This window comes from Methylophilus sp. DMC18, from assembly GCF_056314005.1.
Map to the genome: position 1 here is coordinate 224,578 of NZ_JBQUZE010000001.1, position 115,343 is coordinate 339,920.

General features: G+C 52.5%; 98 protein-coding genes and 1 riboswitch (1 of these 99 running past the window's edge). Of the genes, 56 read left to right on the forward strand and 42 right to left on the reverse strand.

The window, feature by feature from the left end; genetic code table 11:
- A protein-coding gene (locus tag ACT53G_RS01095; RefSeq protein WP_194747217.1) for a cation:proton antiporter crosses the window boundary here: on the reverse strand, positions 1 to 1,587 show its 5' portion. Its footprint begins 117 nt before the window's first position; only the first 1,587 of its 1,704 coding nucleotides appear in the window; it begins with the start codon at positions 1,585 to 1,587; its stop codon lies beyond the left edge, outside the window.
- A gap of 214 nt (positions 1,588 to 1,801) precedes the next feature.
- Positions 1,802 to 2,413 carry a TetR family transcriptional regulator gene (locus ACT53G_RS01100; RefSeq protein ID WP_476168460.1) on the reverse strand — a complete coding sequence of 204 codons (612 nt, stop codon included), beginning with the start codon at positions 2,411 to 2,413 and terminating at the stop codon, positions 1,802 to 1,804.
- Positions 2,414 to 2,559: 146 nt separating this feature from the next.
- On the opposite strand from ACT53G_RS01100, the gene ACT53G_RS01105 reads away from it, so the two are divergent.
- From ACT53G_RS01105 to ACT53G_RS01135, 7 genes are all read left to right on the forward strand, one after another.
- A complete protein-coding gene (locus ACT53G_RS01105; RefSeq protein WP_194747215.1) occupies positions 2,560 to 3,723 on the forward strand; it encodes an efflux RND transporter periplasmic adaptor subunit in 1,164 nt (387 codons plus the stop codon).
- A gap of 33 nt (positions 3,724 to 3,756) precedes the next feature.
- The gene (locus ACT53G_RS01110; RefSeq protein ID WP_476168461.1) at positions 3,757 to 6,867 is read left to right on the forward strand and encodes a multidrug efflux RND transporter permease subunit; all 3,111 of its coding nucleotides are present in this window, start codon (positions 3,757 to 3,759) and stop codon (positions 6,865 to 6,867) included.
- The gene (locus ACT53G_RS01115) at positions 6,857 to 8,254 is read left to right on the forward strand and encodes an efflux transporter outer membrane subunit (protein ID WP_476168462.1); all 1,398 of its coding nucleotides are present in this window, start codon (positions 6,857 to 6,859) and stop codon (positions 8,252 to 8,254) included. Before ACT53G_RS01110 ends, ACT53G_RS01115 begins: the two co-directional genes overlap by 11 nt.
- 710 nt (positions 8,255 to 8,964) lie before the next feature.
- Entirely contained in the window at positions 8,965 to 9,786 is an 822-nt protein-coding gene (locus ACT53G_RS01120) for a hypothetical protein (RefSeq protein ID WP_194747212.1), read from the forward strand.
- Positions 9,787 to 10,455: 669 nt separating this feature from the next.
- On the forward strand, positions 10,456 to 11,097 hold the full coding sequence (locus ACT53G_RS01125; protein WP_476155290.1) for a PEP-CTERM sorting domain-containing protein: 642 nt from the start codon (positions 10,456 to 10,458) through the stop codon (positions 11,095 to 11,097).
- Between the two features lie 344 nt (positions 11,098 to 11,441).
- A complete protein-coding gene (hflX, locus tag ACT53G_RS01130) occupies positions 11,442 to 12,782 on the forward strand; it encodes a GTPase HflX (protein WP_476168463.1) in 1,341 nt (446 codons plus the stop codon).
- Between the two features lie 99 nt (positions 12,783 to 12,881).
- Positions 12,882 to 13,637, forward strand: a complete 756-nt coding sequence (locus ACT53G_RS01135) for a class I SAM-dependent methyltransferase (protein WP_476168464.1) — start codon at positions 12,882 to 12,884, stop codon at positions 13,635 to 13,637.
- A 33-nt stretch (positions 13,638 to 13,670) separates the two neighbouring features.
- On the opposite strand, the gene ACT53G_RS01140 is transcribed toward ACT53G_RS01135, so the two are convergent.
- Entirely contained in the window at positions 13,671 to 14,549 is an 879-nt protein-coding gene (locus ACT53G_RS01140; protein ID WP_476168465.1) for a LysR substrate-binding domain-containing protein, read from the reverse strand.
- A 104-nt stretch (positions 14,550 to 14,653) separates the two neighbouring features.
- Here ACT53G_RS01140 and metE point away from each other — a divergent pair, with 104 nt between their 5' ends.
- The 8 genes from metE (at position 14,654) to yfaE (ending at position 26,934) form a co-directional block, all read left to right on the forward strand.
- A complete protein-coding gene (gene metE / locus ACT53G_RS01145; RefSeq protein ID WP_476168466.1) occupies positions 14,654 to 16,951 on the forward strand; it encodes a 5-methyltetrahydropteroyltriglutamate--homocysteine S-methyltransferase in 2,298 nt (765 codons plus the stop codon).
- 151 nt (positions 16,952 to 17,102) lie between these two features.
- Positions 17,103 to 17,630, forward strand: coding sequence for an RNA polymerase sigma factor (locus ACT53G_RS01150; protein ID WP_338656985.1), 528 nt, complete (start codon positions 17,103 to 17,105; stop codon positions 17,628 to 17,630).
- On the forward strand, positions 17,627 to 18,475 hold the full coding sequence (locus ACT53G_RS01155) for a FecR family protein (protein WP_476168467.1): 849 nt from the start codon (positions 17,627 to 17,629) through the stop codon (positions 18,473 to 18,475). Before ACT53G_RS01150 ends, ACT53G_RS01155 begins: the two co-directional genes overlap by 4 nt.
- A 140-nt stretch (positions 18,476 to 18,615) precedes the next feature.
- Entirely contained in the window at positions 18,616 to 21,009 is a 2,394-nt protein-coding gene (locus ACT53G_RS01160) for a TonB-dependent siderophore receptor (RefSeq protein ID WP_476168468.1), read from the forward strand.
- Positions 21,003 to 22,256, forward strand: a complete 1,254-nt coding sequence (locus ACT53G_RS01165; RefSeq protein ID WP_476168469.1) for a PepSY-associated TM helix domain-containing protein — start codon at positions 21,003 to 21,005, stop codon at positions 22,254 to 22,256. Before ACT53G_RS01160 ends, ACT53G_RS01165 begins: the two co-directional genes overlap by 7 nt.
- 85 nt (positions 22,257 to 22,341) lie before the next feature.
- Positions 22,342 to 22,562: riboswitch (cobalamin riboswitch) on the forward strand.
- A gap of 176 nt (positions 22,563 to 22,738) precedes the next feature.
- The gene (gene nrdA / locus ACT53G_RS01170; protein ID WP_275356989.1) at positions 22,739 to 25,018 is read left to right on the forward strand and encodes a class 1a ribonucleoside-diphosphate reductase subunit alpha; all 2,280 of its coding nucleotides are present in this window, start codon (positions 22,739 to 22,741) and stop codon (positions 25,016 to 25,018) included.
- A 209-nt stretch (positions 25,019 to 25,227) separates the two neighbouring features.
- Entirely contained in the window at positions 25,228 to 26,361 is a 1,134-nt protein-coding gene (gene nrdB / locus ACT53G_RS01175) for a class Ia ribonucleoside-diphosphate reductase subunit beta (protein ID WP_275356988.1), read from the forward strand.
- A gap of 162 nt (positions 26,362 to 26,523) precedes the next feature.
- Positions 26,524 to 26,934, forward strand: a complete 411-nt coding sequence (yfaE, locus tag ACT53G_RS01180; protein ID WP_194747197.1) for a class I ribonucleotide reductase maintenance protein YfaE — start codon at positions 26,524 to 26,526, stop codon at positions 26,932 to 26,934.
- Between the two features lie 113 nt (positions 26,935 to 27,047).
- On the opposite strand, the gene ACT53G_RS01185 is transcribed toward yfaE, so the two are convergent.
- On the reverse strand, positions 27,048 to 27,275 hold the full coding sequence (locus ACT53G_RS01185) for a hypothetical protein (RefSeq protein WP_228518658.1): 228 nt from the start codon (positions 27,273 to 27,275) through the stop codon (positions 27,048 to 27,050).
- Positions 27,276 to 27,743: 468 nt separating this feature from the next.
- On the opposite strand from ACT53G_RS01185, the gene ACT53G_RS01190 reads away from it, so the two are divergent.
- The 4 genes from ACT53G_RS01190 to ACT53G_RS01205 all read left to right on the forward strand — a co-directional run bounded on the left by ACT53G_RS01190 (position 27,744) and on the right by ACT53G_RS01205 (position 31,020).
- On the forward strand, positions 27,744 to 28,031 hold the full coding sequence (locus ACT53G_RS01190) for a helix-turn-helix domain-containing protein (RefSeq protein WP_275356985.1): 288 nt from the start codon (positions 27,744 to 27,746) through the stop codon (positions 28,029 to 28,031).
- A gap of 197 nt (positions 28,032 to 28,228) precedes the next feature.
- A complete protein-coding gene (locus ACT53G_RS01195) occupies positions 28,229 to 28,471 on the forward strand; it encodes a type II toxin-antitoxin system Phd/YefM family antitoxin (protein WP_194747195.1) in 243 nt (80 codons plus the stop codon).
- Between the two features lies 1 nt (position 28,472).
- Positions 28,473 to 28,859: a type II toxin-antitoxin system VapC family toxin gene (locus ACT53G_RS01200; protein ID WP_476168470.1), complete on the forward strand. Its 387-nt coding sequence runs from the start codon at positions 28,473 to 28,475 to the stop codon at positions 28,857 to 28,859.
- 256 nt (positions 28,860 to 29,115) lie between these two features.
- Entirely contained in the window at positions 29,116 to 31,020 is a 1,905-nt protein-coding gene (locus ACT53G_RS01205) for a M48 family metallopeptidase (RefSeq protein WP_476168471.1), read from the forward strand.
- Between the two features lie 179 nt (positions 31,021 to 31,199).
- Here ACT53G_RS01205 and ACT53G_RS01210 read toward each other — a convergent pair whose 3' ends face one another.
- The 4 genes from ACT53G_RS01210 to ACT53G_RS01225 form a co-directional block, all read right to left on the reverse strand.
- On the reverse strand, positions 31,200 to 31,961 hold the full coding sequence (locus ACT53G_RS01210; protein ID WP_476168472.1) for a hypothetical protein: 762 nt from the start codon (positions 31,959 to 31,961) through the stop codon (positions 31,200 to 31,202).
- Positions 31,962 to 32,157: 196 nt separating this feature from the next.
- The gene (locus tag ACT53G_RS01215; RefSeq protein ID WP_476168473.1) at positions 32,158 to 32,412 is read right to left on the reverse strand and encodes a toxin-antitoxin system HicB family antitoxin; all 255 of its coding nucleotides are present in this window, start codon (positions 32,410 to 32,412) and stop codon (positions 32,158 to 32,160) included.
- Positions 32,409 to 32,828, reverse strand: a complete 420-nt coding sequence (locus ACT53G_RS01220) for a putative toxin-antitoxin system toxin component, PIN family (protein ID WP_476168474.1) — start codon at positions 32,826 to 32,828, stop codon at positions 32,409 to 32,411. Before ACT53G_RS01220 ends, ACT53G_RS01215 begins: the two co-directional genes overlap by 4 nt.
- Before the next feature lie 170 nt (positions 32,829 to 32,998).
- Complete coding sequence (locus ACT53G_RS01225) at positions 32,999 to 35,584, reverse strand: bifunctional diguanylate cyclase/phosphodiesterase (RefSeq protein WP_476168475.1); 2,586 nt, start codon at positions 35,582 to 35,584, stop codon at positions 32,999 to 33,001.
- Between the two features lie 288 nt (positions 35,585 to 35,872).
- Between ACT53G_RS01225 and ACT53G_RS01230 the strand changes: the two genes are divergently transcribed.
- From ACT53G_RS01230 to ACT53G_RS01245, 4 genes are all read left to right on the forward strand, one after another.
- Positions 35,873 to 38,071: an OsmC domain/YcaO domain-containing protein gene (locus ACT53G_RS01230; protein ID WP_476168476.1), complete on the forward strand. Its 2,199-nt coding sequence runs from the start codon at positions 35,873 to 35,875 to the stop codon at positions 38,069 to 38,071.
- Between the two features lie 36 nt (positions 38,072 to 38,107).
- Entirely contained in the window at positions 38,108 to 39,028 is a 921-nt protein-coding gene (rlmF, locus tag ACT53G_RS01235) for a 23S rRNA (adenine(1618)-N(6))-methyltransferase RlmF (RefSeq protein ID WP_476168477.1), read from the forward strand.
- 219 nt (positions 39,029 to 39,247) lie between these two features.
- A complete protein-coding gene (locus tag ACT53G_RS01240; protein ID WP_476168478.1) occupies positions 39,248 to 40,732 on the forward strand; it encodes a DEAD/DEAH box helicase in 1,485 nt (494 codons plus the stop codon).
- On the forward strand, positions 40,732 to 41,184 hold the full coding sequence (locus ACT53G_RS01245) for a YaiI/YqxD family protein (RefSeq protein WP_476168479.1): 453 nt from the start codon (positions 40,732 to 40,734) through the stop codon (positions 41,182 to 41,184). Before ACT53G_RS01240 ends, ACT53G_RS01245 begins: the two co-directional genes overlap by 1 nt.
- Before the next feature lie 9 nt (positions 41,185 to 41,193).
- Here the strand turns inward: ACT53G_RS01245 and ACT53G_RS01250 are convergent, their stop codons facing one another.
- From ACT53G_RS01250 to leuS, 6 genes are all read right to left on the reverse strand, one after another.
- On the reverse strand, positions 41,194 to 42,117 hold the full coding sequence (locus tag ACT53G_RS01250; protein WP_476168480.1) for a matrixin family metalloprotease: 924 nt from the start codon (positions 42,115 to 42,117) through the stop codon (positions 41,194 to 41,196).
- 169 nt (positions 42,118 to 42,286) lie between these two features.
- Positions 42,287 to 42,937, reverse strand: a complete 651-nt coding sequence (gene nadD / locus ACT53G_RS01255) for a nicotinate-nucleotide adenylyltransferase (protein WP_476168481.1) — start codon at positions 42,935 to 42,937, stop codon at positions 42,287 to 42,289.
- A 66-nt stretch (positions 42,938 to 43,003) separates the two neighbouring features.
- Positions 43,004 to 44,260, reverse strand: coding sequence for a glutamate-5-semialdehyde dehydrogenase (locus ACT53G_RS01260; protein ID WP_476155239.1), 1,257 nt, complete (start codon positions 44,258 to 44,260; stop codon positions 43,004 to 43,006).
- A gap of 23 nt (positions 44,261 to 44,283) precedes the next feature.
- Positions 44,284 to 45,327 carry a DNA polymerase III subunit delta gene (gene holA, locus ACT53G_RS01265; RefSeq protein WP_476155237.1) on the reverse strand — a complete coding sequence of 348 codons (1,044 nt, stop codon included), beginning with the start codon at positions 45,325 to 45,327 and terminating at the stop codon, positions 44,284 to 44,286.
- A 2-nt stretch (positions 45,328 to 45,329) separates the two neighbouring features.
- The gene (locus ACT53G_RS01270; protein ID WP_275356968.1) at positions 45,330 to 45,845 is read right to left on the reverse strand and encodes an LPS-assembly lipoprotein LptE; all 516 of its coding nucleotides are present in this window, start codon (positions 45,843 to 45,845) and stop codon (positions 45,330 to 45,332) included.
- Between the two features lie 23 nt (positions 45,846 to 45,868).
- Positions 45,869 to 48,484, reverse strand: coding sequence for a leucine--tRNA ligase (gene leuS, locus ACT53G_RS01275; protein WP_379077472.1), 2,616 nt, complete (start codon positions 48,482 to 48,484; stop codon positions 45,869 to 45,871).
- 302 nt (positions 48,485 to 48,786) lie between these two features.
- Here leuS and ACT53G_RS01280 point away from each other — a divergent pair, with 302 nt between their 5' ends.
- Positions 48,787 to 51,006, forward strand: coding sequence for a TonB-dependent receptor family protein (locus ACT53G_RS01280; protein ID WP_476168482.1), 2,220 nt, complete (start codon positions 48,787 to 48,789; stop codon positions 51,004 to 51,006).
- Between the two features lie 54 nt (positions 51,007 to 51,060).
- Here ACT53G_RS01280 and adk read toward each other — a convergent pair whose 3' ends face one another.
- The 5 genes from adk to ACT53G_RS01305 all read right to left on the reverse strand — a co-directional run bounded on the left by adk (position 51,061) and on the right by ACT53G_RS01305 (position 57,388).
- The gene (gene adk / locus ACT53G_RS01285) at positions 51,061 to 51,714 is read right to left on the reverse strand and encodes an adenylate kinase (protein WP_194747172.1); all 654 of its coding nucleotides are present in this window, start codon (positions 51,712 to 51,714) and stop codon (positions 51,061 to 51,063) included.
- A gap of 156 nt (positions 51,715 to 51,870) precedes the next feature.
- The gene (rsmA, locus tag ACT53G_RS01290) at positions 51,871 to 52,650 is read right to left on the reverse strand and encodes a 16S rRNA (adenine(1518)-N(6)/adenine(1519)-N(6))-dimethyltransferase RsmA (protein ID WP_476168483.1); all 780 of its coding nucleotides are present in this window, start codon (positions 52,648 to 52,650) and stop codon (positions 51,871 to 51,873) included.
- Entirely contained in the window at positions 52,647 to 53,645 is a 999-nt protein-coding gene (gene pdxA, locus ACT53G_RS01295) for a 4-hydroxythreonine-4-phosphate dehydrogenase PdxA (protein WP_476168484.1), read from the reverse strand. The genes rsmA and pdxA overlap by 4 nt, the downstream gene beginning before the upstream one ends.
- A gap of 36 nt (positions 53,646 to 53,681) precedes the next feature.
- Positions 53,682 to 54,998 (reverse strand): peptidylprolyl isomerase, encoded by a 1,317-nt coding sequence (locus ACT53G_RS01300; protein ID WP_409934462.1) that lies wholly within the window; start codon positions 54,996 to 54,998, stop codon positions 53,682 to 53,684.
- On the reverse strand, positions 54,998 to 57,388 hold the full coding sequence (locus ACT53G_RS01305; RefSeq protein WP_476168485.1) for an LPS-assembly protein LptD: 2,391 nt from the start codon (positions 57,386 to 57,388) through the stop codon (positions 54,998 to 55,000). Before ACT53G_RS01305 ends, ACT53G_RS01300 begins: the two co-directional genes overlap by 1 nt.
- A gap of 198 nt (positions 57,389 to 57,586) precedes the next feature.
- On the opposite strand from ACT53G_RS01305, the gene ACT53G_RS01310 reads away from it, so the two are divergent.
- Genes ACT53G_RS01310 through ACT53G_RS01320 form a run of 3 tightly spaced genes read left to right on the forward strand, consistent with a single transcriptional unit; the run spans position 57,587 to position 59,674 of the window.
- Complete coding sequence (locus tag ACT53G_RS01310; RefSeq protein ID WP_275356960.1) at positions 57,587 to 58,555, forward strand: aminoglycoside phosphotransferase family protein; 969 nt, start codon at positions 57,587 to 57,589, stop codon at positions 58,553 to 58,555.
- Between the two features lie 2 nt (positions 58,556 to 58,557).
- Positions 58,558 to 59,223: an N-acetylmuramate alpha-1-phosphate uridylyltransferase MurU gene (murU, locus tag ACT53G_RS01315; RefSeq protein ID WP_476168762.1), complete on the forward strand. Its 666-nt coding sequence runs from the start codon at positions 58,558 to 58,560 to the stop codon at positions 59,221 to 59,223.
- 22 nt (positions 59,224 to 59,245) lie between these two features.
- Entirely contained in the window at positions 59,246 to 59,674 is a 429-nt protein-coding gene (locus ACT53G_RS01320) for a phosphate-starvation-inducible protein PsiE (protein WP_194747166.1), read from the forward strand.
- Between the two features lie 29 nt (positions 59,675 to 59,703).
- Here the strand turns inward: ACT53G_RS01320 and ACT53G_RS01325 are convergent, their stop codons facing one another.
- On the reverse strand, positions 59,704 to 60,732 hold the full coding sequence (locus ACT53G_RS01325; protein ID WP_476168486.1) for a diguanylate cyclase domain-containing protein: 1,029 nt from the start codon (positions 60,730 to 60,732) through the stop codon (positions 59,704 to 59,706).
- 179 nt (positions 60,733 to 60,911) lie between these two features.
- Here ACT53G_RS01325 and ACT53G_RS01330 point away from each other — a divergent pair, with 179 nt between their 5' ends.
- The 6 genes from ACT53G_RS01330 to ACT53G_RS01355 all read left to right on the forward strand — a co-directional run bounded on the left by ACT53G_RS01330 (position 60,912) and on the right by ACT53G_RS01355 (position 66,532).
- Positions 60,912 to 61,142: a DUF3820 family protein gene (locus ACT53G_RS01330; protein WP_194747164.1), complete on the forward strand. Its 231-nt coding sequence runs from the start codon at positions 60,912 to 60,914 to the stop codon at positions 61,140 to 61,142.
- Positions 61,129 to 61,905, forward strand: coding sequence for a DUF2927 domain-containing protein (locus tag ACT53G_RS01335; RefSeq protein WP_476168487.1), 777 nt, complete (start codon positions 61,129 to 61,131; stop codon positions 61,903 to 61,905). Before ACT53G_RS01330 ends, ACT53G_RS01335 begins: the two co-directional genes overlap by 14 nt.
- A gap of 97 nt (positions 61,906 to 62,002) precedes the next feature.
- Positions 62,003 to 63,301: a Xaa-Pro aminopeptidase gene (gene pepP / locus ACT53G_RS01340; protein ID WP_476168488.1), complete on the forward strand. Its 1,299-nt coding sequence runs from the start codon at positions 62,003 to 62,005 to the stop codon at positions 63,299 to 63,301.
- A gap of 89 nt (positions 63,302 to 63,390) precedes the next feature.
- The gene (locus tag ACT53G_RS01345; RefSeq protein WP_194747161.1) at positions 63,391 to 64,560 is read left to right on the forward strand and encodes an FAD-dependent monooxygenase; all 1,170 of its coding nucleotides are present in this window, start codon (positions 63,391 to 63,393) and stop codon (positions 64,558 to 64,560) included.
- Entirely contained in the window at positions 64,550 to 65,758 is a 1,209-nt protein-coding gene (locus tag ACT53G_RS01350; protein ID WP_194747160.1) for an FAD-dependent monooxygenase, read from the forward strand. The genes ACT53G_RS01345 and ACT53G_RS01350 overlap by 11 nt, the downstream gene beginning before the upstream one ends.
- Positions 65,759 to 65,851: 93 nt before the next feature.
- Positions 65,852 to 66,532, forward strand: coding sequence for a DsbC family protein (locus ACT53G_RS01355; RefSeq protein ID WP_379077697.1), 681 nt, complete (start codon positions 65,852 to 65,854; stop codon positions 66,530 to 66,532).
- Between the two features lie 96 nt (positions 66,533 to 66,628).
- Here the strand turns inward: ACT53G_RS01355 and ACT53G_RS01360 are convergent, their stop codons facing one another.
- A complete protein-coding gene (locus ACT53G_RS01360; protein WP_275356951.1) occupies positions 66,629 to 67,852 on the reverse strand; it encodes a type II secretion system F family protein in 1,224 nt (407 codons plus the stop codon).
- 33 nt (positions 67,853 to 67,885) lie between these two features.
- On the reverse strand, positions 67,886 to 69,607 hold the full coding sequence (pilB, locus tag ACT53G_RS01365) for a type IV-A pilus assembly ATPase PilB (protein WP_313983824.1): 1,722 nt from the start codon (positions 69,605 to 69,607) through the stop codon (positions 67,886 to 67,888).
- 347 nt (positions 69,608 to 69,954) lie between these two features.
- Between pilB and ACT53G_RS01370 the strand changes: the two genes are divergently transcribed.
- Complete coding sequence (locus ACT53G_RS01370) at positions 69,955 to 70,158, forward strand: cold-shock protein (protein WP_013441419.1); 204 nt, start codon at positions 69,955 to 69,957, stop codon at positions 70,156 to 70,158.
- A 78-nt stretch (positions 70,159 to 70,236) separates the two neighbouring features.
- Here the strand turns inward: ACT53G_RS01370 and icd are convergent, their stop codons facing one another.
- On the reverse strand, positions 70,237 to 71,475 hold the full coding sequence (gene icd, locus ACT53G_RS01375) for an NADP-dependent isocitrate dehydrogenase (protein WP_445241985.1): 1,239 nt from the start codon (positions 71,473 to 71,475) through the stop codon (positions 70,237 to 70,239).
- Positions 71,476 to 71,485: 10 nt separating this feature from the next.
- Here icd and ACT53G_RS01380 point away from each other — a divergent pair, with 10 nt between their 5' ends.
- Both ACT53G_RS01380 and ACT53G_RS01385 read left to right on the forward strand, forming a co-directional pair.
- Positions 71,486 to 72,037: a pseudouridine synthase gene (locus ACT53G_RS01380; protein ID WP_194747155.1), complete on the forward strand. Its 552-nt coding sequence runs from the start codon at positions 71,486 to 71,488 to the stop codon at positions 72,035 to 72,037.
- Positions 72,034 to 72,738: a type 1 glutamine amidotransferase gene (locus ACT53G_RS01385; protein WP_476168489.1), complete on the forward strand. Its 705-nt coding sequence runs from the start codon at positions 72,034 to 72,036 to the stop codon at positions 72,736 to 72,738. The genes ACT53G_RS01380 and ACT53G_RS01385 overlap by 4 nt, the downstream gene beginning before the upstream one ends.
- A 21-nt stretch (positions 72,739 to 72,759) precedes the next feature.
- Here the strand turns inward: ACT53G_RS01385 and ACT53G_RS01390 are convergent, their stop codons facing one another.
- Complete coding sequence (locus tag ACT53G_RS01390) at positions 72,760 to 73,635, reverse strand: lysophospholipid acyltransferase family protein (protein WP_476168490.1); 876 nt, start codon at positions 73,633 to 73,635, stop codon at positions 72,760 to 72,762.
- A gap of 116 nt (positions 73,636 to 73,751) precedes the next feature.
- Between ACT53G_RS01390 and ACT53G_RS01395 the strand changes: the two genes are divergently transcribed.
- The 9 genes from ACT53G_RS01395 to rfaP all read left to right on the forward strand — a co-directional run bounded on the left by ACT53G_RS01395 (position 73,752) and on the right by rfaP (position 85,064).
- Positions 73,752 to 74,537 carry a lipopolysaccharide kinase InaA family protein gene (locus ACT53G_RS01395; RefSeq protein ID WP_476168491.1) on the forward strand — a complete coding sequence of 262 codons (786 nt, stop codon included), beginning with the start codon at positions 73,752 to 73,754 and terminating at the stop codon, positions 74,535 to 74,537.
- Positions 74,538 to 74,543: 6 nt separating this feature from the next.
- Positions 74,544 to 75,509 carry a glycosyltransferase family 9 protein gene (locus tag ACT53G_RS01400; RefSeq protein WP_476168492.1) on the forward strand — a complete coding sequence of 322 codons (966 nt, stop codon included), beginning with the start codon at positions 74,544 to 74,546 and terminating at the stop codon, positions 75,507 to 75,509.
- Positions 75,506 to 76,954: a lipopolysaccharide kinase InaA family protein gene (locus ACT53G_RS01405; RefSeq protein WP_476168493.1), complete on the forward strand. Its 1,449-nt coding sequence runs from the start codon at positions 75,506 to 75,508 to the stop codon at positions 76,952 to 76,954. Before ACT53G_RS01400 ends, ACT53G_RS01405 begins: the two co-directional genes overlap by 4 nt.
- A 37-nt stretch (positions 76,955 to 76,991) precedes the next feature.
- On the forward strand, positions 76,992 to 78,713 hold the full coding sequence (locus ACT53G_RS01410; protein WP_476168494.1) for a carbamoyltransferase family protein: 1,722 nt from the start codon (positions 76,992 to 76,994) through the stop codon (positions 78,711 to 78,713).
- A gap of 255 nt (positions 78,714 to 78,968) precedes the next feature.
- Positions 78,969 to 80,783 (forward strand): phosphogluconate dehydratase, encoded by a 1,815-nt coding sequence (gene edd / locus ACT53G_RS01415; protein ID WP_476168495.1) that lies wholly within the window; start codon positions 78,969 to 78,971, stop codon positions 80,781 to 80,783.
- Positions 80,784 to 80,937: 154 nt separating this feature from the next.
- Complete coding sequence (gene eda, locus ACT53G_RS01420; RefSeq protein WP_194747147.1) at positions 80,938 to 81,567, forward strand: bifunctional 4-hydroxy-2-oxoglutarate aldolase/2-dehydro-3-deoxy-phosphogluconate aldolase; 630 nt, start codon at positions 80,938 to 80,940, stop codon at positions 81,565 to 81,567.
- A gap of 78 nt (positions 81,568 to 81,645) precedes the next feature.
- Positions 81,646 to 82,332 (forward strand): HAD family hydrolase, encoded by a 687-nt coding sequence (locus ACT53G_RS01425; RefSeq protein WP_476168496.1) that lies wholly within the window; start codon positions 81,646 to 81,648, stop codon positions 82,330 to 82,332.
- Positions 82,333 to 82,365: 33 nt separating this feature from the next.
- Positions 82,366 to 84,243: a sulfatase-like hydrolase/transferase gene (locus tag ACT53G_RS01430; protein WP_476168497.1), complete on the forward strand. Its 1,878-nt coding sequence runs from the start codon at positions 82,366 to 82,368 to the stop codon at positions 84,241 to 84,243.
- Positions 84,240 to 85,064 carry a lipopolysaccharide core heptose(I) kinase RfaP gene (gene rfaP, locus ACT53G_RS01435; protein WP_476168498.1) on the forward strand — a complete coding sequence of 275 codons (825 nt, stop codon included), beginning with the start codon at positions 84,240 to 84,242 and terminating at the stop codon, positions 85,062 to 85,064. The genes ACT53G_RS01430 and rfaP overlap by 4 nt, the downstream gene beginning before the upstream one ends.
- A gap of 29 nt (positions 85,065 to 85,093) precedes the next feature.
- Here rfaP and ACT53G_RS01440 read toward each other — a convergent pair whose 3' ends face one another.
- The 15 genes from ACT53G_RS01440 to hrcA form a co-directional block, all read right to left on the reverse strand.
- Positions 85,094 to 85,756 (reverse strand): glycosyltransferase family protein, encoded by a 663-nt coding sequence (locus ACT53G_RS01440; protein ID WP_194747143.1) that lies wholly within the window; start codon positions 85,754 to 85,756, stop codon positions 85,094 to 85,096.
- An 8-nt stretch (positions 85,757 to 85,764) separates the two neighbouring features.
- Positions 85,765 to 86,715 (reverse strand): hypothetical protein, encoded by a 951-nt coding sequence (locus ACT53G_RS01445; RefSeq protein ID WP_476168499.1) that lies wholly within the window; start codon positions 86,713 to 86,715, stop codon positions 85,765 to 85,767.
- A gap of 10 nt (positions 86,716 to 86,725) precedes the next feature.
- Positions 86,726 to 87,856, reverse strand: a complete 1,131-nt coding sequence (locus tag ACT53G_RS01450) for a hypothetical protein (protein ID WP_275356938.1) — start codon at positions 87,854 to 87,856, stop codon at positions 86,726 to 86,728.
- A 52-nt stretch (positions 87,857 to 87,908) separates the two neighbouring features.
- The gene (locus ACT53G_RS01455) at positions 87,909 to 89,444 is read right to left on the reverse strand and encodes a hypothetical protein (protein ID WP_476168500.1); all 1,536 of its coding nucleotides are present in this window, start codon (positions 89,442 to 89,444) and stop codon (positions 87,909 to 87,911) included.
- A complete protein-coding gene (gene waaF, locus ACT53G_RS01460; RefSeq protein WP_476168501.1) occupies positions 89,441 to 90,472 on the reverse strand; it encodes a lipopolysaccharide heptosyltransferase II in 1,032 nt (343 codons plus the stop codon). Before waaF ends, ACT53G_RS01455 begins: the two co-directional genes overlap by 4 nt.
- Complete coding sequence (hldE, locus tag ACT53G_RS01465) at positions 90,469 to 91,926, reverse strand: bifunctional D-glycero-beta-D-manno-heptose-7-phosphate kinase/D-glycero-beta-D-manno-heptose 1-phosphate adenylyltransferase HldE (protein WP_476155194.1); 1,458 nt, start codon at positions 91,924 to 91,926, stop codon at positions 90,469 to 90,471. Before hldE ends, waaF begins: the two co-directional genes overlap by 4 nt.
- Before the next feature lie 5 nt (positions 91,927 to 91,931).
- Positions 91,932 to 92,492, reverse strand: a complete 561-nt coding sequence (locus tag ACT53G_RS01470; RefSeq protein WP_476155192.1) for an SIS domain-containing protein — start codon at positions 92,490 to 92,492, stop codon at positions 91,932 to 91,934.
- 35 nt (positions 92,493 to 92,527) lie between these two features.
- Positions 92,528 to 93,517, reverse strand: coding sequence for an ADP-glyceromanno-heptose 6-epimerase (gene rfaD / locus ACT53G_RS01475; RefSeq protein ID WP_476155190.1), 990 nt, complete (start codon positions 93,515 to 93,517; stop codon positions 92,528 to 92,530).
- Positions 93,518 to 93,734: 217 nt separating this feature from the next.
- The gene (locus tag ACT53G_RS01480; RefSeq protein ID WP_476168502.1) at positions 93,735 to 94,001 is read right to left on the reverse strand and encodes a Txe/YoeB family addiction module toxin; all 267 of its coding nucleotides are present in this window, start codon (positions 93,999 to 94,001) and stop codon (positions 93,735 to 93,737) included.
- Positions 94,002 to 94,007: 6 nt separating this feature from the next.
- The gene (locus tag ACT53G_RS01485; protein ID WP_476168503.1) at positions 94,008 to 94,250 is read right to left on the reverse strand and encodes a type II toxin-antitoxin system Phd/YefM family antitoxin; all 243 of its coding nucleotides are present in this window, start codon (positions 94,248 to 94,250) and stop codon (positions 94,008 to 94,010) included.
- A 273-nt stretch (positions 94,251 to 94,523) separates the two neighbouring features.
- On the reverse strand, positions 94,524 to 95,225 hold the full coding sequence (locus tag ACT53G_RS01490; RefSeq protein ID WP_476168504.1) for an AbiU2 domain-containing protein: 702 nt from the start codon (positions 95,223 to 95,225) through the stop codon (positions 94,524 to 94,526).
- Positions 95,226 to 95,278: 53 nt separating this feature from the next.
- Positions 95,279 to 96,385, reverse strand: a complete 1,107-nt coding sequence (gene hemH, locus ACT53G_RS01495; RefSeq protein ID WP_476168505.1) for a ferrochelatase — start codon at positions 96,383 to 96,385, stop codon at positions 95,279 to 95,281.
- A 134-nt stretch (positions 96,386 to 96,519) separates the two neighbouring features.
- Positions 96,520 to 96,753 carry a glycine zipper 2TM domain-containing protein gene (locus ACT53G_RS01500; RefSeq protein ID WP_275356932.1) on the reverse strand — a complete coding sequence of 78 codons (234 nt, stop codon included), beginning with the start codon at positions 96,751 to 96,753 and terminating at the stop codon, positions 96,520 to 96,522.
- 198 nt (positions 96,754 to 96,951) lie between these two features.
- A complete protein-coding gene (locus tag ACT53G_RS01505; protein ID WP_476168506.1) occupies positions 96,952 to 97,434 on the reverse strand; it encodes an FxDxF family PEP-CTERM protein in 483 nt (160 codons plus the stop codon).
- 159 nt (positions 97,435 to 97,593) lie between these two features.
- Complete coding sequence (gene hrcA / locus ACT53G_RS01510) at positions 97,594 to 98,607, reverse strand: heat-inducible transcriptional repressor HrcA (protein WP_476168507.1); 1,014 nt, start codon at positions 98,605 to 98,607, stop codon at positions 97,594 to 97,596.
- A 102-nt stretch (positions 98,608 to 98,709) separates the two neighbouring features.
- Between hrcA and ACT53G_RS01515 the strand changes: the two genes are divergently transcribed.
- Both ACT53G_RS01515 and recN read left to right on the forward strand, forming a co-directional pair.
- Positions 98,710 to 99,579 carry an NAD(+) kinase gene (locus tag ACT53G_RS01515; RefSeq protein WP_379077559.1) on the forward strand — a complete coding sequence of 290 codons (870 nt, stop codon included), beginning with the start codon at positions 98,710 to 98,712 and terminating at the stop codon, positions 99,577 to 99,579.
- A gap of 19 nt (positions 99,580 to 99,598) precedes the next feature.
- Positions 99,599 to 101,257, forward strand: coding sequence for a DNA repair protein RecN (gene recN / locus ACT53G_RS01520; RefSeq protein WP_476168508.1), 1,659 nt, complete (start codon positions 99,599 to 99,601; stop codon positions 101,255 to 101,257).
- Here the strand turns inward: recN and ACT53G_RS01525 are convergent.
- Together ACT53G_RS01525 and fur are read right to left on the reverse strand one after the other, a co-directional pair.
- Positions 101,205 to 101,741, reverse strand: coding sequence for a DNA-deoxyinosine glycosylase (locus ACT53G_RS01525; protein ID WP_338657134.1), 537 nt, complete (start codon positions 101,739 to 101,741; stop codon positions 101,205 to 101,207). The two genes, recN and ACT53G_RS01525, sit on opposite strands and share 53 nt — an antisense overlap.
- A 92-nt stretch (positions 101,742 to 101,833) precedes the next feature.
- Positions 101,834 to 102,256: a ferric iron uptake transcriptional regulator gene (gene fur / locus ACT53G_RS01530; RefSeq protein WP_194747128.1), complete on the reverse strand. Its 423-nt coding sequence runs from the start codon at positions 102,254 to 102,256 to the stop codon at positions 101,834 to 101,836.
- 172 nt (positions 102,257 to 102,428) lie between these two features.
- On the opposite strand from fur, the gene ACT53G_RS01535 reads away from it, so the two are divergent.
- The 6 genes from ACT53G_RS01535 (at position 102,429) to ACT53G_RS01560 (ending at position 111,289) form a co-directional block, all read left to right on the forward strand.
- Positions 102,429 to 104,765, forward strand: coding sequence for a L,D-transpeptidase Cds6 family protein (locus ACT53G_RS01535; RefSeq protein WP_379077570.1), 2,337 nt, complete (start codon positions 102,429 to 102,431; stop codon positions 104,763 to 104,765).
- A gap of 45 nt (positions 104,766 to 104,810) precedes the next feature.
- Positions 104,811 to 105,617, forward strand: a complete 807-nt coding sequence (gene dapB, locus ACT53G_RS01540) for a 4-hydroxy-tetrahydrodipicolinate reductase (protein WP_194747126.1) — start codon at positions 104,811 to 104,813, stop codon at positions 105,615 to 105,617.
- 228 nt (positions 105,618 to 105,845) lie between these two features.
- Positions 105,846 to 106,985 (forward strand): glutamine-hydrolyzing carbamoyl-phosphate synthase small subunit, encoded by a 1,140-nt coding sequence (gene carA / locus ACT53G_RS01545; RefSeq protein WP_476168509.1) that lies wholly within the window; start codon positions 105,846 to 105,848, stop codon positions 106,983 to 106,985.
- Entirely contained in the window at positions 106,985 to 110,200 is a 3,216-nt protein-coding gene (gene carB / locus ACT53G_RS01550) for a carbamoyl-phosphate synthase large subunit (protein ID WP_194747124.1), read from the forward strand. Before carA ends, carB begins: the two co-directional genes overlap by 1 nt.
- Positions 110,201 to 110,292: 92 nt before the next feature.
- Complete coding sequence (gene greA / locus ACT53G_RS01555; RefSeq protein WP_194747123.1) at positions 110,293 to 110,775, forward strand: transcription elongation factor GreA; 483 nt, start codon at positions 110,293 to 110,295, stop codon at positions 110,773 to 110,775.
- A gap of 58 nt (positions 110,776 to 110,833) precedes the next feature.
- Entirely contained in the window at positions 110,834 to 111,289 is a 456-nt protein-coding gene (locus tag ACT53G_RS01560; RefSeq protein WP_194747122.1) for a DUF4149 domain-containing protein, read from the forward strand.
- Between the two features lie 63 nt (positions 111,290 to 111,352).
- Here ACT53G_RS01560 and yhbY read toward each other — a convergent pair whose 3' ends face one another.
- Positions 111,353 to 111,661: a ribosome assembly RNA-binding protein YhbY gene (gene yhbY, locus ACT53G_RS01565; RefSeq protein ID WP_194747121.1), complete on the reverse strand. Its 309-nt coding sequence runs from the start codon at positions 111,659 to 111,661 to the stop codon at positions 111,353 to 111,355.
- A 55-nt stretch (positions 111,662 to 111,716) separates the two neighbouring features.
- Here yhbY and rlmE point away from each other — a divergent pair, with 55 nt between their 5' ends.
- The 3 genes from rlmE to folP all read left to right on the forward strand — a co-directional run bounded on the left by rlmE (position 111,717) and on the right by folP (position 115,329).
- Complete coding sequence (gene rlmE / locus ACT53G_RS01570; protein WP_194747120.1) at positions 111,717 to 112,337, forward strand: 23S rRNA (uridine(2552)-2'-O)-methyltransferase RlmE; 621 nt, start codon at positions 111,717 to 111,719, stop codon at positions 112,335 to 112,337.
- A 147-nt stretch (positions 112,338 to 112,484) separates the two neighbouring features.
- Complete coding sequence (ftsH, locus tag ACT53G_RS01575; protein WP_194747119.1) at positions 112,485 to 114,389, forward strand: ATP-dependent zinc metalloprotease FtsH; 1,905 nt, start codon at positions 112,485 to 112,487, stop codon at positions 114,387 to 114,389.
- A 115-nt stretch (positions 114,390 to 114,504) separates the two neighbouring features.
- Positions 114,505 to 115,329: a dihydropteroate synthase gene (folP, locus tag ACT53G_RS01580; RefSeq protein WP_476168510.1), complete on the forward strand. Its 825-nt coding sequence runs from the start codon at positions 114,505 to 114,507 to the stop codon at positions 115,327 to 115,329.
- Positions 115,330 to 115,343: the final 14 nt, after the last annotated feature.

The window sequence follows — 115,343 nt, forward strand, 5'->3', positions numbered from 1 at the left end:
GTCCTCATGATGGGTACGAATCACGACTTCGATATCCGGTTTGAGCTGTTTGGCGATCTCCACCATCTTGCGGATATTCATGGCATCCGGCGTGGCAATAATCAGCAGGGAGGCATTGGCAATGTGGGCCTGGATCAACACCATCGGGTCCGCCGCGTTCCCCGAGACGGCAGGTTGCCCCTGTTTGCGCAGTTTTTCCACCACTTCACGGTTTTGTTCGGCCACCACATAGGGGATGGCGGCGGCGGTCAGTGACTGCGCAATGCGTTTGCCCACCCGGCCATAACCGACCAGCACCACCTGGCCTTCGAGGAATTTGCGCTCGGTAGTCATCGGCAACTCACCATAGGGGTCCATGCGTAGCGAGAACTGCCGGGCCAGATCAGACTTGCTGACCACCCAATTGGCAAGCGGCTTGATCGAGGCAAACACCAGCGGGTTCAAGGCAATGGAAATGAGCGCGCCTGCCAGTACCAGGCTCATGCCATCGGGGGACATCAGGTTGAGTGAGACCCCCAGCCCGGCCAGAATAAACGAGAACTCACCGATTTGCCCGAGGCTGGCGGCTACGGTTAACGCGGTATTTAGGGGATAACGCAAGGCCAGCACAATGGCCACCGCCGCCAGCGACTTACCCAGGATAATAATGGCTACCACAGACAACACCTGTACAGGTTGTTTGATCAGAATGCTAGGGTCAAACAACATGCCGACCGAGACGAAAAACAACACGGCAAAGGCATCGCGGAACGGCAGCGAATCTTCAGCGGCACGATGGCTGTATTCTGATTCACGCATGATCATGCCGGCAAAAAACGCACCCAATGCGAACGAGACATTAAATAAGGTAGAGGCAAAAAACGCCACCCCGATCGCCACCGCGATCACGGTCAGCGTGAACAGCTCGCGCGAGCCGGTGCCCGCCACATACCAGAGCAACCACGGCAACACACGCTTGCCGACCACCAGCATGATGGCAATAAAGCCTGCCACTTCGAGCAAGGTCATGCCTATGGTTTGCCATATGGCGGCAACACTGGTTGCTTCACTCTGGCTACCGCCCAACACGCCCGCCAGGGCTGGCATCAACACCAGCACCAATACGGTCACCATGTCTTCCACCACCAGCCAGCCGACTGCAATCTTGCCGTTCATGCTTTCCAGAATGCGGCGTGACTCTAGCGCCTTAAGCAATACCACCGTACTTGCGCAAGACAGGGACAAACCAAATACCAGGCCTTCGCCCCAGCTCCAGTGCCAACTCCAGGCGACCAGCATGCCCAGCAGCGTTGCCAGCGTCATCTGCGCCAGTGCGCCGGGCAGGGCGATGCGTTTGACCGACAGCAGGTCTTGTACCGAAAAATGCAGGCCGACGCCAAACATCAATAACATGACGCCGATTTCCGACAGTTGCGAGGCAATTTCAAGATCGGCGACAAAGCCAGGGGTGGCGGGGCCGATCATGATGCCGGCCAGTAAATAGCCAATCAGTGCAGGCAATTTGAGTTTTTCGGCAATTAGTCCAAACACCAGTGCCAACGCAAACGCGACGGCAATGGTGGTAATCAGGCTCAGGTTATGGTCCATCGTCAGGGTTTCTTTTAAGTTGTTTTTATTTGCGCAGGCATGCGCAATATGGGTTTCGCAAGCGTTGATGCTATTTCAAGCACAGGCACACCGCCTGTTCAGACTGACCGTGTGCTGGCCAAAAAGTTGAAATTAATTGCGATCAATGTATTTATTTTTTATCTTGCAGCAAGAAGCTATGCCGCGTCAATCACCAATCGCAGGCGGCACGGAGTTAAGGCTGCGAAAAAGGCATGGACAAGCGTTGCAGGCTGTAGGTACACAATTGTTCTGCGCGCTGCCAGCGTTCACTTTCGCTCATGCTGCCAAAGTAAACAATGCTGAATACGCCTTCGATCACTGACTGGCAGTAGAGACTGACCAAGTCAAAATCGACGTCAGCGGGCAGCTCTTTGTGGGCAATGGCCTGTGTCAGCAGGCTGTTGATTTGCGCAATGCGTTTTTTCTCCCAGTTGTAGCGCAGTTGCAGCAGCTCGGGCGAATCATCAATGCCCACATACAGAAAAAACAGCACGCGCTGGATAGAGCTGGGTTCGATATAACTGCGCACTTCCTGCAAGCAGTAGTGTTTCAGGTTTTCTAGTGCGCTATGCGCCGGTTGCCCCTGAAACGGCGAGGCTTGCTGGATGACACGCTCGGCCATGGCCGTGGCGACTTCGAGCTTACCTTTATAATGTCCGTATACGGCGCCGCGGGACAGTTGTGCGGCTTCGGCAATATCGGCCATGGTCGCCTGCGTAAAGCCTTTGCCGTAAAACACAAGCTCAGCTGCATCCAGAATCTGGTCACGGGTTTTTTGCGCGTCTTCTTTGGTTTTTCTAGCCATGTCGGGTGGTTCTAGCCTGGCGGCTCGCTGACAGTCCAGTCGTTGATGATGGCCGCTATCATACCAAAAAATAATTAATCAGTCATGATTGATTAATTATAAAAGTGCCGCTAGAATATTGTCATCCATACAATTAAGGGTAGTGCATGTCCCGTATTTCTCACTCGACGCTGGCGCTTTCGGCGCTGTTGATCTTGCAATTGGCTGCGTGCAGCAAGCCGAAAGAAGCCGCTCAGCCCGCAGGCGCGGCGCCTGTGGTGGAGGTGGTCAAGGTGCAGGTGGCGGATATTCCCGATGAGGTCGAACTCCCTGGCCGGGTCGAGGCCTACCGCATTGCCGAGGTGCGCGCCCGTGTCTCCGGCATTGTCGCCAAGCGTCTGTACCAGGAAGGGCAGGTGGTGAAAGCCGGCACGCCGTTATTCCAGATCAATCCCGAGCAGTTGCAAGCCAGCAAGCTCGAAGCCGAGGCTGAGTTGGCGCGGACCGAGGCCAACCTGGTCAATGCCAACGACAAGTTGCAGCGTTATCAGGCTTTGATTGGCGACCAGTCTGTGAGCCAGCGTGATTACCGCGCGGCACAAGCTGAGGCGCAACTGGCAAAAGCCGAGGTGGCCTCTGCCCAGGCCAAACTCAATCGTGCCCGGCTGGATTTGGGGTATGCCAATGTAACCGCGCCAATTGATGGCGTGGCCCGCCGCGCACTGGTCACCGAGGGGGCGCTGGTCGGCAAAGATGAAGCTACGCAACTGACCACCGTCGAGCAGGTTAATCCGGTCTATGTTAATTTTTCCCAGTCGTCCTCAGAAGTGTTTACCTTGCGCAAAGCGCTGCGCGATGGTCAGCTCAAAGGCAACGATGGTGACTTTAAAATCAAACTGGTCTTGCCGGATGGCTCCATGTACGCCCAAGCAGGAAAACTTTCATTTTCGGACGTCTCCGTCAACCAAACGACCGACTCTGTGGTCATGCGCGCCATTTTTGAAAACCCGCAGCAGGTCTTGATGCCAGGTGCATACGTCAGAATCAAAATCCGTCAGGCCACCAATCCGAATGCGATTCTGATTCCAAGAGATGCGTTGATGCGTGACCAGTTTTCGACGCGTGTGTGGGTGGTGAATGCCAAAAACGAGCTGGAGTCACGCGAGGTGCAAGCCGGCCGTGTCATAGACAAACAGTGGGTCATTGAGCAAGGGCTGCAAGCCGGTGAGCAAGTGGTGGTCACCAATGTGGCGGCACAAACGGCGGGCAGCAAAGTGACGCCCAAACTGATCAGTGCTCAAGACAATATCACCAAAGCCGTGGCCCCTTAACTGGGCAGCGCGCAGAAAGACAGGAACCAGGCCATGAGCCGTTTTTTTATTGATCGCCCCATTTTTGCCTGGGTGATTGCCATTCTGATTGTGTTGGCTGGCCTCATCGCCATCAAACAATTACCGATTGCCCAGTATCCTGATATTGCCCCGCCCGTGGTCAATATCGCCGCAACTTACCCTGGCGCCTCGGCCAAGGTGGTGGAAGAAACCGTGACCTCGATTATCGAGCGCGAGATGAATGGCATGCCGGGCCTGATGTATGTTTCTGCCACCAGCAATGTGGGCATGGCCTCCATCAGTGTCACTTTCCGTCAGGGCACCAATCCTGATCTGGCTGCCGTGGATGTGCAAAACCGCCTCAAAAGTGTCGAAGTGCGTTTACCGGAAATCGTACGTCGCAGTGGCATCACGGTAGAAAAGTCTGCTGACAGCTTTCAGCTGATTGTATCGCTGACTTCGGAAGATAACCGCTACAGCGAAATTGATCTGGGCGAGCTGTCATCGGCCACGGTGATGCCTACGCTCAAGCGTGTGCAAGGCGTGGGTAAAGTACAATCGTTCAGCCCTGAATACGCCATGCGCATCTGGCCGGATCCGCAAAAAATGGCTGGTCTCAATGTGAGCGTGACCGAGATCGTGAATGCCTTGCGCAGCTACAACACCCGCCTCACCTTGGGGCAGGTGGGTGCCAGTGGTGTGCCGGACGGTGCGCCGCTGAGTGTCTCACTCGAAGCCGAGGCTACGTTAAAAACGGTAGACGATTTTGCCAATGTGCCTATCCGCATGCAGGCAGATGGCTCAGCCCTGTTGATTAAAGATGTGGCGAAGGTCGAGCTGGGCAGCAGTGACTACACCTACAGTTCTAGGGTCAATGGCAAGAATGCCGCCGGGATGGCGATTAAACTGGCGCCGGGTTCCAATGCGGTTGAAACCATCAAGCGGGTCAAGGTCGCGATGGAGCAGATGCAGCCGTATTTCCCGCCCAATGTCGCGTTTCAACTTTCGTATGACTCTTCTGCATTCGTTTCGATTTCGATCAAAAAAGTGATCCAGACCTTGGTGGAAGCCATTGTGCTGGTGTTCCTGGTCATGTATCTGTTCATGCAAAACCTGCGTGCCACGCTGATCCCGACCATTGTCGTGCCGATTGCCCTGATGGGGACGTTTGCCGTCATGTACTGGCTGGGCTACTCGATCAACGTGCTGACCATGTTTGGCGTGGTGCTGGCGATTGGTATTTTGGTGGATGACGCCATTGTGGTGGTCGAAAACGTCGAGCGCCTGATTGTGGAAGAGGGCTTGTCCGCCTACGATGCCACGGTCAAAGCCATGTCGCAAATCAGTGGTGCCGTGGTCGGCATTACGGCGGTGTTGGTGTCGGTGTTTATCCCCATGGCCTTTTTCAGCGGCGCGGTGGGCAATATCTACCGCCAGTTTTCGCTGGCTTTGTCAGTGTCTATCAGCTTCTCGGCCTTTTTGGCGCTCTCACTCACACCGGCCTTGTGCGTGACGTTGCTACGCCATGAGACAGGCAGCAAAGCGCGCTTTTTTGTCTGGTTTAACCGCAGCTTTCAGCGCATGACTGAGCGCTATACCCACTTGACTGGCGGCCTGCTCAAAAAGCCCTTGCGCTGGCTGGCCGTGTTTGCCTTGATTGTCGCGCTGGCAGGCTGGCTGCTGGTGCGTTTACCAAATGCGTTTTTGCCCGAAGAAGACCAGGGTAACTTTATGGTCATGGTGTCGTTGCCACAAGGCGCGACGCTGGCAGAAACCGCCAAAGTGCTGGGCGATATGAGTGAGTATATTCAGGCACATGAGCCCGTTGATATTATCTTTGAGGTGAGCGGCTTTAGCTTTTATGGCACCAGTACCAATAGCGGCATGCTGTTTATCACGCTCAAAGACTGGGCAGAACGGCCAAACCCAGATCAACAGGTGCAGGCGATTGTAAACCGCGTCAACCAGAAGTTTTTTGGTCGCCCCAATTTAACTATTTTTGCCATGAATGCGCCGCCCTTGCCCGAGTTGGGCAGTTTTGGCGGCTTTGACCTGCGGCTGGTAGACCGTGCCAGCGTGGGTGTTGAGGCGCTGATGAAAGCGCGCGACCAGTTGCTGGCTGAGTCTGCCCAGCGGCCAGAGTTGGCCAATGTATTGTTTGCCGGTTTGTATGACACGCCAGTGGTCAACATGCAGCTAGACCGCAGCAAAGCCAAGGCGCTGGGCGTGTCACTGGATGAAATCAACGACTCGCTGGCGACGCTGCTCGGCTCGAATTACCTGGGCGATTTTGTCTATGGCAATCAGGTGCGCCGCGTGATTGTGCAGGCCGATGGCAGGCAGCGGCAAACGCTGGAAGATATCAAGAAAATCCGCCTCAAAGCGGCGGATGGCAGTCTGGTGCCACTGGCTTCCATTATGACGCTGGACTGGGCCATGGGCACGCCGCAACGCACGCGCTTTAATGGTTTCCCGTCATTTAACATCAATGGCGGCCCCGCGCCTGGCTTTAGCAGTGGCGAAGCCATGCGCACCATGGAAACCCTGGTGAATGGCCTGGGCAAAGGCATAGGCTATGAGTGGGCCGGGCAATCGCTGGAAGAGAAACAGTCGGGCAGCCAGGCCAGCCTGCTGTTTGGCTTGTCCATCCTGGTGGTGTTTCTGGTATTGGCCGCCTTGTATGAAAGCTGGGCGATTCCGTTTGCCGTCATGCTGGTGGTGCCATTGGGCGTGCTAGGCGCCTTGCTGGGCGTGACCTTGCGTGAATTACCCAATGATATTTATTTCAAGGTCGGCCTGATTGCAACCATCGGTCTGTCAGCCAAAAACGCCATTCTGATTGTGGAGTTTGCGCGTGAACACGTGTTGCAAGGCATGCCGCTGATAGAAGCCAGCCTGCTGGCAGCCAAAGAGCGCCTGCGGCCGATCGTGATGACCTCACTCGCGTTTGGCGTAGGCGTGATTCCGCTGGCGTTTTCAACCGGTGCCGCCTCCGGCGCACAAGTCGCGATTGGCACTAGCGTGCTCGGCGGCATTATTACTGCCACCTTGCTCGCCATCTTTTTTGTGCCACTGTTTTTTATTGTCGTGGGCCGCTGGATGAAACAGCCAGCCTCACAGCAAAGGGTACCTCATGAAGTTTAGCCGTATATCCCTCATTATTGCCGTGGCCTTTGCGATGGCTGGTTGCTCGCTCGTGCCCGAATATTTCAGGCCGGCTGCGCCGGTGCCTGAAACTTACCCTGGCCAGCCAGCCACTGACGCCGTGACCAATACACCTGTCACTGAGGCGCCACCCCTCAGTTGGCAAACTTATTTTTCTGATGCTGACTTGCAGCACTTGATCCAGATCGGGCTAGACCATAACCGCGACCTTAAAACTGCCGTATTGCGCATGGATGAGGCGCAAGCGACTTATGGCGTGCAAAAAGCAGACCGCCTGCCCACTGTGCAAGGTAACCTCAATTACGACCGCAGCCGGACCGTGTTCAGCTCCAGCCAGGCGTTTGAGGCTAAATTGTTCCGGATTGGCGTCGGTATTTCAGAGTACGAAATTGACGTTTTTGGCCGGGTGAAAAGCTTGTCGCAATCAGCCCTTGAGCAATACCTTGCCGTGACCGAAAACAGGCAAGCGGTACAAACCACGCTAATCACCGAGATTGCCACCCAATACGTCAATTTTTTAGCGATCAACGACCAGCTCAAGCTCGCCCAGCAAACGCTGGATGACCGCAAACAAACGCTGCAACGCACCCAGCGTCGCTTTGAAGCCGGGCTGGATCAAGTGCTGGATGTCAAAGCCGCGCAAATCCAGGTTGAGCAAGTGCAAGCGCAACGCGCGCAATGGCAGCGCCAGCTCGCCACCACGCAAAATGCCTTGTATCTGCTGCTGGGCGAAACCTCACACCGCACGCCACTGCCAGTCAAGCCGCTCGCCGCCTTGAAACTGGCTGACGTTACGCCAGGTTTGCCTTCCACATTGCTCACCAGACGGGCCGATATTCGTGCCGCCGAGCATCAGCTCAAATCCGCCAACGCCAATATAGGTGCTGCCAGAGCCGCGTTTTACCCACGCCTGCAACTCACCACCAATGTCGGTTTGGTCAATTCAGACTTCTCCAAATTGTTCTCGGATACAGGCAGCAACTACTGGGCCTTCAGCCCCCAACTGATACTCCCGATCTTCAACTACGGCCGCAACAAAGCCAACCTCAACCTGGCCCAAGCCCGCCAGCATATTGAGGTCGTCAATTACGAAAAAACCATCCAGACCGCGTTTAAAGAAGTGATGGATGTGCTTAGTACACGCACAGTGATTGCCGAAGAGTTTGCCGCCAGAGAACGTTTGCGAGAGCTGGAGAGCAGTCGCTTGCAACTGTTGAAACGCAAGCTTGATCAGGGACTGGTGACTTATTTAGAGTTGCTTGATGCACAACGCAGCGTGTTGGACGCGCAGTCGCAAGCCGTGCAGATTCAACAGCAGGCGTTGCAGAATCAGGTAGGCTTGTATAAAGCGCTAGGCGGCAGTTAGGCTGTTAAAACGGCGTTGTTGACGTGTTTAGGTTTGTATTTTAGGATGGGCTAAAAATTTAATAACAATATGAAAACGTTAAATAAATCCCTTAAGTCTTCAATCAAAAAAGCATCAATGACGGAAAGTTTTGCGTCATTTAGGATGCCTACTTTAAGTTATGCCTCAAATGCGTAGATCTATCCTCATCCTTTCGGCATTGATTTGGAGCGCCGGTGCCGCGGCGGGCCCTACTGTTCAGCCGTTTGTTGAGTCTGAAGTTCAGTCAGGCTGTGGCTGCAATTTTCAATTTGTTGGCCCAGCCGCGACCGGCAAGACATTTCTTTGGTGGCTTGAGGGTGAGGACGCATTCATGCGCGTCGATGGAAGGCTTGAAAAACTCTCCGTTGAGCAAACCGGGGGTAGAAGCAAGAAGCGCGGTGTGATTTCTGTCGGAGACGCAACCTCCTACGTATTGCGCAACAAGTCCCTCCAGGTAAAGGTATCAACCACGGTTGTTCAAGCGTGCTCTCCAGAGAACGTTGAATGCGAGTCAGTCGGCGTTAAGGCGAGCGCCGTAGCTACATCTCCCAGCGGTACGACCACTGTAAAAGGACTGGGTGCATGTGGGTGTTGAAGAGGCATAACCCTGCGCTCCACCGGACGCTGCGCGATAGAGCCGCGCAGCGCCAGTGACCTCCACGTTAGCCGCTATTGGCAAGAGGGTCGTAATGCTTGGCGAAAAGTTTCTTTTGATACAGCAGGAAGCATTTCTGGCCAGGTCGTCTCTCCTGTCTGGCCTAGATGCGCTCAGAAACGCGAATGTCAGCGATTCAGATAAGGGAAAGTTCTACGAGGCGTTCTTTCTTTTATCAATTGGTCTTGAGCGGCTAATGAAACTAATGGTTGTTTGCCACCACATGGCAAAAAACCAACTGAATCCACCTTCCAATGGCGTCTTAAAGGCCGCTGGCCATAACTTGCTCGGTCTTTATGAGACCTGCAGGAATGTTGCCATCTTGGAAATGCCACGGCCACCAGCGTTTGTGAGCGAAGGCGAATTGGAGTTTGAAGTTCTTAAGTTCTTATCTGAGTTTGCAAAATACTCGCGTTACTACAACCTCGACACCATAAGCGCGAAGTCGGACGAGCCAGACCCGCTTGCTAAGTGGTGGAAGATTCTTGGCAGAGAAATTATGGAGTCTGTCTCTGCGAAGAAACGGCAGAAGATTGAGAGTGAAAGCATCCAATATTGCGACAGCATTGGGGCGGCAGGGTTCACCTACATGCGAGGGATGGATGGACAGTTGATGACAACGTTGGAGGCTGTGGCCTACCCCCGCTTTGCCGCCGCCGCTGCCCCATACTCTGTTTGGCGCGTTATTCGCATTGCTGCGCCAATTTACTCTCTCTCATGGCGCATTACGGATATCGCTCACCAGTACGAGGTTTCAATTGGTCGTAACCACCCGGAAGTCCCGTATCTCTATGAGTTTTTCCCATTCTTGGGCCTGGATCGCAGCACAGTGCTGAGTAGAAAAACGTGGAAATAGCGGCTAACAAAATCGCTCAAGGTCGCTCCCGTTGGTCGCTGGACAGCCAAGGGTGTGCAACACGTTGCGCACAATTTGATACCCCACTCAATGTAGATTACGTTCAGCCAGGTAGGGTGGGCAACTCGTTGCCCACTCGGTAAAACTCACGCACAATTCCACCATGTCACGTTATAGACGCATGGGTTTTGTTGCCTGACCATATTCTTTCCATATGGACGCTACCATCCAATATGGATTATTTGCATTTCAACCCACATAAGCATGGCTTAGTGAGCAACGTGAAAGATTGGCCTTATTCAACATTTCACCGATATGTTAAAGCGGGCGTTTATGATGAGGATTGGGGTGTGGGGCTAGATTTTGTGGAAGGAGCGTTTGGTGACGGGTAACGAACTTACGCGTGGGCAACGAGTTGCCCACCCTACAGACTGAGCGACACCGCAACGCGATTTCTTCAACATAGCGAGCATGAAATACGAGGTCAGGTCTCAAGACCTGGCCGCGTATTTTGCCATTTGGCTACGGTGAAAAAGATACTTGAAATACACTTTGCAGTAACTTTGCTATAATCCTGTAGAAATAGCATTTCATTTTTTGCTTTTGACGGGCTTGTAGAGGTTCTGGTTGCTTGAGCGCCCGCTGCTCTGATACTAATGGGAGAACTTGATGTGGCCGATTAGATTTTTATTCGCCGTAGGACTGTTATCGCTAGCGGCGCCTTCTTCAGCCGATGTGATCCTGGCGCTCACACCTACCGCCAGGATCGACTTTGAGACGCAAGTAAAGATCACCTATACGTTGACCGGTAGGGCTAGCAGTCCTGGAGGGCAGAATGTAGGTGAATTTATCTTCCGAATCGCGCCTATGAGTCTGCCCACCGCAGGCAATATAGCCTCGGTCTTTAATCCAACCATCGCACTTACCGGCCCCTGGGCGAATCCAAATTTCGGCACACGTGGTGCCATTATAGCTGCTTCTAATAGCAGAGTAGGTTTCGATGCATTCAATTCAGAACCGGGTAAGTTTAGTACGATTGATGCGACAGGTGGAGTTGTGGGCACATTTGACATAATCTGGAACCGTCTGCTTGCGGGCCAGTACGACGCGGCTATACCCGCTTCTGCGATGGGTGGTGTTTACTCGCTCACAACATCGGGTGACTTTGATTTCTCTCCAACCATTGCAACGTCCTCCGGTGTATCCACATTTATCACGGCAGTTCCTGAACCGGGATCGATGTTACTCATGGCGATTGGAAGTTGCGGATTGCTCTTGCGGCATCGTCACCAACAGAGAAACCGCCAATAAGGTTCGACAACTGAAATGGATTCCGCCAATACGTATCAACGACGCAAACGCAAGTGCGCGACGAACAAGGTCGTGCACCAAAGTTCGCGGTCTGGTACTTTCGAAATGGTGGGGCACTCGCGCGCACTTGGTTACGACCAGCCGAGTAGGGTGGGCAATTAATTGCCCACGATTCATTTAAATGTGTGCAGTGATGCCAACTCATTAATCGCGACTATATCCATTTAGTCCCAGGACATACCCAAAACAATCCCCATTAACACTTTATCTCGCCACCCATAGTGGTGATTCCCGCATTTGCAGGTACTATCTGCCCTCTACCATTCAAGAAGCGTCGTTTCCTCATGCAAAGTGAAGTCAAAGAGCCCGTCAGCCATGCCGTTGTGGCGGCCGTGCAACTGCCCAATGTCAGTGATATGGAGTTTGAGGCTTCGCTGAATGAGCTGCGTGAACTGGCAAAAACGCTGGGCTACAAGATCGTCCACACCTTTGTGCAGAAGCGCGCAGGCTTTGATATCACGGGCTATCTGGGCGTGGGCAAGCGCGAAGAGATTCGTGATTATGTGCGCAGTATGGCTGGAGACCCTGACGCGCTGGAATTTAATCCAGAGGCGTTAAATATTGAGGCGGTGCTGGTTGACCATGAAATCTCGCCGTCGCAGGCGCGTAACCTTGAAATTGAAGTGGGCTGCGAGGTGATGGACCGTACCATGGTCATCCTGGAGATTTTTCACCGCAATGCACGTTCACGTGCGGCACGTGCACAGGTGGAGATTGCGCGGCTGGGTTATATGGCGCCGCGTTTGCGCGAGGCGGCCAAGCTGGCGGGCCCGCAGGGGCGTCAGCGTAGCGGGGCAGGTGGGCGCGGTGCCGGAGAATCGCACACCGAGCTGGATAGACGCAAGATACGTGACCGCATCGCTGAGCTGCAACAAGAGATTGTGATCATGGATGGCGAGCGCCGCACGCAGCGTGCGCGGCGACAGGAGCGGCAGACGATGGCGAGTGTGGCGCTGGTAGGCTATACCAATGCCGGGAAGTCTACCCTGATGCGTGCACTGACTGGCAGCGAAGTGCTGGTGGCGAACAAGCTGTTTGCCACGCTGGATACCACGGTGCGCGCCTTGTACCCCGAGAGCGTGCCGCGCGTGCTGGTCAGTGATACCGTCGGCTTTATCAAAAACCTGCCGCATGGCCTGGTGGCGTCTTTTAAATCCACGCTGGATGAGGCACTGGATGCGGCGTTGTTGCTGCATGTGATTGATGCCAGTGACCCCGGGTTTGAGCGTCAGTTGGAAGTCACGGACACCGTGCTGGAGGAAATTGAAGCTGACACCGTGCCGCGGATTCGCGTGTTTAACAAGATAGATTATGTGGGGGATGCCGCCGCGCAAACCGAGTGTGAAGCTGCACTGCGCCTGAAATATCCGGACTGCATCGTGATGAGTGCACGCCGCCCGGAAGAAGTGGCTAGTCTGCGGCAGAAGATCGTGGACTTTTTTCAGCAAGACCTGGAGGAAACCGAGCTTTTCCTGCCATGGTCGGCACAACAAGTGCGCGGCAAAATTTATAGCAGTTGCCAGGTGTTGAGCGAGCGCTCCGAGGAAGAGGGCACCTTCTTCACCTTGCGCGGTGAGCCCAATACCTTCGCGCAATTGCGCGAGCAAGTTTTGCAGCTAGAATAAATCGCCACCCTCGAATGCCCTCCTGTTGACCTCCATACACGGCACTGGCAACATGCAGGAATCATTCTTTTAAAGAGCCTTGTTAGCGCTTTGACTATCATGAATGAACGCCTGGTCTGCCCCGTTTGCAAAACTGCCGGATCACTGCTGGATGTGGTGGATTTAAACAAATCTTGCGAGGAACAGCGTGGAAAGTATCTGCCTCTCGCAGGCGTTGCTGTCTATTACAGCCTGTGCAATCACTGCGGTTTTTGCTGGGCGCCTGAGCTGCACCAATGGCCTTTAAGCAAGTTTGAGGAAGATATCTACAACGCGGACTATGGGGTGGTCGATCCTGACTATCTTCAGATCAGGCCAACCTCAAATGCAGAGGTTTTGCGTTCGATCTTCCCTGTTTTTCCGCCTACGTTACGGCATCTGGATTATGGCGGCGGCAACGGGTTGCTCTCACGGCAATTGTCAGCGGCAGGTTGGCTTTCTAGGTCGTATGATCCCTTTGTAGACAAGCACACAGACATTGCATCGCTCGGACAATTTGAGCTCATCACCGCCTTTGAGGTGTTCGAGCATGTGCCTGATATATGGGCGCTGATGTCAGACTTGTCATCGTTGTTGGCTAAAGACGGATTGGTGTTGTTTTCTACCTTGCTCTCTGACGGTAATATCCATCCAAACCAGCGGCTGAGCTGGTGGTATGCATCCCCGCGTAATGGCCATATCAGCCTGTTTTCGAGAAACGCGCTCACTCTGCTAGCCCAGAGCAAGCAATTTAACTTTGGAAGCTTTAATAGCGGCTTCCATGCTTTGTACACCACCGTACCACCTTGGGCGAGCCATCTGATTCGTGTGGGTTAGCCACCAATCAAAAAGGCTAACCGCACGGGTGTATTAAGTCTGTGCCAAGCCAATAAACGCCTGTACATAATCAATCTGTATATCTGCTTCTCGAATCCCTAAGTAAATCTGCTTGGCAACCCCTTGCTTACCAAGCTTAACCGGCACCACATCAAACCGGGTTTGATATTCTTCGACCAACCAGCGTGGCAGGGCGGCGACACCGCGGCCACTGGCGACCATTTGCAGCATGATATCTGTGGTTTCTATCGGCTTATGCAGGTGCGGACGGATGCCAGCGGGTTGTAGAAACTGGTTGTAAATATCGAGACGGTCTATGTCTACCGGGTAGGTGATCAGCGTTTCGCTGCTGAGTTGCTCGGGTCGCACGTAGTCTGCTTGCGCGAGTGCATGTTGACGATGCACGACGAGCACTTGTTCGTAATCAAACACCGGCTGAAACAGCAGGCCGGGTTTATACAAGGGGTCTGGCGTGACCAGCATGTCGATCTCGTAGCCAAACAGCGCGCCTATGCCGCCAAACTGGAACTTCTGTTTGACGTCCACATCCACATCCGGCCAGTCGGCCAGGTAGGGCGAGACCACTTTGAGTAGCCATTGGTAACACGGGTGGCATTCCATGCCGATGCGCAGGGTGCCGCGTTCGCCTTGCGCAAATTGGCGCAGCCGCTCTTCAGCCAGTGATAACTGCGGCAGCAGGCGGTTAGCGACGGCGAGCAGGTATTGCCCGGCCTGGGTCAGGCGCAGGCTGCGGCCTTCGCGTAGCCAGATATCCGTCCCCAGTTGCTGTTCGAGCTTTTTAATCGAATGACTGAGCGCCGACTGCGTGAGAAACAGTTTTTCAGCGGCGGCGGTGAGTGAGCCTTGTTGCTCGACCTCACGGATAATCGCCAGATGGATACGTTCTATCATGTCTCTATGTATGAATTAAATTAATAGATGGTTGAAATAATACCATTTTACTTCATGGGTTGTGCTTTCTAGAATGCCGGTTCTGATTTGTTAAGGAACCCATCATGATCACGACCCACAATCTCGGTTTTCCACGCATAGGCGCACAGCGTGAGCTCAAGTTTGCGCTGGAGGCTTACTGGAAAGGCCAGTCTTCGTTAGACACCCTCAAGCAGGTAGGCAAAGACCTGCGGCAACAGCACTGGCAATTGCAATCGGTGCTGGATTTTGCACCTGTGGGCGACTTTGCGTTTTATGACCAGGTGCTGGACATGAGTTTTACGCTCGGCAATTTGCCTGCGCGGGTCCAGGATTTTCATGGAGACCCACTGGATAACTATTTTCGTGTGGCGCGTGGACGCACGGCTGAGTCTGCGGAAGCGCATGCGCAATGTTGTGGTGGTGTTGCGGCAGGCGAGATGACCAAATGGTTTGATACCAACTATCACTATATCGTGCCTGAGTTTACGGCCAACACCCATTTCAAGCTGGATGCGTCGCGCCTGCTTGCGCAATTGGCCGAAGCCAGGGCACTGGGCGTGCAAGCCAAGCCGGTGATCATTGGGCCGGTGACTTATCTGGCGATTGGCAAGGCCAAGGATGATTCAGACCGGCTGGCGCTGTTACCGCAATTGCTCAATGTGTATGCCGAATTGCTGGAAACGCTGGCGCAGCAGGGCGTGGCGTGGGTGCAGGTGGACGAACCTGTGCTGGTGACCGAGCTGACACCGGAATGGCAGCATGCGTTTAACCTGGCCTATCACCAACTCAAGAGTAGCCGCGTCAAGCTGCTGCTAGCGACCTATTTTGGCCCGCTGGCGGATAACCAATACCTGGCAGCCAACCTGCCGGTCGCCGGTTTGCATATAGACGCCATCAATGCCCGCCATGAAATTGTGCCGTTGCTGGCAATGTTGCCTGCACACAAGGTGCTGTCGCTGGGCGTGATCAATGGCCGCAATATCTGGAAAACTGATTTGAATGCGACACTGGACTGGCTGGCGCCGATTGCCGAGCGGCTGGGGGACCGTTTGTGGCTGGCGCCTTCTTGTTCGCTGTTGCATGTGCCGGTGGACCTCGACAGCGAGCTTAAACTGGATAGCGAAATCAAGTCATGGCTGGCATTTGCCAAGCAAAAGCTAGAAGAGCTGCAGGTGCTGGCCACGGCCTTAAATCATGGCCGTGAGGCGGTGAAAGTGGCTTTGGCCGTCAATCAGGTGGCGATTGAGGCGCGTCGACTATCCAAGCGTGTGCACAATCCGGCCGTGAAGGCCATGCTGCAAACATTGACGCCGCAACTGGGGCAGCGCCAGAACGTTTATACGCAGCGCGCTGCCAAACAGGCCGCTTTGTTCAACCTGCCCAAATTCCCCACCACGACCATCGGTTCGTTCCCGCAGACGGCAGAAATCCGTCAGGCGCGTCGCCAGTTCAAGGCCGGGGAGTTGGATCAGGCGAGTTATCAGGCCGTGATGAAAGCCGAAATTGCGCGTAGTGTGCGTGAGCAGGAAGCGCTGGGGCTAGATGTGCTGGTGCATGGCGAGGCGGAGCGCAACGACATGGTGGAGTATTTTGGCGAGCAACTGGAGGGCTATGCCTTCAGCCAGTTTGGCTGGGTGCAGTCCTACGGCTCCCGTTGCGTCAAGCCGCCTATCCTGTTCGGTGATATAAGCCGCCCTCGGGCGATGACGGTGGACTGGATTGAATACGCGCAATCACTGACCAGCAAGCCGATGAAAGGCATGCTGACCGGCCCGGTGACCATGTTGAACTGGTCGTTTGTGCGCGATGATCAGCCACGTGAAGTGTCTTGCTACCAGTTAGCGCTGGCCATACGCCAGGAGGTGCTGGACCTGGAAAAAGCCGGTATCCGCATCATCCAGATTGACGAGGCGGCCTTGCGTGAGGGCTTGCCCCTGCGCAAATCTGACTGGAAAAAGTATCTGCAATGGGCGGTGGCGTCGTTCCGTATCACAGCGAATGGGGTGGCCGATGAAACGCAGATCCATACCCATATGTGTTACTCGGAATTCAATGACATTATTGCCGAGATTGCCGACATGGATGCCGACGTCATCACCATAGAAACCTCGCGCTCGGACATGGAGCTGCTGGATGCGTTTGATGACTTTAACTACCCGAATGAAATTGGGCCCGGTGTTTACGATATTCACTCGCCGAATATTCCAGAACCTGACCGTATGGTCGCCTTGATGCAAAAAGCGGCGGCGCGCATCCCGGCCGAACGTTTGTGGGTGAACCCGGATTGTGGCTTGAAAACCCGCCAATGGGCAGAAGTGATCCCGGCCTTGCGCAATATGGTGTCGGCGGCCCAGCAGTTGCGTGCACAGGCTGCACTTTAAGCCAGCGTACTAAAATCACTTACACACTCACTTACAGGGCCCGCATAGAGGGCCCTTTTTTATCACGCGAGGAGGCGGTAAACAATTATTTTTTATTGATAATGATTTTCATTTGTATTTTTTCTTGCCTGCCGCTAAGATATGGTTTTTATTGATTGTCTTTCACGCAGTGCATCTTCATCCTGAACATTCCAAACTCGTGGTTGCCTTGGTCTATCACTACGACGAATTGGTGAGCTATGTCAGACGCCGTTTTGGAGACCAGCATTTCGCCAGGGATGTGGTGCATGATGTCTGCCTGGAGATCATGGAGCGGCCGCCGCAACTGGCGGTGCAAACGCCGATGGCGTTTTTGCGCAAGCTGTCGCGTCACCGCGCGATTGACCGCTACCGGCAGTATCAGACGCAACAATCCCACCTCAATCACTTGCAGCAGACAGCAGAGCACGCGCACCAGATCGATGGCGAACGCGTCATGCATTTTGTACAACGTCTTGAGGCTTTGAAGCGCATCATAGAAGCGCTGCCAGCCCGGCAACGGCAAGTGTTTTTGCTGCATCGTCTGCACGACATGCCGCAGCAGGAGATTGCCGATGCGCTGGGTATTTCACGCAATATGGTGACGCAACATTTTAACAAGGCCATGGGCAGCATCCAGCGGCAGTGGGCGGGGCTATGAAAGCATCTGACCACACATTGAGTGCGCCCAACCAGCCTGCTGACCATCAAGATCCGCTGGCGCCATACGCTGACGCCTTGCGCGCGCACTTTCCCTCCAGGGAGGCCTTGCTGCAGGAAGCCATGCAGCAAACCCGGCAACGGCGTCGAATAAAACAGGCGTTGGCAACCACCGCTTGCGGCCTGTTGGCGGCCGTGGTCTGCTATGACCCGGTGTTGTCCAGCCAGCGCCTGCAAACGGCAATTGGTCAGTCTGCCCACTTCCAGTTACCGGATGGCTCTGCTGTCAGTCTCAATACCAATACCGTTCTGGTGGCCGAGCAACATCTGCGTTCGCGGCAATTAACGCTGGTACAAGGCGAAGCACTGTTTAAGGTGAAACACGCCTGGCAACCATTTACCGTGGATGCCAACCAGGTGAAGATTCGCGATATTGGTACCGTGTTCAACGTCCGCAATACCGCGGAGGGGGCCATGGTCACGGTGGTGGAGGGCAGTGTAGACGTGATCACTGCGCAGGCACAGCGTCGGCTGACTAAAAATCTCTCGGTGACCACCCGCGGCGCAGCCATTTCTGAAAACCGGTGCACCAGTGCCGAGGCGGCTACCGCCTGGCAGCACGGGCGATTGATTTTTGATGGGCTGCCACTGCGTGACGTGGTGGCCGAATTGCAGCGCTATCACGCTGGTCAGATCACACTCGCGGATGCCCGGGTGGGGCAATACCGCCTGTCCGGCGAATACGATATCAATGGCATCGCATCCTTGCTGGCCGTGTTGCCCGAGATTTTGCCCGTGCGTGTGGAAAAACAGGCAGAGGCTGGCGTGGTGATCCGGCAGCGTTAATCGGTGCGGTTTAGCCGGATTCGCCGGTTCGATCACGCTGAGTCAGAATCATCCGTAAAAAATTTTCTAAAGGACATCAACATTGGCGAAGGCTGGCACGACATACCCATGTCATTCATTATTTATTCAATGGGAAGAAGATGTCATTTACTCGCAACTCTGCCTTGTTCGCCGCTTTGCTGTCCAGCCTGTCTGTGCATGCCGTCGAGCTTGATATGCCCGCACAACCGCTAGACAAGGCGTTGAAGGCCCTGGCCCACCAGACCGGGGAAAGCATTATTTTTTCAACGGAACTCACCGAGCACAAACAGGCGCCTGCGCTCAAGGGTGACTTGAGTGTGCGGCAAGCGCTGGAAAAGCTGCTGGCAGGCAGCGGGCTGGTGTTAAAAACTACTGCCGCTGGCTATACGCTGACCAAAGCCGCTCCCGCGCCACATACACATAGTGAGCCACAAGACCTGCCAGAGGTCAGCGTGTCTGGGCAAACTGTACAAGAACCCGCCAATGGGCCAGTCAAAGGCTATGTTGCCAAGCGTAGCGTGACGGCGACCAAAACAGATACTGCCTTGATCGAAACGCCGCAATCGCTTTCTGTTGTGACACGTGACCAGATGAATGCGCAGGGTGTGCAATCGGTAGGCGATGCCTTGCGCTATACCGCGGGTGTGCAGTCCGAAGCAAACGGGCCAGACCCGCGCGCCGACAATATTGGTATCCGTGGCTTTAGCCTGGGCCGGGACCAGTTCCGCGATGGTTTGCGTAATTACGCATTTAATAACCAGGGCGGTACGGTGGTTGAGGCTTATGGCCTTGAGCGCATTGATTTATTGCGCGGCCCTTCCTCCATTGTGTATGGCCAGGGCGCGCCGGGTGGGCTGGTTAACCTGGTCAGCAAACGGCCTACGGATAAACCACTGCATGAGCTGGGGTTGACCTTGGGCCAGTATGACCGGCAACAGGTGCGTGGCGATGTCAGCCAATGGCTGGATGATGAGGGCGTGTGGTCTTACCGCCTGGTGGGCTTGGTGCAAAAAAGCGATACGCAGATCGACCGTGTCACTGACGACCGCGTCTATCTGGCGCCTTCATTGACTTGGCGACCTTCGGACGCGACCCAGCTGACCTTGCTGACCGACTACCAGAAAAATGACCGTGGCCAGGGCTACCAGGCATTGCCGCGGGTCGGCACACTGGTGAGTAGCCCCTTTGGCAAAATTTCCACCAGCCGGTATGTGGGTGAGCCAGGCCTGGATAAATACGTGCAGGAACGATATTCGGTGGGCTACCAGTTTGAACATGCGTTTAATGAGCACTTGACCCTGCGTCAGAACCTGCGCTACCAGCAACTGCGCACCGATGCCATTTCAACCTATTTGGTGAGCTTGCGCGCAGACCAGCGCAGCATCAACCGGGCCGCGATGGGCACCGATGAAAATGTCGACAATGTGGTGGTGGATACGCATCTGCAAGGGCACTGGACGCACGGCATGTTTGAGCATACGGTTCTGGCGGGGATAGACAGCCAGCGCCTGGATAACCATGTGCTGCGTACATCAGGGACGGCGAGTCCGCTGGATCTGTATACGCCGGTATATGGGGTAACACCGGTGAACCTGGTGCTGTCAGCCAATTTGAAGCAACAGCAACGCCAAACCGGGATTTACTTGCAGGACCAAGTAAAAATTGACCGCCAATGGGTGGCAACACTGGGAGTTCGTCAGGACCACACCCGGATGCAAACAGATAATGTGCTGAGCCCAGCAGCTTCCTCGTCGCAACGCGATCAGGCAGAAACCTGGCGCGGTGGCCTGGTTTACCTGGCGGAAAATGGCCTGGCGCCTTATGCCAGTTACACGGAGTCGTTTTTACCGGTGATTGGCACCATGTTTGATGGCAAGGCCTTCGCCCCTGAAACCGGCAAACAATATGAACTGGGCATCCGCTACCAGCCGAAAGACAGTCAGACGCTATTAAGTGCTGCCATCTTTGATTTGCGCCGTCAGAACGTGACCACGACTGACCTGCAGCATCCTTTGTTTAATCTGCAGAATGGGGAAGTGCGTACTCGCGGCCTGGAGCTTGAGGCCAAAACCCAGTGGGACGCCTGGTCGCTGATTGGTAGTTATACTTATATGCTGCCTGAAATCACGCGCAGTAATAATAGTTTGCAGGGTGTGGCCTTCCAGGGCAAAGATCCTAACCATGTGCCGCACCATACCGCCGCATTATGGACCGATTACCGCTTGCCTGGGCAATGGCTGCCAGGCCTGGTGGTCGGCGGCGGCGTGCGTTACACCGGTAGCCGTTTCGGTAACGATGCAAACACCTTCAAGCTGCCGTCTTATACCCTGGTAGACTTGGCGGTCCGGTATGATTTGTCCCAGCTGGGCACAGGCTGGAAAGGCTGGCAATTTGCACTCAATGCCAGTAATTTGTTTGATAAGGAGTATGTGGCCAATTGTGCATACAGTGGCGACGGTTGCAAATGGGGCTACCGCCGTAATGTCATGGCCAATTTAAATTTCCAATGGTAACGAGAAACGCACTTGTAGTTTGGCATCGCTGGGTAGGCCTGGCGATGGCCGCTTTTTTGGTCATTGCCGGCTTCACCGGCGCCATCATCACTTTTCAGGATGAACTGGATGAGTGGTTGAATCCGCACCTGTTTCAACCTGCATGGCAAGCGGGTCTGCCCATGCTGGACCCGTATCAGCTGCAAGCGCGGGCGCAGAACCAGGCCCCGGCCAATACCCGTGTCGATGAATTGCAATTCAAATTGCCGCAAAGCGCTCAGGCTGACCACCATGGCGAGGCGGTCCAATTCCGCCTGACGCCGGTCGAGCCGCAAGCCAGTCTCCCTGCCGATCAGCTCTTTATCGACCCGCAATCCGGCCAGGTGCTCGGGTCACGCTTATCGACAGCTGGGCCTTTCCAGCGCGAGACGCTGTTGCCATTTTTGTACAAACTGCATTATTCGCTGGCCTTGCCCGGTGTCAGCGGCCGCCTCATCATGGGCATTGTCGCCGTGCTGTGGACGCTGGATACCTTTGTGGCGTTTTTTCTCACCTTGCCCAGACGGCAGCCACAATCCAAAAGCAGTTACTGGCAACGCTGGAAACCGGCCTGGCTGGTCAAATGGCAAGCTTCGACCACGCGTATCAACTTTGACCTGCATCGTGCGGTCGGGCTCTGGCTGTGCAGCGTATTGCTGATCTTCGCCTGGTCCAGCGTCATGTTCAATCTGCGCGAGCAAGTTTATCTGCCGATCATGACCAAGCTGATGCCATTTGATCTGTCTTGGCGCAGCATCCCCAAACTGCAACAACCGTTGACCAGCCTGCCCATGTCCTGGCCGCAAGCTCACCAGTTGGCGCAGCAAGCCATGCAAGGCTTTGCGCAAAGCCATCACCTCCAGGTCGATTACGAAGACCGCTTGCGCCTGGACCGCGAGCGCGGGGTATACCAGTATTTTGTGCATAGCTCGGCCGATTTACGGCAAGACCGTGGCAATACCGCCATTGCCATTGATGCCTATACCGGTGAAATCAAAGGCCACTGGCTGCCCACCCAGGACCAGGCAGGCAATACTTTCAGCAATTGGATAGGGGCCTTACACATGGCGCAAGTGTTCGGCTTGCCTTACCGTATATTTGTCTGTGTGACCGGGCTCTCGCTGGTGATGATTACCGTCACAGGCGTGCTGATCTGGAGTAGAAAGCGCCAATCGAGCAAGGTGGTAGAAACACTGCAACGCAAAAAATGGCACCGTTCGGGTGTCTGAAAAAATATATTCTGGTAAAACAATCACTTAGTTATGGATAACAATATATTGTGTTTTTGTGTGTTGAAAATGCGTATATATTGATTTATAGTCTCGTCCATACGGTATACGGGCACTGATCAGTGCCTGTCTTTAAAAGGGAATCTGGTGCGTGATGGTGTCTGCCATGATCAAGCCAGAGCTGCCCCCGCAACTGTAATCAGCGAGTTGTTTGCTGCTTTGCTCGCCACTGAAGCGATTCGGGAAGGCCAAGGCAAACAATCATGACCTGAGAGCCAGGAGACCTGCCGTGATTTTTTCTTGTTAACGTTTGAGGCGGGGTGTCCTCGGCAGATGCAATGAGTCTTTACTGATTGCATGTCTGGTCTTTGAACGGGTGCAGGTTTTTTCTTGAATAGCTCGGCAACGGGCACGCTTTTGCCAGAAAAAATGCGCCCGCAGCCAGTGCCGTGTCCCTTCCGCCGCCAGCACTGGGAGCCACCATGACACAATACGAATCCATGCAAGCCACGAAGCGTGATGGCCGCAAGGAACCGATTAACCTCGACAAGATTCATCGCGTCATTGATTGGGCCGCACAAGGGCTTAACAATGTGTCTGTGTCTCAGGTGGAGCTCCGTTCACATATCCAGTTTTATGATGGCATCCGCACGGATGATATCCATGAGACCATCATCAAGTCCGCCGCTGACTTGATCTCGGAAGAAACCCCGGATTATCAGTACCTGGCCGCGCGCCTGAATATTTTTCACCTGCGCAAAATTGCTTATGGCCAGTTTGAGCCACCGCATTTGTTTGACCATGTGACCAACCTGACCGCGCTGGGCAAATACGATCCGCACCTGCTCAAGGATTACAGCCGCGAAGAGTTTGATACGCTGAATGGCTATCTGGACCACTGGCGCGACATGAATTTCTCTTATGCCGCCGTGAAGCAGCTTGAGGGCAAATACCTGGTACAAAACCGCGTCACCAAAAAGATCTACGAGAGCCCGCAGTTCCTTTACATTCTGGTGGCGATGAGCTTATTTGCTAACTACAAGGGCCAGGCGCGTCTCGATTACATCAAGCGTTTTTATGATGCGGTGTCTACCTTCAAGATCTCGCTACCAACGCCGATTATGTCTGGCGTGCGGACGCCGACACGCCAGTTCAGCTCTTGCGTGCTGATTGAGTGTGACGACAGTCTGGACAGCATCAACGCGACTTCCAGCGCGATTGTGAAGTATGTGTCGCAGCGCGCCGGTATCGGCGTCAACGCGGGCCGTATCCGTGCGCTGGGCAGTGAAATCCGTGGTGGTGAAGCACAGCACACCGGCTGCCTGCCGTTCTATAAACTGTTCCAGTCTGCGGTCAAATCCTGCTCACAGGGCGGGGTACGCGGTGGGGCGGCGACGTTGTTCTATCCGTTATGGCACCTTGAGGTTGAATCCCTGCTGGTACTCAAAAACAACCGCGGTGTGGAAGAAAACCGCGTGCGCCACCTCGACTACGGCGTGCAGATCAACCGCCTCATGTACCAGCGCCTGATCAAAGGTGAACAGATCACCTTGTTTTCGCCGCATGATGTGCCCGGCCTGTATGACGCGTTTTTTGCCGACCAGGATACCTTTGAGCGCCTGTACACCCAATACGAAGCCGATGACAGCATCCGCAAGCGCAGCTTGCCTGCCGTAGACTTGTTCTCGCTCATGATGCAAGAGCGCGCCGGTACCGGCCGTATCTACATCCAGAACGTGGACCATTGCAACACACATAGCCCGTTTGATCCGGCCGTTGCGCCGGTGCGCCAGTCCAACCTGTGTATGGAAATCGCACTGCCGACCAAGCCACTCAATGACATCAACGACACCGAAGGCGAAATTGCGCTGTGTACCTTGTCTGCATTTAACCTGGGCGCGCTGGAATCCCTGGACGAGCTCGAAGGCCTGGCCGACCTCGTGGTTCGTGCATTAGATGCCTTGCTCGAATACCAGGATTACCCAGTCAAAGCCGCGCTCAACGCCACCAATAAGCGCCGTTCATTGGGCGTGGGCGTGATCAACTACGCTTATTATTTGGCCAAAAACGGCACCAGCTATACCGATGACGCCGCACTGGGCCTGACCCACCGTACCTTTGAGGCGATTCAGTACTATCTGTTGAAAGCCTCGGTGCAACTGTCTCGCGAGTTTGGCGCGTGTGGTGCGTTTAATGAGACCACTTATGCCAAAGGCATTTTGCCGATTGATACCTACAAAAAAGACCTGGATGCCGTGTGCAACGAGCCGCTGCGTCTGGATTGGGAAAGCCTGCGCAAGGAAATCCAGAAAGATGGCTTGCGCAATTCCACGCTGACGGCGCTGATGCCTTCCGAGACTTCCAGCCAGATTGCCAATGCCACCAACGGCATTGAGCCACCGCGTGGCCTGGTCTCGGTCAAGCAATCCAAAGACGGCATCTTGCGCCAAGTGGTGCCTGAGATTGACCGCCTGCGTAACCAGTACCAGTTATTGTGGCGCATCCCCAGCAATGACGGCTACCTCAAGCTGGTGGGCGTGATGCAGAAGTTTGTCGATCAATCGATCTCAGCTAACACCAACTACGACCCAACCCGTTTTGAAGGCGGCCGTGTGCCAATGAAGCAACTGCTGAAAGATCTGCTGCAAGCTTACAAACTTGGCGTTAAAACGCTGTACTACCACAACACCCGCGATGGTGCGAGCGAGGGCGGTACGGAAGCCGAGGATGATGGATGTGCCAGCGGCGCCTGCAAAATTTAAATAAGCATTGACTCAGTGGCTGCGCGGGCAAATTGCTGCGTTGTGCGGTGCGCGAAATCCTCTTGTACTCTCGTGTACATTCCGGTTTTTGTGCTCCGTACGCCTTGCACTTTATCCCGCTCGCTCACTGATTCAACGCTTATTGCAGTGGGGTAATAAGTACAATTTAAAAACAGTTTGAGCATTAAACTTAAACATTAGGAACACAGATGGCCTACAGCATCTTCACCAAAACCGATAACGATCAACTCAAAGAACCTATGTTCTTTGGGCAGCCCGTCAATGTGGCGCGCTACGACCAGCAGAAATATCCGGTATTCGAGAAGCTGATCGAGAAGCAACTCTCCTTCTTCTGGCGCCCGGAAGAGGTTGACGTGTCGCAAGACCGTTCCGATTACCAGAATCTGCCCGAGCACGAAAAGCATATTTTTATCAGCAACCTCAAGTATCAGACCTTGCTGGATTCGATTCAGGGCCGTAGCCCCAACGTCGCTTTGCTGCCACTGGTGTCTCTGCCTGAGCTGGAAACCTGGATTGAAACCTGGGCGTTTTCCGAGACCATACACTCGCGTTCCTACACCCACATCATCCGCAATATCGTCAATGATCCGTCGGTGATGTTTGATGACATCGTGCGCAATGAAAACATCACGGCACGCGCTTCGGATATTGCGCATTATTACGATGAGCTGATTCAGCAAACCATGCTGTACTCGCAGCTGGGCGAGGGTAATCATGTCATCAATGGCGAGACCAAAGTGGTCAACAAGCGCGCGCTCAAAAAACTGCTGTACCGTTGCCTGATGAACGTGAATATTCTCGAAGCGATCCGCTTTTACGTCAGCTTTGCCTGCTCGTTTGCCTTTGCCGAGCGCAAGGTGATGGAAGGCAACGCCAAGATCATCCGCCTGATTGCGCGTGATGAGGCCTTGCACCTCACCGGCACACAGCACATGCTCAACATCATGCGTTCTGGCCAGGATGACGCCGAGTTTGCCGAGATTGCCGCAGAACTGCATACCGAGTGCTTCGAGATGTTTAAATCCGCCGCCGAGCAGGAAAAGCTGTGGGCCGAGTACCTGTTTAAAGATGGCTCCATGATCGGCCTCAATAAAGACATTCTTTGCCAGTACGTGGAATACATCACCAATACCCGCATGGCTTCAGTCGGCTTGCCTCCGGCATTCCCCAATGCCAAAAACAACCCGATTCCATGGATCAACACCTGGCTGTCTTCAGACACCGTACAAGTGGCCCCTCAAGAGGTAGAATTAAGTTCTTACTTGATCGGGCAGATTGATTCAGAAGTCTCGGCTGACGATCTCAACGACTTTGAGTTGTAATTTAAATGGCTGCGCGGGCAAATTACGGCGTTGTGCGGTGCGCGAAACCCTCATGTGCTCTCGTGTACATTGCGGTTTCTGTGCTCCATAAGCCGTGCACTTTGATCACGCGCGCTCATTAATTGATTGTTTCGCTATTGATTTTAACAAGTCATTTTTAAAATGATCAGCATACGCAGCCAGCATACCCGCTTCAGCCTGATCCCGCATGAAACCTTGCTGGAAGGCCTGGAGCGCACCGGGCACGAGGTCGAGTACCAATGCCGCGGGGGCTATTGTGGTGCCTGCCGCGTGCGTCTGCTTGATGGTGAGGTCGAATACCTGGAACAGCCGCTCGCATTTATTGCCAGTGACGAAATCCTGCCCTGTTGCTGTGTCCCCAAATCGGATATCCGCCTCGATTGTGAGCTGCGGCCAGAGCTGCAAGTGTTCCAGGCACAAGAAGAGCTGTTCCCAGCCCAAGGCTCACTGTTTGATGATGACTTGCCCACGCTGGATAGCCGCGTCAAAAAGCTGGCCAGAAGACGCATCCCCAGGCCGGTTTCTACTGCCAGCAACTTGTCCTTGTTTTAAGTTTCAGGGCTTACCGTTTTAAATGGCATCAATAATAAAAAAGGCGCGAATCTTTATCGCGCCTTTTTTATGGTTTGCCTGAAATAGCTTCTGATGGGAAATCAGCTCATGCACTAGCCCGCGGCACGCGGTGCCGGTCGCACCCATTGCATTTTGAGGTTGGGCGCACGTGTATCTAGGTCCGCGACCAGCTTGCAACTCAAAATCTCGCAGCGCCAATACATCTGGCGAATTTTCTCATCCGCTTCGGCACGGGATTTGCCGTACACCTGCAGATTCTCTACCAACACCCCATTGGCGCTACGTATGGAGTACAAATATTTTCCAGATCTTTTAGCCATAATCGAATTTACCCACCCCGGGAACAATGCGTTGTAAAACATCGTAATTCTTTTAGTTATAAACACCATATCAGAGTTTTTTACTGATGTATACACCGCTAAGCGGTAGATAAGTGATTCAATTCAATACTTTAAGGGGCTATTTGCATAAAACACCTAAAATTTAGTGGCTAAGTTGAACTTTATCGCTCGAAGATTGCGCGCCTATCCCAATAGATAATGCTATATATTCACAATGGCTAACAAATTGGTATCGCCTGTTTTCGACGGCTTCTTTTTATACCATTTAAGGGTATAGTTGATGCTCGCTATTGTTGAGACCAGTGTCATTATCAAGTATGCAGAAATGTTATGTAGGGAAGAAGGGCGCGTTGAGTTTGCCAATTGGCTTGCTGATCGTGTATGCAAAAGCCAAATTTGACAATCTCCCCAGTGACTTCTTGAGTGCTTTAAAACAGGAGTTCATCAATGACTAAAGTTGATCAAGAGATGGCGCAATTCAAGGCAGACTTGCTGGCATCAGTCAAAGAGCTTAAAGCTGGCAAGGTCGCGCGTAGCACGCAGGTAGATGTTTCCTTTGTGGTTTCAGCACGCAACCAGGTGGGGTTGTCGCAAAGCGAGTTTGCTCAATTGTTGGGGGTATCCGTGCGCACTTTGCAAGCCTGGGAGCAGGGGCGGATTAAACCTTCAGGTGCGGCGCAAACCTTGATGCGCATTGCGCATAAACATCCAGAAGTGCTGTTAGAGGTGCGTTGAGATCGCCTCAACTATTTGTGCAAACTCAAGTTGATCGTTATAGAGAAGTTCAGTGAGTATCTGTTCACGTATTGTATGCTTAGCCACATGACGCCCCATAACAGCTCATAAAAAGCTGTGCTTGAGTCCGAAAGTCTTTACTCCAATCTCCCTTCTGTTTAAACTAAACTAACTAAACTTAGTTTAAGTTGGACATCATGCAAATTATCAATATTCACGAGGCAAAAACACAACTCTCTAAACTGGTGGATCAGGCTGTCAATGGGGAGTCTTTCATTATTGCCAAAGCGGGTAAGCCGCTGGTAAAAGTCACCCGGTTAGAGGCGACTGAGCCGCCCGCAATCAAGCGTATTGGCTTTATGCAAGGTCAAATCCAGGTGCCTGCCGATTTTGACGAGATGGGCAAAGCCGAAATTTCAACCCTGTTTGGCCTCGAGTAAGATGAAGCTGTTACTCGATACCCATATTTTGCTTTGGGCAGCGGCGGGGGCAGAGCAGCTGCCAAGCAAAGCAAAAGCCCTCATTGAAGATACAGGCAATCAACTCTACTTCAGCAGCGCCAGTCTGTGGGAAATCGCCATCAAAAACACCCTGGGCCGGGCGGACTTTAAAGTGGACTTGGCCGTATTGCGGCGTAACTTGCTGGAGAACGGTTTTGAGGAGATCGCGATCAATAGCAGCCATGCCATGAGCGTCGCCACCTTGCCAGAGGTGCATAAAGACCCTTTTGATCGCATGTTGCTTGCGCAGACGCAGGTCGAAGGGGTGACGTTAATGACGGCAGATCGCCAGCTCGGCGGCTACCCGGTCGCCTTAATCATGGTGTAGCGGCCTATTGTTAGGCTGCACTCAGCAGCGTGATACCCATCTGCTGAGTGCAAGGCTGATGCTGTTGTGGCGTGCATTAAAAAATCCTTTTAAAAAATAGCTCATCATTTACAATCATTAAAAAAATAGCGCGCCAGAATGTTTGATCCACCGTGATTAAACGCATACAACAAACCTAGGCGTGCAACGATTTCCTCATCTTGATTCGACCGTGACTGGACTGGTTTTGGCTTTGGTGTAAAGGGGTAGGTAGCGCATGCGTGAAACATCTTTAGAGAACCTGATTACGCGGTCCGAAAGGCTGGCCGAGCAAAATTACAGTACCTATTTTGTCCGCGTCATTCTCGTGAGCCTGCTAGGCTTTTTGATTCTGGGATTTGCCATCTTGATGGCCTTGATCCCGTTGGCCTTACTCATCGGCTTGGTCGCGCTGACGTTTGTTGCTGGTGGTGCAGTGCTACTCATCTTGCTTAAGCTGGGCAAATTGCTGATTTTGATGATCTTGCCTGCCTTCTTGATGCTTAAAGCTTCCTTCAAAGTCTTGTTCAGCCGCTTTGATAAGCCAGTGGGCACCGAGCTCACGCCCGCCCAAGCGCCTGCGCTGTGGCAAAAAATCAAGTCACTCGAAACCGCGCTCGCAGGCCCCAAAATCAGCCATGTATTGCTCACTCACGATATCAATGCGGCGATTATTCAATATCCGCGCTTTGGCCTGTTTGGCTGGGAAACCAATTACCTGATGCTGGGCCTGCCGCTGTTGCAAGGCCTCACCGAAGGCGAGGCAATGGCGGTCATCGCGCATGAGTATGGGCACCTTTCTGGCGATCATAGCCGATGGTCCGGTTTTATTTACCGCTTGCGCTCCACCTGGGCGCGCCTGCACGACATGGCCAGTGGCTGGCGTGACTGGGGCTCGCGCTATGTAGCCAAAATGTTTGGCTGGTACGCGCCTTATTTCAACGCCTACAGCTTTGTATTGGCGCGCAAAAACGAATATCAGGCCGACCATGTCTCGGTCAAAATTGCCGGGGTAGAAAACACCGCCAGCGCCTTGTTGCGCGTGCACGTGCTCTACCAGCTCGAAAAAGAATGCCTGCATGCCCAAATCCAGCAACGCGTCGCTACTGAGCCCACGCCCATGCAAGACAAAAGCGCCGTTTGGCAATCTATCGTCAACCAAACGCTAGAACCAGACACCCTGCATCGTTACATAGACCTCGCCTACACCTACGAGACCAACCATCTCGACACGCATCCCGCCATCAAAGATCGCCTGAAAGCCATAGGTGTAGAGCTTGAGACCCTGAAAACCCTGCCACGCGCAGACAACAGCACCTCCGCCGCCGATGCTTGGCTAGGCGCCGAGCTGCCACACTTCACCCACAAGCTCGATCAAGAATGGCAGTCCAGCATCGAGCAAAACTGGAGCGCACGCCATCAGGATATCCAGGCACAAACCGCTACCTTGAAAGAGCTGCTCGCCAAAGAAACGCTGACTGCAGACGAGCAATGGCAAGTCATCGCCATTAAAGAAGACCTGACGCCAGACGAGCCGCAACGCGCCGCCATTGAAGCCTTTGTGCAGCAATACCCTGAGCATTTGCAAGGCCGCTATAGAGTAGGGGTGTACAAACTCCTCGACGACGATGAAACTGGCATTGACGATTTAGAGTACGTGATGGCGCAAGACGAATCCGCCATCCTCGCCGCCTGCGAGCAAGCCTACCATTACTACGCCGCCAAAAACCCTCCACGCGCCGATGAATACCTGCAACGCTACCAAGCCCGCGCCAACAAGTTGCAAGCCATCCACCAGGAGCTCTCCACCTTAACCCCAGCCGCCACCCTGGCAAAACACGACCTCGACGACGCCACCGTGCAACAAATCAGGGCCGTCATCGCCAGTGACGCTAAAGATATTAAAAGGGTCTATTTACTCAAGCGCGTGTTAGATGCCGACAACACCAAGGGCGACTATCTACTCGCCTTTGAAATGCCCACCTTTTCACTTACCGACCCCTCGAAAAAAGTCATCGAGCGCTTGGTCAGCAAAGAATTTCCAATTCATTTGTTTATTGTTTCGCTCAAGTCTGGCGCGTTTAAGCCATTTAAGAAAAGAATTAAAAAGTTGGGTGTGGAGCCGGTATATGAAAAACGTTAATTTTCTCGGCTACGAAGGGTTTAGATTTATGAAGTATTTCTTGTAAATCATGGATTTCATTTTACTCAGACCCTAATTATCTTTAATTTGTTGGTTTCTTTGAGAAGATTAAAAGAGGAAAAACAAGGGGAAGAAAACTTTAATTGTGATACTACACAAGGTGATGAGGGAGTAAGCGATTACCAAAATCGCCACCAAGGTTTAGTTTTATCAGTCTGAGCTTCAGTGATTAACAATCTTTGTCCATTAACATGGACGTTCAGAAGAGCTTGAGCAGCCGATAGTAGTTCAATGTCTAAACTGTTCCAAATATTACCTTTCTCTGCTGGAATAACTATCATGCATGGTCCACCAGGGTCATCAGATAATTCAATCAGTTTAGATTCTTTATCATGATTCGGGTTTCCAAATGTCATGTAGCCTGCTGCTCTTTCCAAGTGCTCCTGCCAAGATTTATCACGAGTTTGATCAAAATGGACACCGCCATGTTTGTTAGCTACAAAACTAATGATTTGCTCTGCACTAAATGAATTACCCTCAAAATATATTCGTTTGGAGCCCAGATATTTCCCGGGTGTAAATTTTTTGATTTCAGTTTGAACTGAAATGGTTGGACATCCAGTGAAGTTAGCTGAAGATGCATAAATTGAACGTACCTCAATTCCTCCAAGGATGATGCCTCCTGCTAGGAAGAATTTAATTTCTGGTGTACTAGTTAGCTCTGCAAATACAGCGCTTGTGTCATACGCTGGGAGCTCAAAGTTTAGTTCTAACTCATGACCTAATTGATTTAGATTGCCATCAATTAACCATTTGCGAACAATTGCTGAGCCTACAGAACGTACATGACGGGGAGGCAATGGGCCTGCCTGAATAAGCAGGTCATGAAGTGTTGTTAAGTCTTCTTCTAAATGTTTTTTTAGCTTATTAGTTTCGCTCATTTCAGAGGCACTCAACGATTAAAATTTACTAAATTTATAAAGTTACTTGTCGTATAGGTGGTGAGCTGGTCGACTTTGGATCATTAAAATTACTTACTTCGGGTGGATGCATTTGATGATGTGATTCATGCATGCGGGAGGCAGAGGAGTCAAGAGCGCCCTGAGCTGGTCTTTTGTTTCAACTCAATTAAAAAATTCACTCTTCACCAATCACATCGCCTTTAATTGGCGCTTGACCACCTGATCTATTCATAATGGCATCAAATTTTTCATAGTCTGCTTGTTGTTGCCGCATGCTAAAAAACTCGGCGGTTTCTAATGCGCTGATTTTTTCTGCCACTGCCATGGCGACAAATTGGTTAATGCTGGTGCCATCACGTTTGCTGGCTGCGTCTACCGCATCTTTGAGTGATTGTGGTAAACGTAAGGGGTATGTGGATGCTTTGCTCATTTAAAACTCCTTAAAAACTCTGATGGCAATAGTAGCTGTATGCCAAATCTTTGTGGTGTTAAGCCAAAGTGCTTTTGATTAAAACTGATCAATGCTTTTGCGCCACCATTGACTGCTGCTTCTAGTACCATTTCGTCTGCAGGATCACGTAATTGTGGGCGCCATAAATAATGTGTTTTTACCGGGCTGATAATACTTGCCAAGGTGTTGATGAAAATCTCAGCTTCTTGTGCCGATAAACCAGCCGCTTGGTAATGTATGGGCAGCGTGCATTTGGCCTCGTATTCCATAAAGAGTGAGACGCTAGCCATCAGTGTCAGTTCGCCACGCCTTGCTCTACGAATGATTTCGGCAGAGGCCCCAGATGGGCTGCGCATGCCTGCAATAATGACATCAGTGTCTAGCACAATTTTCATTTTTTCATGATATCACCGGCGATGTTGCTTTGAAAGTGTGGCATTTTAAGATGAGTGTTATAAAGCTAAATTAATCAGCAGCTTGCCATTTATCCTTAGGCGGAAAAGTCGTTGTTAGAATTGACCTCCTTAGCTTGGTCAACGCAACGCTACGCTATTAAGATTCTGGATTAGGCCGTCATGCCTATTCGAGCAAGTATCTCTGGTATGTATTCTGCGGCGACCGGGCGGCTAAACAGATATCCCTGTATTTCGTCGCAATGACTGTCGGTGAGAAAAGCCAGTTGCTGCTCAGTCTCTACCCCTTCTGCAATCACCGTGAGTTGCAAAATGTGCCCAAGTTGGATGATCGCACGGACAATTTCTGCACTGTCCTGGTCTTTGTGAAGGTCACGGATGAAGGATTTATCAATTTTGAGTTTGTCGACGGACAGTCGTTTAAGATAAGACAGGCTGGAGTAGCCGGTGCCGAAGTCATCAATGGCTAGTTTGACCCCGATGTGTTTTAGCGTGTGCAGGGTGCTGATGACGGATTCTGTGTCCTGAATCAGGATAGATTCTGTCAGTTCGAGCTCCAGGCATTGCGGGGGCAGGCCGAAATCATTTAGCGCAGAACTGATGGTTTCTACAATATTGCCATGCCGGAACTGGTGTGAGGATAAGTTGACCGCCACCACCAGCTGGGTTTGCCCTTGCTTGTGCCATGCGGCCAGTTGCCGGCAGGCTTCCCGCAGCACCCACTGACCCATCTGGATAATCAGCCCGCTTTGTTCTGCGATGGGAATGAACTCGCTTGGCGGGAGCATCTGTCCATCGGCGTTTTGCCAGCGGATTAAGGCTTCAATCCCACTGATGCGGCCATCAGATAGGCGTATTTGTGGCTGGTAGTGCAGTAAAAACTCATTATTTTTAAGTGCTGTGTGCAGGTCTGTTTGAATACGCATGCGCTTTTGCGCATCGGCATTCATCTGTGTGACAAAAAAGCGGTAGGTATTGCGGCCACAATCTTTTGCCAGATACAAGGCGGCATCGGCGTTTTTGCGTAGGGTTTCAAAGTCTTTGCCATCGTTTGGGTAGAGGCTGATGCCAATGCTGAAAGACGCATGCAATGTATTACCGCTGACCTCAAACGGCTCTTGCATGGCGTTAAGAATTTGCTGTGCGGTTTGAGTCACGATATCGGACGCCTGGGCATTGTTGATCAACAGCACAAATTCGTCACCGCCTTCGCGGCTGAGCATGCAAGCCTCTGACAGCATACGTTCGAGGCGCCTGACCACCTCTTTTAGCAGCGCATCGCCTATGGCATGACCAAAGCTGTCGTTAATCTCTTTGAAGTTATCCATATCAAGAAACAGCATGGCGAGGCCGTATTCGCGCTTGTTGGCTTGATGGATAAACTGTTCAAAACGCTTGCGCAATAACAGGCGGTTAGGGAGGCCGGTCAGTGGGTCATGGTGGGCCAGATATTCCAGTTTTGTTTCTGCGTCCCGATGTTCGGCACGGATACGCAGGGACTGAATGCCAAACGCCAGGTCATTGGCGAGTTCATCGAGCAGGGTGACTTCTTCAGCAGAAAATGCATAGGTGCGGGAGGCGTAGATCGTGATCACGCCTATGGTCTGTTTTGCCACTTTGAGTGGCAAGGCGATGCATGAAAGCAGGCCTTCCAGGCTGGCGAGGTCGCCCAAATTACTCAAGCGGGCTGCATTGGGATAGTCCTGGATAATCTCTACACGCTCGCTTTGAAAGGCTTTCACGGCCAGGCTGATTTCCGGGGTTTGCTGCTCAAGCGCAATCGTCTTCGTCAGCTTTTGACCGGCCATTGCGGCAATGCGCAGGGGTTGGTAGGTGCCATAGTTGGGATAACCCACCCAGGCCAGTGGATAGCCCCCAGAGTCAATCACCAACTGGCAAATATCGTTGAGCAGGTGTTGTTCGTTTTCTGCATGAATGAGCATCTGGTTACAGCTACTCAACAAACGCAGTGAACGATTGAGTGTCAGCATTGCTTTTTCGGACTGCTTTTGCTGGGTGATATCACGCAAGATGCAAAGCACCCCCGAGACCTCGCCGATGGCATCTTTTTCCTGAACAAGACGAAGCTCTATGACGCGGTCATGCGGCCAGTGGCTCTCAATGGTACAAGCTGTTTCTTGCTCTAGGGTTTGCAAAATCGCGTGGTGAATTTTATTGCGTTCTGCTGGCGTGGCAATCTGATCAGATTCAAGCAGGGTCTTACCCAGCAGCGTGGATTCCTCTATGCCAAACAATGCTGTGAGAGAAGGGCTGACGTAGCTGTATCTGGCATGCTGGTCAAAGCGGGTAATATGGTCGGGATGGTTTTCAATCAGTGCGCGTAAACGTTTTTCACTTAACTTGAGTGCCGTGATGTCATGCGCAATCGCAAGGGCGCCCACCACGTTGTTATCACTATCCAGCTCGGGGACGGCATGAATTCTGAGCACCTTGGTGTGGACATTCGGACCATCAGGCAGCCGGTCTAGAAAAAAATCAAACTCGATATCCGTGCCTGTTTCTATGACGCCGCGGATTTTTTCTTGGTAGTGTTGTAAAGCGACGGAGGAGGGTCTGAGCGAGCTGGGTGTTTTGCCTTGAAGATCTTTAGCAGGTTCACCAATCAGTTTTATTGCGGCTGGATTGAGATAAGTGCGTTTGCAATCACGATCATAATGGATGACAGGTTCATGCAAATAATCAGTCAGCATGATGAATTTTCTGTCATCAGCAGCCATGGTTGTAACCCCTGAAAAATGTAGTTTTATTCGTTAAAGAATAGCACACAAACTTAATTGTTTTGACTTCACTTTACGAGACGCGAGTGCTGACCGTTTTACAGGCCTGCACACTTGCTTCAAGCATCTGGACTCAGTGTTTCAACGGCGGGGCTAGCAAAGTTTCACTCTCTATTCGACTTGAGTTTGTAGCCAAGTAAGCAATCAGCGTTGCTGCTAAATTAGGTCGCCTGAATGTTGTGAGGGATAATAGCGGTTTTCGCTCAAACGTCATTTTCGGAATCCCCCATGGAAGTTAAAGTCAATTTTCTCGATAAGCTCCGCCTTGAAGCCAAGTTTGATGACTTCACGGTGATTGCCGATCAGCCTATCCGCTACAAGGGCGATGGCTCGGCGCCGGGGCCGTTTGATTACTTTTTGGCTTCGTCTGCGCTGTGTGCGGCGTATTTTGTGAAGCTGTATTGCAGCACCCGCAATATTCCGACTGAGAATATCCGCTTGTCGCACAACAATATTGTGGACCCAGAAGACCGCTATAAGCAGATTTTCAAGATTCAGATTGAGTTGCCTGCGGATATCTCTGAAAAAGACCGCATTGGCATTTTGCGCTCGATTGACCGCTGCACGGTGAAAAAAGTAGTGCAGACCGGGCCTGAGTTTGTGATTGAAGAAGTGGCAAGCCTGGATGCCGATGCGCAGGCCTTGCTGACGGTGAACCCGGCGGCGGAGACGCAGACGTATATCATCGGCAAGGATTTACCGCTGGAGCAAACCATAGCCAATATGACGGGCTTGCTGGCGAGCCTGGGTATCAAGATCGAGATCGCTTCCTGGCGCAATATTGTGCCTAACGTGTGGTCGCTGCATATCCGCGATGCGCATTCGCCCATGTGCTTTACCAACGGCAAAGGCGCGACCAAGGAAAGCGCACTGGCCTCGGCGCTGGGTGAGTATATTGAGCGGCTGAGTAACAACCATTTTTATGCTGGGTCTTACTGGGGCGAAGATATTGCCAATGCAGACTTTGTGCATTACCCGAACGAGCGCTGGTTTAAGCCAGGGCGCAAAGATGCGTTGCCGAAAGAGATTCTGGATGACTACACGCGGGCCATTTACAACCCGGATGGCGAGTTGCGTGGCTCGCATTTAATTGACACCAACTCTGGCAATCGTGAACGCGGCATTTGCGCGCTGCCGTTTGTGCGGCAATCGGATGGCGAGGTGGTGTATTTTCCGTCTAACCTGATTGAAAACCTGTACGCCAGTAATGGCATGAGCGCGGGCAATACGCTAGCCGAGGCGCAGGTGCAATGCTTGTCCGAGATTTTTGAGCGGGCCGTGAAGCGCGAGATTATTGAAAGTGAAATGGCGTTGCCGGATGTGCCGCCAGCGGTGCTGGCCAAGTATCCCGGCATTGTGGCGGGCATTGAGGGACTGGAGGCGCAGGGTTTTCCGGTGCTGGTGAAAGATGCGTCGTTAGGCGGACAATATCCGGTGATGTGCGTGACGCTGATGAACCCGCGCACCGGCGGCGTGTTTGCCTCGTTTGGCGCGCACCCAAAACTGGAAGTCGCGCTCGAGCGCAGCCTGACCGAGTTGCTGCAAGGCCGCAGTTTTGAAGGCCTCAACGACTTGCCGCAGCCGACCTTTGTCAGCGAGGCGGTGACCGAGCCGAATAACTTTGTTGAGCATTTTATTGACTCTAGCGGTGTGGTGTCGTGGCGCTTTTTCAGTGCCAAATCGGACTACGAGTTTGTCGAGTGGGACTTTTCTGGCAAGGGCGACAATGCCAACGCTGAAGAGGCCGCGACCTTATTCGGCATTTTGGCCGAAATGGGTAAAGAGGCCTATGTGGCGGTATATGACCAGCTGGGCGCGACGGCATGCCGCATCTTGGTGCCTGATTATTCCGAGGTGTATCCGGTGGAAGACCTGGTGTGGGATAACACCAATAAAGCGTTGTTGTTCCGCGAAGATATCCTGAACCTGCATCAGCTGGACGATGACCGCCTGCAGGCTTTGCTGGAGCGGCTGGAGAATAACGAGCTAGATGACTACAGCGATATTGCGACCTTGATCGGCATCCAGTTTGACGAGAACACGGTATGGGGGCAGCTCACGGTACTGGAGCTTAAGCTACTCATCAACCTGGCTTTGCAGCAGTTTGAGGAGGCGCAGGATCTGGTGGGGGCGTTTTTGCAGTATAACGACAACACGCTGGAGCGCGGCTTGTTTTACCAGGCGCTGAATGCCGTGCTCGAAGTGACGCTTGATGATGAGCTGCAGCTGGCTGATTATGAGCCGAACTTCCGTCGCATGTTTGGCGACGCGCGCATGGATGCGGTGCTGTGCGCTGTCGATGGCAGTGTGCGCTTTTATGGCCTGACACCGACCAATCTGCAGCTGGATGGGTTGGACAGACACCATAGACTGCTGGACAGTTACCGGAAGTTGCATGCCGCACGCGCCAAGGCTGCGGCCGCTTAGGCGCGCTGCCCAAGTGCAATTGGCGAATACTTAGGCATGAAGCCCGTCAGTTCTTCATCTACATTGCATCCTCGCAATCTGCACCGCGAGGGCTATGACTTTGCGCTGCTGGTGCAGGCGCATCCGGCCCTGGCGCCCTATGTGCGCCCGAATGCCTATGGCGATGACTCGATAGACTTTTCTCATCCGCAGGCAGTGAAAACCTTAAACCAGGCCTTGCTCAAGCAGTATTATGGCGTGGCGGTGTGGGATATTCCCAAGCATTACTTATGTCCGCCTATCCCTGGCCGGGCGGATTATGTGCATTACCTGGCGGATTTATTGGCCGAGTCTGGTCATACGCAATCGGTGCGTTTGCTCGATATCGGCACCGGCGCCAATCTGGTCTATCCGCTGATTGCGGCCCAGGCTTATGGCTGGGAGTGCTTGGGCGTGGATATTGACGCCAAGGCCTTGCGCAATGCACAGCAGCTGATTGAAGCCAATGGCTTGCAGCCACTGATTTCTGTGCGCCAGCAGCCAAATATGGCGGCGATTTTTAAAGGCGTGATCTTGCCGGGCGAACAATGGACGCTGACCATGTGTAACCCGCCTTTTCATGCCTCGGCGGCCGAGGCGCAGGCGGGCACACAGCGTAAATGGCGCGGGCTGGGCAAGCGGCCGCCACAGGCACTGAATTTTGGTGGGCAAGCCAATGAGTTGGTGTATGAGGGCGGCGAGGCAGCGTTTTTAACCACCATGATTCACGAGAGCAGGCATTTTGCCCAACAGTGTGTATGGTTTACCACGCTGGTCTCCAAAGCCAGCAACCTACCGCTGGTGATGCGTGAACTCAAAAAAGCGCGGGCAGTGAGGGTAAAAGTGGTGGAGATGGCGCAAGGCCAGAAACAAAGCCGCTTTGTGGCGTGGACGTTTCAGACGATCACCACGCAAAAAAGTCCGTCATCCGTGGCTTGATTGGATGCAGACATTTTTAAATACAGTGTTTGCGTAAATAGCGGGTATAATGTAACCACCCTGTGAACTACCAATCCTCACAGCGGCCTTGTCATAAATCATCGATATAATCCTCGTTTGTCCAGATTGGTGTTGCTGCGGCAACAGACCAACGCCCAATAATTTGTTGCATGCTTGTCGTTTGTGATGGGCGATGCACACTATTAAAGTTGAATAACCTTGTCACAAGAAAATACCCCTGCAAACACCACGTTTGCTGATTTGAATTTGTGCGCGCCTGTGTTGCGCGCGATTGCCGATGCCGGCTATACCTCACCGACGCCGATTCAGGCGCAGGCGATTCCTTATGTATTGCGCGGTGGCGATTTACTGGCCGGTGCGCAAACCGGGACAGGCAAAACCGCTGGCTTTACCTTGCCGATTTTGCATCGCTTGTCTGAAACCCCGTTAAAACAAACCGCCGCAGGCAAGCCGCGTTGTCTGATTCTGTCGCCAACGCGCGAGCTGGCGGCGCAGATCGGCGAGTCAGTGACCACTTACGGTAAATATCTGCCGCTGAAAAGCATGGTGGTGTTTGGCGGGGTGGGCATTAACCCGCAAATCAGCCGCTTGAAAAAACCACTCGATATCATGGTAGCAACGCCGGGTCGCTTGCTCGACCTCACCAACCAGAAGGCGCTGGATTTGTCTGGCATTGAAATTCTGGTGCTGGATGAAGCCGATCGCATGCTGGATATGGGCTTTATTCACGACATTAAAAAAGTGCTGGCCTTGCTGCCCAAGCAGCGGCAAAACCTGCTGTTCTCGGCGACGTTTTCCGATGAAATCAAACAGCTGGCAGACAATCTGCTGAATAACCCGGATCTGGTGGAAGTGGCGCGGCGGAACACCTCAAACGCGCTGATTGAGCAAAGCGTGCATATGGTGCCGCAGTCGCACAAGCGTGAGATGGTGAGCTTTTTGATCAAGCAACATCAGTGGGAGCAAGTGCTGGTGTTTACACGCACCAAACATGGCGCGAACCGGCTGGCGGAGAAGCTGGTAAAAGACGGCATCCCGGCGATGGCGATTCATGGCAACAAGAGTCAGAATGCCCGCACGGCGGCGCTGGCCGAGTTTAAAGCCGGGGGAATCACCGCGCTGGTGGCGACCGATATTGCTGCACGTGGCCTGGATATTGACCAGCTGCCGCAAGTGGTGAATTTTGAGCTGCCTAACGTGCCCGAAGACTATGTGCACCGCATCGGCCGGACTGGTCGTGCTGGTGCCACTGGGGCGGCGGTGTCGCTGGTGGATAGGGAGGAACTCAAATTGTTGAAAGACATTGAGAAGCTGATCAAGCGCGAGATCCCCAAGCTGCCAGTAGAGGGCTTTGTCGCCCCCGAAAAAAACAGTGAAGAGCCGGATCGGCCATCACGGACTCAGCCACGCGGTCAACGGCCTGCGCCTAAATCGGGCCAGGCGCCACGTGACGCATCGCGTAGTCAGAAACCAGGCCAACCCAGACAACATCAGCCGAAACCAGGCCAAGCCAACGCTGCCCCAAGCAACCCGCGCAACGCTGGACAGCACGCTGGCCAGAAAAAACCGGCGAATGCGTCTGGACATCCTGCTGGCCAGCAAAAATCTGCGCGTCAGCCTGGGGGCCACAAACCACAAGGCGGCGCGTTATTTAGCGCCAGACCGGTGCCTAAAGCCGGTTAATGCGGATTTGGGTGGATGCCGATGCCTGCCCGGGCGTGATCAAGGATATTTTGTTTCGGGCGGCGGAGCGTAGTCAGGTCATGACTACCTTTGTCGCCAACAAAGTTCTCTATGTGCCGCCCTCAGCCTATTTGCGCGCCATGCAAGTGGCCAAGGGCTTTGATGTGGCAGATAACGAGATCGTGGCAATGCTGGAAGCGGGCGACTTGGTGATTACGGCAGATATTCCGCTGGCGGCGCAAGTGATTGAAAAGCAAGGCCATGCGCTGAATCCACGCGGCGAGTTTTATTCGGCAGAAAATATCCGCGAGCGACTGGCTATGCGCGACTTTATGGAATCGCTGCGCGCCAGCGGGGTGGAAACGCAGGGGCCCAATGCCATGCAGGCGTCTGACCGCCACGCGTTCGCGCGGCAACTGGATCAGTTTTTGGCGCGCAAACGCATGGCTTAACTAGCCTTGCTAAGCGTATGCGTTGATTACCGTTTGACGTCTGCTGCCAAGGTTGCGTCTATATAGCAGGCCAAGCAACAGGCCGCCCGCCAACAGATTCAGGCTAATGCTGGATTCAGGCACCGGTGTTACGACCGACCAACCGATAGCTGCCATGCCTGCATAATCCAGATCGGTAAAATATTTGCGTGTGCCCGGGGTAATGTCTGGGTCCATCACCGTCTCCTGCAGTGTTCCGCCAACCGTGCTCATGGTGCCGGGCGCCCAGTGAGCACGGTCATTGCTGAGGGCGACGGTCCCGGTTTCGCTACTGTTAAAATTGCTGCCGTTGACCTGTGCTTCAAAGGAGGGGGCCAGGCCAAAGCCAAGCACGTGGGCAATTTCGTGTACGGCCACCGTGTAAAAATCAAATTGGGTATTGGTCAAACCTGCCTGATCCTGGCCAAAATACCATGAGGTTGAACTGTTGAAGCTGATCATGCCACCCCAGGTGGCAAAGTCGGTGGCACTGTTACCCGTGGTGTTAGTCTGGCCACGGTCGACGGCGTTGGCGCAAAAACTGCCTAGCCCACTACATGAATAGCCGCCGGACCCGCCTGCGCCAATGGTGAAGCCACCAAGATTATCGCTACCCACATATATTTTGATCACATTTGCTGCCACACTCAGATTGGAGAGCGTTTGCGTCTGGTTAATATCCGAGGGGTCAAGAATCAGACCCTGGAAGTTGTTGATGCCGCCTGAATTAATGGCGCTTAGTGAGTCGGTAATGCGGGTTTCAAACACCGAGGCAGCCGCATTGAGGGTTTGAATGTTGGTGCTATTAAAGAAGCCGCTGGTATCGTAACTAAAGTCAAATTGGATATCAATATTGGCAAATGCGGACGGGGATGCCACGAGTAGGGCAGTAAGAGACCAGGTTAACAATTTCATCGCAGACGTATCCTCTTGATAGGTAATTTAGAGTTGTTTTAACCGCAGTATAGCGATTTTATGTCTGCTGTTGAGCATACTGCCGTGTCTGGGCTAAAAATAGCCATGATGCTCCCTGCGTTTAGGGCAAAATGCGACAGCATGCCACCCGATGGGGACTGCAAGAGGCTTAAGCCGACTGATATAGATGGTGCTGCTGGATATACTGGAGCACAGATGCAGGCAACTGGTCTGTCAAATTCTGGCCTGGATGCGCCAGTGCTGCACGGATGCCGGTCGAGGAAATCGCCGGCGGGCTCTCGGGCAAATAGCCGATGAAGCCATGCGTGGCTGAAGAGCATTGGCTGCTAAACGCTGCGCCAGCGAGGAATCTTTGTGTGTGTTCTGCATGCAAAACCAGCTCGGTTCCCAAGTCTGCACGGTGCACAACCAAGAGATGGCAATACTCCAGCAGCTCCTGCCAGCGGTGCCAGGTCGGCAATTGCTGGTAGCTATCCTGGCCCATGAGCAGGCAGAGGGATTGCTCGGGGAAACGCTGGCGGAGCAGGTGTAACGTCTCTATGGTATAAGAGGGGCCCTGGCGATCCAGTTCACAGCTGTCGAGCACGTATTGCGGATGCGCCTGAATGGCAAGCTTGACCATGGCAGCACGGTGTTGCGCCGTAACCGCCGGGGCAGTCTTGTGCGGAGGCAACGCGGCAGGCACAAAGCGGATTTGCGTACAGTGCAGCGTGTCCAGCACGGTCTGTGCGAGCGCCAGATGCCCGTTGTGAATGGGGTTAAAGGTGCCGCCGAAAATGCCTATGCATTCCATCTTCATGACTCTTTGGGTAGATTATGGCGTTGCGCATCTAGCATTGCACAAGCCAAACGCCTGCCAGCGTGATTAAGCGCGGACGTGGCCGTCACCCAAAACGACATATTTGAGGGAGGTTAAGCCTTCCAGACCGACCGGGCCACGCGCATGCAGTTTGTCGGTAGAAATACCGATTTCTGCACCAAAGCCATATTCAAAGCCATCGGCAAAGCGGGTAGAGGCATTGACCATCACACTGCTGGAGTCCACTTCACGCAAAAACTGGCGTGCCTTGGTGTAGTTTTCGGTCACAATCGCCTCGGTGTGCTGGCTGGAATACTTGTTGATATGCGCAATCGCTTCATCCACGCCACTGACCACCTTGCAAGAGATAATCGCGGCCAGATATTCGGTGTAATAGTCTTCTTCAGTCGCCGCCTTTGCCTGTGGCACGATGGCACGCGTTTCGTCGCAACCACGGATTTCCACGCCTTTGCCTAGCAGCATCTCGGCCAGTTGAGGCAGGGCAGTGTTGGCGATGCTGCGTGCGACCAGCAGTGACTCTGCCGTGTTGCAGGTGCCCAGACGCTGGGTTTTGGCGTTTTCGAGGATACGCACGGCTTTGGCCAGGTCAGCTTCGTCATCGACATACACATGGCAGTTACCATCCAAGTGTTTGATCACAGGGATGCGGGCATCGTTGCTGATGCGCTCGATCAGGCCTTTGCCGCCGCGTGGCACGATCACATCCACATATTGCTTCATGGTGATGAGTTCACCGACGGCAGCGCGGTCAGTGGTCTCGACCACGAGCACGGCCGCTTGTGGCAAGCCTGCTTGTTGCAGGCCCTGATGCACGAGTTTGGCCAGCGCCTGGTTGCAATGAATGGCCTCGGAGCCGCCGCGCAGAATGCAGGCGTTGCCGGATTTGATACACAAACCCGCCGCATCGACCGTCACGTTAGGACGGGCCTCGTAAATAATGCCGATCACGCCCAGCGGTACACGCATCTGGCCGATCTGGATGCCGGAAGGACGGTATTTGAAATTGCTCATTTCGCCAATCGGGTCTGGCAGGCTGGCAATTTGCTCCAGGCCTTCTGCCATGGTTGCCACCGATTTCTCGCTTAATGTCAGGCGGTCCAGCATGGCGGCTTCCATGCCATTGGCTTGGGCGGCTTGCAGGTCTTGCTGGTTGGCGGCGAGCAGGGCTTTTTCGTGCTGACGGATCAGGGCGGCAATATTGCGCAGCGCCTGGTTCTTGGTGTTGGTGTCAGCTTTTGCCATCAAGCGGGAGGCGGCGCGTGCCTGCTCCCCCAGTTGTTTCATATAGTGTTGAATGTCCATAATCGCTATTCTAACTGAAAACCTTAACGAGACCTGCCTGCCGCAGCTCTGGCCGTCTTGTTGGCTGCCATGCGCGCAATGCCTGTACATAGCCTTGACAGCTCCAGCCAGGCATCGCCATCGCCCACGCCTTTTGCCATGCGGTCTATGTCAGACAGTTTTTGCAAAGCAGCTTCGATATGTTTTTGCGGTAAAAATTCCAGCGCGCGCCTGACTAATTGCTGGCGGTCACCAAATAGCCTGGCTTGACTCAGCGCGGCTTGCATGGCGATGCCTTGTTGCATGGCCAGCCTGACTTGCAACAATGGGCGGAACAGCCAAATCAGCGGATTCATGACCGCCACCGCGGTTTCGCCTTCTTCGCGCAGGCCTTCCAGCATGCGCATCACGCGTTGCGGATCGCCTTGCAACATGGCTTCCCCCAGTTGCGAGACATCAAAGCGGGCCACATTAAGCACGCATTGGCGGATGGCGTCTTCACTGAGCGGGCCGGGTGGGTAGAGCAAGCCCAGTTTTTGGATTTCCTGATGGGCGGCCAGTAGATTGCCTTCGACCTGCTCGGCAATAAAGCGGCGCGAGGCTTCATCTGCAGTTTGCTGTTGCATGGCCAGTCGCTGCGCAATCCACTCCGGTAGTTGTGCCAGTGGCACCTGATTCAGTACCAGCAGCACCCCATGTTGCGACAGGGCTTCATACCAGGCGCTGCTGGTCATGTCACGGTCTGGGGCGGGCAGGGTGAGGATGATGGTGGTATCAGCCGCAGGCTGTTCTGCCAGTTGCTGCAAGGCTTTGGCGCCTTCCACGCCGGGCTTGCCGGTGGGGAGGTTGATTTCAAGAATCCGTTGCTCGGCAAACAGCGAAAAGCTCTGCAGAAACTGGCTGACTTGTGCCCAGTTGAAGTAGCGCTCCACTGTAAAACTGGCACGCTCTTGCGCGCCATGTTGGCGTGCGGCGGCGCGGATCTGGTCTATGGCCTCGGTGATGGAGAGGGGCTCATCGCCCGCCAGCACGAACAAATGCTGTTTGGGAGGCAAATATTGCGTAAGTTGCGCCGCCTGAATGCGCATGGCTATTCGGCTTTTTTAAGGGCAGACAGTCGTCGCATGATGCCGTTGAGCACGTCTAACTGCATGCTGTCACTGAGCATTTTTTGCTCGGCCTGCTTGGCCAGCAAGTTGGCGTCGTTATAGGTATAGTCACGACGGCCTTCCATGATCAACGGCAGTGCCCAAGTTGGCTCACCGGTGACTTTGGTACGGTATTGCACGCGGTAGTACAGCTCGTATTCTCGCACCACCCCGGTCCCGCTCAGAGACAGAATACGTTGTTCGTTTTCTTCTTTGAGCAGTTCCAGCTGTAGTTCAGCTTCTTCTGCGTCGGTCACAACCTTGACACCCTGTTCTACCAAGGCCTTTTTGAGCGCAATGTTGATTTGCGTAGAGCCCTTGATGAAAATGGTTTTAAAGGCAATCGGTGACGGTTGGCGCAGGTGAAACCCGCAAGCAGACAAGAGCGCCGTCAGCACGGCGATGCTGCACCACAGGGTGATCGCGTGAATCCAGCGGGTAGGGGTTGTCTGCTGCACAATGCGCTCCTCGAAAGAAAGGGCTAAGCCACCACAATATTAATCAGTTTGTTGGGCACGACGATGATTTTTTTCACGCTGCCTTCATTCAGGAATTTTTGGACGAAGTCCTGATTAACGGCAGTCGCTTCAATCTGCTCTTTGGCCATGCTCTTGGGGATGCTGATGCTGCCACGCAGCTTGCCATTGACCTGCACCACGTATTCCACCTCGTCCTGTACCAGGGCTGAGTTGGCTGGTTCTGGCCATTTGGCAGACAGAATGTCTTCGCCAAGTTTGAGCGATTGCCACATGACTTGCGTGATGTGCGGTGCAATCGGTGATAACAGGCGCAACAGGATGCTGTAGCCTTCAAACGCCACGGCGATCCAGTCTTTTTCTGCCTCTTTTTGCACTTTCTCCAGCGTGTTGAGGATTTTCATGCAGGCAGAGGCCACCGTGTTGAACTGTAGCTTGCCCAGATCGACATTGGCCTGTTTGAGCACGCTGTGCACTTCACGTCTGTGGTTGGCCAGCTCGCCGGTCAGTTTGTTTGGCAGGTCAGCCGGTGTTTGTTGGGACAAGACATGGCCAAAATTCCATACCCGTTTCAAGAAACGGTGTGAGCCTTCCACGCCACTGTCTGACCACTCCAGCGTTTGTTCTGGCGGCGCCGCAAACATCATAAAGAAGCGGGCAGTATCCGCGCCATATTGTTCAATCAGCGATTGCGGGTCGACGCCATTACGCTTGGACTTGGACATGGTGCCTATGCCCTGGTAGTCAATAGCCGAGCCATCTTTGAGCAGCTTGGCACCAGTCACCTTGCCGTTGTTATCGTGTACCAGCTCGACTTCTTCCGGCGCAAAATATTCAATACCGCCTTTAGCCGTGCGGCGCGAGAAGATATGATTCAGCACCATGCCTTGTGTCAGCAGGTTGGCAAATGGCTCATCATAATTGACCAGGCCGAGGTCGCGCATGACCTTGCTCCAGAAGCGGGAGTAGAGCAAGTGCAGAATTGCGTGTTCAATGCCGCCAATATACTGGTCTACCGGCATCCAGTGATTGGTCTGTGCATCCACCATGGCTTCATTGCTAAAGCCTGAGGCATAGCGTGCGTAGTACCAGCTGGAATCGACAAAGGTGTCCATGGTGTCAGTTTCGCGCTTGGCGGGCTGGCCACATTTGGGGCAGGTGCAGTTTAAAAAGTCTTCGCGCTTGTTGAGCGGATTGCCTGAACCATCCGGGACACAATCTTCCGGTAATTTCACCGGCAGCTGGTCGTCGGGCACAGGCACATCGCCACAGCTGTCGCAATGAATGATCGGAATCGGGCAACCCCAGTAGCGCTGACGGGAAACGCCCCAGTCGCGCAGGCGCCAGTTGGTCTGCTTGCCGCCCAGATTTTTTTCTGCCAGATCAGCTGCCACAGCCTCAACTGCTTCTGCGTAGCCCAGATCGTTATATTTGCCAGAGTGGATACAGACGCTTTTGGTTTTATCACCGTACCACTCTTGCCAGGCTGCCAGGTCAAATTCCTGACCGAGCACGCTGATCACTTGTTTGATCGGCAAATTGTATTTTTTGGCAAAGCCGAAATCACGTTCATCGTGCGCAGGCACGGCCATCACGGCCCCTTCCCCATAGGTCATGAGGACATAGTTGCCTATCCACACCGGCACCTGTTCGCCGGTCATCGGGTGGGTGACGGTCAGGCCGGTGTCCATGCCTTCTTTTTCCATGGTGGCCATGTCGGCTTCCATGACGGAGCCTTGCTTGCATTTGTCGATAAATGCTTGCAGCGCCGGGTTTTGTTGCGCAGCTTGTGTCGCCAGCGGATGCTCGGCTGCCACGGCACAGAAGGTCACGCCCATGATGGTGTCGGCACGGGTGGTGAATACCCACAGTTTGCCGTCATCAATCAATTGGCCGTCATTGTTTTTGATGTCGTGCGTAAACGCAAAACGCACGCCCACGCTCTTGCCTATCCAGTTGGCCTGCATGGTTTTGACACGCTCAGGCCAGCCTGGCAGTTTGTCCAGATCATCCAGCAATTGCTGTGCGTAGCCGGTGATGTTGAGGTAGTAGCCAGGGATTTCGCGTTTTTCTACGATCGCCCCCGTGCGCCAGCCGCGGCCATCAATCACCTGCTCATTGGCGAGCACGGTCTGGTCGACCGGGTCCCAGTTCACCACCTGGGTTTTTTTGTAGGCGATGCCTTTTTCCAGCATGCGCAAAAACAGCCACTGGTTCCATTTGTAATAGTCAGGCTGGCAGGTGGCCAGCTCGCGGCTCCAGTCGATGGCAAAGCCCAGTGACTTCAACTGCTTGCGCATGTAGGCAATGTTGTCATATGTCCATTGGGCTGGTGGCACGCTATTCTGAATCGCCGCGTTCTCGGCAGGCAAGCCAAACGCATCCCAACCCATGGGTTGCAACACGTTAAAGCCTTTCATATGGTGATAGCGGCTTAATACGTCGCCGATGGTGTAGTTACGCACATGCCCCATATGCAACTTGCCACTTGGGTAGGGGAACATCGACAAGCAATAGTATTTGGGCTTGTGACTGTCTGCCTTGGCCTGAAAACTCAGCTTGCTGTCCCAGTGCTGTTGGGCCTGTTGCTCGACTTCTTTAAATGGATACTGCTGTTGCATGCTGAAATGGGTTTGAAATAAAAAACAAGATTATACCTGACTAAGGTTCTGCTGGATGGTAGGGATGATTTTCCTGAAGCGGAATTTTTAACGCCTGCATATCCACGCAAGTGGTGGTTGATATTAACCAATTCTGAATCGGATTGGTTTTTTTGGACCAGTGATTAAATTGATTTATCATTAATATATAGCAATAAAATAGATTATTTTTATAATAATCATATGGTTAATAATTATCGCGATATGTTGGCATGCTGTTTGCAGCCTTGACACACTCTGTTGTCATTTTTGGGGTTACACACATGCAAAAACCAAGAAAAAAACTGATTGTCGTTGCGACGGCATTTTCATTACACGCCTATGCGCTACAGGGGCTGGCAGAAGACCAGTCTCAAGGGAGCAAGTCGGTGGCGCTGGATAAACTCGAAGTCCGTGGCATTTTGCCAGACCGCCTGGACTCCGTGCCGGGGTCATACGATTTAATTGATGAAAAAGCACTGATGGAGCGCCGCCCATTCTCAATTCAGGAAGCGTTGAACAATGTGCCTGGTGTGAATGTCGTGGGGGAGAATACATTTGGTTTGGGCGTGAATATCGGGATTCGGGGATTAAACCCTCGCCGGACTTCACGTACCTTGTTAATGGAAGATGGGATGCCTATCTTTCTGGCGCCTTATGGGGATCCGGCAGCACATTACACCACACCGCTTGAGCGTGTACAGCGTATTGAAGTTGTAAAGGGGTCCGGCCAGATTCTTTATGGACCACAGACCGTGGGCGGCATGATCAACTTCGTGACTCGGCCTGTGCCAACGGATGGTCAAGTGCATGGAAATGTACAGGCGACGTTGGGTAACCATGACTTTAGCAGTCTTTACGGCACGATAGGCGCTGGTGATGAGCGTGGTGGACTGATGATAGATGCCCTACATAAAAAAGGCGATGGCATCCGCAAGCATCATGACTTTGAGATTCAGGAGTATACGGCGAAAGGACAGTTAAACTTGTCGGACAGACATACGTTGATTGCTAAAGCCAGTTATTTCCGCGAGGACTCGCATGTATCAGAAACCGGTTTGGGCCTTGTGGAGTATAACGAAGATAAGTATCAGGCACCTACTGGCAAGAATGATGTGTTTCAGCATGAGCGGACTACCTTTCAATTGCAGCACCTGTTTCAGGTCAATGAGCAGGTGAAATTGAGTACGCAAGCGTATTATGCAAAATCTGAACGGGCATCATTCAGGCAAATCAACAACCCAGGTGAAAATGCGGGTCGATCCCAACTGGAAAGATGTCCAGCAGGCATTGGCGGTAATGGTAACCCTAATCTGGCGTTAGCTGATCAATGCGGCGGGCGTTGGCGGCCACGTGAGTTTGAATATTGGGGGATTGAGCCACGTCTGGATATTCAACACAGCCTATTCGGGATCGAAAGTAATGCAGTATTGGGCTTCAGATATCATAAGGAAGACATCGATCGTAAACAATATCGTGGTGATGACGCCCGTTTCCAACATCTGGGTTTTGCCCAAACGACCTTGCCACGAGAAGATATTAAAATTGAAGTAGAAGCAAAGTCCTATTACGCACAGAATACCTTCTATGTTGGAGACTGGACATTTACGCCCGGTTTGAGACTAGAGGATATCCGGATTAAAACGGATGTGATGCGTGCAGATGGTAACCCCCAAAATAACCCTGAGTCCAAGTTAACGAATAATCAAACTAAGTTATTGCCAGGATTGGGTTTGACCTGGAATGGCTTTGAGAAAACAACTTTATTTGCGGGTGTGCACAAAGGTTTTGCACCACCACGTCCTGACCGTGACCTTTTTGCTGAAAATGGTGCGAATACAGCCGTTGTGAGTAAAACCAAGCCAGAGGAGAGTATTAATTGGGAGTTAGGTTTAAGATCGAGTTTCTTTAAAGGCGTTACATTTGAGAGTACCTTATTCCACACGGTCTTTGATGATATTGTCGTCGCTGGGCCTGTACAGGGCACATTCATTAATGGTGGTCAGTCTGAACAGAATGGTATTGAGTTTGGTGGTCGAATTAATTTTGGGCAGATTTACAACACTTCGCACAACTTCTACATCGCAGGCTCTTACACTAACTTGTTCACTGCTAAATTTAAAAAAACCAATGCAGCAGCTAATATTGTAGACGGTGATCGCTTGCCATATGCCCCTCGGCATCTTGCTTCTTTAAGCTTTGGTTACGAGCATCCGGTTGGTCTTGATGCACGTATCGGGGTGGATTATGTGAGCCGTCAGGAAGAGGATGTGTCCTTCAGAGCCGGCCGTAATAGTGCGAATGTATTGCGAGGGGTGACAGGTGATATTCCATCTTACGCGCTCATTAACGCGACTGTGAATTACAGACCGGTTGGGAGTCGCATGACTTATTTTGCTAGCGCTTATAATCTGGGTGATCGCGAATATCTTGCTAGCCGTGTCGATGGTATGGTGGCAGGACGCCAGCGTCAGGTGTTTGGTGGCATACGTTACGATTTCTAATCGTAACGTCCATAAAAAAAGCCCGCAACTTGCGGGCTTTTTGATTTGAAGAAATTATTTCAATGCTACAAAGATTTCTTCTTTAATGGTATTCAATTCACCCAGGCCATTGACCTTGACGTATTGCGGCGCACCACTGACGCCGGATTTGGCCCAATCAGAATAGTAGCCGATCAGTTGCTCGGTCTGGTTGTGGTAAACCTCCAGACGCTTTAATACCACTTCTTCCTTGTCATCATCGCGTTGTACCAGGTCTTCGCCGGTGACATCATCTTTGCCTTCCACTTTTGGTGGGTTGAATTTGACATGGTAGGTACGACCTGAAGCCGGGTGGCTGCGGCGGCCACTCATGCGCTCAACGATGGCAGCGTCCGGCACATCAATCTCAACCACGTAGTCAATGCCTACGCCGGCCTGTTTCATGGCTTCGGCTTGCGGAATGGTGCGCGGAAAGCCGTCAAACAGGAAACCATTGGCGCAGTCGGCATCTTTAATGCGTTCCTTAACCAGGCCGATAATGACTTCGTCTGGTACCAGGCCGCCTGCATCCATGAATTTTTTGGCTTCAAGACCTAATTGGGTGCCTGCCTTGACTGCTGCGCGCAACATATCGCCGGTGGAAATTTGCGGAATATTGAATTTTTCTTTGATAAAGGTAGCTTGTGTCCCTTTACCGGCACCAGGGGCGCCCAGCAGAATCAAACGCATAACATGCTCCAAAAATGGGTAAGAATAAAAAAACAGAATTATATCAGGCTCTGTTTTAAAGCAGATTTAAAATCAGCTTAAGGCTGCACACAATCGCAAATTGGCTAGCCTCTGCTAAGTGACTATTTTGTTATTAACTTGTTGATATGAATGGTTTTATGATTGATTTTGGCTTGCCAGATAATTGCTGATCGCCACAAACTCGGCCACGCTGAGATTTTCGGCGCGTAACTGCGAATCGATATTCAACGCGCTGAAGCCTGCATCATCCAGCAGTCCTTTCAGTGTGTTGCGCAAGGTTTTGCGGCGCTGGCCAAACGCGGCGGTGACCACTTTGGCAAACAGGGCTTCGTCCGTCGCCGGGAAAGGCAGGCTGGCGTAAGGCACGCAGCGGACAAAGGCAGACTCGACTTTCGGTGCCGGATCAAAGGCTTCGGGCGGCACGGTGACCAGATATTCCATCTGCAAACGGTATTGCAGCATGACCGACAGGCGGCCATATTCAGCGTTGGAGGGGGCGGCGACCATACGCTCGACCACCTCTTTTTGCAGCATAAAGTGCATGTCTATGATTTGCGCCGTGTTTTCGAGCAGCTTGAACAGGATGGGGCTGGAGATGTTATAGGGCAGGTTGCCGACGACGCGGATGCGTTCACCCAGGGTGCCGAAGTCAAACTTGAGCACATCCGAATTGTGGATGGTCATTTTTTGCGCCGGATAAAAGCCTTGCATCCATTGAATGATGTCACGGTCGATTTCGACGACGTGCAAGTGGTTCAGCTGTTTGAGCAAAGGCTGTGTCATGGCGCCCAGCCCCGGGCCGATTTCCACCATCAGATCCTCCGCTTGCGGATGAATGGCATTGATCAGGTTCTGGATAATGCTCTGGTCAATCAGGAAGTTCTGACCAAACTTTTTCTTGGCGATATGTTTCATTTGTGGTGAGTCTTGCGGGTATGCGAAAGTGCAATGGCGAGCTGGATGGCGCTCAGCATGCTGCCGATATCGGCTTGACCGCTGCCCGCAATATCCAGCGCCGTGCCGTGATCGACCGAGGTGCGGATAATGGGCAAGCCCAGCGTCACATTGACACCTTGGCCAAAACTGGCATGTTTGAGCACGGCCAGGCCCTGATCATGGTACATGGCCAGAAACGCATCGGCATGGGCCAGGTTTTTCTGCGAAAACATGGTATCTGCGGGCAGGGCGCCTACCAGTTGCATGCCCTCTGCGCGCAACTGTGTCAGCACCGGGTTAATCGTGTCGATTTCTTCCATGCCCAGATAGCCATCTTCCCCTGCATGCGGGTTCAGTCCGGCGACATAGATGCGTGGTTGCGGGATGCCGAAGGTGTGTACCAGATCATGGTGCAAAATACGCAGCGTGGTGGTGAGCGAGGCTTGCGTAATGGCGGCGCTGACTTGGGTCAGTGGTAAATGGGTGGTCGCCAGAGCCACGCGCATGCCTCCCCCCACCAGCATCATCACTACTTGTGCAGTGCCTGTTTTTTCTGCCAGATATTCGGTGTGGCCAGTAAATGCAATGCCGGCTTGGTTGATGATGCCTTTGTGCACGGGGGCGGTCACCATGGCATCAAATTCCCCGGTCTGGCAACCTGCCAGCGCGCGGTCCAGCATCTCTAGTACGGTGCGGCCATTCCGGGGATCCAGTTTGCCTGCTACGACGGGGGCGGCCGTTGGGATGGGCAGCACGGTCAGCGTGCCATCGCCTGCGTGGGAGTGACGTGGCCGGACGTCCGTGTGTATGGTGAGTGGCATGCCCAGTTGCGCAGCGCGTGCCTGTAAAGCTTGCGGATCAGCCAGTACCACAATCTCTGCTGGCAGGGCGGTATGCGCCAGCTTGACGCAAACATCCAGGCCGATGCCTGCAGGCTCGCCAGACGTAATGGCAATTTTGGGCAAAGCGTTCATGGATGGTGCAGATGCGCCGGTTTCAGTGCGCTGCACTTAAAACTTGTCTTCCAGCCGCATTTCGACAAACGCCTTGTCGCGCAACTCATGAACCCAGTCGTTGTAAGCTTCTTCAGCCTTGCGTGCACGGATTTCCTGACGCGCTTTCAAGCGTTTGGATTCTTTGGACATGTCCTGTTTACGGCGCTCCAGCACCTGGATCAAATGCCAGCCAAACTGGCTACGGACAGGGGCGCTGACTTCGTTGATGGCCAATTCTGCCATGGTTTTTTCAAATACCGGCACGGTGTCACCCGGGCTGATCCAACCTAAATCGCCACCGTTGGAGGCGCTGCCATCGTCCGAATACTGGCGTGCCATGTCCTGGAATGGTGTACCGTGGTCTATACGCTCTTTAATGCCTTCTATTTTCTGTCTTGCTTCCTTGTCCGACAACACCTCGTTCGGTTTGAGCAGAATATGGCGGACATGGGTCTGGTCAACAATCAGCGTACTGGCGCCCGCACGTCTTTCATTGAGCTTTAGGATATGCACACCGCTTGCACTGCGGATTGGGCGAGAGATACCGCCGGGCTGCATGGTTTTAACCAGTTCAAGAAACTGGGCAGGCATCTGCTGACCACTGCGCCAGCCCAGGCCGCCGCCGTCCAGCGCATTTGGTGCATCCGAAAAGTTGGCCGAGGCTTTTTCAAAACTCATGCCGTCCGCCAGCGCTTTCATGATTTGTTCGGTACGTGCTTTGGCTTTTTGAATGTCGTCTGGGCCGCTGTCTTCGGGCAGGCGAATCAAAATCTGCGAGATGTTAAATTCATCCAGTTCGCCTTCTTTTTCCTGTGTCGTCAAGTAGTTATCAATTTCCGCTTCAGAAATATTTACTTTGTTATCAACATCGCGCTCGCGCAGACGGGCGATGATGATGTCATTGCGGATATCTTCACGGAATTTGTAAAAGTTGGTGCCATCTTCTTCGAGCGCTTTTTTAAACGCAGGCAAGGTGAGGTTGTTTTGTTCGGCAATCCGGTCTATGGTTTTGTCCAACTGCGCATCATCCACCTTGATGCCAGTTTGCGCTGCGAGTTGCAATTGCAAGCTATCGACAATCAGCCGCTCCAAAATCTGTTTCTGCAACGCTTCATCGGGCGGCAGGTCAGCGCCTTTTTTGAGCATTTGTGCTTTCACATATTCCATACGGTTCAGCATTTCACGCTCGGTAATTACGGATTGATCGACCACGGCAATAATGCGGTCCATTTTTTCAATCGGTTTTTTTTCTGCCGCGAATAAGGTTGCAGACTGTGCTGTGATGAGCAAAGCGGTACTCAACGTGAGGATTAAATTCAGTATATGTTTCATCATTGCGCGTTCTGGTCTCTGTAAATTGCCGGGATATCATAAGTGCGCATATAAGTTGGGATATTGCGCTTGATCACATTCAGCGGGTTGGCACCAATAGAGGTCAGCCCACCGAGTTCGAGTTGAAAAAACATGCCGTAGTTCGCATTGGCCGTCGCTGTTTGCACACGTTGCATGACAGCACGTGCCTGCCAGCAGCCCGCATCATACTCAAGTCCGCCCAAAAACTGTACTGCATTGGCGTCACGGATAGAGTAGTTCAATCGGCTGATGCCGTACCAACCGGAGCCTAGTGGCCATTGCGCTGAAGTATCGATTTGCTCCAGCGTGTTAGCCGTGTAACGGTAGCCGAAGGTAAACGATTTGCCTGGTTCAGGGTTATAGCGCAGCAAGTAATTGTTGCGCTGCATATTGCTTCTTTCTGTATCGTATTGCCAGAAAGTATCCAGATTCAAGCGACTGGAGAGCCTTGCCGTGAAGCCAGCCAGAATGTCCGAGGATTTACTGATACTGGTGGTGGTATTGGGTAGTGTGACTTTCTGGTCTTCAAAATAATAGCGCTGCGCCAGCGTGCCACTCAGGCGCTCAATGCCGGTTTCACTGTCAATCAGACGGCTGGTGAGGGCCAGTGTCATCTGGTTGGCATTATTGACACGGTCATCGCCACTGAACTGATTTTCATAAAAAATCGAGTTCTGGTTCAAGGTGTTGAGCGAGGTGTCAAAAATCGGAAGCTTGCTCTGGTCTTTATAAGGGATATACACATAGTATGCCCGTGGTTCCAGCGTATGCGTATACGTGGTATCAAACAAGCTGGTCTGACGGTCAAAATACAGACCAGAATCCACGCTCATGATAGGCAGCGTACGATTCAACTGATTGTATTCCTGAGAATATCCTACTGGTATATTGTTGCTCAAACTGTATTGCGTACTTTGCACACCAATTTTTGGCGTCACATAAGCGTAAGAGTTTTTCATCGGGTATGAAATCGAAGGGTAGACACTCATGCGACTGCCGCTAGGCTTGTCTACCATGCCATCCATGGTTTGAAAGTTAACGTATTGCGCCCCTGTCTGAACATGGAAACCTTTGAAATCATCGTTGTAGGTTAACGTAAGCTGAGGTAATCGCTGATAAACAAAGGACACGTTATCCAGGTTTTGGTAGCGCTGAAGGATGCCGTTAAAGGTGACGTGCTCACTGTTGTAATTGGCAAACACGGCTTGTTGCAAGTTCACGCGAGAAGTGACCTGAATCCGGGTCGCCAGGTCTGAAAAGTAAGTATCATCAGAAACCTTTTCAAAGCTGTAGCCGCCAGACCAGTGACTGCCAAAGCTTTGTAAATGCGTGAGCTTGGCGTAGTAACGGGTTTGCCCCGTCATGTTGTCTTTATCCAGATACTCCAGGTTGTTGATGCCGGAATAGGTTTCGCCCAGATAGCGGAACTCTCCTTGCAGTTGTAGGCCGCGCTTGCTGAAGTAGTTGGTGGATACCGTGGCATCCATATCCGGGCTGATATTGATATAGTAAGGCGTTAAAAGCTGAAAACCGCTCCGCGAGGTCGTGCCCCACAAGGGTGCCAGAAAGCCGCTTTTACGTTGGTTGTTATACGAAAAGCTCATCCAGGGCGTGTAGAGGATAGGCACCCCTTTGAATTCGACATAGGCATTGGTTGCCACGCCGGTTCTGGAGTAATCGTTCAGTTCCAGGCTATTCGTTTTGATATACCAGTCATCCACATCCGCTGCACAAGAGGTATAGCTAGCGCCTTTCAGGCGTTTGATGTTCTGGCCTTCAAACAGCACCTGTTTGGCGGTGGCGCGAATGTTGTCAAATGCGTTGCTTTTGGTGCTGGCCTGGGTGCTGTAAGACTGATTGTCTTCCAGATATCTTTTCGGGTCACTGAGCAAAATTGCCTGATCATTCAGCAAGGGACTACCGTCCTCATCGTTGGGCGGTGGCGGGCTACTTTTGAACTCAATGGATACATCACGCATTTCACCGATGTTTTCGCTCAGGCGCATGCGCAACATCGGGCCGGTGATTTTGGTTTGACCGGCGGTAATCACCGCATTGCCTTCGACTTGCAATTCATCGTTCTGGATATCGTAGCGAATATCATCGCCCGTGACCTGTTGCCCGTCTTTGCGCATCACAGCGTTGCCCGTCGCACGCATTTGACGGTCCATACGCAGTTGCAGGGTGTCGCCTTCAATCTCAATCGCACCTGGCAAGGTGACCGCCTCTGCCAGCTGAATTTTTTCAGGGGCAGCCTCTTCCTCAGCGCGCAAGTGCTCAGGCGAGAGTGTGCCTATGGCCAGCAATGCCAGAATCAGGCGGATCCCGCGCTCCTGAAAAGTAGATGAGTGAACGTGCAAGTTATTCAAAGAGTGATCGTTTCGGTCAGGCCTGCCGTTGGCAGCGTAATTATTACGGCGAATTTTGGGATGTTAGCCCGATGCCTTGTTTCAATTGCGCTATATTATTCATGAAAACGCTTAAAAAGTCATTTTTCCCTTAAAATGGCTGCCGCATTTTCATCGCAGCGGCCACCAGACAGGCCTATTCAAGATTCGGGATATTTTGTGGATAGAACACAGCACCTTCAGCAATGGCTGACAGACGTACTTCAGCAACCCTTTACGCTCAGCACGGCTTCCGCCGATGCCAGTTTCCGTCGCTATTTCCGCGTACATCTGGCCGCAGAAACCCTGATTGCCATGGATGCGCCACCGCCCCAGGAGGATTGCCGTCCTTTTGTCCGCGTGGCCGAGCAGTTACTGGCCGCGGGGTTGAATGTGCCCAAGATTCTCGCGCAAGACCTGGAACAAGGGTTTTTGCTGCTCAGTGATCTGGGCAATGACACCTATTTGTCGCAGCTCAATGCCGGTAATGCCAAAGCCTTTTATGGTGATGCATGCCAGGCCTTGATCAAGATGCAACTGGCGACCCAGCCCGCCGCTTTGCCGCCTTATGACAGTGCGTTGCTCATGCGTGAGTTACAGTTGTTCCCGGAATGGTATGTGGGCAAGCATTTGGGCAAAACGCTCACTCCGGAGCAGCAAGCGGTGATGGACAAGACATTTGCCTTGCTGGTCGACAATATTTTGCAGCAGCCACAAGTGACCGTGCATAGAGACTATCACTCGCGCAACTTGATGGTTACCGCCGAGCATAATCCCGGCGTGCTTGATTTTCAGGATGCCGTGATCGGGGCGATTACTTATGACCTGGTTTCGCTGTTCAAGGATGCCTATATCCACTGGGATGAAGAAATCATGATGGATTGGGTGGTCCGTTATTGGCAGTCTGCCAAGCAGGCGGGATTGCCCGTGAATACTGATTTTGGTGAGTTTTATCGTGATTTTGAATGGATGGGCGTTCAGCGGCATATCAAGGTGCTGGGGATTTTTGCGCGGCTGTATCATCGGGATGGCAAGGCGGGCTACCTCAAGGATATGCCGCTGGTGATGCAATATCTGCAAGCCGCTTGCGAGCGCTATGTCGAGTTGCGTCCTTTCTTTAAGTTGCTGAAGACGCTAGAGGCGGCATGAAGATGCGCGCCATGATTCTGGCCGCTGGTCGCGGTGAGCGCATGCGGCCGCTGACCGACCACACGCCCAAACCCTTGCTGGCAGTGGGCGGCAAGCCCTTGATCGTCTGGCATATTGAGCGCCTGGCACAAGCGGGCGTGACTGAGATTGTCATTAATCATGCGCATCTGGGGGCGCAGATTGAAGCCGCGCTGGGCGATGGTGACCGCTGGCAGGTGAATATCAGTTACAGTGCAGAAAGTACGGCGCTGGAAACTGCGGGGGGGATTGCCTATGCCTTGCCGCTATTAGGGACGCAACCATTTCTGGTGGTGAATGGCGATGTCTATACCGATATTGACTATGCACGCCTGGCGCTCCCCGCCGGTAAACTGGCGCATCTGGTCATGGTGGATAATCCGCCACAACATCCGGCCGGAGATTTTGGCCTGGTCAATGGCCTGCTGCAAGAAGACGCCAGCCATAAGCTGACGTTCTCAGGTGTGGGGGTTTATCATCCAGACTTGTTTGTAACGGTGACGCGCGGGCAGCCAGCCAAACTGGCGCCGTTATTAAAAGCCGCCATGCGGCAGCAACAAGTCAGCGGGCAGCACCATGCGGGGGTCTGGCATGACATTGGGACGCCAGAACGATTAAAACAACTGGATGAATGGTTAAGCAGATCATAACAAGCAGCAAAAAGGGAGCATCATGAAACCACCGTACGAGCATAAAACAGACAAGCTGGCGCATCAGGCCTTGATGTGGATAGAACGTTTAGGGTTGGGGCTGGTGACACTGGCCACCTTCTTTTCACTGGCGCATGAACTGTCGCGTATGTGGAACGCCGGCATGGTCGGCCTGGGCGATTTGTTGCAGCTGTTCCTGTATCTGGAAGTCTTTTCCATGATCAACAGTTATTTTGGCTCTGGCAAATTGCCGATGCGCTACCCGATTTATATTGCCATGGTGGCCCTGGCGCGGTATTTGTTGCTGGATATGAAAGAAATGACAGAGACGCATATGCTGGCAGTGTCTGCCGCGATTCTGATTCTGGCCGTTTCGGTCTTGGTGATGCGTTTTGGCCATGCCCGCTATCCTTATGAGGATATTCCCCAGCAAAAACGGGATTTGTTGTAATTGGCCGCTGAGGTCCTCAGCGGCACGGCTCAGGCAGCAACAAGGGCTTCGCTGGACAGGGTGACACGGTTGCGGCCATTGGCTTTTGCCGTATACAGGGCCTGATCGGCACGGCTGAACAGGTCCTCTGGCTGTTCGCCAGGCTGGTAGGCGGCCACGCCCAATGAGATGGTGATGTTGGAAATCATATGCTGCGTGATGGTGTTTTTGATATTGATCGCTGCAACTTTATGCCGGATTTGCTCGGCGATTTCACGCGCGGTTTCCAGCTGCGTATTCGGTAGCAGCAACACAAACTCTTCACCGCCATAGCGCGCCGCCGTGTAGCTGTTGCCGGCAACGGTTTTAAAAATGCTGGCAACTGCCTGGATCACTTTGTCGCCAAACAAGTGGCCATAGCTGTCATTCACCTTTTTGAAGTAATCAATATCCGCAATAATCAGGCTGGTATCGACGATGTGCTGTTGCAGGCAATCGTGCAGCGCCACGTCAAAGCCTTTGCGGTTCATGAGGCCAGTCAACCCGTCTTGCAAGGCTTCTTGTCTGGCCTTGATCATTTCGTTTTTGAGCGCGTCCACCTCTTCCAGGCTTGAGCTCAATTTGCCTTGCAAATGGTTGAGGCTATTGGTCATCATCAGCGTTTCTGACAGCAATGAGTCCAGTTGCAAAGCCAGTTGCGGTTCCTGCTGCTGGATCTCGTTAGACCAGGCATCCAGGGTTTTAGTGTATTCGCTTGTTTGCAGCCCGGTTTTTTCGGTCGAGCTGCGCATTTCGGTGACGACTTGGCTGAAACGTTCTACCAGTTTTTTCGCATGATCGGTATCAATGCCGGCAATATGCTTGTTAAAGACATGGGCCGTGCTTTTTTCATTGAGTTTTTTTTCTTTTTCAATCAGTGCGTTGACCTCATCAATCAGGCGCGCATGTTCGCCGGACGAGTATTCATACCAGACTGCATAGCTGACTGGATGAAAGGCGGCATCCTGCATCGACATATGGTGGATGGCTTGCCGCAGGTGCTCTGCACTTTTTTCTTTGGTGACTTCGTATTGCATCATGGTTTTCCGCGATGTTCAGTTCAACACTAGGTAATCTTTATTTTTGATTAGGGCATACTGGATAACATATCGGCAGCTGCACAGAATTCTTGAGGCCAGGCCCTTTGCCTGCGAGGGCCGACAGTTTTTTAGTAGAATAGCCACGATGATTCCAAGTTGATCCCGCATTAAGTAGCCCCATGAAAAACGAAGATTTATTACAACTGGTCAGCGTCAAAATGCCTTATGGCAAGTATCAGGGACGCTTGATTGCCGATTTGCCCGGCCACTATTTAAACTGGTTTGCCCGAGAAGGCTTTCCACGCGGTGAGTTGGGGCGGTTGCTGCAATTGATGCAGGAGATCGACCACAATGGTTTGTCGCCATTACTCAACCCCTTACGCGAAACGCACAGGCATGACGATATTTAAAGGGATTGTTTTGCTGATTGCGCTATTGTCTGTGCAGGCCAGCAAAGCCGAAGAGGCTTGGCAGTCGCCGGCGTACCTGCAGCTTGCCTTTGCTGAAGTCGCATTACACAACGAATACCGGCCAGGGGAGTTTGGGGTTCGCAAGTGGTTAAAGCCGGTCAAGGTATGGTTGGTTCACCATGCCGACGAACAGGAAAAGCATACAACACTGACGCGCTACCACCTTCAGCATCTGGCGCAAATTACCGGGCATGCTGTGGGTTTTGCCAGCAGTACGGCTGACGCCAATATGATTGTGATTTTTAGCGAGGCGGCACAATGGCAGCAGGATTTGAGAGCGGTGAGTGGCAATCCAAACATGCAGCCGCCTGACGATGCGGTCTGTATGTTTGGGTCTACCACCGATGCCGGGCAGGCGCTCAAGCGAGCCTGGGTGGTGATTCCCGTGGATCATGCGCAAGCGCACCGGTCACTGGTCTCGTGCATCGTCGAAGAAATCACCCAGGCCATGGGCTTGCCCAATGATTCCGAGCGCGTGTTTCCTTCGGTTTTTAACGATAAAACGCCCGAGGCCTTGCTGACAGGTCTAGATGCCTTGTTGCTCAAAATGCTGTATTTACCCGCCATCAAGCCCGGCATGCATGCCGCCCAGGTGCGACCCATCCTGGCACGTCAACTGCAACAATGGCAACAAGATGGCACCATAGAACAAGCTGAGCAATCGGTCAGGCGATCACCACTGTATGAGATGATGGGATTTTGATTGTGGGTGCCTGGCAGGCAGGGGGGAACCAATCCAGCAATCGCCGACCAAATACGCTACAATGCCCAACCATCCAGGATTTGCTTTGAGTGTTTCCATGCAAGAGTTTTCTCGCCGCCGCCAGCAGTTGATCAACCACATGCAGGCCGGTATTGCGATCATTCCTACCGCGCCCGAAGTGACACGCAACCGCGACAGTCACTATCCCTATCGCTTTGACAGCTATTTTTATTACCTGACTGGCTTTAAAGAGCCGGAAGCGGTGTTGGTGCTGATGGCCGGACCTCAGCCCAAAAGTATTTTGTTTTGCCGTGACAAAGACCTGGATCGCGAAATCTGGGATGGTTTTCGCTATGGCCCTGAAGCTGCCAAAACAGTGTTTGGCTTTGATGAGGCTTACTCGATCACGCAGCTGGACACCGAACTACCCAAACTGATGGCGAATCAGCCTGCCTTACATTTCAGCCTGGGCGCAGACAGCGCCTGGGACAGCAAAGTCACTGCTTGGTTGAATGCGGTCAAAGCACAAACCCGCTCTGGCATGCAAGCACCCGCCCAACTGCTTGATGTGCGTCAAGCGCTGGATGCCATGCGTCTGCTTAAATCGTCCGAGGAGATGGACGTCATGCGCCGTTCAGCGCAGATTGCGGCCACCGCGCATAACCGTGCCATGCAGCACACCCGTCCCGGGCAATGGGAGTATGAGGTCGAAGCGGAGTTTTTACACACGTTTTATCGCCATGGTGCGCAAGCGCCTGCTTATACCAGCATTGTGGCCGGTGGCGCCAATGCCTGCACCCTGCATTACAACTTTAACAATGCCCAGCTCAAAGACGGGGATTTGCTGTTGATTGATGCGGGCTGTGAACTGGATGGTTACGCCTCGGACATCACGCGCACCTTCCCGGTCAATGGCCGCTTCAGTGGCCCACAAAAGGACTTGTATGAATTAGTGCTGGCAGCCCAGGCAGCCGCCTTGGGTAAAGTGAATACGCAGCAGCACTGGAATGCGCCGCATGAAGCTGCGCTCGAAGTGTTGGTGGATGGCTTCATTCACTATGGCTTGTGTCAGGGCAGCCGCGACGCGGTGCTCGAAACTGGTAGCTACCGCCAGTTTTACATGCACCGCACCGGGCACTGGCTGGGCCTGGATGTGCACGATGCCGGCGAGTACAAAACAGCCGACGGTGCATGGGTTATGTTACAGCCTGGTCATGTGTTGACCGTAGAGCCAGGGTGCTATGTGCGTCCTGCAGACAATGTGCCGCCGCATTTCTGGAATATCGGTATCCGTATCGAAGATGATGTGCTGGTCACCGAGCACGGACATGAAGTGTTGACGGCCGCTGCGGTCAAAACCGTCGCGGATATCGAAGCGCTGATGGCGCAACGCTGATCTTTTGCAACGGATTTCGGCTAGGTCTAAAAGACTCTTTTAAAAAATGTATTTTTTGAGTGTATTTTTGTCATACAAATGGATGCAGCATGCAATTGATTGAACATCCTGTCGTGATTGGCGGTGGCCCGGTCGGGTTGGTGCTGGCCTTGTCTTTGCAGCAGGCTGGTGTGCCGGTCACCGTGCTTGAAGCGCAGGCGCCAGGCGCCATGTATGGCGATGGCCGTGCCCTGGCCTTGTCTTTTGGCACGCGCCAGGTGTTGGAGCAATTGCAAGTATGGTCCATGTTGGCCGATGCGGTCACTGCCATTGAAACCATTCATGTGTCACAGCAAAAAGGTTTGGGCCGCACCGTGCTCAAAGCACAAGAGCATCAGCTACCGGCGCTGGGCTATGTGGTGTCTTATGGCGTGTTGATGCGGGCGCTGGATGCGCGCCTGGCGCAATTGACCACTGGCATTAAGCTGTATTACGAAGCTCCGGTGACGGACTTACAGGTGCATGCCAGTGCCGCCGATATTGTATATACGGCAGCCGATGGGCAACGGTACTCACTGTCTACGCCGTTAGCGGTGGTGGCCGATGGCGGCCGGAGTCTGGAGGCTATTCCGGGCTTGCAGCGCGACACCAAGCATTATGGGCATGATGCACTGGTAGGCCTGGTGCAAACTGAACTGCCACACCGGCAGATTGCCTACGAGCGCTTTACGCCACGTGGCCCGATGGCGCTGCTACCGAATGGCGACCAGTTTTCACTGGTGTGGACGGGCGAGCAGGCGTATATCGACGAGATTGCTGCGCTTGATGATGCCGCCTTTTTGCACGCCCTGCATGCCGCCTTTGGTGACCGCGTCGGCCGCTTTCTGCATGCCGGAAAACGCTTCAGGTTCCCGCTTAAATTAAGCAAACTGGAACAGACGTTTGCGGCGCATTGCGTGGTCATCGGCAATGCGGCGCAAACCATGCATCCGGTCGCCGGTCAGGGCTTTAATGTCGGCATCCGTGATGCGGTGGCGCTGGCCGAGAATGTGGCGTCTACGACATCGCATGAGTGGGGCGCTGACCACCGCTTGCTCGCCTACCAGGCGTCCAGACAGCGTGATACCGGGCGTGGCTTGCAGTTTACCGATTTTCTGGTCAATGTATTTTCAAATGATTTGATCGGGGTGGGCGTGTTGCGTGGTGCGGGGCTGGGGATGCTCAGCATGTTACCGATGGCCCGGCGTTTTCTGGTGGAAAAAATGAGTTATGGACGCTGAAAAGCACTTGATGCAGACAGATGTAGTGATTGTCGGTGCTGGGTTGGTGGGGCTGACCGCTGCCATCGCCTTGTCCCGTCTGGGCAAGCAGGTGGTCCTGACGGATGCCAAGCCACCGTTTGAGCTGCCAGCAGGCTGGGCCGACGATCAGTTAGACTGGGACAGCCGGATCTATGCGCTGACCAATCAAACCATGGACTGGTTAGCTGAGATTGGCGTCTGGCAGCATGTGCCTGCGCAGCGCGTGAACCCGGTCAACGCCATGCATTTATGGTCACCGACGCAGCATCATGTCCTGCCCAGCCTGAGCCTGACAGCCAAGGAAGCGCATCTGGCCCAAATGGGCTGCATTGTCGAGAGTCAGGCCTTGATGCAGGCGTGCTGGACTGTGTTGGCAGACGCCGACGTAACGGTCATCACCGACGCACCGGCGCAATCCTTGCAACAATTTGGTCATCAAATCCGTGTAGCATTGCCGCAGCAAACGATAGAAGCACAATTATTGATAGGCGCAGACGGCGCGAGTTCATGGGTGCGCTCGCAGTGTGGCGTCGGCGTGGAGCAAGTGGACTTTGCGCAGACGGCGCTGGTCACCAATTATGTTGCCACACAAGCGCATCAACACGTGGCAAGGCAGTGGTTTGGTGCCCATGAAACGCTGGCCTTGCTGCCGATGCCTGAGCAGCAGGTGTCATTGGTCTGGGCCTTACCCCACGCCGAGGCCGCCCGCATGCAGGCGCTGTCTGCCGGTGAGCTGGCAGTCGCAGTTGAACACCGCTGTGGTCAGGTCTTGGGCCCACTGACGCCTAATGGTGCTGTGGTGGCGTTTCCCCTCAGGCAGAATACAGCTGAAACCATGGCGTTGCCCAATATCCTGTTGCTCGGTGATGCCGCACACCAGGTGCATCCTATGGCCGGGCAGGGGGTCAATTTGGGCTTCGAAGATGTGCAAGCCTTATGTGCGGAAGTCGCACGCTTGCCGGGCATTAAGCCCTTGGGGGATGTTAACGTGCTGCGGCATGTCATGCGTGGCCGTCAACGCGATATCCGAAGCATGCATGCCCTGACGCGAGGACTGGATTTTCTGTTTGCGCGTCCACAGGCACTGTGGACGCATGCCGCCTTGCTTGGCTTACGCGGCGTTGAAAACAGTGCTATGCTGAAACGTTTTTTAATTCGCACCGCGACGCAAGCGTAGCGCCCGGTGCACGTTCGAGAAAGAGTTGGTATGAAAAAATACAACGCAACGGCTGTCATCAAGGCCTTGGGGGCCCTCTGTCTGCTGTGGTCTATGGGCAGCGTGGCAGATGAAGCCAGTCTGAAGAAACAGATAGAGAGTGCCTATCCAAAATTCAAGGTGGATAGCGTGACCAAAACCCCTTACGCCGGATTGTACGAAGTGTACATGGGTGGCCAGATCATCTATACCGATGATAAATTCAGTTTTTTGATAGCTGAAGGCCGCCTGGTAGATCCGAAAACCAAAAAAGACCTGACCGGTGAGCGTATGGATGAGCTCACTAAAATTGATTTTAATACGCTGCCTCTGGATCAGGCCATCAAGGTGGTCAAAGGCAATGGCAGTCGCAAGCTGGTGGTGTTCTCGGATGTGGATTGCCCATTCTGCAAGCGTCTTGAGCAAAAAGAGCTCACCAACATTAACGATGTCACCATTTACACCTTTTTGTATCCGATTGAACAGCTGCACCCGGATGCGGCCAACAAATCGCGTAGCATCTGGTGTGCCAGCAACCGTGTAAAAGCCTGGCAAGACTGGATCATGAACAACAAGCTGCCGACCACTACTGCCAAGTGCGATGTGCCGCTGGAAAAAGTCGGCGAACTGGCGCATAAAGTCGGGGTCAACAGCACGCCGACCATGTTCTTTGAAAACGGTAAACGCATGCTGGGTGCGCAGCCTTATGATGAGATTGAAAAGTCCTTGCAGGCTGCTAGCAAAAAAGCCATGTAAGCACGGTGTATATTCATTTGCGTTAAAAACAAACAAGGGGCGTAAAGCCCCTTGTTTTTTACCCGGTTGTTTTATCACGCAGGCGCGTGTATTTGCCTAGCCGCCACCACTGACCACTTTACCCATTTTGAAGATGGGCATGTACATGGCCACCACCAGCCCGCCAATCAGCACGCCGAGCACCACCATGATCACCGGTTCCATCAGACTGGAAATTGCCGCGACCGCATCATCGACTTCGCCCTCATAAAAGTCGGCCACTTTGGTCAGCATGCTGTCCAATGAGCCAGACTCTTCACCAATCGCGGTCATCTGGATCACCATATTCGGGAAGACATTGGTGTTTTGCATGGCCACGGTGAGACTGGTCCCGGTACTGACCTCGCTTTGAATCTTTTTGGTAGCATCAAAATACACTTGATTGCCCGAAGCCCCTGCCACAGAGTCCAGCGCTTCTACCAGCGGCACGCCCGCGGCGAACATGGTGGAGAGCGTACGCGCAAAGCGGGCAATGGTGGCTTTGCGGATGAGTTCACCAAAAATCGGCAGGCGTAGCATTAGCCGATCCATGGTCGCCTGTAGTTTTGCCGAGCGTTTCCAGGTATAGAAAAAGAACCACAGGCCGCCACCCAGACTACCAAAAATAGCCCACCACCATTTTACAAAAAAGTCTGACAGGTTAATCACTACCACTGTCGGGCCAGGCAAGTCTGCGCCAAAGCTGCTGAACAGCTCTTTGAACGAGGGCACCACAAAAATCATGATGACGGCGGTAATGACAAACGCCACCACGATAATCGAGGTCGGGTATACCAGCGCTGATTTGATCTTGCTCTTGATGGCGAGGATTTTTTCCTTGTAGGTTGCCAGGCGTTCCAGTAAGGCATCCAGAATCCCGGCCTGCTCGCCAGCGCCCACCAGATTGCAAAATAACTGGTCAAAATGTAGCGGGTATTTTCGGAAGGCCGCGCTCAGGCTGCTGCCTGTTTCAACATCGGCCTTGATGTCGCCCAACAGTTTGGAGACTGCAGGGTTGTGGTGGCCCTTGCCGACAATGTCAAACGCCTGCAGCAAAGGCACGCCGGCTTTCATCATGGTCGCCAGCTGGCGGGTGAACAGCGTCACATCTTTTTCTGACACCTTGCCTTTGGTCGCCAGCGAGCTCTGCTTTTTCACTTTGCTGACACTGATGCCCTGGCGGCGTAAGGTCGCATTGACGACGGCCTCGCCGTTGGCGCGCATCTCGCCCTTGATCAGCTTGCCTTTGCGGTCTTTACCTTCCCACAAATATACAGATTGTTTGATGTTGCCAGTCGCCATAATGTCTTCTTAAAAAGTGAATGCCTACCCGTGTTACTCGTTGGTGACTGCTTCGACTTCCTCAATCGAGGTGAGTCCCTGTTTAACCTTGAGCAAGCCAGACTCGCGCAGATCTTTCACACCTTCGCGTTTGGCCTGCGCGGCAATGTCCATGGCGTTGCCATGAGACATGATGATGCGCGCGATTTCCTCGGTGATCGGCATCACCTGATAAATCCCCACCCGTCCCTTGTAGCCATTGTTACAATGTTCGCAGCCCCCTGGTTTGGCACCGTATAACTGCCAGCTGCCATCCAGATCAGCTTCAGTAAAGCCCACTTTCAATAGTGCTTCCTTGGGGACATTCAGCGGCACTTTGCAATGCTTGCACAACCGTCTTGCAAGGCGCTGTGCAGTAATTAACGTCACGGCAGAGGCAATATTGAAGGGGGCGACTCCCATATTTAACAAACGGGAGAGGGTAGTAGGCGCATCGTTGGTATGCAGGGTGGACAGCACCATATGCCCGGTCGATGCGGCCTTGATGGCCATATCTGCAGTTTCCAGGTCGCGGATCTCACCAATCATGATGATGTCCGGGTCCTGACGCAAAAAGGATTTAAGGGCTGCAGCGAAGGTCAGCCCCTGTTTGTCATTGACGTTGACCTGATTAATGCCCGCCAGCGGAATTTCGGCCGGATCTTCTGCGGTAGAGATATTGACGCCTGGGTCATTGAGCAAATTCAGGCAGGTGTACAGCGAGACGGTTTTACCCGAACCGGTGGGCCCGGTGACCAGTACCAGACCGTATGGGCGGTGAATGGCCTTGAGTAGCGCCTCCTGTTGTGGTGCCTCGTAGCCCAGTGCCTCAATGCCCAGCGTGGCACTGGAGGGATCCAGAATCCGCATGACAATTTTTTCGCCATGGATCAGTGGCAAAGTGCTGACACGGAAATCAATTGCGCGTGTTTTCGACAGGATCAGCTTCATGCGGCCATCCTGCGGAATTCTTTTTTCCGAGATGTCCAGATTAGAAATCACCTTGATGCGTGAAGCCAGCTTTTCCTTGATGGCCAGCGGGGGCTGCGACATATCCCTTAACACGCCATCGACGCGAAAGCGGATACGGTAAAATTTTTCATAAGGCTCAAAGTGCAAGTCAGACGCGCCCATATTAATGGCGTCCATCAAGATTTTTTGCAGGAACTTGACCACAGGGGCATCATCGACTTCCTGCATGATATCCGCTTCTGGCTCTTCGCTGCTTTCCTCCAGGCCAAGATCAAAATCATCCCCGCTGGCATTGAGTGCAGACATGCTGGTGTCTTTGGATTCGACAATTTTATCTATCCATTTGCCCAATTTGTCATCTTCCACCACAATCGGGAACAAGGTCGCACCCATTTGAAACTGGATGGTGTCCAGCGCATGCAGATTGGTCGGGTCAGACAGGGCAATATAGGCCACATTGCCCTTTTGTTGCAGCAGCAGCACGCGATGCGACTGCATCAGTTTGATATCAATGCCTTTGTCAGGCAGCAGATTCTGTTCAAGTGCATCCAGGTCAAAAAAAGGAAAACCAAACGCTTGTGAGGCAGAGAGCGCGATTTCTTTGGGTGAGATTTTCTTTTGTGCCAGCGTCGCGGCGAGGAAGCTGGCTTTTTGGCTCTGACATTTTTCTTGCAGGGTGGCCGCTTCTTCTTCACTCATCAGCGAAGATTGCACCAGCATGCGGGCCATGCCGCCCAGTTTTTTTGTGCTTTCCAGTGTGGCCATAGCGTTCTGAGTCTGTTTCCAAAATCCTTAAATACGCCGTTTAATCGACTGATATAACAATACTTTCTACCTCAGTATATGGGGTCCAGGCGGGATTCAAATCGCAGAAAAGACGCGTTCTGATGCAGCTTTTGTGCAAATTTTAGGGAGTTTTCTTGACTTAACTCAAAAGATACAAAAATAGTCTTGACTTTTAAATTATGCTCACTTATAAATCCTTAAGGCGTTTGGGTTCAGGTTTTTTGTGGCCGTCTTTAAGTAAAGCAAAGCTTGTTTATTGCGACTGGAGTACTTGAGACAAACTTTTGGGGGCGCCTCCCTGTTAAGTAAAAAAGTAAGGAAGTAAAATGGCAACAGGTACCGTAAAGTGGTTTAACGACTCTAAGGGCTTTGGATTCATTACTCCGGATGATGGTGGTGACGATTTGTTCGCGCACTTCTCCGCAATCGTTGAATCTGGTTACAAAAGCTTGAAAGAAGGTCAGCGCGTATCCTTTGATGTGACTGAAGGTCCAAAAGGGAAGCAGGCCTCCAATATACAAAAAGCATAATTTTTGTTTTAGGGGTAAAAAATACAAAACGGCTCGCCATAGCGAGCCGTTTTTTTATGCTGGGCCTTGCGTGTCTGCTTACGCCATCTGTTTGATAATCTCGTCACCAAACTCAGCGGTGCCCACTTGCGTCGCGCCTTCCATCTGGCTGCTGAAGTCGCCGGTCACGCGTTTGCTGGCGATGGCCTTGGCCACACCGTGCAACACCAGGTCCGCAGCTTCCACCCAGCCCATGTGGCGTAGCATCATTTCGGCTGACAAGATCAGGGAGCTGGGGTTGGCCAGGTTTTTACCGGCGATTTTAGGCGCGGTACCATGTGTAGCTTCAAACATGGCAACGGTGTCGCTCAAGTTCGCGCCTGGGGCAATGCCAATGCCGCCGACTTGGGCTGCCAGCGCATCACTCATGTAGTCACCGTTCAGGTTCAGTGCAGCGACAACATCGTAATCTTCAGGATGCAACAGAATCTCTTGCAGGAAGGCGTCGGCGATACAGTCCTTGATGACGATGCCGTTCGGCAGTTTGCACCATGGGCCACCATCAATCAGTTCTGCGCCAAACTCTTCTTTGGCCAGCTGGTAGCCCCAGTCACGGAAGCCACCTTCGGTGAACTTCATGATGTTGCCCTTGTGGGTGATAGTGACTGATTTGCGGTTGTTATCAATCGCGTATTGAATGGCTTTGCGGATCAGGCGCTTGCTGCCATCGATGGAGACTGGCTTGATGCCGATGGAAGAGGCTTCAGGGAAGCGGATTTTCTTGCGTACACCCATGTCGCTCAGGAAGTTGATGACTTTTTTCACTTCCTCCGTGCCAGCTGCCCATTCGATGCCAGCATAAATGTCTTCAGTGTTTTCACGGAAAATCACCATGTCGGTTTTTTCAGGGTGTTTGACCGGACTAGGCACGCCTGTGAAATACTGGATAGGGCGCAGACACACGTACAAGTCTAGCTCTTGGCGCAAGGTCACGTTGAGTGAACGGATGCCGCCGCCAACCGGAGTCGTCAGCGGCCCTTTGATTGAAATCACATAGTCTTTGAGGGCTGCCATGGTTTCGTCAGACAACCAGGTGTCTTTGTCATACAGCGTGGTGGATTTTTCACCGGCATAGACTTCCATCCATGAAATCTTGCGTTTGCCGCCATAGGCTTTTTCAACCGCAGTATCCACAACTTTGATCATGGGGGGCGTGATGTCAACGCCGATGCCATCGCCCTCGATAAACGGGATAATAGGTTGGTCAGGAACATTTAGGGTATTATCAGCATTGACGGTGATTTTGCTGCCAGTGGCGGGCACCTTGATTTTAGACATAGCACTTTCCATGTTATTACTGTTTAACAAACCCTTTAACGTCGTATGCCAGTTTACTGCGCATGAAAAACACCCGACGCTCAAGGACTATATTCCGATTCCCAACGTTTATGCCGCCGGGCGGTTAGATACCGATTCTGAGGGATTGCTTATTCTAACCGATGACGGCGCATTACAACATCGTTTGAGCCATCCCAAGCACAAACAGGTCAAAACCTATTGGGCGCAAGTGGAAGGCGCTCCTACACAAGCAGATTTGATGCCATTGCTGCGCGGCGTCGATTTGGGCGATTTTGTCACGCAGCCGGCGCAGGTCAGAATCATCGATGAACCTGACCATTTATGGCAGCGTGACCCGCCTATTCGGGCGCGCAAACAGATCCCGACCACCTGGCTGGAGATTAAAATCAGTGAGGGCAAAAACCGCCAGGTACGGCGGATGACCGCGCACGTCGGCTTTCCGACCCTGCGCCTGATCCGTTATGCGATTGGGCCTTACACATTGGACGGAATCTTGCTTGGGCAATATCAGGAAGTCAGTTATAAGAAGGTAATGTCATGAAACAGGTGGTGGTATTCAGGCACGCTTGCTGCGAGGGTGCTGGTTATTTGGGCACTTTTTTAGCGCAGCATGCCATTCCTTGGTGCGAGGTGCGCATTGATAAAGGCGAGCCCGTGCCTGACTCAGTCGAGGCATATAGTGGCATTGTGTTGATGGGCGGCCCCATGAGTGTCAACGATGACCTGCCCTGGATTCCGCCTTTACTCCAATTGATTCGCCAGGCAGTAGAAAAAGATGTCCCTTTGCTTGGGCACTGCCTGGGAGGGCAGTTAATCAGCAAGGCGTTGGGCGGTGTGGTGAGTAAAAACCCGGTCAAAGAAATAGGCTGGGGGCAAGTGCAGGTGGCAGACGATCCTGCCGCACGAGACTGGTTTGGTGACTTGCAAGTGTTTAACAGCTTTCACTGGCATGGCGAAACGTTTTCGGTGCCGAAAGGGGCAACACACGTGCTATCCAGCCCGTATTGCATCAACCAGGCATATGTCATGGGCAAACACATCGGTTTGCAATGCCATATTGAAATGACTCCGGAAATGATCAAAGTCTGGACCGAGCAATGGAAAAATGATATTGCCACGTCGGCCGCCAGCCCAGCAGTCCAGTCTGCAGAAACCATGCTGGCAAAAGTGAGCGAGGATTGCGACGTCTTGCACGCGGTCGCCGACAAGGTGTATAGCCGCTGGATTCAGGGCCTGGTCTAGCGCCATCTTCGCATGGGCGAGTTAGTGCTCGTCCTCCATTCCGCTCTGTTTAGGCTGCAGTTTTTGCATGGCATAACGCCTTTGTTTGTAACGGTTGTATTGCCACAGGTATTGCACCGGGCATTGGGATACCTGCCGCTCAATCGCCTGGTTCAGCAGTGCGGGCGTCTGTATGTCTTCGATCTTGGACAGATGGATATGAAAGCCTTCGCCAGCGGGCAAGCGTTCACCAAACGCCATAATGACAGTTGCGCCTGATTTTACTGCCAGTTTGCTGGCCAGCCCCATGGTATAAGCCGGTTTGCCAAAAAAATCGGCCCATTCGCCTTCACCATTTCGCGGAATCTGGTCAGGTAAAATGCCAATAGCTTCCCCACGTTTGAGCGCTTGCAGCAGTTTTTTGACCCCGGCGGCGTTGGCGGGCGCCAATGCAACCTGGCCTTTTTGCCTGCCTTCTTGTAGCAGGCCTTCCAGCCAGGTCAGTTTTGGGGGGCGATAGAGCACGGTGATCGGGTGCTGGCTGCCATAATAAATAGAGGTGATCTCAAAGCAACCCAGATGTGGTGTGAGAAAAATCAGGCCTTTGCCCGCACGTTGAGCTGCTTCAACCAAGTGCCAGCCAGTCGTCGCTTTTACCAGCGGCAGCAAGCCGGATTGCGGAGCCCCCCAGATAAACAGCGATTCCATCAGGGATTTACCAGCTTCTATCCGGCTATCTTTGGCCAGTTGCTGAACAGCTGCCTTGTCTTTGCATAGACCACTTTGGTGAATATTCTCGATAGCGATGCCGGTACTTTTTTGATCAAGATGCCAGCTTAATCGACCAATCACCGCGCCCAGACGGTGGACGCAGCTTAAGGGTAACTTTGAAAGCCATTTGCAAAAAAACACCAACATCAAAAAATCTGCCTCGTGGAAAATCTCACTCAGGGTGCATTCTGTTAAAATCCACCCCCTAATCCTGCCATATTAACAAATCGTCGTTTGCTAACCCGTCTATTCGCTGATTAATTTTGAAAATAAGTGAGATTCAAACCGAAGAGGGCCGTGTCCGCGATGCCCTGATTGCGCAGCGCATGGACCACTTTGATGCCTGGTGGCAACTGGCGATTGCCTGGCTGGAGCCACCCAATCTAGAAAGAGGCGGTTGGAGTGGGGTCGGGCGCTGGCAATTGCCATGTGCTGATCATCAACTGGTTGAACTCTATGTGAAACGCCAGCAAAACCATACCCGCTTTAGCTGCCGCTATCCCTGGCGTGGCTTGCCGACCTTTATGGTTGAATATGACATGCTCAAGTATTTACGGGCGCAGGGGGTGAGGGTGCCCGAGGTGGTTTACGCGGGCGTGCGCGATGTGCCAGCGGGCCGTCAGGCCATCCTGGCTACGCAGGCACTGCAAGGCTATGAGGAGCTTACTCCGTATTGCACGGCGGCCAATATGACTGCCAATCCGCCGTTGCTGATCGCTGTCGCACAGGCGTTAAAAACATTGCACGCTGCGGGCATACAGCATCGGGCGCTATACCCCAAGCACCTGTTTGTCAGCGCGCTGCCTGAGCACGAAACGTCTGGCGCTTATGAGATTGCATTCATTGATCTCGAAAAAGCCAAGCATATGTGGCTGCCAGCCTGGCAACGCTTGCGGGATTTGCGGCAATTCATGAGCCGTTTGCAGGATTGGCCGGACAGCCTGTTGTATCAGCTGTATCAAGCCTATGCAAGCGAGCATGGCCAGTGTTACCAACGCTGCGGCTGGTGGTGGCTGCGCTGGGGATTGAAGCGTTTAAACAAGAGATAATGAAACATGGTTAATTCACTGTTAATACTGACATCGAGTAGCACGGGCAACAATATCTTCTGTACGCCGGCTATCCGGTTTTTGCGCAAGCATCTACCACAGGCACGCATTGATGTAGTCGCGCTGAATGCCCTGAGCGCACAGGTGTTTGAACACAACCCGGACATCAGCAAGCTGTGGGTGACCAGTAGTCTCCGCCGCGTCAATAAGCTCGCGCAAGACTATGACGCGGTACTGGCATTTAATAAAAATGCGCTCAAAAAGCTGCCTTTTAATGATGCGCGCCTGCAACTGGCGACCATCGATAAAACCGATGTGCATTATGCGGAACAGCTGCTAGCCTTTTGCCAGCAATGGTTGAGCCAGCAGTTACAGCGCCAGATTGAAATCACCGATGAAGACCGTTGCTATGCGATTTACAGCGCGCCTGGTCAGGTGAGCTTGTTGTCACGCTTTGACGTGCAGCCTGCAGACACCGTGATCAATATTCACTTGGGCTGTGGCACCACGCTATTGCATGGCTGGAAGTTTTTTTACGCCAGGCGTGCCGATGATAAAAAACTGTGGTCGATTGATGCCTATATTCAATTGGGACAATTGCTGGTACAAGCCATCCCGGGCGTACGACTGGTGATTACCGGCACCAGCAATGAAGCCTTTCTGGCAAAGAAATTCGTCAAGGCGGTGCCTAACAGTATTAACCTTGCAGGCAAAACCACGGTGGCAGACTTGCGCCAACTGATGGAGCGCTCCAATTTATTTATCTCACATGATTGTGGTGTATTTCACGTCGCGGCTGCCGCCCAAGTGCCGATGCTGGGACTGTTTGGCCCGACCAATCACTTGTTGACCGGGCCTTATCCGCAACGCGCCAACCGACATTTGATTAAAAAAGACAGCATGGCGGACATACGCCCGCAAGAAGTATTGCAGCAGGCGCTCTTGCTGTTAGGACGACCTGCGCAAGCATGACCCTGCGCCAGTTCACTTCGCCGGGCCCCATCCGCCTTGAATTCGCGATGGACGCCCAGCCGCCCTTGCAATTGGACACGCTGGTCCGCGTGCTCAAGGAGCGGCGCTGGGTGTTGCGGGGGGCATGGGATGGCCAGGCGATCTATGCCAAGCTGTTTGCGGGCAAAGAAGCGGCACGTTACGCCAGGCGGGATGCGGACGGCGCGCGCCGCATGCTGGCTGCGGGCATCCGTACGCCAGCCTTGTTATGGCAAGGCACGCTGCATGACGGCACCCAGCCGCTAGCAGTATTGATTTATGCCGCTGTTCCCAATGCGGTCAATGCCGCAGAAGCTTATTCCGCAGGCCCTGCAGAGGGCAGATATGCTTTGCTGGCGCTGCTGGTTGAGGCCTTGGCAGCACAGCATGTCGCAGGATTATGCCAAACCGATTTGCATTTAAAGAATTTTTTATTGGCAGAAGGCGTGGTGTGGGCCATTGATGGTGATGGGATCCGTCAGCAAACGCTGAGCCGCAAACAGGCGCACCTGCAGCTCGCCGAGTTGATTTCGAAGTTGCAGGTACTGGATCAGATGCAGTGGACGCAACGCCTACTGGATGTCTATTTGCATGCACGCGGCTGGCCGCGCAGCCTCACCGCTGCACAAGTATTGGCTTGGGCGCAACAGATGAAGACGCGTGAGGTGGAACACTATGTCACGCGTAAAATTTTTCGTACCTGCAGCGATGTGACCTGGCAACAGACGGCTCATAGTGTGCAGGCGGTCAGTATCGCTGGCGGATTGCATCCCACGGACTTGCCTGCGCTGGAAGTGGCCATGCATGTGGGGCAGATCCTGAAGGCGGGCAACACCTGCACCGTGGGTCATACCCAGTTGCAAGATCAGCCTGTCGTGATCAAGCGCTATAACATTAAAAATGCTTGGCATGCCTTGAGCCGGGCCTGGCGGCCCAGCCGGGCGGCCGCCTCGTGGCAAAATGCACACCGCCTGCAATACTACGGCATGCTGACCCCGCAACCCATGTTGATGTACGAACGCCGTTACTGCGGGCTGCGTGGCCGCGCGTATTTTGTCTCTGCATTTAGCCCTTGGCCCGATGTGCTGACCTTTTTTCAGCAGTCTCGCGATCCTGCGCTTGAGGCGCAGGTGGTGGAGCAATTGGTCATGCTTTGTTATCAGTGGTATCTGCTCAAAATATCGCATGGCGACCTCAAAGGCAGCAATTTGCAGGTCACCGATCAAGGCCAGATCGTGGTGATTGATCTCGACAGCATGAGCCAGCATCACTGTGCGCAAATGGCCTTGCGCGCACATGCACGCGACCTGCGGCGGCTGCTGCAAAATTGGAAACCGGATAGTTCACTGTATAATGCGCTGGTGGATAGATTTAAAACGGTTTATCCAGACCATACGCCACTCACCCTGGCGGGCATTTCCATTTAATCCATTCGATTGATTTGATCGTTACGCGAGTTTCTGCATGATTGTGTTAGGTTTATCCGGTGCCTTGGGGCATGATGCTTCGGCTGCCATTCTGGTAGATGGCAAAATTGTCGCTGCGGCAGAAGAAGAGCGCTTTATCCGCGACAAGCACGCCAAAAATCACTGGCCTTACGAAGCGGCCAAGTTTTGCCTGAAACAGGCGGGCATTTCCCCTGAACAAGTCGATATCGTGGCTTTCCCTTATGGTGAAATTCCGCTGACTTCGGCTGCGCGCTGGCATTACGCTAGGCGCTACTGGTACGCACCAGACCGTGCACTGGACGCCATTTTTAATGGCAACCGCCGTTTCCGTCGCAACCGCGACAAATCACTCAAATTGATGGAAGAGCTTGGGTTGAGCAAAGCCAAATATGTGCCGGTTGAACACCATCTGGCGCATGCTTCCAGTGCTTATCATCTGAGTGGCTTCAAGGAAAAAACCGCCATTGTCGGCATTGACGGCAAAGGGGAATATGCCACCACGTTTTTTGGCTATGGGGAACATGGCAAGATTCACAAAATCAAGGAATTCTATGACCCGGATTCACTGGGTGGGCTGTATGGCGCGATCACCGAGTTTCTTGGGTTTGAGATGCTGGATGGTGAATTTAAGGTCATGGGCATGGCGCCGTATGGTGACCCGAACAAATATGATTTGAGCCGCCTGGCCAAGTTTGAAAACGGTGAGCTCATCATCAACACCGAATACGTCAACGTGGTCGGTTTGCGCCGTTACAAAGAAAATGGCAAAGGCTACTACTTCACGCCCAAACTGATTGAATGGCTAGGCCCCAAGCGTGAGGGCGACGAGATTGACGACCCGTATATTCATTACGCTGCCAGTGTACAGAAGCTGCTGGAAGACCTGGCTTTGCAGATGATTGAATATTATCTGGGCGATATTCTGCGCGAGACCGGCAAGATTGTGATGGCAGGCGGCGTTGCGCTCAATGTCAAACTGAATCAGCGCATTATCGCCTTGCCACACGTGAAAGAATTATTTGTACAGCCTGCTTCTGGCGATAACGGCAGCAGCCTGGGCGCAGCCACTTACGCTGCACACCTGGCGGGCGAAAAAATCCATAAAATGGAACACGCTTACCTCGGGCCTTCTTACACCAATGAAGAATGTATTGCCGCCTGTGAAACGCATCCGTCCAAGCCTGTTTTTACCCGTGTAGAAGATGGCCCACGTAAAGCGGCAGAATTACTGGCCGCGGGGAATCCACTCGCCTGGTTTCAGGGGCGCATGGAGTTTGGCCCGCGTGCCCTGGGTTGCCGCAGTATACTGGGTGACCCTAGCTTTCCTGGCGTGGCGGACCGCATCAATGCCCAGATCAAATACCGTGAGCGCTGGCGGCCATTCTGCCCCAGCATGCTGGACCGCGTGGCGGAGGATATTCTGCAAACCGACCATCCGGCGCCCTACATGACCTTCACCTTTGATGTGAACCCGGCCTGGAAAAACCGCATTCCGGAAGTGGTCCATGAGGACGGCACCGCGCGTGCGCAGGTTGTGACCAAAACCACCAATCCACGCTACTACGCGCTGATTGAGCATCTGGAACAGCTGCGTGGCAATGGCGTGGTGCTCAATACCTCGCTTAACAGACGCGGCGAGCCGATGATTTGCAGCCCGACTGATGCCCTGAATATGTTTTATGGCTGTGATCTGGAATATCTGATGCTGGAAGATATTCTGGTGACCAAATCTGCTTGATGTCTGGCTACATTCCATGAGTGTCAATGCACTACGCGAAAAAGAGGTATATTGTTTTAAGTCATTGAATCCTCTGAAAAAATGTTGGATTCGGGTAATTCAATTTGACGTAGTGCAGCAGTTTGGAGATAATCGGGGGTAGGGAGCCTGTTTGGATTCATATATCTTCACCCTATACTGTGACGCAATAGCAAGTTCAAAGCAGTTCACCAGGATAGTTCATCAGGTAGTTAAAACACAGTTGAGCGATAGTCAATGAAACAATCTCACATTGAAGTAACAGAACGCATCATCGAGCGTAGCCGTCCGACCCGCAAGGCGTATTTGCAGCGCATTGATGATTACCTGAACCGTGAAAAAGGCCCGGACCGCTTGGGCTGTGCCAACGTGGCACACGCGTTTGCGGCCATGCCACAAAACGACAAATTCAAGATTTACGCCGAGAAGCCGACACACGTCGGTATCGTCACTGCTTACAACGAAATGTTGTCCGCCCATCAGCCGTATGTGAACTATCCGGATATTATTCGTGATGAAGCACGCAAGCATGGCGCAACCGTGCAGGTGGCCGGTGGCGTGCCTGCCATGTGTGATGGGATTACCCAGGGCGAGCCTGGCATGGAGCTGAGCCTGTTCAGCCGCGATACCATTGCCATGAGTACGGCCATTGCCTTGTCTCATGACGTGTTTGATGCGGCATTGCTGTTGGGCGTCTGTGACAAGATCGTGCCCGGCCTGTTGATCGGTGCCTTGCATTTTGGGCATTTGCCCTGTGTATTTGTGCCAGCGGGCCCGATGAGCACCGGCATTGATAACACCTCGAAATCCAAAGTGCGTGAAAAATATGCACAAGGCCTGTGTGACCGTGATGAGCTGCTGGCCAGCGAATCTGCGGCCTACCACGGTGCCGGCACCTGTACCTTCTACGGTACGGCCAACAGTAACCAGATGTTGCTGGAAGCCATGGGCTTGCACGTGCCAGGGGCGGCTTTTATCCACCCGCATGATGGCATGCGTGAAGACTTGACGCGTGAAGCGGTGCGTTTGGTAGTGCAAAACGCTAAAAAAGATAAATTCGTGCCGATTGGCCGTCTGGTAGATGAGCATGTGATCGTGAACGCGATGGTGGCTTTGCTGGCCACGGGCGGTTCCACCAACCATTTGATCCACTGGGTAGCGGTTGCGCGTGCTGCTGGGATCATCATTGACTGGACCGACTTCCATTATCTGGCTAAAGGGACGCCTCTGCTGGCCAGTGTTTATCCAAACGGTAAGGCAGACGTCAACGAATTCCAGGACGCCGGTGGCCCAGGCTTTGTGATCCGCGAACTGATCGAAGGCGGCTATATGTACCCGGATGTCTACACCGTGAGTGGTGGCGGCATGCGCGATTACGGTAAAAAGCCGGAAAAAGAAGCGGACAAGCTGGTGTGGAAAGACTACCCGGCCGAAAGTGGTGATGAAACCATCGTGCGCACAGCTTCTCATCCGTTTAACGAGTCCGGTGGCCTGCGTCTGCTCAAGGGTAACCTTGGCCGCAGCGTCATCAAGATTTCTGCCGTCCCTGAAGACCGTCACATCATCGAGGCGCCAGCCATTGTGTTTGATGCGCAAGAAGAATTGCTGGCCGCGTTTGACCGCGGTGAGCTGGAGCGTGACTTCATTGCTGTCGTGCGCTTCCAGGGCCCTAAAGCCAACGGCATGCCAGAGTTGCATAAATTGACACCACCACTTGCTGTGTTGCAAAACAAGGGCTTCCGGGTGGCGATTGTAACGGACGGCCGCATGAGTGGTGCTTCAGGCAAGATTCCTGCTGCAATTCACTTGAGTCCCGAAGCCAGCGCGGGTGGTCCGATTGCCAAAATCCGCAATGGTGACATCATCCGCCTCAATGGTACCGTCGGTCAGTTGAATGTGCTGGTTGATGAAGACACCTGGGCTGAGCGCGAGGCTGAAGAGCTGAGCGATGCCAAACGGCATTACAACGCCCATGGCTTGGGCCGTGAGTTGTTTGGTGGCATGCGCAGGAATGTGCTGTCTGCAGAAGAAGGCGCCGTTACCTGGTTGTAAATGCACATTGCGTCGCAATACGTCGTTGCAGTTTGCTTGCCGTACTATTCGTACTGTCTACGCGCCTGCGCCTAGTCTTGCTTAGCAATCTTCATTTACATAAAGCAAACGATTAAAAAACAATTTTTTTATTTATTAGGTCAATATTCAAAACATGAGCACATTAGAGTTAGCAAATCATGGCCCGGTGATTCCGGTGATTGTCATTAACAAAGTGGAAGATGCGGTGCCAATGGCCGAAGCGTTGCTGGAAGGCGGCATTAAGGTGCTGGAAGTCACATTGCGTTCCCCGGTTGCCCTGCAAGCCATGGAAGAAATTGCCAAGCATGTGCCTGACGCGATCTTGGGTTCTGGGACCGTGCGTAACCTGAAAGATGCGAAAAACTCCAAGGATGTGGGTTGCCAGTTTGCGGTCAGCCCAGGCTACACCAGCGAGTTAGGTAAATATGCCCGTGAAATCGGCTTGCCACTGTTGCCAGGCGTGTCTACCGGCTCAGAAATCATGATGGCGAATGCCGATGATTACTACTTCCTGAAATTGTTCCCAGCGGTGGCGGTGGGTGGCATTAACCTGCTCAAAGGCTTTGCCGGCCCATTTGCTGATGTGAAATTCTGCCCCACGGGCGGTGTCAGCGTTGAAAGCGCTCCACAATTCCTGGCATTGCCTAACGTGGTTGTGTGCGGCGGCACCTGGTTGACGCCTGCCGATGCCGTGGCCAATAAGGACTGGGCACAGATCACCAAGCTGGCGAAAGAGGCTTCTGCGATCGTGGCGGCCAAATAAGTATAGCGTTAGACAAATCGTCTATAATGAAGGCTTGTAGTGATACAAGCCTTTTTTATTTGCCAAGCCCACTCCGTTATGTCCCAAAGACCAGACCTCTCCCTGTATAAAACCATTGTGCTCGATTGCGATGGCGTTGTCCTCAATAGCAACCAGACCAAAGTGGATGCCTATTACAACACCGCCAAGCGGATGGGGGGGACGGAGGCGCAGGCGCAGGCTTTTGTGGACTATCATATCCAGTTGGGCAGCATCCCGCGCAATGACAAAATTCGTTATTACATCACCGAGATTATCAAACAGCCTTTAACGCCTGAGCGGTTTCAGGCCTTTATGGATACGTTTACCGAGATTCTGGATGAAACCCTGATGCAGTGTGAGGTTGCGCCTGCACTGATGGATTTGAAAAAAGAAACCGCAAACGCCAAGTGGATGCTGCTGTCTGGCGGAGATCAAGCGGAATTGCGGCAAATTTTCCCGCGCCGTGGCCTGGATACGCTGTTTGAACTGGGCATTTATGGTGGACCGACTAAAAAGAATGAGCACCTGGCCAGCATGATTGCCGATGGGACCATCCAGTTCCCGGCCTTGTTTATTGGCGATAGCCGCTTTGATCATCAGGCTTCGACTGGCGCCGGGCTGGATTTCATTTTTGTGGCTGACTGGACCGATATGCCGGATTGGCAAGCCTACTGCCAGACGCATGGGGTGACCGTTTGTCATCAGCTTGAATTGTCGCCTGTAACGGCTTTCTGTGCGCCCTAACTGTCGCCTGACTGCTTAAAGATGAATGCCGCCATGAAGAAAATTTCACCACTCAAACTGTTTTTAGGCCTGACTACACTGCACATGCTAGCCACCTGCTGGGGGTTCTTCAGCATTGGTGCGCAAGCCACCACGGGCGCAGCCTTCTGGTTTCATGTCTGTGCCTGGTTGTTTTACAGTTTTGCCTATGCCGTCGTGATCTTGATCCCGGCCTGGCTGCAATCGCTGCTGGCGCGCACCATCAACCGCTACACTGCGCTATTGGCGCTCACGTTTTCCGTGATAGGCATTTTACTGGTCAGATCGGATTTAATGATTTATGACCTGTATAACTTTCATTTCAACGGCTTTATCTGGAATCTGGTTACCACCAAAGGCGGCCTGGCCTCGCTGGGGACCAGCGACGAGACCTATGTGGCGATCGGCGTATCGGTCGCGATTGTCATCCTGATTCAGCTGTTCGCCTGGTGGTTGAGTACGCGCATGCAGTCATTCAAGCCCGCGCTATTGCTGACACGGCCTTTGTATCTGGTTGTGCTGCTGGCCTTTGTCGCGCAAGCTGTCTTATATGGCATCAGTGATGTCAAAAATAACGGGGCGATTCTTGATTCGGCGACAGTCTATCCCTTCTATAAACGGATTACCTTCCGCAGTTGGGCAGAAAAAATGGGCGTGCAAACGGTGCGCCATAGCAGTAACCATCTCAATGTGGATACTTCCAGAATTCAGTATCCTTTATCGCCGGTGACGTTTAGCGCCGTCCAACAGCCGCCCAATATTGTCATTCTGGTGGCAGAGTCTCTGCGCTGGGATCGTTTAACGCCTGAGATCATGCCTCATGTCTGGCAATTTGCGCAGCAAGGCTTGTATTTTAAAAACCACTATTCCAGTGGCAACGGTACGCGTGAAGGCCTGTTCGGCATGTTTTATGGACTATATGGCTCTTACTGGTCCAGCTTTTTACATGCACAACAACCGCCTTTGCTCATGCAGCGGGTGCAGGCCTTGAACTACCAACTCGACCTGCGTACCAGCGCACTGTTTTCTTATCCCGAATTTAATAAAACCTTATTCGCCAGCGTACCGCTTGCACAGCTGCACGAGGCGGAGGAGAAGTTAACCCCCTGGCAGCGTGACCAACAAAATGCCTCTGAGCAAATCGCCTTTTTGCGTACACGGGACAAGCAGCGGCCATTCATGAGCTTTTTCTTCTTTGAGTCTACGCATGCGCGTTATGACTTCCCAGAGCAAGCCGTGATTGCCTCCCCATATTTAAAGGATGTGAATTACTGGGGCATGAGCCGCGAGTCGCTCAAGCCCAAGATCGGCGAGTTCAAAAACCGCTATACCAATGCTGCCCATTGGGTCGATCAACAAATGGGGCGGGTGCTTGATGAACTGCGTGCGCAGGGCGCATTAGACAATACCATTGTCATCATCACTGGCGATCATGGAGAAGAGTTTCTGGAAAAGGGCTTCTGGGGACATAACTCGAGTTTTGTTGAGGAGCAGACACATACGCCTATGGTGGTGTGGATGCCGCAGCACTCGCATGCCGAGATTGAGCGCATGACCAGCCATCTGGATATTTCACCAACGTTATTACAGGCCCTGGGTGCGCCTGAAGATAGTAGCAGCTATTCGCTGGGCCTGTCGTTGCTGACCACGCAGTCACGCCCATTTGTTGTGGTCAGTGACTGGCACTCTATTGGCGTGCAAACAACGGATATGAAGTACCGTATTCCATATTTGCATCATGGCGTGGATCATTTTGTGCCGACCGGGCCGCACGATGAATCGTTATCTGCCAGCGCGCAAGACAGCCTCATGGCCAAATATCAACCATTGTTATTGCAGGCGATCCAGAATTGCAGCCGCTTTTTGGCCTTGCACAAAGACAAGGCGTCATGAGTACCACGGTGCAATTTAAAGCAGAAAATCCGCTGCCTGCAGAGATTCGGCAACGACCGGATGTGTTTGATTTTTTTATGCAGTTGCCAGGCAAAAGTTTCCGCAAGGTTGCCGAACGCGAGACCTTGCGGATTGCGCTGGCCGGCCAGCATTTTTTTATTAAACGGCATTTTGGTGTGGGGTGGGGCGAGTTGTTCAAAAACTGGCTCAGCTTTAAACGCCCGGTGGTGAATGCGCAGAATGAGGTGGCGGCCATCGCCGCCTTGCACCGCTTGCATATTCCCACCACGCCTTATGTGGGGCATGGCATCCAGGGCTGGCTGCCCGCCACTCAGCGCTCATTTGTGATCACCGAGGATTTGGGCGAGATTGTCACGCTGGAGGATTTGGCGCTACAGTGGAAAATCACACCGCCCACACTGCGGTTCAAGCGTGCGCTGATCCGCCGGGTGGCGGAGATTGCACGTCAGATGCATGCGTATCCGCTCTACCATCGTGACTTTTATATCTGCCATTTCTGCTTTAAAGCGGCTGAATTGACGCTGCTGCCGCCACGATTGCATGTGCTGGATTTGCATAGAGCAGAAATTCGTGCACAGCCTTCGCAACGTATGCAAATGAAAGATCTGGCTGCGCTGTATTTTTCAGCCATGGATGTTCAATTGACCCGCGGAGATCTGCTCACATTTCTTCGGCATTATGTTGGTGACGACCGTCAGTTACTGCGTGGGGAGTCGGCATTTTACCGTGCCATTGCGCAGCGTGCCGACAAGCTTTACGCCAAGTACCAGCGCAAACGCCGCGCTGGCGTAGCCATGTAAGCGCGGCGTGAGAGATTTGGCGGGGTGAATTAAATCGTACCGTGTAGCTTGGTGTAAATCATGCCTGCCAGCTCGAAGTCCTCATGGTAATCAATATCGACCACCATATGGTTGGTTTCAAACAAGTAGGGATTGACGCCAATATGGTAGTGAAAGCGGTTGACCGTCTCGCGTTTGAGAATAAACAGGCTCCACAACACCGAATATAACTTGGGCAGGTCTTGCGAGACCTTGTGCCAGTAACCAAACCCATAGTTGACCGGATTGCCTTTGCCATCCAGCAAATGCCCTTTGAACGGTTTGACAGCAACCAGCGAATCATAATCGTTGCGGACATCTTTCCAGACCGCCAAAGCTTCCTTGAACTGATTAAATAAGGGCGAGGTGACCTGAATCCACATAATGTCATCGTCACCAGGCAGCGGGTCGGTTAGCGCTTTGACCAGGTCAGGCTGATAAATTTTGTTGCCGGTCAGGGAGGCATCGCGCTGCATAAAGTGAAAGCCATACTTGTCACATAACGGTTTGACCAGTTCCACGCTTTCCGATGACACATAGACATTTTCTGGCGCTTCAAAGGTCAAGATTTGCTTGGCCTTGATGTCGAACAGCGAATCGTCCTGATAAAAAGGGCGAATATTTTTATGCGGAATACGCGTGGAGCAGGTTTGCAGCGGGATAATAATTTTCATAACTTAAATCATTTCTTGACGGATGCCGTCTCGGTAATTTGTTGCAAAGCCTCGGCAAACGACATTTTTGGAATAATCTCGGCAGGCAAGGCGCTCTGTAGCGACAGATTATATAGCTTAACCCCTGTTTTTTCACTGGCCAGACGCGCCAGCTCAAAGCAGCCGCGAATATGCGGTTCGTAATAGCGCAGAAAATCTGGTGAAGGATTGTGCTGGTCGGCATAAAAATGGGCTTTACCGGTGCCGCCCAAATCCATACCCAGAATATAAATCGCTTCATAGCCCAGGGCAAACGCCAGTTGTACTGCCCAGGTGGCTACCGTTTTCCCGGCAAACACGCCTTGTTCTAGATTGTGGCTAAAGCCAATTGAGCGGCAGAAGGGCAATAAATCCGGGGCCAGCAGAATCTCAGGCGATTGCGAAAATGCCTGCAAGTATTGCTCGGCACTGCCTCTGGCCACCCCATATTTGCGACTCACCGATTCAATCAGGTAGAGATTGCCTTGCTTCAGAAGTTCCGGCGCCCGCTCAGCAATAATACTCAGCCCTTCAAAGTTGAAGAAACAGCGCGCGCCCGAATGCACAGATTCGACGACACAATCCCACTGGCGCTCAAATACGCGGTGATCCACAATCACGCAGTCCGTCGGATGGAGCTTGGCCGCGCTAAATTTTTTAATCGCGCAATTGAGGCTGATGGTCGGATATGAGGCGATTTGCTGCAGATCAATCTCGGCCAGCGAAGGGCCGGAAGCGACGATCCAGCATGGTCCCCGTTGTTGTTGGCTCAGCGTATGCGCAAAAGGGATGGTGGCTATTGGCTGCTTTTTCCAGAGGACGGTGCAGCTGTGCTCCCCGCGCTGCAGGTCGAAGTCCGGGTGGCAGTTGTATTGATGCTTGAAGGCGTCACCCAATTGCCAGCGCCGGTAACCCATGCGCAATTTATCTACGAATCTCATGCGTGCGTAATCACTTCTGGTCCAGCCACTGCCTGAAGTTTGAAAACCCATGAATCAGGATGATGTACAAGGCGATCATGCTCAGCGAGAAGTTTCTGAACTCATCCTTGGTGGTGAAGTTCAGGAACAGCAGCAGGTTAGGAATAAAAATCCCCAATGTATACCGTTTGAGCATGTCATCCATTTGTTGCCAGCCAGCGCGTATCCAGTAGGCCAGCCATGGAAACAGCAAGACGTGCTGCAACGTGGGCGAGAACAATCCCAGTGTATAAAAATCACTCAATTTGAAGTAATTGACCGGATTGAGCCAGAATTTTGCGTTATCAAGCAAGTGAAAATGCAGCGCAGAATCCGTGTTCCCGGTATACGGTGCGATGATCCATTGCCGGATCAGGAAGCAGGCAATGAATTGCAGCGCAAAGTAAGCCACGCGCTTTTGCATGGGGTAGTCTTTGGCATGTAAAAAGAAAAATCCGAATGCGGCAACGAAGGCGGTTTCTTTGTTAAATGCCGTGAGCATGAGCAAGATGGACGCCAGAAACTTGCGGTCAGTCAGAAAGTAATAGGTGCTGACTGTGATACCAAGCAGTTCAAAGAAATCATAAAAATAGCCGCCACGCTTGAAAGTCAGCGGGTAGATCAGGCTAAACAGCACCACGGCGAGGATAGAGGCCGAGTAGTTGTCAGAAAAATGCAGAAAAATCTTGCGCAGGTAAATCAGCGTCAGCAGAAAACTGAGCAAAGTCAGGCCATACATCAGGTGGTAGTCCAGCGCCACGCGAGGCGTCCATTCCTCGGCAGGTACATCGTGAAAGAAATGGTTTTTCAGTTTGTCGGAAGAGATGATGCGTTCAAACAGCTTTTCCTGTTTCTTTTCGGGAATCTGCTGCACGGCCAGGTCAGCCAGACGCGGGACCGTTGAGCGGTAAACATAGGGCTGGTAAGCCGTGCCATCAATCACCCCTACTAGCGACGCATAGCGGGAGTCGTCGCGGAAACCCCATTTAATGAAAAAGCTGTTGCAGACGTTTGCGGTACATGCCACCAGAATCACCCAAAGAATGCTTAAGCGCAGCAAATGTTTGAACGGTGGTTGCCAGAGGTTAAGAATGGGAAATTTTTGGGTCAGCGAATGAATCATGAGGAGGCCTGAACGAATAGTGAATTATTTTTATGAATTTTAACGTATTGCATCAGGGTGTCACGGCCTGTTTGCTAAAAATCATGACTTTAGATTTACCGCGCCAACCGTAAAAGGTTTTGACCAGTTTGAAATTGGCTTCTTGCAAGGTTTGCACAGCGAGCTGTTCATAAGCCACATCCACCGCATCCTTGCTGATAGTGATCATATAGTAGTCATACTTCGAGATCGCATGCTGCTTGACCAGCTCGGGAAACAGTGTATGACCCAGTACTCTATCCTGATATGGTCGGTGGGCATAAAACCGCGCATTTTCGGTGTCATAAAACACCGGTTGCTGTTGTGGATTGATGGTCTGGATGTAGTCCACCGCCTGCCGATCAAGATCAGTCGGATTTCTATCCCATAAGGAGTAGGCGAGCATGGCAACCAGCAAGCAGGCAACCCCTCTGCTACTGAGCTTAGGCCAGCGGCTTTGCCATTCAGTCATGGCAAACGCGGCGAGGAAAATAAACACGATGCCACTGGCAATGACATAGCGGCTGGAGAGGACAAACACATTCAACAAGATCACCAGGCTGACGACAAAGCTGACGCTGAGTGTTGTCAGCCCCAGATGCCGGGCGAGTGCCGGTAAGCGCGACCACCAGCTCTGTTTGGGCCAGCAGATGGCAATCAATGCTGGCAGGCCGGCCGTTTTTAATGTTTTGCTGATGGCAATCAGGATCAAGGTCACCCAGAGGCTGAACAAGCCGTATTCATCCAGATCTTCACCTAATACCTGCTGGTTGATAATGGCGGCTTTTTGTTGAATAAAATCGATGCGTTCCCCAAACAGGCGCGTGACCTGAGTGACGATTTCTTGCAACCTGCCTAATTGATCCAGTCGCAATATGCCAGCGAATAAGGCGATGCCTAACATCAATGCTGTGAGCAGGCTCAGGCTATTGGCGCGCAGCCAAAGCTTGATTCGCCCTGAGGCGCTTAAGCCGGTATAGGCAAGCGCGCATAAGGGCAGGGCGAGCAAATAAACCGCCGCTTCGATCCGGAATAAGGTGGCGATGACCATGACGGCCTGAAAAGCCAGCAGGTCCTGCCAACGTTGCGTTTTAAGGCTGCGTAGCCAATATACCAGGCCCCAGGTATAAGCCGCCCAAAAGCCCTCGTCGCGCAGCAACATGCCTAGCACACTGCCGACCATATATTGCGTGGAGAACAGCAGGCCATGCCCCCAGTGCAGCGTGCGCAACTTGGCGCCCGCTTCTAGAAGCAATTGTTGAAAGCCCGCGACAAACAGCACAAAGCACACTATATTCAGGCCGATGGCCGCGCTGTGTATCTCCAGACCCGTACTGCGGTGTATCAGTGCGAGCAGGCTTGGGTAGAACGGCCACGAGAACAGGCGATACGCCTGCTGCCATTGCCCGGCAGCCAGAAGTCTGGCCTGTTCAAAATACAACAGTGAGTCGTTGTTTACCCAGCCGTGCTGGTTATACATAATTTTGCTGACGATCAGAAAGGCGGCCAGCAAATACAAGGTTAACCACTGGGCTTGCGTGATTTTTTGCAGGTAAGAAAAGCGTTTCATGACGCAAACTCCACGCGCGTGAGTGCGAGTGTGGGTAAGACTTGTTCAGGGGACAATTGTCGCAAACAATTCAAATGACCGAGCGGGCATACACGCTTGAAACACGGGCTACATGACAGCCCCAGATACTGGATCACTGCATCCGGGTGCATCGGTGGCGTATGTTTCGGGTCAGAGGAGCCATAAATCGCTACCAATGGCTTATCCAGTGCGGCAGCCACATGCATCAGCCCCGAGTCGTTACTGACCACGCGTTGGCACAACGACATCAGGTCAATCGCATCCCCCAGGCTGGTTTTGCCCGCCAGGTCCAGGCATCGCTGTTGCGAGAGGTGTTGGATGGAGGCCGTCACTGGGGCATCTTTATCGGAACCAAACAGCATCACTTGCCAGCCTGCATCTAGCGCATGATTGGCGACTTGCGCGTAATACTCGGCTGGCCAGCGTTTCGCTTCGCCATATTCGGCCCCTGGGCAGAGACCCAGCATCGGTTTGGAGGCATTGAGCTTGAAAGCGTGCAGTAATCGGTCTGCATTGGCTGCATCCGCGACCAATGCAGGTTGTGGCAAGGCGCTAGGGAGCACAGTTTGCGGGCTTAAACCCAGCGTCACAAAGCGCTCGACGGTTTTTTTGAGACGGGTTTTATCCAGCGGGCGCATGTCATTGACCAAGCCGTAACGCATCTCTCCTTTAAAACCGGTCCGTAATGGAATGCCGGCAGCCCAGGGCAAAATGGCTGATTTCAGACTGTTTGTGAGTAAGATGGCTTGTGTGTAGCCCTGAACCCTCAGGCCACGGCCAAAGCACCAGCGCGCGCCTAAAGATAATTGCCCGTGTTTGAAGGGCAGGGCGATGGCTTGGGTGATTTCGGGCATGCGCGCCAGCAATGGCAGTGTCCACGAAGGTGCGGCTACATCAATCTGGCAAGCGGGACGGTCCGACTTGAGTTGCTTGAACAAGCTTTGCGCCAGAACCATGTCGCCTACCCACGACGGGCCGATGACCAGAATCTTGTCAGCACTACTCATGCATGCATTTTTTTAATCAGATTGGTGGTGCTTCGGCCTTCCACCAAGTCAATCAATGCAATTTCACCGCCCCAAGAGAGCACCTCTTTGCCGCCGACCACTTGGGCTGCGGTGTAGTCGCTGCCCTTGGCAATAACATCAGGTTGAACTGCCATGATCAGGTTCAAAGGCGTGTCTTCATCAAACAAAATGACCGCGTCCACAGACTCCAGGGCGGCCAGCACGCGCGCACGATCATTTTCATTCACCACGGGTCGGGTCGGGCCTTTGAGCGCAGATACTGAACGATCGGTGTTGAGTCCCAGCACCAGTTTGTCGCCCCGCTTTTTGGCCGCTTCAAGGTAAGTGACATGGCCTGCATGCAATAAATCAAAGCAGCCATTGGTAAAAACGATTTTTTGGCCTTGCTGTTTCCATCGGCTGACCTTTTGCTTGAGCTCTTCCAGTGCGCAGATTTTGTGCGCCTGTTCATTGCCTTGTGCCGTCATCAGCGCATCAAGTAATTCTGCCTTGGTAATTGGCACGGTGCCGACTTTGCCGACCACCACGCCAGCGGCAATATTGGCCAATGACAAGCTATCCAGTGCCGACAGCCCGTGCATCAGCCCGGCAGCCAGGGTGGCAATCACGGTATCCCCTGCGCCTGAGACATCAAATACTTGCTTGGCGGTGGCGTTCAGATGGTGGATGCTGTCATCAATCAGCGTAATGCCTTCTTCGCCTCTGGTGACGGCTAGAAAATCCAGTTGCAAGCGTTGCTTGAGCGCCGTTGCTTTGGCGATTAGCGCCGGATCTTGCTGGCTGCTGTCGCAGGCTTCGGCGGTTTCTTTTTTATTCGGCGTGAGTGCAGTTGCCCCACGATATTTGCTGTAATCGCGGCCTTTAGGATCTACCAATACCGGTATCTGCCGTGCGCGGCAACGCTGGATCACCTGCTGACAGACGGTTTCGGTGAGCAAGCCTTTGGCGTAGTCTGACAAAATCACCAGGGCAGGCTGCGCTGCCAGTGCAGTGTCAATATTGGCGAGGATTTCAGCTTGTTCTCGCTCGTTCAAACTCTGGGTATCTTCCTGATCCAGACGGAGCATTTGCTGGTGTCCGCCCAGAATACGGGTTTTGGCAATGGTTGGACGATGCTGGCTGGTGAGCATGGCCTCGGTCGTAATCCCATGTGACTGCATGGCTTTGAGTAAGGTCTGGCCTTCACTATCATTGCCCATCAAGCCAATCATCTTGGTTGAGATACCCAATAATGCCAGGTTGGCTGCTACATTGGCGGCACCGCCTACGCGCTGTTGTTCGGATTTGATCAGCACAACCGGGACCGGTGCTTCAGGTGAAATGCGGTTGACCTCGCCGAGCAGGTAGCGGTCTAGCATCACGTCCCCAATCACCAGGGCATGGGCACCCTGTTCACCAAACTGCTGCACAACTTTACTGAATGCAGGATTCATCAGAATTAAGACTCCAGAATCTCGCACAAACTGTGGCCGATAAAGATGTGCGCCTCCTGGATGCGTGCAGTCACGCTGGATGGCACCACAATGTTGTGCTTGCACAGGGCATTTAACTTGCCACCTGTGCCGCCAGTCATGCCTATGGTGGTGGCCCCAATTTCATTGGCGGTTTGAATGGCGCGGACCACATTGGCGCTATTGCCACTGGTGGTGAGGCCGATCAGCACATCCTCCGGGCGGCAAAGGGCTTCTACCTGACGTGCGAATATATAGTCATAGCCATAATCGTTGCCTACTGAGGTCAGGATGGAGGTGTCTGTTGTCAGTGCAATCGAGGGCAGACCTTTGCGCTCTTTTTTAAAGCGGCCGACAATCTCTGCTGCAATATGCTGGCTATCTGCCGCACTGCCGCCATTACCGCACAGCAGAATCTTGCCCCCGCGCGCAATACAGTCACGCAGCAAGTTGCCGACATCGCTGATGAGTGGAAATAAGGGCTCCAGCGCCTGAAACATCGCCATATGGGCGGCGTGTTCACCTTTGAGGTATTCAATATGGTTCATATCGCTCACAATCTATCGCTCAATTGTTTGATGACTTATGCGTAAGGGTCGTCTTGCATCAAATAGTTTTGCACATAGTCTTTGACGCCTTCCTCCAGCGAGGTAAACGGCTTTTTATATCCCGCATCGCGCAGCTTCTTCATCTCCGCCTGGGTAAAGTACTGATATTTGCCCTGCAGGTCTTGCGGCATATCAATATACGTGATGTTGGGTTCACGGCCCATGCTGGTCATCACATTGGTTGCCAGGTCTTTAAAGCTGCGCGCCTGACCGGTGCCTATGTTGTAAATCGCGCTAGTAACCGGTTTGTTTTTTAATGCCGCTTCGAGGAAGAATCCCATCACATTCGCCACGTCTTTGACATAGACAAAGTCACGCAACTGCATGCCATCTTCTATGCCTTCTTTCGTGCCTTTAAACAGGCGCATGGTCCCTGTTTCGCTAAACTGGTTAAACGTGTGATACGCCACACTGGCCATGCGCTCTTTGTGATATTCATTCGGCCCGTAGACGTTAAAAAACTTGAATCCAGCCCATGCAGGCGGGGTAGGTTGCTTTTGTGCGACTTGCTGCAACACCCACTGGTCAAAAAAGTGTTTGGAGTAGCCATAGCCGTTTAATGGCCGCAAGTTCTCAATGCTGGCATCGTCATAGCCTTGCTCACCACCGCCATACGTGGCCGCAGAGCTGGCGTAGAAAAACGGCACCTCATACTCGGCACACCAGGACCACAAGTCCTGCGAATAATGCATGTTATCCGCCACCAGCTTGTTAAAGTCACGCTCGGTGGTCGCGCTGATCGCCCCCATATGAATCACTGCTGTGATCTCATCATTCTCTTCGAGAAACTCAAACAGCTGGTCTTTATCCAGGTATTCGGCATAGTGTCTGTGTACCAGGTTTTGCCACTGGTTTTCATGCGTGATACGGTCAACAATCACCAGGTCTTGCCGACCCAGTTTGTTGTTTAAATGCCAGGCCATGATAGAACCAATCATGCCTGCACCACCGGTGATAATGATCATAGGGGAACGATAAAAACGTTAAAACGCGATTATAACGCGTAATCGGTGAGGGCTGGCAGTGGAATGCACTTGTCGCAGAGTGCACATAGAGGCAGAGAAGGTTAACTACAAAATTATTTTTATTTTTAGGCTTTTTTAGAGGGGTTTGCTAGAAAACCTAAGTTGTGTTTGTTCCTGTATCACATACCAAAAAAACTGGAGCCAACAATAATAAACACTATTCGTAATGCGTCCACAATCGCAATATTTTTACCGTGTTTTGCTCGGCCAAGATTTGATATACCAACCGATGCTGAATATTGATTCTTCTGGAGTATGCGCCAGCCAGATCACCAACGAGTTTCTCAAAAGGCGGCGGGTTTTGCAGCGGATTGTCAGCGAGAATATTCAATAGCCCTTGCGCTTTGTCTTTTAAACCGGCTTGCGCAAGCTTAACGGCATCTTTCTGTGCCTGTTTGGTAAATACCAGTTGCCAGTTCGCCATACAGGCTTACCACTTAAGTTCAGTGGCACACTCTTCAACGGTCTCTTCCATCCCTTGTTTAATGGATTCGCGCATGCCAGGCACAGAAAGCAAATACAATGTTTCCTGAATCGCAGACCAATCTTCCGCAGAGATCAGTACCGCGTTATTGCGTTTGCCGGAAATAGTAATCGGCTCATGCGACTCGGCAGCCTGATCTAGTAAACGGTATAAATTGGCACGGGCATCGCTTGCGGAAAGTGTTTGCATGGCATAGGCTCCAAGAATTATTGGGATGATTGTACGTTAAAGCGTACGATTTTCAAGGGCTTGAATTAGAAAAAGTTATATCTGACTTTTACAACGCCATGCAGCTAGATTAATTTAAGGCGTACCTGATTGTGCAACGCAGGTTTCATACGGCGGGCTGTAATGAGTCCGCCCTACGCGGGCTGGCAGTGTAATCAATGGTTGGTAGATGTTTGGGAATTGAGATGAAAATTATTTCTAATAAAATTTAGCTTCATGGGGTATTTAATTACTTCAGAGACTTTCACGCATTAAATCCTCTGGTAAAGGCGCCCCCTCTCTAATACGCTTTCGTCTGGCTTCCTCAGCCTTCAGTCCTGCATTCAAATAATAAAGCATGGATAAAGAGTCGCTACTGGTAAGATCTTCTGAGAGGGCGAACATGGTTGTAGAGTCGAGATATATGGATGATATACAATTAAGTACTTCGCCAAGTGCTGCGAGTGCTTCATTAACGCTTAATCTGGATGCTGCTTTAAGTGGTTCAGTCGGTCGTTCCAGTGCTAATGAAAGATCTCGGTGAGCAATCCGCCTATTACGCCAGTCTCGGGCAAAATCTGTACGGAGCAGAGCTGTATTCATTAGCTCATTCACTTTCGCTCGCGTTTCTTCTCTATCAATTACTTCAGATAATCGACGGAAAGTTAAATTTGGTTTTCCTGCCGAGAAAGGCGAGTCTGTTATTCTAGCAATATGTATTAAAACGTCTTCCCAAAGTGAAGTTTGAACTGTGCCAAAAAAGTCTGATGCTACCCGATTAAGTAAATCAATTCTTTCGGGTTTTGTACCAAAAAGTGCCACATAGTCACCCCACTTACTATGTAACCAATTAAGTTGCTGCCAAAGGGCTGAATATAACTCTCCAAGTTCAAGGCCCATTTTAGGGATATTGTGTTCACGTATTTGTTCTGCAGTATTTATGTTGCTTTGTGACATGGGCAATATGAGCTGAAATGTCGAAGGTTTGGAGATAATCTTAAGTAATAATCCTAATTCTGTGCACCCATTAGCATCGCTAATTCTTTAGCTGTTTTCGCTTCAGCCTCTGCGTTCACTGAGTCAAACTCATTACTCACCCAACCCTGCAAATGCTCCAGCGCAATATCCCGCATCGCTTCAATCCAAACCGCTTCACTATTGAGTGAAGGAATATAGTGATAATCCCCACCGCCCACTGACTGAAACAAATGTTTACCTTCCATAGCGATCTCTTCCAGCGTTTCCAGGCAGTCGCTGCTAAAGCCGGGGCAGACGACGTCTATGCGTTTGAGCTGTTGTTTACCCAAGGCATCCAACGTGTTGGCAAGGTAGGGTTGTAGCCATTCCTGGCGGCCAAAGCGGGATTGGAAGGCGACTTGGTATTGCTCTTTGCTCAAGCCTAAGGCCTCTGCCAGCAAGCGCGCGGTTTTGTGGCATTCGCAGTGGTAGGGGTCGCCTTTCATCAGGTGGAATTTAGGCACGCCGTGAAAGCTCATGACCAGTTTCTCCGGCTGGCCGTGTTGTTGCCAGTGGGCTTTGATATGGCTGGCGAGTGCCTGAATGTACAGCGGATGATCGTGGTAGTGCTTGATGGTGCGGATGGCGGGCACGTTGCGCATTTTTAGCAGTACACGCCACACGGCATCCAGCGCGGCAGCAGTGCTGCTGGCTGCGTATTGCGGGTAGAGAGGGAATACTAAAATGCGGTCGCAGCCTTGTGCCTTGAGAGATTCAATGGCGCTTTTCATACTGGGGTTGCCATAGGTCATGCCGAGTTCGACGGCAAACGGGCTGTTGATGTGTTTAGCCAGACTCTGTTGCAATAAGGTTTTCTGTTGCTGGGCATAAACCATGAGCGGTGAACCTTGGTCTGTCCACACACTGGCATATTTTTCTGCCGATTTTTTCGGGCGAATCACCAGGATGATGCAATGCAGAATCCAGCACCAGATAAAGCGCGGGATTTCGACTACACGCCTGTCCATCAAAAACTGCTGCAGGTAAGGCCGCAAGGCTTTCGCCGTGGGGGCGTCAGGCGTGCCCAGGTTAGCTAACAGGATACCCACTTTTGGTTGACTGCCGTGGGTGTAAGCAGGTTCTGGCTGGTAGTAAGTCATGAGCGCATTTTAAGTGAAAAGTGCCCTTATGACTTACCTACTTTTGAAAAGTGCCGATGTTTGTTGTTGCGATAGGTATTCTGGTCGCAAATCATGCGGCTGATTTGCGACCAGAATCTTTGTTTAGATCAAGGTTATTTCTTATGAATCTGGTTACCAATCACGCCACCAACCGCCGCACCACCGACCGTTCCGATGGAGCTGCCACCAGTTAAGACTGCGCCTGCGACTGCGCCTACACCCGCGCCAATGGCAGTGTTTTTACCGCGTGTGCTCATAGAGCCACAGGCAGAAGTGCTCAGAGTCAGGACCAGCAGGGCAGTCCAAACCAGGGATTTCTGAAGTGAGACAGGGGATGGTTTTTTCATGATTTCCTCTCCAGGGATTAAACATGTGGCTATTTTAAGTAAGTGAGCAGAGCGCAGGCAGTCAATCCAAGCTGATTAGTGTGTCAGAGGAATCTGACGGGTGAATATTTCTTATAAAAGAAAATCAAATTGTTGCGTAGACAAAATAGCCCTTGCCAGAGCATAACGTTGCTCTAACAAGGGAGGGCTGAATCATGTTTAAGCTTGTCTTCTGCGTTTCAATCCTAAGAGGCCTAATCCCGCCAATATCAGCGCTGCGGACTCAGGTTCTGGGACTGCGTTCGCTAAGGTAATGGTCCCTGCGTAGCTGGCATTTGTACCTGTACTTTCTCCAACGACTTGCAGATAGTAGCTACCTTGTTGAATGCTATTTGTAAATCCAAAAGAAAGATTGGGGCCGGAATTGAATACCGTACCATTCATGACCAGATTTTTGTTTTCATCCAGTAAGTTAAATTCCTTGAACTGAAAGGTGGTTCCTGTACCAGAAATACTGGTGAGGACTTGTTGTAAGCCATCAGTGCTAAACGAAATATAGTCATTGAAACTTGTATTGCCACTAAAAACATTGCTGAAAACATAACCGCCACCAGCTCGGGTCGCATCGTAGGTTGCAGCATACGTGGGATTAATGATTAAAGTACTTAGGCACAGTGCAACTAATAAAGCGGATTTTTTCATAACAAACTCCTGAGTGATAAAAAAGAGCTTGTGTCGAGCGCTTTGCGCAACATAGACAAGCATGTAGATCAGGATTGTGAAAAAACAGCAGTAAAAGATTTATCCGCCCGTGGCTGATCTCGGTGTCGGAATTATTAGCCTGATATGGTCAGGCAGTATTTAGTTTGAGAGCGCGCTAGATAACAGCTTGGCCGTGATATCGACAATCGGGATAATCCGCTCATAGGCCATTCGGGTCGGGCCGATCACGCCCAGCGTCCCCACGACCTGACCATCGACTTCATAGGGCGCAGTGACCAGGCTGCATTCATCCAGTGCCAGATAGCCACTTTCGCCACCGATAAAGATTTGCACGCCATCGGCGCGTTGACTTTGATCAAGCAGTTGCATGAGCGCCGTGCGGCGTTCAAAAATCTCAAACAGTTTGCGTAAGCTGCCGACGTTGGTTGAGAGCTCATTCACTTCTAGCAGTTTGCGTTCGCCCGCAATCACCACCGCCTCTTTTTCTGAAGGCTCGGGTTGGCTGGCAGCATCCAGCGCAGCAGACATGAGGTGATTGATGTCTGCCTGCATTTGTTGCAGCTCCTGCTTGAGCTTGATCTGTACTTCTTCCAGCGTGAGCCCCTGACAGTGGCTGTTGACATAATTGCTGGCTGTGGTGAGCTCACTGGCGCTAAAGGCGCGCTCAGTCAGGACAATCCGGTTTTGTACCTGGCCGTCATCGGTCACCAGAATCACGAGTATTTTTTTGTCATTGATATGCAAAAACTCTAAGTGCTTGAGCACATTGCGGCTACGCTTGGGTGTCATGACCAAGCCTGCAAACTGGGTCAGTTGCGAGAGCATATCCGCCGCATTGTTAATGAGTGCTTGCGGGTCGGGCGAGGATAGTCCAGTTTTAAGCTGGGCGAGGGCGCGTTGATCAAGCGGCTGTACCGTCATCAGCGAGTCCACAAACAGGCGGTAGCCTTTTTTGGTGGGCACTCTGCCCGCAGAGGTATGTGGACTGGCAATAAACCCCAATTGTTCGAGGTCACTCATGACGTTACGTATTGTCGCAGGGCTGACATCCAGGCCGGAATGCTGGAGCAGGGTGCGGGAGCCTATGGGTTGCCCTTCACTGATGTAATGCTCTACCAAGGTTTTAAGCAAAATTTGCGCGCGTTTATCCACTTTAGACGATCTCATTAGAATGAGTTAGATTTTGCATCATTTGCGCCTGGGATAACAGCCCCTTTAGCTTTTCAGTTCAGGGCTTCTATGCTTTAATGCGGCATGCAATCTACATTCCGCTCAGTTGCCATTGTCGGCAAGTATATGGACACTGCTGCCTTGCAGCAAATGCAAAGTGATTTGACCCGCTTGGCACATCACTTGTTAGCCAAGGGGCTGCATGTCTGTGTGGAAGCCAATACCGCAGCCTATGTGGAACAAGAAGGTTTTGAGCAGGCCTCGCTGGAACAGATAGGCAGCAAAGCCGATTTGGTAATTGTCATGGGCGGCGATGGAACCATGCTGAGCGTCGGCCGTGCTTTGCGTGAAACCGGCGTGCCCTTGATTGGCATTAATCGCGGGCGACTCGGCTTTTTGACTGACTTGCAAACGGACCAGATGCTGGATGAGATTGACGAGATTTTACAGGGTCATTTTCAGCTTGAGTCACGCATGTTACTGCATTCAGTGGTGACCAGAGCGGGCAGCCAGGTTTTGCCTGTGGTTGCCTTAAACGATGTGGTGATTAAAAGCGCCTTTCGCCTGATTGAGCTTGAGGTGCATGTGGATGGTCAGTTTGTGTCTCGACAGCGTTCGGATGGCCTGATTTTGACCACGCCGACCGGGACAACCGCATATGGTTTATCTGCCGGCGGGCCGATTATGCATCCCGATCTGGAGGCGATTTCGATCGTGCCTATTAGTCCGCACACGCTCAGTTATCGGCCGATCACCGTGCCTGCGGACAGTGTGATTGAGGTGATTGTGGTCAGCGCGGCCGACGCTCAGATGAGTTATGATGGCCAAGGCCAATTCCCTTTGGCCGCCGGAGACCATGTGCGTATTGCGCGTGCTGAGCAGTCGATTCGGCTCGTGCACCCTCAAGACTACTGCTATTTTGATATGTTACGCAACAAACTCAACTGGGGCTAACGCGCCCGTTTAACCATCTATGTTACAAGCCCTATCTATTCGAGATTTTGTCATTGTTGATGTGCTGGAACTGGAGTTCTCGGCAGGCTACACGGCACTCACCGGCGAGACCGGTGCAGGCAAATCGATTTTGATTGATGCGCTGTCGCTGAGTCTGGGCGCCAGGAACGAAGGCGATGTGACGCGCAAGGGCTGTGACAAAGCCGAGATTGCCACCACGTTTGATATTTCGGGTAACCAGGCGGCTGCAGACTGGTTGCGTGCACAAGAAATGGCCGTTGATGATAGCTTGATTCTGCGGCGCGTGATTTATGCCGACGGCCGCAGCCGTGCCTTTATTAACGGTGTTTCTGCAACCGTCGGGCAGTTGCGTGAAATCGGGGAGACGCTGATTGATATCTACAGCCAGAATGCACATCACTCCTTGTTAAAAATGGCCACCCAGCGAGAAATTCTGGATGCCTATGCGCAGGCAGTGCCTCTGGCCAAAGACGTGGCTAAAAGTTATAAAGCCTGGTTTCAAGTGCATCAGCAACAGTTGGCATTCGAGAAAAATGCCAGTGAGTATGCAGACGAATTGGCCCTGTTGCGTGACAGTACGCGGGAGTTATCACAGCTAGGCTTTGCGGCAGAAGAGTGGCTGGCCTTGCAGCAAGAGCACGTCAGGCTCAGTCATGGTGCCAGCCTGCTGACTGGCATGGAGGCGAGCTTGCAGATGATGAGTGAAGGCGAGGAGGTCAATGCGCTGGATTTGTTGTCGCAAGTGCAAGGCAAGCTCGCTGAATTGCAAGTCATCGATGCCGGATTGCAACCAATTGCAGAAACGGTCGATTCGGCGGTGATTCAGCTCGAAGAAGCGAGTCGGGCACTCAATCGGCATTTGCAAAAAAGTGAACTTGATCCCGAGCGTTTGGCTGAGGTGGAGTCACGTATTCAGACGATCCACACCGCGGCCCGCAAGTATCGGGTCAAGCCGGATGAGTTGCCAGCACTGCTGCAACAGCAGCAAAGCCGGATGGCTGAGCTGGAAACGTTTGCCGATGACGGAGCCTTGGCAAAACAGGTGCAGGCAGCGTGGCAGACTTATCAGCAACAAGCCGCCGCACTGTCTGCTGTCAGACACCAGGCGGCGCAAGCCTTATCCGAGACCATCACCGGACAAATGCAGGCACTGTCATTCAAAGGGGGGCGTTTTTCGGTGAGTCTGACGCCGGGCGAACCGGCTGCCTATGGCCTGGAACAAGTGGAGTTTATGGTGGCCGGTCATGCCGGGGTCGAGCCGCGGCCGCTCAATAAAGTCGCGTCAGGTGGCGAGTTGTCGCGGATCAGCCTGGCCTTGCAAGTGACCACCGCGTCATTAGGCACCGTACCCTGCATGATTTTTGATGAAGTGGATGTGGGCATTGGTGGCGGAGTGGCTGAAGTGGTGGGCCGTTTGTTGCGTGAACTCGGTCGACACAGGCAGGTGCTGGTCATCACCCACTTGGCGCAAGTGGCCTCGCAGGCGCAACAACATTTGCAAGTCAGCAAGTCTGAACAGCAAGGCGTGACCTTGAGCCGGATTCATGCGCTCAATGCGCATGAACGGATTGAAGAAATCGCGCGTATGCTGGGCGGTTTGCAGATTACAGAGGCGACTCGCCAGCATGCGAAAGAAATGCTGGGTGTGACAGCCTGACTTGTAGCGTTTGCCATTGTGCAAGCTTTTGCGCAACACTCAGGCTGGCGTGGGCCGGGCTTGTTGAAGGCAGGGTGATCTGCGGGATCGTGGTCTCTAAAACAACATGCTTTTTAAAGAGCTTTGCCGCTGCTTGACCATTAAAGGCAATACATTCTATGGTTGGAATGTGTTTGAGTAAGCCTGGAATATCATTTGCAATCACAGACTTCGCGACAATCGCACTATCCAGGCTGCCAGGTCGGCTGGCCGAGTGACACACATCCCATACCGCCAACTTGAGTGATTGCAACTGTTCACAGCGTTGCGCATAAGCCGTTTGTTTTGGAATCCCGAATAATGTTTCCATGATGTGCCAGAACGCGTTTTGCGGGTGCGCATAATATTGATGTTGCCGCAGGGAGGTCACTCCAGGCAGAGAACCCAGAATCAGGATTCGGGCGCCGGCACTGGCAATAGGTGGAAAACCAGCAGCACTATGCATGTGAATCTGTGGACTTAACATGCCTCTGATCGAGGCTGACAATCAAGCGTATCCAGGTCGGTGTTAAGACCTGAATAGTTGATGGTTGAATATCAGGATTCGTTACAAGACGTTTTTGTACATGTCCCATAAATAGTTAAAGAGTGGTCTTGCATGCTAAAGCCATATTTTTCGGCGGCAGCTTTCTGTCTCTTTTCGATCTCTTCATCATAAAACTCTTCTACCCGGCCACATTTGATGCAGACAATATGATCATGGTGAGTGCCTTCATTCATTTCAAACACGGCTTTGCCACTCTCAAAGTGATGGCGTACCAGCAAGCCTGCCTGCTCAAATTGCGTTAACACGCGGTAGACCGTTGCCAAGCCCACGTCTTCGCCGTTGGTGATCATGATCTTGTAGATATCCTCCGCGGACAGGTGGCGCTGCTCGCTGTTTTCAAATAGCTCCAGAATTTTTAAACGGGGCAGTGTTGCTTTGAGGCCTGCATTTTTGAGGTCTTTAGGATCATGCATAATTTTTGTCCGAGGGTTAAGTAGTATGGCGTACTTGATTCGCGAAACTACGTGGTATATTAATGTATGTAATGAATATACCGATTATAAAGTGAATCCAATGCGTAATTCTATCTTATTTGTGTTGGTTGTCGCATCTCTGGAGAGTGGGTGCGGCGCCAAGCTTCCATCAATGAAACCATTCAAGATGGACATCCAGCAGGGCAATGTGGTGACTTCAAAAATGTTAATGCAACTGCGGCCGGGTATGAACCGTTCGCAAGTCCGCTACATTATGGGGACACCGCTCATCGTAGATAGTTTCAGTGATAATCGCTGGGACTATTTTTACGAGTTACGCCAGCAAGGCCAAATTGTTGAAAAACGTCGGGTCATTCTGGATTTTGATAAGGACAGCCTAGTGGCTGTGCGTGGCGATGTGATTCCTTCGGCAGAGAACCCGGACATCAAAACCATTGTAGAAGCTCCGGTTAAAAAAGCTGAAGCGCCGAAAGAGGAGTCCTGGGCGGACAAGCTGAAATTCTGGGAGGGTGATGCTCAAGCGAAGGACGCTAAGCCAGCCAAAGCGGACTCAGTCAATAAAGCGGTCACTGCAACCCCTCCTGCACCAGCTCAACCAGCTGTCACTGCGCAGCAGATGGCCGATGAAGAAATTGTGCCGCATATCCCTGAGGGGGAATATAAGGCAGCCCCTGCGCCGCAAGAAATGGTGAAAGCGAATCCGGCAGAGGCGAGTACTCCGGCTTTGGCGGCCAGCACACAGGCCATGAATGAAAAAACCATGGCTGCCCAAATTGCAGACACCGTTGAGCCGCCGCCTGTCTTTGAACAGGATGCTGCGCCGCCTGTTGTGGTAGCACCTGCGGCTGAATCAAATACTGCAGCAAGCGCGGCTTCCACCGCGAGTGCTGCCTCAGCTGCAAATGCATCTGGCGTAAGTCCATCGGCCGCGGTCGCCGCGACGGCCGCTACCGTTGCTGTTGCTGAGGCTGCCCCTAAGTCAAAAAACAGCAAAAAATCAATCGCACCTAAACCGCAGACCAAGCCCTTGCCTGTTGCGCCGGTGGCTAAGCCAGCTTCACCATCGGCTACAGTCAACATGACTGAAGATGACGAGGTGATCCCTTATATTCCTGAGGGTGAATATGTCGCGCCTGTCATCCCAACCGAACAGGAAATGATCAAGGGCAATATGGCTGAAGCCAATCAGCCTGCGACGGATGCACAAGCGCATCAAGTGACTGAAAAAGGCGTTGCCCCAAAAGCAGAAGCAGCCAGCGAGCCAGCACCTACATTTATTGCGGAGCAGTTGCCAGAACCTGAACCCGAACCGGAGCTGCCGCCTCCACCTCCACCGTCAGTTTCAAAACCAGCTGTCAAAGAAGCGGTTGCGCAAGTGCCTACAGCTAAAGAGTCTGTGACGCCAAGCAGCCCTGCCGCCGCGCTTGCAGTGGCGCCTGTTGTTGCTGAGCCCGCTGCCTCTCCTCAGTCTGAAAGTCTGGCGGCTGCACCTGTCACGCCTGTATTACCACCAGAAGCTGTGCTTGCCAAGCCAGCCGAGCCTACTGTAGCGACCGTGGCAGAAAATGCTGCTGAGCCTTCTGCCGCTGTTGGTGATGCCGAGATTAATCAGGCAGTCGCCAATTGGGCGCAGGCCTGGCGTAGTAAGAATATTAAAACCTATCTGGCCGCCTACGCACCTGACTTTGTGCCAGAAAACTTGCCCAGTAAAGCGGCATGGGAGGCACAACGCAAGCAGCGCCTTTCTCCTAGCCAGGGCCCAATCACACTGGTCTTGAATAATATTGTGGTGCAGCGCGATGGTGCCTCTGCGGTGGTGCAGTTTGAACAAAAATATGCGGCCAAGGCTTACAAGGATGTGTTGAATAAGACGCTTGAAATGCGTTATGAGCCTAGCCAAAAACGCTGGTTAATTACGCGTGAGCGTACGGCAACGATTCCAGCCGTGGCTGCAGTAGCAGCAACGCCCAAGGTGATGTTGGCCGAAACGCCGACGGTTGCCCCTGCCATGGACCAGGCTGAAGTGGCAACACAACCTCCAGCCGCTACCCCTGAAGTCAGTGTAGAGGCGGCGGTGGATGCCTGGGCGCAGGCTTGGCGAAACAAAAATGTGAATGCTTATTTTGCTGCTTACTCGCCTGAGTTTGTGCCAGACGGGTTGCCTAGTCGCGGAGCTTGGGAGGCGCAACGTAAAAAACGCCTGTCTCCACAGCAAGGTAAAATCACGCTCGAAATCAGTGATGTGAGCGTGGCACGGGAAGGGGATAGTGCAGTGGTCACCTTCAATCAGAAGTATGCTTCTAAAGCCTATCGCGACGAAATGGTCAAACGTCTGCAACTCAAGCTGGATAACGCTAGCAAGCGCTGGTTGATCGTGCGTGAAAGTGCTGGCAATGGTGCAGAACTGCCAGCCACCAAGCAACAGGTGACGGCGCCAGAAGGTAGCGCAGAGCATCTGGATGGCGTGTTGGAGCAAATCGGTTTTTAATCCATTTGTCTAAAATAGTATATAAAACAGTAAGTTGAGCGAGTTATGTTGAAAGTAGTGATTGCAGGCGTGTCTGGCCGTATGGGGCATGCCCTGCTTGAAGGCGTTTTTTCTGATCCTGGCTTGCAACTGCATGCGGCCTTGGATCGTGCTGAAAGTGCCATGATTGGTCGAGATGCTGGTGAGCAGTTTGGCAAGTTGAGTGGCGTCAAAATTACTTCTGATGTTGAATCTGCATTGAAGGGGGCTGATGTGCTGGTGGACTTCACCCGTCCTGAAGCCAGTATGCAATATTTGCAAGCGTGTCAGCAGGCGCAGGTGAAGCTGGTGATTGGCACCACAGGGTTTAGCGAGGCTGAGAAAGTCAGTATTGAGGCAGCTGCCAAAAATATCGGGATTGTGTTTGCGCCCAATATGAGCGTGGGTGTCACCTTGCTGATTAACTTGGTTGAACAAGCCGCGCGCGTATTGAACCAAGGCTACGATATCGAAGTCGTCGAAATGCACCATCGCCATAAAGTCGATGCGCCGTCTGGCACGGCACTGCGCTTGGGCGAAGCCGCAGCCAAAGGCATAGACAAGGCACTGAAGGATTGTGCCGTGTATGCGCGTGAAGGTGTCACTGGTGAGCGTGAAGCGGGCACCATAGGCTTCGCAACCCTGCGCGGTGGCGATGTGGTGGGCGATCATACGGTGGTCCTGGCTGGTGTGGGTGAGCGTGTAGAGTTAACGCACAAGGCCTCCAGCCGGGCGACCTTTGCTCAGGGCGCGTTGCGCGCTGCCAAGTTTCTGGCAACCCAACAGGCCGGTTTGTTTGATATGCGAGATGTGCTTGGCTTTGACAAGAATTGATGGTTAAGCCGCTGATTTCACGCGGGCAATCATCATGCTTTAACATCCTCTGACAATACCTCGCCCTTGAGTGAGGCTTTAATCTAGGCTATAATGCCGCAATTCTGAACGGGAAGAGTCCAAAAAACTTTTCCCGTTTTGCACATCTACTCACCGCTGCATAGGGCCCTCGCAGGCATGTTGCGACCTTCAAAAGATGTGTTTCGATTCAAACTTAAGGAGCTAAAGGTGTCAAAAACAATTCCAGCGATTTTAGTGTTAGCAGATGGAACTGTTTTTAAGGGCATGAGCATTGGCGCTTCCGGTCATACAGTCGGTGAGGTGGTGTTCAATACTTCCATCACCGGTTATCAGGAAATTCTTACCGATCCTTCCTATACCGAACAAATTGTCACATTGACTTATCCGCATATTGGTAACTATGGTACCAATAGCGAAGATGTTGAATCTGGCAAAGTCTATGCTGCGGGTCTGATTATTCGTGACCTGCCCTTATTGGAAAGCAATTTCCGCAGTGAACAAAATCTTTCCGATTATCTCAAGACCAACAATGTAGTGGCGATTGCTGATATCGATACGCGCAAGTTGACCCGTATTTTGCGTGAGAAGGGTGCGCAAGCCGGCTGTATTATGGCGGGTGAGCATGTGGATGAAGCGCAGGCATTGGCCCATGCACAGGGCTTCCCTGGTCTTGCCGGGATGGATTTGGCTAAAGTGGTGAGCTGTACACAAGCCTATGAGTTTACCGAGCAGGAATGGCAATTAGGCGCAGGCTTTAGCAAAGCGGCTCAGCAACAGTTTCATGTAGTGGCATTTGACTATGGCGTGAAACGCAACATTCTGCGCATGCTGGTTTCACGTGGCTGTAAAGTCACCGTTTTGCCGGCCCAGGCAACTGCCGAACAAGCCTTGGCCTATCAGCCAGATGGCATTTTCCTGTCTAACGGCCCTGGTGATCCTGAGCCATGTGATTACGCAATTAAAGCGATCAAAACCTTGGTAGATTCAGGCATTCCCACCTTTGGGATCTGTCTGGGCCACCAGTTGCTAGCATTGGCCAGTGGTGCAAAAACCCTGAAAATGAAATTTGGTCATCACGGTGCCAACCATCCGGTACAGGATGTGGAAAGCAAGCGTGTGTATATCACCAGCCAGAACCATGGTTTTGCGGCTGACCCGGCGACGCTGCCTGCCAATGTCAAGGTGACGCATGTGTCATTGTTTGATGGCAGCCTGCAAGGGATCGCGCGTACAGACAAGCCAGCCTTCAGCTTCCAGGGACACCCGGAAGCCAGCCCAGGCCCGCAAGAAATGAGCGTGTTGTTTGACCGCTTTATCCAGTTAATGCAAGAAAGAAAGTCCATCTAATGGCAAAAAGAACTGACATTAAAAGTATTCTGATTATCGGTGCAGGTCCGATTGTCATTGGTCAAGCCTGTGAGTTTGATTACTCTGGCGCCCAAGCCTGTAAAGCCTTGCGGGAAGAGGGTTACCGGGTCATTTTGGTCAACTCCAATCCAGCCACCATCATGACTGACCCGGAAATGGCAGATGCGACTTACATCGAGCCCATTACCTGGCAAATCGTCGAAAAAATTATTGAAAAAGAGCGTCCTGATGCCTTGCTGCCAACCATGGGTGGGCAAACGGCATTGAACTGTGCCCTCGATCTGGACAAGCACGGCGTCTTGCAGAAATACAATGTGGAACTGATCGGCGCGACTAAAGAGGCGATTGATAAAGCCGAAGACCGTCAGAAGTTTAAAGAAGCCATGACCAAAATTGGCCTAGGTTCTGCACGTTCCGCGATTGCACATAGCCTCGAAGAAGCCTTGCAAGTGCAGGCCACGATTGGTTATCCAGCGATTATTCGCCCTTCGTTCACCATGGGCGGCAGTGGTGGTGGCATCGCCTACAATCGTGAAGAATTTATCGCCATTTGCGAGCGTGGCCTGGATGCCTCCCCAACCAACGAGTTGCTGATCGAAGAGTCGCTGCTGGGCTGGAAAGAATACGAGATGGAAGTGGTACGCGACAAAGCGGACAACTGCATCATTATCTGTTCGATTGAAAACCTGGATCCTATGGGCGTGCATACCGGTGACAGTATTACTGTTGCGCCAGCACAAACCCTGACCGACAAAGAATACCAGATCATGCGTAATGCCTCACTGGCCGTATTGCGTGAGATCGGGGTAGATACCGGTGGTTCCAACGTGCAGTTTGCCATCAACCCGAACGATGGCCGCATGATTGTGATTGAGATGAACCCGCGGGTGTCACGCTCCTCTGCGCTGGCATCCAAAGCAACAGGCTTTCCGATTGCCAAAGTCGCGGCCAAACTGGCGGTGGGTTTTACGCTGGATGAGTTGCGTAATGAAATTACCGGTGGTCAGACCCCGGCTTCATTTGAGCCATCGATTGACTATGTGGTCACTAAAGTGCCACGTTTTGCGTTTGAGAAATTTCCGCAGGCGGATAGCCGCTTGACGACCCAGATGAAATCTGTGGGTGAAGTCATGGCCATGGGTCGTAGCTTCCAGGAGTCTTTCCAGAAAGCGTTACGCGGTCTGGAAGTCGGTGTGGATGGTCTGGATTCGGTCACCGATGACAAAGACCGTATTGTCAAGGAAATGGGTGAGCCCGGTCCTGAGCGTATCTGGTACGTGGCGGACGCCTTCCGTTTGGGCATGAGTGTGGATGAAGTGTTTGATATCACCAAAATCGACCGCTGGTTCCTGGTGCAGATTGAAGAAATCATCAAACTCGAATTGTCATTGTCAGGCAAGTCGCTGGGGGATTTGACCAAAGAGACCCTGTTCCGCCTCAAACGTAAAGGCTTCTCTGACCGTCGACTGGCCAAGCTGTTGAGTACAGACCAGCATGCAGTGCGTGCTTTCCGTCAGGCGCTTAATGTGCGCCCGGTCTACAAGCGCGTAGATACCTGTGCGGCTGAGTTTGCCACCAACACGGCTTATATGTACTCCACCTATGAGGAAGAGTGCGAGTCCAATCCGTCGGACAAGAAAAAAATCATGGTGTTGGGCGGTGGTCCTAACCGCATTGGTCAGGGCATCGAGTTTGACTATTGCTGTGTGCACGCGGCCTTTGCCATGCGTGAAGATGGTTACGAAACCATCATGGTCAACTGTAACCCCGAAACCGTCTCTACCGATTACGACACCTCTGACCGTCTCTACTTTGAGCCGGTGACACTGGAAGACGTACTTGAAATCGTCAATATCGAAAAACCGGTGGGCGTGATTGTGCAGTATGGCGGCCAAACCCCGCTCAAGCTGGCGCGTGACCTCGAAAAAGCTGGCGTGCCTATCATTGGGACCACGCCAGATGCGATTGACCGTGCAGAAGACCGTGAACGCTTCCAACAAATGCTGCATAGTCTGAATCTGAAACAGCCGCCTAACCGCACGGCGCGTGCACCAGAAGAGGCGATTCGCCTGGCAACTGAAATCGGTTACCCGTTGGTGGTGCGTCCTTCTTATGTGCTGGGTGGTCGCGCGATGGAAATCGTGCATGAGCAAAGCCAGTTGGAGCGCTACATGCGTGAAGCGGTTAAGGTGTCTAATGAGTCCCCAGTTCTGCTGGACCGCTTCCTGAACGATGCGATTGAAGTAGACGTGGATGCTTTGAGCGACGGTGAAGATGTGTTGATCGGCGGCATCATGCAGCACGTGGAACAAGCTGGTGTGCACTCTGGTGACTCTGCCTGTTCACTGCCGCCTTACAGCCTGAGCGACGACCTGCAAGATGAGTTGCGCAGACAAACCGTACAAATGGCCAAAGCGCTGGGCGTGAAGGGCCTGATGAACGTACAGTTTGCCGTGCAGAACAGTGGGCAGGGCGATGTGGTATATGTGCTCGAAGTTAACCCGCGCGCATCCCGTACCGTACCGTTTGTGTCTAAAGCCTGTGGCTTGCAGCTGGCCAAAATTGCGGCACGTTGCATGGCAGGTCAGACGCTGAAATCTCAAGGCGTGACCAAAGAAGTGATTCCGCCTTATTACTCGGTGAAAGAAGCTGTGTTCCCCTTCATCAAGTTTCCGGGCGTGGATACCATCCTGGGGCCTGAAATGAAGTCCACTGGTGAAGTGATGGGTGTAGGCAATACTTTTGCCGAGGCTTTTGTGAAGTCACAATTGGGGGCCTCTGTGAAGATGCCTACCGGGGGCAGAGCCTTTATCAGCGTACGTAACGAAGATCACAAAAAAGTGATCGACATTGCGCAGGACCTGGTTAAACTCGGTTTCACGCTAGTGGCGACCAAAGGCACAGCGCGTGCACTGGCCGAGCAAGGTCTGGAGGTGACACCGGTGAACAAGGTCGCTGAAGGTCGTCCGCATATTGTCGACATGATCAAGAACGATGAGATCAGTTTGATTGTCAATGTCACAGAAGACAAAAAGGCGATTACTGACTCGTATGAGATTCGCCGCAGCGCGCTTCAGAACAAGGTGACTTATTACACAACCCTGGCGGGTGCGCGTGCCGCTTGTATCGGCATGGCACAAAGCAAGGATATGGATGTCTACTCGGTGCAAGACTTGCACAAACGCCTTGGTTAACATACACTAGGCTTAGTTGATATTTAAATAAGCCACGCTCATTCGGGTGTGGTTTATTTTTTTTATACTCATTTTTTGAAGGTATTTTCATCATGGCAGTCAATCAGATTCCTGTCACCGTGAAAGGTGCAGAATTGCTCAAAGAAGAATTACAACGTTTGCGCGCGGTGGATAGACCCAATATTATCCAGGCGATCGCTGAAGCGCGGGCACAAGGCGACTTGTCTGAGAACGCAGAGTATGAGTCAGCCAAAGAGCGGCAGAGCTTTATCGAAGGCCGGATTGCCGAGCTTGAGGCGAAATTGTCCAACCTGCAGATTATTGATCCAACCATGCTCAATGCAGAGGGTCGTGTGGTGTTTGGCGCGACCGTGAGATTTGAAGACCTGGATTCTGGCGATGCCAAAACCTACCAGATCGTGGGTGAGGACGAAGCCGATATCAAAAATGGCAAAATCTCGGTCAGTTCGCCAATTGCACGTGGCCTGATTGGCAAGTCTGAGGGGGAAGTCGTTGAAATCCAGTCTCCAGGCGGCGTGAAAGAGTACGAAATCATTGAGGTACTCTACGTTTAGTCCTTGCGATTGAATCATCTGGGATGCGTGAATAGCAGAAAATAGGAGCGTAGCAGCGATGGCCAAGCAATCAGGACTCACCGGATGGTTAAACCCGGTCTTACTTACGCTGTGGGTGGGGGCTTTGTGGATGACCGCCATCACCGCCAGTGTGCTGTTCAAAACCATTCCTGACCATATGCTGGCCGGAAACGTAGCAGGAAAGTTGTTTACCATTGTCAGCTACATTGGGCTTGTCAGCGGCTTGTGGTTGTTGATCCAGCGGCTGGCGAGTGACGGTTTTTCCGCATTCAAGCAAGGCCTGTTCTGGGTGATCCTCATCATGTGGATACTGGTCCTGATTGGCGAGTTTGGCATCCAGCCATTATTGGCTCAGCTCAAAGCCAGTGCCCTGCCAAACGATGTGATGCAAAGTGTGTTCGCCAGCCGCTTTAAAACCTGGCATGGTGTGGCGAGTATTGCTTATATGATTGAGTGTTTGTTAGGCGTCTGGTTGGTGGTCAAGTCGAACTGAGGCCAATAAAAAAACGCGCAAAAGAATGCGCGTTTTTTGTATCAGGCGTGTTTGTGAACGTGATTACAGCTTGGGGATCACGATCTTCGCTGAAGCTTTCACGGTTTCGCTGGCGCGATAAAACACCAGTTGTTTGCCGATATGGTGCACGGCGATGGCGCCCGCTTTATCGGCGATCTCTTCGAATAATGATTTACGCAAATCGCGGTCATCGCCCGCCACTTGCACTTTGATAAGCTCGTGGGCATTGAGGCTAACCTCGATTTCCTTGAGTACCGCGTCTGTCAGGCCATTGTTGCCTATCATGACTACCGGATTTAAATTGTGTGCCAGACCACGTAAATAAGCGATTTGTTTGCTGTTTAATTGCATGCAAAATATTCCTTGAAAACAGACCGCATTTTAGCATGAAGCAGGAATTCCCCCTATGAAACCCTCCAAAACCAGTAAAGCCTGGATGCAAGAGCATCTCAATGACGAATTCGTCAAGCGTGCGCAAAAAGACGGCTACCGTGCCCGCGCTGCTTATAAGCTGCTCGAAATTGACGATAAAGATAAATTGATCAAGCCTGGCATGACCGTAGTGGACCTGGGGTCTACACCTGGCAGCTGGTCACAGGTCGCGGTCCAGCGCATCAAAGGCCAGGGCCGCGTGATTGCACTGGATATTCTGGAGATGCATCCGATTCCCGGTGTGGAATTTATTTGCGGCGATTTTCGCGAAGAAACGGTGCTGCAGCAATTGGAGGCCTCGCTGAATGGCAAGCTGGTCGATCTGGTGATTGCCGACATGGCGCCTAACATGAGCGGACTCAAAGATGTTGACCAGGCAGGGGCAACGTATTTGACAGAGCTCGCCCTGGATTTTTGTCAGCATTGGTTGAAACCGGGCGGCAACTTTCTGGTCAAAGTCTTTATCGGCAGTGGCTTTGAGGAAATTGTGAAACAAATGCGTGGCCAGTTTGCCAAAGTAGTCACACGTAAACCTAAAGCCTCGCGTGATCGTAGCAGTGAAGTGTATCTGCTGGGCTTGCAGCGAAAAGCTTGAATTGCAATGCTTTTTTGCGTTTAGTTTGATCGCACAAGCAAAAAAATGGGTATACAATGCCATTGAAGGCTTGAAATTATAGGCTTTGCCTCCATTATTTTCTTAGGGATTCTCCCTGCCTTTCGTTTTTAAAGTTAAGGAACCACTTTGAATAATCTACTGAAGAATATCGCGATTTGGGTAGCAATTGCCTTGTTGCTGATGACGGTATTTAATCAATTTAGCGGCACGGGAAGAAGCAGTGGCCAGGTGGTTTACTCTCAGTTCATGCAAGAGGTCAAGGATGGCCGCGTAGCCAAGGTGCAGATTGATGGTCGCTCCTTGCATGTGACTACCAACGAGGGCAAAAACTATGAGACATTCTCGCCTTCCGATCCATGGTTGGTATCAGACCTGCTTAAAAATAACGTTATCGTAGAAGCCAAACCAGAAGAGCATGAATCCATGCTTATGAGCATTTTTGTCTCCTGGTTCCCTATGATTCTCTTGATCGGTGTCTGGATTTTCTTCATGCGCCAGATGCAAGGTGGCGGCAAGGGCGGTGGCCCATTCTCGTTCGGCAAGAGCAAGGCACGTCAACTGGATGAATCCAACAACAGCACCACATTTGCTGATGTGGCCGGTTGCGATGAAGCCAAAGAAGAAGTGGCTGAGTTGGTTGAATTCTTGAAGGATCCTAGCAAGTTTCAGAAACTGGGTGGCCGCATCCCGCGTGGCGTATTGATGGTAGGCCCGCCTGGGACCGGTAAGACATTGCTGGCCCGTGCGATTGCCGGTGAAGCCAAAGTCCCATTCTTCAGTATCTCTGGCTCTGACTTTGTGGAAATGTTTGTTGGCGTGGGTGCTGCGCGTGTGCGTGACATGTTTGAAACCGCCAAAAAGAACTCCCCTTGTATCGTATTTATTGATGAGATTGATGCGGTCGGTCGTCACCGCGGTGCCGGTACGGGTGGCGGTAACGATGAGCGCGAGCAAACGTTGAACCAGATGTTGGTTGAGATGGATGGTTTTGAGGCCAATTCCGGTGTGATCGTGATTGCAGCAACCAACCGTGCCGATGTTCTGGATAAAGCATTATTGCGTCCTGGCCGTTTTGACCGTCAGGTTATGGTCGGCTTGCCAGACATCAAAGGCCGTGAGCAAATCCTCAATGTTCATATGCGTAAAGTGCCCATTGATCCAGATGTTAGAGCGGATATTCTTGCCCGTGGTACACCAGGCTTTAGTGGTGCTGATCTGGCTAACCTAGTCAACGAAGCGGCGTTGTTCGCTGCACGTCGTAATAAACGCACGGTAGATATGCAAGATTTTGAGGATGCCAAAGACAAAATCTTCATGGGGCCAGAGCGCAAGTCTATGGTGATGCGTGAAGAGGAGCGTTTGAATACGGCCTATCATGAGTCCGGGCATGCGGTGGTTGCCAAGTTGCTGCCGAAAGCGGATCCTGTGCACAAGGTCACCATTATGCCGCGTGGCTGGGCGCTGGGCTTGACCTGGCAGTTGCCTGAGCATGACCGTATCAGCAATTACAAGGACAAAATGCTGGAAGATATCTCGATTCTGTTTGGTGGCCGGATTGCTGAAGAAATCTTCATGCACCAGATGTCTACCGGCGCTTCGAATGACTTTGAGCGTGCGACTAAAATGGCGCGTGACATGGTGACCAAGTTCGGGATGTCCGATTCGCTGGGGACCATGGTCTATGCAGGTAGCGAGCAGGATTCCTGGATGGGCAGTATGTCTTCACGGACCGTCTCAGAAGCCACGCAGCAAAAAGTCGATGCTGAAATTCGCCGTATCCTGGATGAGCAATATGCGATTGCGCGCAAATTGCTTGAAGATAACCGCGACAAAGTGGAGGCGATGACTAAAGCCTTGATGGAGTTCGAAACCATTGATGCTGATCAGGTCAATGACATTATGGCTGGTTTGCCAGTGCGTCCACCCAAGCAGAAAAATGGACCTACCATTAGTTCTGGTGGCAGTGGTTCAGGCACCATGGTAAACCCGGCACCACAACCAACGGCAAAAGGCGATGATACTGAGACCTAAAGCCTAACTAAAGATTGAGGTTCAGGTTGGCCACATGTTTGTGACAACCTGGCTTTCAGTTAAAATAACAAGGCTGGCTTTTGCCAGCCTTTGTTTTTTTGGAAATCAATGACCTATGCTCTTTCATTGTGGACGTTTTCGTCTCAATTTTGACCAGCCCCAAGTCATGGGTATCGTCAATGTTACGCCGGACTCCTTTTCCGATGGCGGTCAATTCCAGCAGGTGGATGCCGCGGTGCATCATGCGTTGACATTGATCGAACAAGGCGCCGCGGTGCTCGATATCGGTGGTGAGTCTACGCGGCCTAATGCGACACCTGTCTCCCTGACCGAAGAATTACAACGCGTGGTGCCGGTGATAGAGGCCCTGGTCGCACGCGATATTCCCGTTCCGATCTCTATTGATACTTATAAGCCTGCCGTGATGCAGGCCGCGATTGCGGCTGGCGCCAGCATCGTCAATGATGTAAGAGGCTTGCAGGAACCTGGCGCGCTTGAGGTGGTTGCCAAGAGCGATGCTGGTGTTTGCATCATGCATATGCAAGGCATGCCGCAAACCATGCAGCTGGATCCTCGCTATGAGGATGTGGTGGCGGAGGTGAAACTGTTTTTGCAGACCCAGCGTGATATGTGTCTGGCGGCAGGCATCGCCCAAGACCGGATTATGCTGGATCCAGGCTTTGGCTTTGGTAAAACGCGCGCGCACAATATTGCCCTGGCCAAGGCTTTGCCTGAATTTAGCGAACTGGGCTGCCCATTGCTGGTTGGCCTGTCGCGTAAATCGGTATTGGGACAAATGACGGGCAACGATGTCGACGCCAGATTGCACGCTAGTGTAGCTGCTGCCGTAATTAGTGCCATGCAAGGGGCACATCTTTTACGCGTGCACGATGTCAAGGCAACGGTTGAAGCACTCAAGGTGGTTGCTGCACTTAAATAGCCAGCTCAGCATGA

What these genes read in the sequence shown, in the direction of transcription:
- ACT53G_RS01100 (WP_476168460.1), bottom strand. Translation starts at nt 2,413, where the DNA reads ATGGCTAGAAAAACCAAAGAAGACGCGCAAAAAACCCGTGACCAGATT.
- ACT53G_RS01105 (WP_194747215.1), top strand. Translation starts at nt 2,560, where the DNA reads ATGTCCCGTATTTCTCACTCGACGCTGGCGCTTTCGGCGCTGTTGATC.
- ACT53G_RS01110 (WP_476168461.1), top strand. Translation starts at nt 3,757, where the DNA reads ATGAGCCGTTTTTTTATTGATCGCCCCATTTTTGCCTGGGTGATTGCC.
- ACT53G_RS01115 (WP_476168462.1), top strand. Translation starts at nt 6,857, where the DNA reads ATGAAGTTTAGCCGTATATCCCTCATTATTGCCGTGGCCTTTGCGATG.
- ACT53G_RS01120 (WP_194747212.1), top strand. Translation starts at nt 8,965, where the DNA reads ATGCTTGGCGAAAAGTTTCTTTTGATACAGCAGGAAGCATTTCTGGCC.
- ACT53G_RS01125 (WP_476155290.1), top strand. Translation starts at nt 10,456, where the DNA reads ATGTGGCCGATTAGATTTTTATTCGCCGTAGGACTGTTATCGCTAGCG.
- hflX (WP_476168463.1), top strand. Translation starts at nt 11,442, where the DNA reads ATGCAAAGTGAAGTCAAAGAGCCCGTCAGCCATGCCGTTGTGGCGGCC.
- ACT53G_RS01135 (WP_476168464.1), top strand. Translation starts at nt 12,882, where the DNA reads ATGAATGAACGCCTGGTCTGCCCCGTTTGCAAAACTGCCGGATCACTG.
- ACT53G_RS01140 (WP_476168465.1), bottom strand. Translation starts at nt 14,549, where the DNA reads ATGATAGAACGTATCCATCTGGCGATTATCCGTGAGGTCGAGCAACAA.
- metE (WP_476168466.1), top strand. Translation starts at nt 14,654, where the DNA reads ATGATCACGACCCACAATCTCGGTTTTCCACGCATAGGCGCACAGCGT.
- ACT53G_RS01155 (WP_476168467.1), top strand. Translation starts at nt 17,627, where the DNA reads ATGAAAGCATCTGACCACACATTGAGTGCGCCCAACCAGCCTGCTGAC.
- ACT53G_RS01160 (WP_476168468.1), top strand. Translation starts at nt 18,616, where the DNA reads ATGTCATTTACTCGCAACTCTGCCTTGTTCGCCGCTTTGCTGTCCAGC.
- ACT53G_RS01165 (WP_476168469.1), top strand. Translation starts at nt 21,003, where the DNA reads ATGGTAACGAGAAACGCACTTGTAGTTTGGCATCGCTGGGTAGGCCTG.
- nrdA (WP_275356989.1), top strand. Translation starts at nt 22,739, where the DNA reads ATGACACAATACGAATCCATGCAAGCCACGAAGCGTGATGGCCGCAAG.
- nrdB (WP_275356988.1), top strand. Translation starts at nt 25,228, where the DNA reads ATGGCCTACAGCATCTTCACCAAAACCGATAACGATCAACTCAAAGAA.
- yfaE (WP_194747197.1), top strand. Translation starts at nt 26,524, where the DNA reads ATGATCAGCATACGCAGCCAGCATACCCGCTTCAGCCTGATCCCGCAT.
- ACT53G_RS01185 (WP_228518658.1), bottom strand. Translation starts at nt 27,275, where the DNA reads ATGGCTAAAAGATCTGGAAAATATTTGTACTCCATACGTAGCGCCAAT.
- ACT53G_RS01190 (WP_275356985.1), top strand. Translation starts at nt 27,744, where the DNA reads ATGACTAAAGTTGATCAAGAGATGGCGCAATTCAAGGCAGACTTGCTG.
- ACT53G_RS01195 (WP_194747195.1), top strand. Translation starts at nt 28,229, where the DNA reads ATGCAAATTATCAATATTCACGAGGCAAAAACACAACTCTCTAAACTG.
- ACT53G_RS01200 (WP_476168470.1), top strand. Translation starts at nt 28,473, where the DNA reads ATGAAGCTGTTACTCGATACCCATATTTTGCTTTGGGCAGCGGCGGGG.
- ACT53G_RS01205 (WP_476168471.1), top strand. Translation starts at nt 29,116, where the DNA reads ATGCGTGAAACATCTTTAGAGAACCTGATTACGCGGTCCGAAAGGCTG.
- ACT53G_RS01210 (WP_476168472.1), bottom strand. Translation starts at nt 31,961, where the DNA reads ATGAGCGAAACTAATAAGCTAAAAAAACATTTAGAAGAAGACTTAACA.
- ACT53G_RS01215 (WP_476168473.1), bottom strand. Translation starts at nt 32,412, where the DNA reads ATGAGCAAAGCATCCACATACCCCTTACGTTTACCACAATCACTCAAA.
- ACT53G_RS01220 (WP_476168474.1), bottom strand. Translation starts at nt 32,828, where the DNA reads ATGAAAATTGTGCTAGACACTGATGTCATTATTGCAGGCATGCGCAGC.
- ACT53G_RS01225 (WP_476168475.1), bottom strand. Translation starts at nt 35,584, where the DNA reads ATGGCTGCTGATGACAGAAAATTCATCATGCTGACTGATTATTTGCAT.
- ACT53G_RS01230 (WP_476168476.1), top strand. Translation starts at nt 35,873, where the DNA reads ATGGAAGTTAAAGTCAATTTTCTCGATAAGCTCCGCCTTGAAGCCAAG.
- rlmF (WP_476168477.1), top strand. Translation starts at nt 38,108, where the DNA reads ATGAAGCCCGTCAGTTCTTCATCTACATTGCATCCTCGCAATCTGCAC.
- ACT53G_RS01245 (WP_476168479.1), top strand. Translation starts at nt 40,732, where the DNA reads ATGCGGATTTGGGTGGATGCCGATGCCTGCCCGGGCGTGATCAAGGAT.
- ACT53G_RS01250 (WP_476168480.1), bottom strand. Translation starts at nt 42,117, where the DNA reads ATGAAATTGTTAACCTGGTCTCTTACTGCCCTACTCGTGGCATCCCCG.
- nadD (WP_476168481.1), bottom strand. Translation starts at nt 42,937, where the DNA reads ATGAAGATGGAATGCATAGGCATTTTCGGCGGCACCTTTAACCCCATT.
- ACT53G_RS01260 (WP_476155239.1), bottom strand. Translation starts at nt 44,260, where the DNA reads ATGGACATTCAACACTATATGAAACAACTGGGGGAGCAGGCACGCGCC.
- holA (WP_476155237.1), bottom strand. Translation starts at nt 45,327, where the DNA reads ATGCGCATTCAGGCGGCGCAACTTACGCAATATTTGCCTCCCAAACAG.
- leuS (WP_379077472.1), bottom strand. Translation starts at nt 48,484, where the DNA reads ATGCAACAGCAGTATCCATTTAAAGAAGTCGAGCAACAGGCCCAACAG.
- ACT53G_RS01280 (WP_476168482.1), top strand. Translation starts at nt 48,787, where the DNA reads ATGCAAAAACCAAGAAAAAAACTGATTGTCGTTGCGACGGCATTTTCA.
- adk (WP_194747172.1), bottom strand. Translation starts at nt 51,714, where the DNA reads ATGCGTTTGATTCTGCTGGGCGCCCCTGGTGCCGGTAAAGGGACACAA.
- rsmA (WP_476168483.1), bottom strand. Translation starts at nt 52,650, where the DNA reads ATGAAACATATCGCCAAGAAAAAGTTTGGTCAGAACTTCCTGATTGAC.
- pdxA (WP_476168484.1), bottom strand. Translation starts at nt 53,645, where the DNA reads ATGAACGCTTTGCCCAAAATTGCCATTACGTCTGGCGAGCCTGCAGGC.
- ACT53G_RS01300 (WP_409934462.1), bottom strand. Translation starts at nt 54,998, where the DNA reads ATGAAACATATACTGAATTTAATCCTCACGTTGAGTACCGCTTTGCTC.
- murU (WP_476168762.1), top strand. Translation starts at nt 58,558, where the DNA reads ATGCGCGCCATGATTCTGGCCGCTGGTCGCGGTGAGCGCATGCGGCCG.
- ACT53G_RS01320 (WP_194747166.1), top strand. Translation starts at nt 59,246, where the DNA reads ATGAAACCACCGTACGAGCATAAAACAGACAAGCTGGCGCATCAGGCC.
- ACT53G_RS01325 (WP_476168486.1), bottom strand. Translation starts at nt 60,732, where the DNA reads ATGATGCAATACGAAGTCACCAAAGAAAAAAGTGCAGAGCACCTGCGG.
- ACT53G_RS01330 (WP_194747164.1), top strand. Translation starts at nt 60,912, where the DNA reads ATGAAAAACGAAGATTTATTACAACTGGTCAGCGTCAAAATGCCTTAT.
- ACT53G_RS01335 (WP_476168487.1), top strand. Translation starts at nt 61,129, where the DNA reads ATGACGATATTTAAAGGGATTGTTTTGCTGATTGCGCTATTGTCTGTG.
- pepP (WP_476168488.1), top strand. Translation starts at nt 62,003, where the DNA reads ATGCAAGAGTTTTCTCGCCGCCGCCAGCAGTTGATCAACCACATGCAG.
- ACT53G_RS01345 (WP_194747161.1), top strand. Translation starts at nt 63,391, where the DNA reads ATGCAATTGATTGAACATCCTGTCGTGATTGGCGGTGGCCCGGTCGGG.
- ACT53G_RS01350 (WP_194747160.1), top strand. Translation starts at nt 64,550, where the DNA reads ATGGACGCTGAAAAGCACTTGATGCAGACAGATGTAGTGATTGTCGGT.
- ACT53G_RS01355 (WP_379077697.1), top strand. Translation starts at nt 65,852, where the DNA reads ATGGGCAGCGTGGCAGATGAAGCCAGTCTGAAGAAACAGATAGAGAGT.
- ACT53G_RS01360 (WP_275356951.1), bottom strand. Translation starts at nt 67,852, where the DNA reads ATGGCGACTGGCAACATCAAACAATCTGTATATTTGTGGGAAGGTAAA.
- pilB (WP_313983824.1), bottom strand. Translation starts at nt 69,607, where the DNA reads ATGGCCACACTGGAAAGCACAAAAAAACTGGGCGGCATGGCCCGCATG.
- ACT53G_RS01370 (WP_013441419.1), top strand. Translation starts at nt 69,955, where the DNA reads ATGGCAACAGGTACCGTAAAGTGGTTTAACGACTCTAAGGGCTTTGGA.
- icd (WP_445241985.1), bottom strand. Translation starts at nt 71,475, where the DNA reads ATGTCTAAAATCAAGGTGCCCGCCACTGGCAGCAAAATCACCGTCAAT.
- ACT53G_RS01380 (WP_194747155.1), top strand. Translation starts at nt 71,486, where the DNA reads ATGTTATTACTGTTTAACAAACCCTTTAACGTCGTATGCCAGTTTACT.
- ACT53G_RS01385 (WP_476168489.1), top strand. Translation starts at nt 72,034, where the DNA reads ATGAAACAGGTGGTGGTATTCAGGCACGCTTGCTGCGAGGGTGCTGGT.
- ACT53G_RS01390 (WP_476168490.1), bottom strand. Translation starts at nt 73,635, where the DNA reads ATGTTGGTGTTTTTTTGCAAATGGCTTTCAAAGTTACCCTTAAGCTGC.
- ACT53G_RS01400 (WP_476168492.1), top strand. Translation starts at nt 74,544, where the DNA reads ATGGTTAATTCACTGTTAATACTGACATCGAGTAGCACGGGCAACAAT.
- ACT53G_RS01405 (WP_476168493.1), top strand. Translation starts at nt 75,506, where the DNA reads ATGACCCTGCGCCAGTTCACTTCGCCGGGCCCCATCCGCCTTGAATTC.
- ACT53G_RS01410 (WP_476168494.1), top strand. Translation starts at nt 76,992, where the DNA reads ATGATTGTGTTAGGTTTATCCGGTGCCTTGGGGCATGATGCTTCGGCT.
- edd (WP_476168495.1), top strand. Translation starts at nt 78,969, where the DNA reads ATGAAACAATCTCACATTGAAGTAACAGAACGCATCATCGAGCGTAGC.
- eda (WP_194747147.1), top strand. Translation starts at nt 80,938, where the DNA reads ATGAGCACATTAGAGTTAGCAAATCATGGCCCGGTGATTCCGGTGATT.
- ACT53G_RS01425 (WP_476168496.1), top strand. Translation starts at nt 81,646, where the DNA reads ATGTCCCAAAGACCAGACCTCTCCCTGTATAAAACCATTGTGCTCGAT.
- ACT53G_RS01430 (WP_476168497.1), top strand. Translation starts at nt 82,366, where the DNA reads ATGAAGAAAATTTCACCACTCAAACTGTTTTTAGGCCTGACTACACTG.
- rfaP (WP_476168498.1), top strand. Translation starts at nt 84,240, where the DNA reads ATGAGTACCACGGTGCAATTTAAAGCAGAAAATCCGCTGCCTGCAGAG.
- ACT53G_RS01440 (WP_194747143.1), bottom strand. Translation starts at nt 85,756, where the DNA reads ATGAAAATTATTATCCCGCTGCAAACCTGCTCCACGCGTATTCCGCAT.
- ACT53G_RS01445 (WP_476168499.1), bottom strand. Translation starts at nt 86,715, where the DNA reads ATGAGATTCGTAGATAAATTGCGCATGGGTTACCGGCGCTGGCAATTG.
- ACT53G_RS01450 (WP_275356938.1), bottom strand. Translation starts at nt 87,856, where the DNA reads ATGATTCATTCGCTGACCCAAAAATTTCCCATTCTTAACCTCTGGCAA.
- ACT53G_RS01455 (WP_476168500.1), bottom strand. Translation starts at nt 89,444, where the DNA reads ATGAAACGCTTTTCTTACCTGCAAAAAATCACGCAAGCCCAGTGGTTA.
- waaF (WP_476168501.1), bottom strand. Translation starts at nt 90,472, where the DNA reads ATGAGTAGTGCTGACAAGATTCTGGTCATCGGCCCGTCGTGGGTAGGC.
- hldE (WP_476155194.1), bottom strand. Translation starts at nt 91,926, where the DNA reads ATGAATCCTGCATTCAGTAAAGTTGTGCAGCAGTTTGGTGAACAGGGT.
- ACT53G_RS01470 (WP_476155192.1), bottom strand. Translation starts at nt 92,492, where the DNA reads ATGAACCATATTGAATACCTCAAAGGTGAACACGCCGCCCATATGGCG.
- rfaD (WP_476155190.1), bottom strand. Translation starts at nt 93,517, where the DNA reads ATGATCATTATCACCGGTGGTGCAGGCATGATTGGTTCTATCATGGCC.
- ACT53G_RS01480 (WP_476168502.1), bottom strand. Translation starts at nt 94,001, where the DNA reads ATGGCGAACTGGCAACTGGTATTTACCAAACAGGCACAGAAAGATGCC.
- ACT53G_RS01485 (WP_476168503.1), bottom strand. Translation starts at nt 94,250, where the DNA reads ATGCAAACACTTTCCGCAAGCGATGCCCGTGCCAATTTATACCGTTTA.
- ACT53G_RS01490 (WP_476168504.1), bottom strand. Translation starts at nt 95,225, where the DNA reads ATGTCACAAAGCAACATAAATACTGCAGAACAAATACGTGAACACAAT.
- hemH (WP_476168505.1), bottom strand. Translation starts at nt 96,385, where the DNA reads ATGACTTACTACCAGCCAGAACCTGCTTACACCCACGGCAGTCAACCA.
- ACT53G_RS01500 (WP_275356932.1), bottom strand. Translation starts at nt 96,753, where the DNA reads ATGAAAAAACCATCCCCTGTCTCACTTCAGAAATCCCTGGTTTGGACT.
- ACT53G_RS01505 (WP_476168506.1), bottom strand. Translation starts at nt 97,434, where the DNA reads ATGAAAAAATCCGCTTTATTAGTTGCACTGTGCCTAAGTACTTTAATC.
- ACT53G_RS01515 (WP_379077559.1), top strand. Translation starts at nt 98,710, where the DNA reads ATGCAATCTACATTCCGCTCAGTTGCCATTGTCGGCAAGTATATGGAC.
- recN (WP_476168508.1), top strand. Translation starts at nt 99,599, where the DNA reads ATGTTACAAGCCCTATCTATTCGAGATTTTGTCATTGTTGATGTGCTG.
- ACT53G_RS01525 (WP_338657134.1), bottom strand. Translation starts at nt 101,741, where the DNA reads ATGCATAGTGCTGCTGGTTTTCCACCTATTGCCAGTGCCGGCGCCCGA.
- fur (WP_194747128.1), bottom strand. Translation starts at nt 102,256, where the DNA reads ATGCATGATCCTAAAGACCTCAAAAATGCAGGCCTCAAAGCAACACTG.
- ACT53G_RS01535 (WP_379077570.1), top strand. Translation starts at nt 102,429, where the DNA reads ATGAAACCATTCAAGATGGACATCCAGCAGGGCAATGTGGTGACTTCA.
- dapB (WP_194747126.1), top strand. Translation starts at nt 104,811, where the DNA reads ATGTTGAAAGTAGTGATTGCAGGCGTGTCTGGCCGTATGGGGCATGCC.
- carB (WP_194747124.1), top strand. Translation starts at nt 106,985, where the DNA reads ATGGCAAAAAGAACTGACATTAAAAGTATTCTGATTATCGGTGCAGGT.
- greA (WP_194747123.1), top strand. Translation starts at nt 110,293, where the DNA reads ATGGCAGTCAATCAGATTCCTGTCACCGTGAAAGGTGCAGAATTGCTC.
- ACT53G_RS01560 (WP_194747122.1), top strand. Translation starts at nt 110,834, where the DNA reads ATGGCCAAGCAATCAGGACTCACCGGATGGTTAAACCCGGTCTTACTT.
- yhbY (WP_194747121.1), bottom strand. Translation starts at nt 111,661, where the DNA reads ATGCAATTAAACAGCAAACAAATCGCTTATTTACGTGGTCTGGCACAC.
- rlmE (WP_194747120.1), top strand. Translation starts at nt 111,717, where the DNA reads ATGAAACCCTCCAAAACCAGTAAAGCCTGGATGCAAGAGCATCTCAAT.
- folP (WP_476168510.1), top strand. Translation starts at nt 114,505, where the DNA reads ATGCTCTTTCATTGTGGACGTTTTCGTCTCAATTTTGACCAGCCCCAA.